Raw genomic sequence first — 110935 nt, 5'->3', positions numbered from 1 at the left:
GCGTCACCGGTGCGCCCGGGAGGTCATAGGCCACCGCCTTCAGTCGCGCCGCTTCACTGAAGACCTGCGCAGTCGGGACATAAAAAAATTCGGCACGCGGGTCGATAAAACGGCGTATCAGCCAGGGGCAGGCGATGCGGTCAATTTTGGGGCGCTCCCGGGTGATCCAGCGCGACACCTGCTCGCCGGTCACACCCCAGTCGGCGCGCTTGCGCATGGTGGGCAGCGGCGTCAAACGCCATCGGACGATGTCTTCTGCGGCGTCCACGCCGTCTTCACCACCTTCAAAGCCACCGGCTAGAAAACGTGCATTCCAGCCTGCAGCGCGGAGCAGCGTCGCCGCATCCGCGCTGACGTTGTGGCCATGGACGCAATACACGACCACCTCGCGCGCCGGCCCGGTTGCTGCAAGCGCAGCCATGTCTTCAGGTGCACAGCGCCGCGCCCCAGCAAGCATGAGCGGGCTTTCTGCAAATTTGCCCTCGCGCCGGACGTCGAGCAGAAGGGGCGCATCGGCGCGACCCATGCGGGCAGCGAGTTCTTCGGCGGTGATGCGGGGAACGGATGGGAAAGAGGTGTCCACGGAATACTCCAATGAGTGTTACCAGCGCTTGGACGGGACACCGTCTTTCTGTGAAGAGCCGGGAGGCTGAATTCCCGATAACCAATATTACCAGCAGCGCGATGGCGACGCCAGACTTGGGAAGCGCTGAATAAGTCCTGGCGGATGTGCGGCAGCCGGATCGGGATGGGATGCAAGGCGAATTTCGCGGCCAATAGTTGACTATTGGCAAGAAATTCAACGCAGCAGACCGCCCGACCCCGGATGATCGCGCGCCGCAGGGGACTTGTTCAGCGCTTCCCTAGCCGTGCTGAAACTTGAACACCGCGCGGCCGGCGCGCGCGTTCGGCCAGAAGCGGATTTCCCGGCCATCCTGCAGGCCAAACGAATCGAGGATATTCAACCGGTTCTTCTGCGCCAGCGCGGCAAAGTCCTGCAGCGTGCCAACGCGGATATTGGGCGTGTCGTACCACTGGTAGGGCAGCACCTTGGTCACCGGCATGCGGCCGCCCAGCACCGCCAGTCGGTTCGGCCAGTGCCCGAAATTCGGAAAGGCAACGATGCCGGTGCGGCCCACACGCGCGGTCTCGCACAGCATGACCTCGGCGTTGCGCAGGTGCTGCAGCGTATCGATCTGAAGCACCACGTCAAAACTTGCATCGCCGAACATCGCCAAGCCCTCGTCGAGGTTGAGCTGGATCACGTTGACGCCGCGCGCCACGCAGGCCTGAATATTGGTGTCGTCTATCTCCACGCCGTAGCCGGTGCAGCCGCGTTCGCGCACCAGATGGTCCAGCAGGGCGCCGTCGCCACAGCCGAGGTCCAGCACGCGCGATCCCTGCGGCACCAGACGGGCAATCAGCAACTGGTCGGCGGAGAGTTTTGCGTCGGTATTCAACATGGCGCCACCTTGCTCTCGAAATAAGAGCGCACCACGCCCAGGTAGCGGGGGTCGTCAAGCAAAAAGGCATCGTGCCCGTGGGGTGCGTCGACCTCCGCGTAACTCACGTCGCGCTGGTTGTCGAGCAGGGCCTTGACGATCTCGCGGCTGCGCGCCGGCGAAAAGCGCCAGTCGGTGGTGAAGCTCACCAGCAGGAATTTGGCGCTGGCCTGCGCCAGCGCCTGCGTGAGATTGCCGCCGTGGGCGGCGGCGGGATCGAAGTAGTCCAGTGCCCGTGTGATCAGCAGGTAGGTGTTGGCATCGAAGTACTCGCTGAACTTGTCGCCCTGGTAACGCAGGTAACTTTCGATCTGGAACTCGACCTCCTGCGTCGAGTATTTGAAGGGAGAAGCGACAGGCTTTGGGGGGGTCCCTTCTTCACCAGCCGGGGCCACGGAACCGGCTTCGCCGGGCCGCAGGCGCAGCACCCCCTTATCCTCGGCAAGGGGCAGCGTACCGCCGAAGGCTCGCGAAACGACAAGCGTGGGGGCCTGTAACTGACGCCCGAATTTTTCATTCATCACGTCATCACTGAGATAAGTGATGTGTCCGATCATGCGGGCAATGCGCAGGCCGCGCTGTGGCAACACACCATGTCGGCCGTAGTGCCCGGCATGAAAATCCGGATCGGTCACGATGGCGCGACGCGCGACTTCATTGAAGGCAATGTTTTCAGCCGTCAGGTTGGGTGCGCTGGCGACCACCACGGCATGGCGCACGCGGTCCGGGTATTGCAGCGTCCAGCTCAGGGCCTGCATGCCGCCCAGGCTACCGCCCATGACCGCCGCCAGCGTCTGGATGCCCAGCGCGTCGAGCAAGCGCGCCTGCGCATCAACCCAGTCCTGCACGGTCACAACAGGGAAGTCGGCGCCGTAGACCTCGCCGGTGTCGGGGTGGGTCTGCATGGGCCCGGTCGAGCCGAAGCAGGAGCCGAGGTTGTTCACGCCGATGACAAAAAATTTGTCGGTGTTCACCGGCTTGCCGGGGCCAATCATGGTGTCCCACCAGCCTTCTGAACGCGGCACCGGTGCGCCCGCGTCGTCGAGGTAGATACCCGCGACGTGGTGCGAGGCGTTCAGCGCGTGGCAGATCAGCACGGCATTGGACTTGTCAGCGTTGAGCATGCCGTAAGTCTCGTAGCTCAGGTCGTAGGCACGAATGGACGCGCCGCTTTGAAGCGGCAAAGCGTCGGCGAAATGCATGGACTGCGGCGTGGCAACAAGCGTCAAGGAAAGCCCCCACAAAACAAAAAACCCGGCGTCGCTAAAAGCGAGTCCGGGTCGTGGATGTCGTCTTTAGCTGAACTTTTTAAGCGCCCGCAAGCTGGCAAATCGGCGCTGAAAAGAAGTATACCCCCGGTGGATATGGCCTCCACGACTGCCCGCAGCGGTAAGTCCGCCCCCGGATCAGACCTTGATCAGCAATGCCGCCAGCCCCAGCCCCGCAAAAATCAGGGCGGAGACGATGTGCACCACGCGCAGCGGCACCAGGCGCGTCACACGTTCACCGAGCCAGACCACGGGCGCGTTGGCCAGCATCATGCCGAGCGTAGTACCGGCCACCACGGCGGCCATGGCGTTGTAACGCGCTGCCAGCATCACGGTGGCGATCTGTGTCTTGTCGCCCATCTCGGCCAGGAAAAACACCAGCGCCGTGGTCGCAAAAACTCCGAAGCGCGGCGCCTTCGTATCGCCGTCGCTTTCGAGCTTGTCGGGAATCAGCATCCACAGCGCCATGGCCAGGAAGGAAGCGCCGAGGATGTAGCGGAGCATTTGCGGGCCGACCACGGTGGTGAGCCAGGCACCCAGTGCGCCGGCCAGCGCGTGGTTGGCGAGGGTGGCCACAAAAATGCCGGCCACGATGGGCCAGGGCTTGCGAAAACGCGCAGCGAGTACGAGGGCAAGAAGTTGCGTCTTGTCGCCCATTTCGGCGAGGGCGACGATGCCCGTAGAGACGAGGAAAGCTTCCATGACAGACTGCGGACTCCGGCCGAAAACCATTGACTGCACGGCATCCCCGGCCTTGAGCAGGAGCTGTGCAGTCAAAGGTCTCGCGGGGTCCGATGGACTGCTGGCGCCATGTCCTTGACGGACAAGTCTGTTGACGCAAGCCCCTCTCAGGATTGAAAGGGTGGCTACTCCCCAATGACAGGCCAGATTGTAGCCCTGCGCCTCCCTTTCATTATCGAAACTACGCCCAGATTGGTGCGCACCCATCTGGCGCAGTTATTGCTTTATTTTGGTGCTTTTCGTTTTTACAACTCTTTTCCGCACTGAAAACTTACAAACCATTCACGAGGGCCTTATGGACGCACTAAAACAGGGCTCAGATGCCTTGTTCATTTTGTTGGGTGGCATCATGGTTCTGGCCATGCACGCCGGTTTTGCATTTCTGGAGCTGGGCACGGTTCGCAAGAAAAACCAGGTCAATGCGCTGGTCAAGATCCTGGTGGATTTTTCGGTGTCCACGGTGGTGTATTTCATCGTCGGTTACGGGGTGGCCTACGGCACCAGCTTTTTTGTCGGAGCCGAGCAACTGGCAGCCAAAAACGGTTACGAGCTGGTCAAGTTTTTCTTTCTGCTAACCTTTGCCGCTGCGATACCGGCCATCATCTCCGGCGGTATTGCAGAGCGGGCGCGTTTTTACCCGCAGTTGCTGGCCACCGCCGTGATCGTCGGTCTGGTCTACCCGCTGTTCGAGGGCGTGGTCTGGAACCAGCGTTTTGGCGTGCAGGCCTGGATCAAGGATTTCACAGGCGCAGAGTTTCACGACTTTGCCGGCTCCATCGTGGTTCATGCGGTCGGCGGCTGGCTGGCGTTGCCGGCGGTGATTTTGCTCGGTGCGCGCAGCAACCGCTACCGCAAGGACGGCGGCATCTCGGCGCACCCGCCGTCCAGCATTCCCTTCCTCGCTCTGGGCGCCTGGATTTTGACCGTTGGCTGGTTTGGCTTCAATGTCATGAGCGCGCAGACCCTCGACAAAATCTCCGGGCTGGTGGCGGTGAACTCGCTGATGGCCATGGTCGGCGGCACGCTGGTGGCGCTGGTGCTGGGCAAGAATGATCCCGGCTTTGTGCACAACGGCCCGCTGGCCGGGCTGGTCGCGGTGTGCGCCGGCTCTGACCTGATGCATCCGCTGGGCGCGCTGGCCACCGGCGGTGTGGCCGGTGCGGTGTTTGTGCTGATGTTCACCTTGACGCAAAACCGCTGGAAGATCGACGACGTGCTTGGCGTCTGGCCCTTGCACGGCCTGTGCGGCGCCTGGGGCGGCATTGCCTGCGGCATCTTCGGCAGCAAGGCGCTGGGCGGTCTGGGCGGGGTCAACCTGGGCGCGCAACTGATAGGCACGGCGATGGGTGTGGGTTGGGCCTTGCTGGCAGGGGTTACCGTGTATGGGGTTATCAAAGCCACCATGGGACTGCGCATGACCCAGGAAGAAGAATACGAAGGTGCCGACCTGTCAATTCACCGCATCGGCTCGACGCCGGACCGCGAAGTCAACTGGTAGGGCGGTGTAGCGCGGGGGTTGCGGATATGCTCCTGAATTGATAGCTGTTGGCGCTTTCCAGGCATGGGCCAGGGGCTGATTCAGCTTGAAGTTCTGACTTAGCGCTGCATCCTGGGCGCCACCCAGCGATCCAGCGACCAAGTGCCGGGGGCCGTAAATCGCCAGACCCGCGAGCAGGGCGCCCCAGAAGATGTGCTGCTGCAGGGCCGCCGGCGCGATCTCGCTGAGCGAGATCACCGCGACAGCGTTCACCACAAACAGGCCCAGGGCCGAGAAACGCCCGGCCAGGCCCAGCACCAGCAACACCGGCAAGACCAGTTCACCGGCCGTGCCCATGACGGCCGCAACCGCAGGCGGCAGCAGCGGCACCTTGTATTCGTCCGTGAAAAGGGCCACGGTGATGTCCCAATCGCGCAGCTTGGTAAGCCCGGACAGAAAGAACACCTGACCCACATAAATTCGCGCGGCCAGCGCGGCGGCGGGCTGCAGCATGTCGAGTGCGCGGCTCAAGCGTGTCCAGAGGCTCAGTACCTTTTGAAGAGGGGAGGTCGGGCTGGTCGTCATCTTTTGTCCTTTTTGGAGTTCGTTCACAGGGCACTTGCACCCAGCAGCAAGCCGGTTTGTACAGCCGGCACCAGCCATTGATTGAAGTCCAACGCCGGCGCTGCTGCCAATGAGTCGGCCAGCGAGCGGTTTTCTTGCAGCGCCGCGATAAAAAGGACCTCACCAGGCTGCGCGTGACGCAGCGAGGGCTTCAGTCCCTGGCGCCAGACCAGGGCGGCCTCCTGCACCTGGCCGCGCAAACGCTCGCCAGCCTCCTGCAAGGTGGGCTCACCCGCCAGGTGGGCCTGGACAATGCTGACCACCGGGAAACGGCTGGCCAAACCCGTGGCGCCCGCGCTAAGTAACAAGGTGACGGCGGAAGGCTCATGGCTTTCAAGCAAGGTGAAAGATGACATGTCGGCCTGGCCATCGGCCGCCGTGGCCGAGGCATGCAAAGCCCATTCGATACGCGCCACGTCGGGAAGGTAAGGTTCTTCGCTGACCAGATCGTGCAGCGCAACGAGAAAGGCCGGGAACTCCCCGCCCCATTGGGCCAGGTCGCCGCGCGCCGGCGCGTGGCTTTGCCAGAAATGGCGCGACAGCGCATCAAAGCTTTCAGCACCCAGCAGCTCTGCCACCACGGGATAGGCTGCAACCAGCACCCGCTGCGCCAATGCATGGCCATTGCTGCGGTAGGTTTGTAGCCCGCGTTCAAGATGATTTTGGTCGTCAGCCCTTATCCCTTGGACGTAAGTAGCTATGTTTTTCATAGCGTCTGATTGGCGAGGCAGATACAAGGCCTGCAGCAAGGCCTGCTGCGCCGCAGCCAGACTGGTCGTGCTGTTCACCCGACCCACTCCTCTTGCCCGCCACACGACAAAGCCAGCGCGCGGGCCTGCTGCGCCTCGTCCAGCAGCACCGACAAGGGCGGAACGGCGGTGTCCCATTCGATCAAGGACGGCACGGCGCCGAAGCGGTTGATGGCATGTGCATAAATGCGCCAGACTTCAGGCGCCACGCGGCTGCCGTGGTCATCAATCACGATATCGTCCATCACGCAATGTCCGGCCAGGTGGATTTCACCCACCGCGTTGGGCGGAATCTGGTCCAGCCAGGCCTGGCAGACGCTGGCCGGGTCGCCGGCTTGGTCTCCCGCCATGCGCGCGTTCAGCGCATTGACGTAGATGTTGTTCACGTCCACCAGCAACTGGCAACCCGTGCGCCGCGTCAGCGCAGTCAGAAATTCGGTTTCACTGCGGTCACTGCCCGCCAGCGTGAGGTAGGCCGACAGGTTCTCGACCATCAAGGGCCGCTTGAGCCGCTCTTGCACCTGCTGCACGTTGCTGCAGAGCACATCGAGCGACTCGTCATTGAAGGGAATCGGCAGCAGATCGCCTGCATGCACAAGCCTGCCGTTGACAGCTCCGCGCGCAAAACAGGCGTGGTCGCTGACGCGCACGGGTTCAATGCGGTCGACCAGGCGCGCCAACTGGTCCAGATGCCACAAATCAAGGCCGGCCGCTGAACCGAGTGCCAGACCCACCCCATGCAAGCTGACGGGATAGATGGCGCGGGCCTGCTGCAGCACCGCCAGGGCCGCACCGCCCGCCGCAAAAAAATTTTCGGAATGCACCTCCAGGAAGTCCAGAGGAGGCCGGCTGGCCAGCAGCTCAGCGTAGTGCGGATGCCGCCAACCGATACCAGTGGTCACCGCTTCGGGACCTGTGAGCTGGGGGAAGCGGCTCACCTTGAACGTCCAGCGCTTCGGGATACCAGCTCAGGCAAGAGGCGATCAGCTCTTTTTAGCCTTCATCTTGGCCTGGTCGGCGGTCATGCCTTTCATGGTGGCGCAGGTGCCTTTGGCAACGTACTTCCACTCGCCGGCATCATCGCTGACTTTGGACTGACCGGCACAGGAGTGCGAACCGGCCAGGTTGGCGCAATCATTTTGGCCTGCCTTGGCGATGCCGTAGCATTTTTCTTTTTCCTGGGCAACGGCAGGCGTTGCAACCAGCATGGTGGACAGCAGGGAGGCGGCGGCTGCAGCAATCAAGGCACGTTGGTTCATTTGAAATCTCAAGTGGGTTGAAAAAAGTTGAAAACTTAACCAGCAGAGGAAATTTCTGACTGGTTAAAGCTTAGTCCGGCCCATGCCGGCTTTCTTACAAAAAATTCAGGCCAGCCAAACGGGACCTGCTCGCACCTCAGAGCAAGTCGGCAATACGGTCCCAGGCTTCCGGCGGGATGCGGCTCGACATAACGCTCCCCAATTTTGCCGGACTTGTCGATCAGATAGCCGGCCGGCAACTGCGCATGGCCGCCCAAGTTGTCGCGGTGGCTGCTGTCGCCCATCCAGAGCTGCACAAACTGCTGTTTGGTCGGCACGATGCGGGAAATAATACATTCGTAGTCCACCACATCCTGAACGCGTTTGTCGGTTGCCACCGCCACCAGTTCGAACGGCTTGCCGGCCCAGCCCTCGTAGTTGGTACGCAATTCGGGCATTTTGTCGGCAAACCGCGCAGCCGGTGGACCAGTACAGCACCAGCACCACCTTGCCTTTGAGCGACGACAGCGCAAACGGCTTGCCCTCTGTGGTTTTGCCACTGATGGCAGGCATGGTCACCGCAGCTGGCGTTTGCGCTCGGGCTTGAGCACGCCCAGGCAGGCAGCGCCAGCCATTGCTACGAGAACAAGCCACACGGTGGCCGGACCATTAACTCTGGAACTGAAAGCGCGGAGCAAAAGGTTCATGGCGTCTTCTTGAGTAATCCGGTAGCGACGGCTGTTACCAGCAACTGAGTCCGGACAGAAGATCAAAGTTCCGCCCGCTCATGTTTTTCAGTACAGGATATGGATGCACCGCGCTCAGCGCTAGGCTAGACTGCGCCCCATGCCAACATTTGAAGAACAATTGGTGGAGCACCGCCTGTACCTCATGCGCTTTGCGCGGCTGTAGCTGCGCAATGACGCGCGGGCTGAAGATGTTGTGTCTGAAACCCTGCTTGCGGCACTGGCAAAGCCGCAAGCTTTTGGCAACCGGTCGCAGCTCAAGACCTGGCTGATCGGCGTCCTGAAGCACAAGGTCATCGACCAGATCCGCAGCAACGCCCGGGAAGTGGCGACACCGGGCCATGGCACAGAGGACGAGGGAGACGAGCTGGACCGGCTGGTTTTCAATTCCGACGGCCACTTTGCCAGCCCCGCCGGGCGACTGGGGCGTCCCGCAGCAAAGCCAGTTTTTCAAGGTACTGGACGCCAGTGTGGAACGTTTGCCTCCGGCGCTAGGACGCTTGTTCCTGATGCGGGAGTGGCTGGAGCTTTCCTGCGGAGAAGTCTGTAAGGAACTCTCGCTCACGCCGACCAACCCGTATGTTCAACTTCACCGTGCGCGCCTTCGTTTGCGCGAATGTCTCACCATCAATTGGTTTGGCAAGCACCTTAGCTGGGTCCTCGTTATGAAGTTCACTCTTTTAAGGCGGACTTGCAAGCAGGCGGCGGCCTTGCTGGTCGCACCGGAAGACCGCGCCTTGAGTCTGCCTGATACCGTCGCGCTGCGCTTACACCCGATGGCTTGTCATGCGTGCCCGAAGTTTGAAAATCAGATGCTAACCATCGTCAGGCCATGCACCTCTGGCGTGAGGAGGCCAGCGAGGCAGACAGCCTCCCGACAACTATTTCTCAGCGGCCGGAATAGGCCCATGCTTCGCCCCGCTGGCGCGCAGGAACTCCAAGCTCGAAGTCACGAGAAGCAAGACCGTCGCAAAGTTTTGTATGCAAACGTAAGTCTGTGCGACTGATGACATTTAGTCCAGAAAATCCGCCCTACATCCGGCTTCTCCTTGCAAGTAGGCGCAAACTTATTGGGGGTCGCTGACAAAGCTGGTGTTTCCTGATTCGAACATCAGGAATTTGCCGCAAAAGCCAGCGAGAACGATCCAGCCAGATGCGGGCGGTGAAGGCAAAACAAGCGGCCAAGGCACTGCTGGCGCGGGTTTGCCGTGTAGAGATAGAAACGGCGCTTGCTTGTTTTATTTGTGCCTGACGCATAATATCTGCGTGTGGATTGACATCCACACGGGTTAGGTGATCGGTCAGTTTCGCGCGCTACAGCGGTACGTTTGAAGATTTGTTGTGCTTTCGGGACCCCATCGCTTTTGTTATTGTGTTTTAGAGGAGTCCCTTCATGGGCAACAAACTTTACGTCGGCAATCTGCCGTACTCGGTTCGCGACGAAGACCTGCAACAATCTTTTGGCCAGTTTGGCGCTGTCACCAGCGCTAAAGTCATGATGGAACGCGACACCGGCCGCTCCAAAGGCTTTGGTTTTGTCGAAATGGGCAATGATGCCGAAGCACAATCAGCGATCGCCGGCATGAACGGTCAGCCTCTGGGCGGCCGCAGTGTTGTCGTCAACGAAGCGCGCCCCATGGAAGCACGTCCCCCACGCAGCGGCGGCTTCGGCGGTGGTGGTGGTGGCTACGGTGGTGGCGGCGGCGGCGGCGGCGGCGATCGTTCCGGCGGTGGTGGCTACGGCGGTGGCGGTGGCGGTGGTGGTCGCTCCGGCGGCGGCGGTGGCGATGGCGGTTTCCGCAGTCCTTACGGCGGCGGCGGTAGCGGCGGTGGCCGTTCCGGTGGTGGTGGTGGTGGACGCGGCGGCTACTAAGCCCTTGCACCCAAGCCCTTCAGCCTTCGGTTGAAGATGGCTCAAAAGGCTTCACGACCTCGGTTTTGAAGCCTTTTTGCTTTCCGGCTCCGTTCACCCTCGCCAGGATTTAAAGCCATGCTTGTCTGCATTCGGTTTGTGGGCACCAAGTGTTTCTCACAAAAACTGCTCGCGCTTGTTTGTTCAATGCGTAGAGCAGGACGCTCAAGACGAAAAAACTTTTTCAGCCGCCCGCTCCAGGGTCTGGCGCAGCCAGATGTGCGCGCTGCGCTGTTGCGAACGCCGGTGCCAGACTGCATCGACATGCACTGGCGACACGTCAAAAGGCAGCGGCCGCAGCACCAACTGGTCGGCAATGCCGGTCACGCCGACAAAGTGCCGCGGCAACACGGTCAGCAGGTTGGAATTGGCCACCACCCGGCCGGCCGTGAAAAACTGGTTGACCGTCAGCACCACCTGCCGCTCGCGGCCCAGTGAGGCCAGCGATTCGTCGATGAAGCCGTAAGGGCGGCCGGAAAAACTCACCAGCATGTGGCGTGCCGCGCAAAAGCGGTTCAGCGTGAAGGGCCCGCTGGCCAGCGGATGCCCCCTGCGCATCACACACACGTACTCCCCGTCGTACAGGCGTTTGTGCATGAAGGGCGTCGACTCGCCGCTCTGCGCGCGTGCCGTCAGGTCGGCCAGCACCGAGGGAAAGTGACCCACCGCCAAGTCGCAACTTTCCTCGTCCAGCAGGCGCCGGGGATCTCGCGTGGTCAGCGGCACCACCCGCACCGATACGCCCGGCGCTTCCTGTTCAAGCGTATCGACCAGGCCGGGAATCAGTTCAGCAGCAGTGGCGTCGGCCATGGCAACCACAAACGTGGTGCTCGCCGTGGCGGGGACAAACTCATTTGGCGCCAGAGATTCCTGCAGCTGTTGCAAAGAGTCGCGCACCGCCGGCCAGATTGCCAGTGCGCGCGGCGTGGGCGCCATACCTTGGCCGCTGCGTTGCACCAGCTCGTCGCCCAGGGTTTCGCGCAGGCGGCGCAAGGCATTGCTGACAGCCGGCTGGGTCAGCGACAGGTTGCGCGCGGCGCGCGTCAGGCTGCGCTCGGCCATGACTTCGTCAAACACGCGCAACAGGTTTAAGTCCAGGGTACGGAAATTAGGCTCACTCATGGCGCTTTCGGTGGAAGATCTAATTATCACCATTGTGAATGATTTATATCATAAATATAAAGTTGAATAACATCAGTATTAACCCTAATATTCGTTTGTGCCTCAACCAATTTCGGCGGTGGCACTCTTCAAGGGGAACCATCATGACCAGCTTCGTCAACACTAAGTACTCCACAGAGCACACCGGCGCCGCCCGGGTTGAGTCGGCAATACACGCTGCCAGCCAGCTGCGTCAGGGATTCTCCGGTACGCGCGGCCTGGCTACGCTGCTGCTCTCCGCCATCGTGGCTTCCATCATGGTCGTCGCCTATCAGGTAACGGACAGCGTTGCCGAAGGTCACTTGCTGGTGATCTGGATGGCACTTTGGGCCGTGGCTTTTGCCGGCCTGGCCCTGTTTGCCGGCACAGCGCGACGCCTTGCAGGCCGCACGGTCTCCGCGCTGGATGCCTGGTCGCAGACCGTAGCCCAGGCCAGAGCTGACATCCGTATGTGGGAAGCCGCCAAAACCGACCCGCGCGTGATGGCCGACCTGCGCGTCGCGATGGCACGTCAGGAAGTAGCCGAGGATGCAACTGTTGCCGCCCCGCTTGCCGCCAATGTTGCCTCCGCTCCCGCCGGCCTGTCACGCCGCGCCATGCGCCTCGGCGGTACAGAACTGCGCGCTTACCAGCGCAACTACATCTGACTTTTTCGCTCCCGGCAGCCGGCGGGCAGCCATAAAAAAGCCACCGAATTGGTGGCTTTTTTGCGTCCTGGCGACAGGCAGGGACACCGGGCACGCCCGCAGGTCATGCGTACCGTCCCCCTGCAATTGAGTGCCGGGGCCGGTCAGGCCGCCAGGCGCTGTTCGATCGCAGCTTTGGTCTCCTTCAGCTCTTTCGGCAGGTGATGTTCGAGTTGCTTGAACAGTTCAGCGTGCAGCTCCAGCTCCTTGAGCCAGGCTGCCTTGTCCATGCTGGTCACGGCCTTGAATTGCTCGGCGCTGAAATCCAGGCCTTTCCAGGTCATGTCTTCATAACGCGGGCTGACTCCGGTGAAATGGTCCACGCCATGGCCCTTGCCCTCAATGCGGTCGATCATCCATTTAAGGACGCGCATATTCTCGCCATAGCCGGGCCAGGCAAACTTGCCGTCCTCGCCCTTGCGGAACCAGTTGGCAGTGAAAATTTTCGGAGGTTTCGCGCCCGAGGCCTCAAGCTTCTTGCCGACGTTGAGCCAGTGCTGGAAATAGTCCGCCATGTTGTAGCCGGCGAAAGCCAGCATGGCAAAGGGGTCGCGTCTCACCACACCGACCTGGCCGGTGATGGCAGCGGTGGTTTCCGACCCCATGGTCGCCGCTGCGTAGACCCCCTCGACCCAATTGCGGCCTTCGGTGACCAACGGTACGGTATTGGAACGGCGGCCGCCGAAAATAAAGGCGTCAATGGGCACGCCGGCCGGGTCATCCCAGGCTGGATCGAGCGCCGGGTTGTTGGTGGCCGCCACGGTGAAACGTGAATTCGGATGCGCCGCCTTGGCGCCGGTTTCCTTGGCGATCTGCGGTGTCCAGTCCTTGCCCTGCCAATCGATTAAATGAGCCGGCAAGGCCCTGTCCGGTGCATCCTGCTCCATGCCTTCCCACCATACGTCGCCGTCGTCGGTCAGGCCGACATTGGTGAAGATCACGTCGTGGTCCAGGCTCTTGAGGCAGTTCGGGTTGGTCAGCATGTTGGTGCCAGGCGCCACGCCGAAATAGCCGGCTTCCGGATTGATGGCGTAGAGGCGACCGTCCTTGCCGGGCTTGATCCAGGCGATGTCATCGCCAATGGTGGTGACTTTCCAGCCCTCAAAGCCCGCGGGCGGCACCAGCATGGAGAAGTTGGTTTTGCCGCAGGCCGATGGGAAGGCTGCCGCCACGTGGTATTTCTTGCCCTCGGGATTGGTCACGCCCAGGATCAGCATGTGTTCGGCCAGCCAGCCCTCGTCGCGACCCATGTTGGAAGCAATGCGCAGCGCGAAACATTTCTTGCCCAGCAACGCGTTTCCACCGTAGCCAGAGCCGTAGGACCAGATCTCGCGTGTTTCGGGGTAGTGCACGATGTACTTGGTCTTGTTGCAGGGCCACTTGACGTCCTTCTGGCCTTCGGCGAGCGGCGCGCCCACGGTGTGTACACAGGGCACGAATTCACCGTCATCGCCCAGCACGTCGAACACGGCCCGGCCCATGCGCGTCATGATCTTCATATTGACGCCTACATAGGGGCTGTCGGAGAGCTCGATGCCGATGTGGGCAATCGGTGAGCCCAGCGGACCCATGGAAAACGGCACCACATACATGGTGCGGCCCTTCATGCAGCCGTCAAACAGCGGGTGCAGGGTTGCGCGCATTTCAGCCGGGGCCATCCAGTTGTTAGTCGGGCCAGCATCTTCCTTGTTTGCAGAGCAAATGAAAGTGCGGTCTTCCACGCGGGCCACATCGCTGGGGTCGGAATTGGCCAGGAAGCTGTTCGGGCGTTTGGTTTCGTTGAGCTTCTTGAAGGTACCGGCATCGACCAGTTGCTGGCACAGGCGCAGGTATTCGGCGTTGCTGCCGTCGCACCAATAGATGGTGTCGGGCTTGCATAGGACCGCCATATCGGCCACCCAGGCAATCAGCCGGGCGTGTTTGACATAGCTGGGCGTATTCAGGTTCAGCCCTTGCATCGCGGGGTGGTTCATCGGGAGCTCCAAAGTTAAAAAGCGTGATTTCGACAAACGCCGGATGACGGACAGCTATAGCTGCTGCATCGGGGCCGCCTGTCGGAATGGCGTTTGATACTGCTTCGAAAATTTTGCTTTCCGGAGCTCTGCGGAGCCGTCGAAAAGTTCATTTTAAGAACATTGGCGGAAGTTACCTCATGGGTACGGCCAAAACATATGCAAAACCTGCATGGGGTTATGCATGGCCGATGTATTGGTTCTGGCAGCCCTGACCCTGGCAGAGGGAATGGACTTGCAGCTTTAGGCCCCGCTCAGCAAAGTCCTCAATGGACGGCGCTAAGGAGGGCGGGAGGCTGAAGATGTTGAAGCGAAAGTTCCCGGCGCGAAAGCTTTGCAGCTGATATTTATTCAGCCTCCCAGGCTCACAGGCTCACAGGATAAAAGGTGACATTAGTAGGGGAAAATGACCAGCGGGCCATTTGCTGCCATGGTGTGCGACCAACCTATTCAGCGGGCACTTCCGGAATTTTCCCGAAAGTCACCTGATTGCGTTCATCGTAGGGATACTGATGGTCAACCACTCGCCGGATAGCCAGCCACCAGCGGGTAGACCCGTTGAGGACGCTGGCCTGATGCAATATCGCTTGGGGCGCGGGGACGGAAGCCGCCGCGTCGCCAACCCGCTCAAGCCATGTAAATGGCGATAAAAGCCAGCAGGAACATCAACACCGCACCGGCGACCGGCAGGACCAGAGGCATCAACGGCACGATGGCTTCGACGGCATCCTGTTCCTGGGCGTGTGTCGGGCTGCTGTGTGCGGCGTTGGTGGTTTGTTCTGGGCTGGACATGATGAGAGATTCCTGAAAACGAGACAACGTCACTATTTTACCTTTTCATACAGCGGGCCGCTAACATGCTGATTTGTCCGGGTCCTGCCGGAGGACCACAGCCATCCTTTGTTCGGGAGTTTGATATGCATTCCTTCGCCAAACCAGGCTTTGCCTGTGTTGTTGCCTTGTTGCTGAGCAGCCTGGCAGGTTGTGCCAGCACCGGTGCCAACAGCCCGTCGGCGCGACCTGTCCTGTACCCCAACGCCAGTCTGAACCGTGTCGGTGACGCACAGGGCCGCGCTGAAGCCGATGCCTGCATGGCCAGGGCGGTTTCAGCCGGGCTTACACCCGACGAAAAAAACAATGCAGTTGCCCGTGGTGCCGGCGTCGGGGCGGCCACCGGTGCCGTGGCTTCGGCGGTCGGCGCGTTGATCACCGGGCGCGGCGGCGAGGGTGTGGTTCGCGCCGGTGCAGCGGGAGCAGCCGTCGGCGGTTCGGCCGGCGCGGTACAGGGGGCCTTTCGCAACGACCGGCCCAGCAGTACCTACCGAAATTTCGTCCAGCGCTGCCTGGGGGACAGGGGCTTTGAAGTGATCGGATGGAACTAGCGGACGGCCGGCTGTCGGCCGAGCAGTCAAGCGTAGCGCACCACCTGGTGTCGGTTCAGGTGGGCGTGGCCCGTCGTATTCCCATGGGCGGGCGCGGCGTCTTGACCGGCATGGTCAAGACGCCGGCGAGCGGTGCGGTGCCGGTGTTGCCGCTGGGCTTGGTCGGTGACGAACAGGCCGACCCGTCCATCCACGGCGGTCTGGAAAAGGCCGTGTATGCCTATCCTGCCGAACACTATCCGTTCTGGCAGGCTGCGCGGTGGGAACAGGGCCTGGGCCTCATCGACGACAGCCTGCCGCATGGCAGCCTGGGTGAAAACCTGACTCTGCACGGCCTGCTGGAAAGTCAAGTGTGGGCCGGCGACGTGCTGAGGTTTCCTCACTGTGAACTGCAGGTCCGCATCCCGCGCGAACCCTGCTACAAGTTCAACGCGGCGATGGGTTTTGCACGGGCCTCACGCATGATGGCGCACAGCGGCTTTTGCGGTTTTTACCTGTCGGTGCTGACACCGGGCAGCATCAGCGCCGGCGAAGGTTTTGAGTTGCTGCCCGGCCGTCGCAGCGTCAGCATTGTGCAGCTGTTCGCCGCCAAGATGGGCAAGCACCTGCGCTAGCAGTCAGAGCAGCGCGTAAGTCGTCGTGGCCCGGCTGACACTCTTGCCATCGTTGGCGCCGCGAATGTCGATCTCGCCGAAGGCCAGGGACTTGCCGGCGCGTAACACGCGCGCTTCGATCAGCGCATCCTGCTTCGACAGCGGCTTGAGGAAGCTGCTGTTCATCTGCACCGTGGTGCAGGGTTTGAATTCGCCGAAATGATTGATCAGTGCCAGCACCATGGCCGTGTCGGCGGCTGCCATCATGGCCTGACCGCAGAGCATGTCACCGACACGCGACAGCGCCGGGTTTTGCGGCAGGCGCAAAGTCACGCTCTGCCCGTCAAAAGCCTCCACCATCAGACCCAGAGACTGCACCCAAGGCGCAAAATACTCAGGCAGCGCGGCTTGCAAAGTTTCCGTGTTCATAGCTGCTCCTCGGCTTCAAAGCCGGCAGTTTTCAAAACGGCGAGTACCTGTGCAATGTGATCTCGCCCCCGTGTCTGGATCACCAGTTCGATATCAACGTTCTGCGCCGACAGCATGGTGAACGCGCGCTGGTGGTGCACCTCGTCGATGTTGGCACCCGCGCCGGCCACCGTGGCGGTGATTTTGGCCAGCGAGCCGGGGACATCGCGCGCGCTGACACGGATGCGCGCCAGCCGGCCGGCGCGCACCATGCCGCGCTCAATGATGGCCGCCAGCAGCAGCGGGTCGATGTTGCCGCCGCACAGCACCAAGCCAACTTTTTTATCCCGGAAGCGCTCCGGGTACTTGAGCAGCGCGGCGAGGCCGGCGGCACCCGCGCCCTCGACCAGCGTTTTTTCAATCTCCAGCAGCATCACCATGGCCTGCTCGATGTCGCCCTCGTCCACCAGCACCAGGTCGTCCACCAGCCGCGCGATGATGGCCTGCGGAATGACGCCCGGCGTGCCAACGGCAATGCCTTCGGCGATAGTGCTGCCGCCCTGCGGGTGTTGCGTGCCCTTGATGGCGTTGACCATGGCCGGAAAGCGTGAGGTCTGCACCCCGATGATCTCGATGCCGGGCTTGATGGCCCTGGCCGCCGTTGCCATGCCGGCGATCAGGCCGCCGCCGCCCACCGCCACGACCAGGGTGTCGAGCTCCGGCACGGCACGCAGCATTTCCAGGCCCACCGTACCTTGCCCTGCGACGATGGCTTCATCGTCGTAAGGGTGAACAAACACCAGACTTTCGCGCTGCGCCAACTCCAGTGCATGGCTGCGCGACTCTTCCAGCGTGTCGCCGTGCAGCACCACTTCCGCGCCAAAGCCACGGGTGCGGTCTATCTTCACGCCGGGCGTGAAGCGCGGCATCACGATCACCGCCCGCAGCCCAAGCCGCTGCGCATGGTAAGCCACGCCTTGCGCGTGATTGCCGGCGCTCATGGCAATCACGCCACGGCGCTGCTCTTCGGCCGTGAGCTGCACCAGTTTGTTGCAGGCGCCACGCTCCTTGAAGGAGGCGGTGTATTGCAGATTCTCGAATTTGAGAAAAATCTCTGCGCCGGTGATCTGCGACAGCGTTTTCGACGCGACACAGGGGGTATCGAGCAACTGTCCCTGCAGCCGGACGGCGGCGGCTTCAATATCGGCGAATCCAAGCATGGTGCTCCTGGCGGGTGGGCCTGTCACGGCTTTTTTGCGGGTGCATTGATTGTGGCGGGTTTTGTGGCGCAATCCACACGGGGTGATTCGACCTGTGTCTTCCATGATGCGACCAGCTGCGTTAAGGTTGGGTATCGCCTGCGCCCGAGGTGCAGATTTTTTTCCTTCCACACCGGAGGTCCATCGATGAGCAAGCGTTCGGGTGCTGACAAGCTCGGTCAGCTGCTGCTGTCTCCCGGCCTGAAGGACGCGCCGGTGCTGGACCTGATGTGTTCGCATTTTGTGCTGACACTGGCGGCGCGTCAGGGCGCCAAGTTCAATGTGCGGCGAGACCTCAACAGCCTGCTGTCGCTGTCCGGCCGGCACTTGGTGTGGCCGCAGCCTGCGCTGCAGCGCCTGCGCGAATTCCTGGGCCGCCGCTGCCGCGACAACGAATTCTGGCGCGGGCACGAAACTCTCAGCGACACCGCCTTCCTTAACCGCCACGGTGCCTGGCGCGGCCCGTATGAAGAGGGCACGCTGTTTTTCTACCTCGACGAACATGCCAAGGACCTGCCCAAAGACCTGCTGTCGGTGCTGAGCGCCACCGGTGACTGGTTGACACACGCGCTCAAAAAGCAGTCCACGCTGGTCGAAAAAAATATCGACGCGCTGGCCAACCTGCTGCAGCTCAACCAAGCCGAACGCGCGCTGCTCCTGTACGGCACGCTGGCGCGCTACCAGCGCGACCTGCGCTCCCTGCTGGTCGAGTTCAAGGTCAACAATGCGCCCGAAGCCCATGCCGCGATTGCCGAAGTAGCAGGGGTCAAGGCCAACGAGGTGGCGGAGGCCCTGCGCGCCGGCTCGCGGCTGGAACGCATCGGCATGGTCGAGAACCTGATCTCCGAGCACAACATCACCGATCTCGCCGACCTCATGAAGGTCAGCGAAAAACTGCCGCCGGTGCTGATGCGGGAATACCGTGACCAGACCGAATTGATGGCCGTGTTCACGCGCCCGGTGGACCGCAGCAGCCTGGGACTCGCCGATTTTTCGTTTGCCCATGAGGACACCCAGGTGATGGTCTCGCTGCTGCGCAATGCAGTGGCTGGCAAGGAGCTGGGTGTCAATGTGTTGTTGTACGGCCCGCCCGGCACCGGCAAGACCGAACTGGCCAAGGTAGTGGCGCAGGCCGCCGGGCTGGATTTGTTCGAGGTCGAGTACGCCGACCGCGACGGCAACTCGCTGAGCGGGCGCGACCGCTACCGCTCGCTGCAGATCGCCCAGGTGTTTCTCAAAGGCAGCGCCCATGCCGCGCTACTGTTTGACGAGGTGGAGGATGTGTTTCCGGCGATCTCCAGCGAGGCGGCCCAGCTGATGGCACGCTCCGACCAGCTGGTGGCGCCAGCCACCGGTTCGGTCAGCGGCAAGGCCTGGGTGAACCAGATCCTTGAATCAAACACCGTGCCGACCTTGTGGGTCACCAACCGAATCGAGCAGATCGACCCCGCGTTCCGACGCCGTTTTGCCTATCACCTCGAACTCAAGTCGCCGCCACCAGGCGCGCGCGAAGGCCTGGTACGCAAAACGCTGGAGGGCGTGCCGGTCAGCGATGTTTTTGTGGCCAGGCTCACGGCCCGCAAGGGCCTGACACCGGCGCAGATACGCACGGCGGTGCGTTTTGCCAAGCTGGCCAGCGAACCCGGCAAGGACACCGATGGCGAAGGTATGCAGACCATCCTCAGCGGCGGGCACACGGCGCTGATGGAGTCACTGATTGAGCGACAGCTCAAAAATGCCGACCTTGCGCTCGGCAACAAGGCCGACGTCTCCGGACGGCACAGCGTCACCACTTACGATTTGTCCATGCTCAACGTCGAGTCGCGTTTTGACGTGCCGCGCATCGCGCAGGCACTGAAAAGCCGCAGCCACGGCTCCCTGTGTTTTTACGGCGCGCCCGGCACCGGCAAGACGGCGCTGGCCGAACACCTCGCCAAAGAACTCGAAAGGCCGCTGATGATCAAGCAGGCCAGCGACCTGATGAGCAAATACGTGGGCGAGACCGAGCAGAACATGGCGGCGATGTTTGCCGAGGCCGAAGCCGAAAAGGCGGTACTGCTGCTCGACGAGGCCGACAGCTTTCTGCAGGACAGGCGCGGCGCGCACCGCACTTATGAAGTGACCGAGGTCAACGAGATGCTGCAGGGCATGGAGCGTTTCAACGGCATTTTTGTCTGCACCACCAACCTGCTGGAAAGCCTGGACCAGGCAGCGCTTCGGCGCTTCACCTTCAAGATCAAGTTCATGCCCCTGACAGCGGCGCAGCGCGAAAAGATGTTTGTCACCGAAGCGCTGGCTGGCGATGAGGCCGCGTTGACCGACGTGGTGCGCGAGCGGCTGGCCCGGCTGGATCAACTGTGCCCCGGCGACTTTGCTGCGGTCAAGCGCCAGACCGACATTCTGGCGGCGGAATTCACGGCGGACGAGTTCCTGAGCCAGCTTGAAGCCGAGCACCGGGTCAAACCCGAAGTCCGTGAATCACGGGGCATGGGTTTTATTCAATAGAAGGAGCGCCGGGCCGGGGCTCTGGGAAACTTACTGCCGCGGAGCTCCGTTGCAGTCCGCAGCGGCCGAGCCTGAAGACCGGGTTGATGGTGTGCCAGGTGCAGGCAATTCTCCCGGCAACTGGCTGCGCTCGTCGATGCTGGCCGGCGGCTGCACCGGCCGTGTCGTGGAGTCCCGCGGATCGCACGGACCGGTGGCTGGCGGCAAGGTCACACGGGGGCTGGCTGGCGGTTGCGACGCAGGAGGCAACCCCTCCCGAAAGACCGGGTTACGGTTGATGCGCGGCTCCGGTACCGGCGCGCCGCCCTGCGCTGCAGCAAGGCTGCTGAACAGGCAAAGCAGCAACGGCAGGGGTCGGGCAGTCAACCCCATGCGCTGCCGAGCGCCCGCGCAACTCTCAGTTGGCACGTTTTGTCGGCGCATCGGTGCGCAGCGGTTTCTGGCTGTTGGGCTGCAGGCCGGGACTCATTTCAGGCCGCTGCTCCGAACGCAGTTCCGGTTTGAGCTCGTCGGACTTCATGCGCGGTTTCAGCTCGGGCCGGATGCGCGGTTTGAGGTCGGCGGGCAGCGGTGCACTGGCGCCCTGCAACGCAGGCTTGACGCCCATTTCGGGTGGGACCTGTGTCGCGTTGTCCGGCATGGTGCTGGGTTGCGCCTGCGCCAGCCCGGAAGCGAGCAGCACGACGACACACGAGAGCGCGGCAGGGAAAGATGGTTTGATCATCATGAAGCTCCTTTTCACCGCCAGTACAAACACAGACGGCAGGCTTACGTTGCAAGGGCCGGTGACACCCACCCACGACACCAATATAGGTCTTACCGGGCGGCCGGGCTTGCGGGCCGTCAAGCCGCCTGCATGTAGGACCTGTCTGTGGGGGTTGACACTGCCGCCCAGGTGACAGCCGCGGCGCATGTCTCAAGCTTCGTGTAGCGCGAAGCTTGCTACCCTGCTTGCCATGCAGATCTCCGAACTGGCCGCTCAAACCGGCGTTTCCGTGCATGCCTTGCGCCACTACGAAAAGCTGGGCCTGCTTCAGCCTGAGCGGCGGGCCAGCGGCTACCGCGAATACAGCGACGTGATGCGCCGGGAAGTGGTCTTTATCGCCATGTCGCGCAGCATCGGCTTTTCGCTCAAGGCCATTGCGGCGCAGCTTCCCGCTTATCGGGTGGGCCGGCTCACATTCGGGCAAATGGTCGACGCCATGCGGGAGCGCGTGGCGGAGCTGGACGCCCAGATCGGCACCCTCAAAAACCAGCGCCGCGCCGTGATCGCGCACATCGCGTGGATGCACAAACAGCAGCGCGCGCACGAGGCAAAAAAGGCGCATGCCCTGGCCCCAGGGAAAAGCTGCAAGGCCCCCTGGCCCAACGTGAAACGCCGGAATATGTCCGCCTCCGCAAGCCCGCCCAGTCAGACCAGCCACGCAAGGAAAACCAGACCATGAACACCGACACTGCCAGCGCCGCGCACATCCGCCAGCTTGAACGCATGGTGCTCGCCATGCCCATGGCCCGCACCCTGGGCCTGCGCTTCAAGCGCATCGCGCCCGGCGAGGTGGAGGTCGAGATCCCGGTGCAGGAGGGCTTCACCTTCCGCCCCGGCCAGTTGCAGGCCACCGCCGTGTTTGCCGTGGCCGACTTTGCCGCCGTGGCCGCCGCCGGTTCGCTGCTCGCACCGGGCTGGATCAACGCCACCGTGGACGCGACCCTCAAGCTCGTGGCACCGGCGCAGGGCGCGCTGCTGCGCGCTCGCGGCCGGGTGATCAGCGCCGGCAAGTTGCTCACCGTGTGCGCCGCCGATGTTTACGCGGTCAATGCCGAAGGCGAAGAAGCCCTGTGCGCCACGCTGCTGGGCACGGCGCGCAATATCGACACCGCCGCCGCCAGCGCCTCGCGCCCTCATTAATGCTATCGAATTCATAGCTGTTTACGCCTGCCACATTAGGGCTGACGTTCTTTTTGATTCATGGTTTGGCGTGGCTTGGGCCCCTTGCGCACAACAAGTGCCCGCCAGCGCTCGCACTGCTCCCCCCTTTTTGCAAAACAATTTCACAAAGCAGTTCCAGGCGTTTCATTCGCTCACAACTGCGGCCCGAGGCGTCATGAGCCGCTGTTAAGATGCCTCCCTTTCAACCCGTTGCTGCGGCTGATTTTTCTTCTGCATCCGCGACGACGCGACACTGTTTCCATGACCGTTGCCCTCCCGGCCAGCTCCCCCGCTACCTTCGAAATCAAAAGCGCCAACCTGCCCCTGGTTGCGCTGCTGCTCAAGTCCACCGACCTCGACGCGCTGTCGCGCGACCTGGCGCTGCGTTTTGGCGACATTCCCGACTTCTTCGACAACGACCCGCTCGTGGTCGAGTTATCGGCGCTGGCCTCGGACGGGCGTACCATCGATTTTGCGGCGCTGGTCACGCTGTTGCGCAGCTACCGCGTGGCGCCTGTTGCCGTGCGCGGTGGCGACCCTGAGCAGATGAACGCAGCCGCCGCAGCCGGGCTGCTAGTCGCACCCGATGCACGCATCACCGCCGCCAGGACCCAGACGCCCGAAGTCGCGCGGGCGCAGCCTGCTGCCGCTGAAGCACCGGTGGCCGCGCCTGCCGCGGGCGCCCTGGTCATCGATAGACCGCTGCGCTCGGGCCAGCAGGTCTACGCGCGCGGACGCGACCTGGTCATGCTGGCTATGGTTAACGCCGGCGCCGAAGTGATTGCCGACGGCCACATTCATGTGTATGCACCGCTGCGCGGCAAAGCCATGGCAGGCGCGCGCGGCAATGCCGATGCACGCATCTTCTCGCTGTGCCTGGAGCCCGAGCTGTTGTCAATTGCCGGCATCTACCGCACCAGCGACGTGCCCCTGCCCAAAGGTGTGTGGGGCAAACCCACACAAGTGCGACTGCTGCCCGGACCCGACGGCGACAAGCTCGTCATGACCCCTCTTTCTGAGTAAGGCCCCAGGCCTGCCCCCTTCAATTCAAAAGGACTTTTACCCATGGCAAAAATCATCGTCGTTACCTCCGGCAAGGGCGGCGTGGGCAAAACCACCACCAGCGCCAGTTTTGCAACCGGCCTGGCAATGCGCGGGCACAAAACCGCCGTCATTGACTTCGACGTGGGCCTGCGCAACCTCGACCTGATCATGGGCTGCGAGCGCCGTGTGGTGTACGACCTGATCAACGTGATCCAGGGCGAAGCCAACCTGCACCAGGCGCTGATCAAGGACAAACAGTGCGACAAGCTCTACGTGCTGGCCGCTTCTCAGACGCGCGACAAGGAAGCGCTGAGCAAGGAAGGCGTGGAAAAAGTGCTCAAAGACCTGGCCGACATGGACTTCGAATACATCGTCTGCGATTCGCCGGCCGGCATTGAAACTGGCGCGCTGATGGCCATGCATTTCGCCGACGAGGCGCTGGTCGTCACCAACCCCGAAGTCTCTTCGGTGCGCGATTCCGACCGCATCCTCGGCATGTTGTCGAGCAAGACCAAACGCGGCATGGAAGGCGGCGAGCCGATCAAGGAACACCTGCTCATCACGCGTTACAACCCCAGCCGCGTCGACCAGGGCCAGATGCTGTCGCTCGAAGACATCAAGGACATTCTGCGCATCAAGCTGATCGGCGTGATCCCGGAGTCCGAGTCGGTGTTGCAGGCCTCGAATCAGGGCGTGCCGGCGGTGCACATGGAAGGCAGCGATGTGTCAGAGGCCTACAAGGACGTGATTGCCCGCTTTCTGGGCGAAGACAGACCGCTGCGTTTTATCGACGCGCCCAAGGTCGGCTTCTTCAAACGTGTATTTGGAGGCAAATAAGCACCATGGCTTCTTTTCTGTCCTTCTTTCTCGGTGAAAAGAAAAAAACCGCCAGCGTCGCCAAAGAGCGGCTGCAGATCATCCTCGCGCACGAGCGCTCAGGTCGCCAGGGCCACGAGCCCGACTACCTGCCGGCTTTGCAGCGCGACCTGATCGCGGTGATTTCCAAATACATCAACATCAACCCAAACGACATCAAGGTCAACCTCGAACGCCAGGACAACCTGGACGTGCTCGAGGTGAAGATCGAGTTGCCGGAGGCGGCGGACAAGAAGTAGCCCGTTGCGGCGAGCGGGTGTCGCTTGCATCACGCTGCGTTCCCGGCTCGCCCGGGACAGTAGGCACAACTCCCCACTCCCACCCCTAACCCCTCCCTCGCCCCGCTGGGCGATGGAGGGAGACTTCATCTGGCCGCGTGCGCTGCGCTCGCGTGCAAACATGACGGTCTGTTGGGATTCCCGCAGAAGGAGCGCTGCGCGCTTCTTCTGCTCCGGATTTTGAATTCGTTCCCCCACCTGTCGGACTGGGCCGAGGAGCGCAGCCGAAAATGGATCAGGGCGAGCGATTGTTTGAGCGTGCGAGTGCTAGCTCGACCCCATTTTCGGCGAGCACCGCAGGTTGCCCCTGAGCGATAGCGAAGGGGACCCAGACCATCGGGTCGCCTTTCTTTTGCTTACTTTTCTTTGGCGAAACAAAGAAAAGTAAGTTGCCGCCGGGCAACCCCCGGCTTGTTGGCAAGCCACTAACGGCAGAAGCAAAGAAAGCTTCGACAGGCTCAGCCCGAACGGTGGTGGTGATCGAGCATGGATCCCGAATCCAGTCCGGGATGGCGAATCAGAAAGGGTAATGCCGTGGCGTGGTCTGGATCGTGATCCAGCGCAGTTCGGTGAACTCGTCTACCCCCGCTTTGCCGCCAAAGCGCCCCATCCCGCTGCCCTTGACCCCGCCAAACGGCATTTGCGCCTCGTCGTGAACCGTCGGGCCGTTGACGTGGCAAATGCCGGAGTCGATACGTTGGGCCACACCGAAGGCGCGCGCGATGTCGCCGCCGAAGACGGCCGCCGCCAGGCCGTATTCGTTGTCGTTGGCGCAGGCCACGGCTTCCTCGACGCCGCTGACGCGCACCACGCATTTGACCGGGCCAAAAGTCTCCTCGTGGTAAATGCGCATGGTCGGTGTCACGTGGTCCAGCACGGTGGCTGGCATCAGGGTGTTCTCGGCCTTGCCGCCGCACATCAACTTGGCGCCTTTGGCCAGCGCGTCATCGATCAGCGCGTTGCAGTGCTCCACCGTACCCATGCCGATCACCGAGCCCAGCACCACGGGGTCGGGCTTGCGAGGGTCGCCCAGCGGCAGGGCCTTGGCCTTGGCAGCGAAGCGTTTGACAAACTCGTCGGCGATCTTCTGGTCCACGATGATGCGCTCGGTGGACATGCAGATCTGCCCGCTGTTGGCGAAACAGCCGAAGGCCGCGCCGTTGACAGCGTCGTCGATGTTGGCGTCGTCCAGGATCACCAGCGGCGCCTTGCCGCCGAGCTCCAGCACCACAGGCTTCAGGTATTTGGCGCAGGTCATGGCGATGATGCGACCCACTTTGGTCGAGCCGGTGAAGTTGATGCGCCGCACCGCCGGGTGCGCCACGATGGCCTCGACCACGGCGCCGGCATCCAGCGGCGCGTTGGTGATGTAGTTGACGACGCCCGGCGGAAATCCGGCGTCCTCAAACGCCTCAACGATCAGCTGGTGCGTGTGCGGGCAGTTCTCCGAGCCCTTGAAGATCACGGTGTTGCCGCAAGCCAGTGGCGTCGCGATCGCGCGCACACCGAGGATGATAGGTGCGTTCCACGGCGCAATGCCCAGCACCACGCCGGCCGGCTGGCGCAGGCCCATGGCCAGGCTGCCCGGCACATCGGACGGAATCACTTCGCCGCTGATCTGCGTGGTCAGCGCCGCGGCTTCGCGGATCATGCCGGCGGCCAGCATTACGTTGAAGCCAGCCCACATGCCCGAGGCCCCGGTTTCGGCGGCCACTGCCTTGATGAACTGCGGGGTCTTGGCCTCCAGCGCATCGGCGGCTTTCAGCAGCAGCGCGCGTCGCGCACCGGGGCCAGTCTGGCTCCAGCTTTTGAAGGCTTCGGCCGCAGCGTCGGCGGCCATCAGCGCATCGGCGACGGAGGCCGCCGGTGCGCGTGTGGCGATACTGCCATCGAGCGGGTTGCGGCGCTCAAACGTCGCGCCTTTTTCGGCCGTGACCTTCAGGCCGTTGATCAACATGGACATGTCAGACATGGGGTTCTCCAAAAATAGTCAGGTTAAATTTTCAAGCCGCTTTGGCGGTCGGCACCGCAGCACCCGCGCCCAGGTAGGCTTCACGGATTACCGACGAACGCGTCAGCAGCGCCGCTGGCCCGCTGGCCACAAGCGTGCCGCGCTCCAGCACGTAGCCTCGGTCGGCCACGGCCAGTGCTTTCTTCACGTTCTGCTCAACCATCAGCACCGTGGTGCCGGCGTCGGCGATACGGCGCGTGATCGCCAGCAGTTCATCGACCATGCGCGGCGCCAGGCCCAGCGAGGGTTCGTCGAGCATCAGCAGGCGCGGCGCACTCATCATGGCGCGCGCCACGGCCACCATTTGCTGCTCGCCGCCGCTCATGGTGCCGGCCAGTTGCTGCGCGCGTTCACGCAGCTTGGGGAAATCATTGAAAGCCTGTTCGAGCCGCCGGGCGCGTTCGGCTTTGGCGACCAACCAGCCGCCGAGCTCGAGGTTCTCGGTGACCGTCATCTGCGGAAACAATTGCCGGCCCTCGGGCACCAGGGCCATGCCGCCCTTGACGATGTCGCTGGTTTTTTTGGGCAAGGCCTCGCCATTGAGCTGTACCTCGCCGCTGCGGGGGATCAGGCCGGACAGCGCCTTGAGCAAGGTGGTCTTGCCGGCGCCATTGGGGCCGAGAATCACCGTCAGGCCGGGCTTGACTTCAAGCGTCAGGTCGCGCAAAACCAGGAAGGCGCCGTAGCCGGCGCTCAGGCCCTGAACTTTCAAATGGGCATGCGCAGTTCCGCCAAGCACAAAGGGAGATGAGTGCCACATCATGCGGCGGCCTCCTCATATGCCGTGATCAAGGCATCCCTGAGGTGTCGGCCGCACGCCCCCCTACGCTGGTCGATCCCGCTGTGCGGGGCCCTCGCCCTTCGCTTCATGGTGCGGCCCCCTCTGCTTCCACCATCTCATCGCCCAGATAAGCCTCAATCACTTCGGCATCACGCACCACCTCGGCCGGCGTGCCGTCCGCAATCTTGCGGCCCTGATGCAGCACGATCACACGTTCGACATGGCGCAGCAGGGTTGTGACCGCATGTTCGATCCACACCACCGTCAGGCCCAGCTCGTCGCGCATACGACGTATAAGCAGCGCCATGTTCTCGATTTCTGATTCGGTCAGGCCGGCCGCCACCTCGTCGAGCAGCAGCAGGCGCGGCCGCGTGGCCAGCGCCATGCCGATCTCCAGCAGGCGCTGCTGGGACGGCGTGATGGCGCCGGCCGGCAGGTCTGACTGCGCGGCCAGGCCGATCAGTCCCAGGATGCTGGCCTCGTCACGCAGCTGCCAGGCGCCCTCGCGCCGCCGCCCCGCGAACTTCAGGCCGAAGCCGATGTTGGCGGTGACCGGCATGTCGGGAAACACACGTGGCGTCTGGAAGGTGCGCGCAATCCCTGCGGCGGCATACCGGTGCGGGCCCTTGCCGCTCAGGTTGTTGCCGTCGGCCAGCAACTGGCCAGAGGTCGGTGCGATCACGCCCGAGATCGCGTTGAAAAACGTGGTCTTGCCGGCACCGTTGGGACCGATGATGCCGACCAGCTCGCCGGCATGAAAATCGGCGCTCACGGCGTCGACGGCGGTCAATCCGCCAAAACGCACCGTGATGTCACGCGCCTGCAAAAGCAGCTCAGTCATTGTTGCGCTCCTTGGCTTTCAGGCCGCGCAGCCAGCCACGGCCGTCTCGCCACCAGCCGCTGAAGGTGGCCCAGCGCAGCGAAGCCAGCCCGCCCGGCAGGTAAAGCACACTCAGGATCAGCAGCAGACCCAGCGACATCATGTAGACCTGCGGCGCCTGCAGGCGCAGGGTCTCGGCCAGCACGCTGAAGACGATGGCCGCGATCAGCGGTCCCCACAGCGTGACCGCGCCACCGATCAGCGCAATCAGAACGGTCTGGAAGCCGATGAAGGGATTGAACACCGTGTGCGGGTCGATGTAGGTCCAGCGCACCGACATCGCCGCACCGACCGCGCCGGCAAAAGCCGCTGTCATCGCAAAACCGGCCACCTTGATCAGCCGCGTATTCACGCCCAAGGTCTGCGCGCGCTGCTCATCCGCACCTATGCCCATCAGCGCCAGGCCGAAGCGGCTGCGCCGCACGATGATGGAGACCAGCACCGACAGCACGGCCAACGCCAGCACCGTCAGATAGATCGTGTCGCGATCCGGCACCACCGTCAGCACCCGTCCCACCGTGCCCGTGACTTTCTTTTCAAAGTAGGTCACGGCATGGCGGATCAGCTCGGTCATGCCGAAGGTCAGCACCGCGAAGTAGGTGCCGCGCAAATGCAGAACCGCCGCACCCATGACAACGGCGACCACAGTGGCGATGCCGGCGCCCAGCGCGATGGCACCGAGCCAGGGCAGGCTGTCCAGCGCCACGGCGCTGGTATAGGCGCCGATGCCGAAGAAGGCCGAAGTCGCCAGCGACAGGTAACGCGTGCTGCCGCAAAACAGCCCCCAGCTTGAAGACAGGGCCACATACATCAGACAGGTCAGCGCCATCGACACCACGAACTCGCTGCCGTAATGCGGCAGCGCCATGGCCCAGCCGGCAAAAGCCAGCAACAGCAGCAGGTCGCGCACAAGAATCTGTTTGTCTTTCATTCTTTTCTTACTTCGCAAACAGGCCGCGCGGGCGCAACAGCAACACCGCAATAAACACGCTGTACGACAGCAGCGCCTTCAACGAAGGATTGGTGAAATGCATGCCCAGCGCTTCCACCACGCCAAGCAGCAGACCGCCGGCCAGCGCGCCGCTCATGCTGCCGAAGCCACCCAGGGTTATCACGATCAGAGCGGTGACGGTGTAAGGCTCACCCATGGACGGCGTGATGGTGTAGGCCATGGACAAGAGGCAACCGGCCACGCCCGACAAGCCCAGGCCGATGCCGAACATCAGCGGGTGCAGGCGCTGGGTGTCGATACCAACCAGTTGCGCACCGGTCGGCGACTGCATCAGCGCGCGCACACCCTTGCCGAGCAAGGTGAAACGCAGCAAGGCGATCAGCGCGCCGGAAAACAGCAGCGCCAGGCCGAACACCAGCAGCTTGTTGCCGGCAAATTGCGCCTCACCAATCTTCACCGGCTCGGCCAGGTAGTCATAACCGCGCAAGTCGCCGCCCCACATGAAGGAAGCAAAGTTCTGCACCAGGAACATCAGGCCAAAAGCCACCATCAGGCCACGCGCTTCGAAGATGTCGAGATTCGGTGAAGTCACGGTCAGGCGCCGGAAACACAGCTTGTGGATCACCAGACCCAGCGCCATCAGCAGCAGAAAGGACACCGGCACCATCAGCAGCGGCGAGATGCCCAGCGTGGTGTGCGCCATCCAGGTCAGGTAGGCGCCCAGCATCAGGAACTCGCCATGCGCGATATTGAGGATGCGCATCAGCCCGTACTGCAGATTCAGGCCGAGCGCGACCAACGCATAGATGCCGCCGGTGATCAGCCCGGAGGCGATCAATTCAAACCAGGAAAAAAGTGACATGGTGGGGAAGGCTTGTCATGCCGGTCGTGACCGGCATCCGAAGGCGCCCTGACCACCGCAGTGAACAGGGCATGGATTGCGGGTCAGGCCCGCAATGACAGTTTTCGGAAGATTATTTCCAGGCCGGCTTGACCGGGTTGAGCTTGGCGGTGGCCATTTTCAGCGGCCACACCACCTCGAACTCACCGTTTTGCCACTGGCTCACGCTGCCCGCCGTGGCGGTGTTTTCGCTGCCAGTGAACTTGACGTCGCCGATGATGGTCTTGTGTGTGGTACCGGCCACATAGTCGCGGATCGCCTTGCGGTCCAGCCCGGCCTGCTTGACGGCGGCCGTCAGGATTTCCAGCCCGGCCCAGCAGGCGCCACTGGCCCAGCGATCGGGTTCCTTGCCGGCGAACTTCTTGGTGTGTGCATCGAAGTAGGCCTTGGCAGCGGGGCTGGTCTTGCTGTTCCATGAGCCCATGCCGAGCACGCCTTCGGCACCGGCCGGCGTCATCACGTTGCGGTAAAGCTGAAAGGCGGTGCCGACCGAGGCGTAGTAATACTTGGGATTGAAGCCGATTTCCTTGGACTGCTTGCTCGCCAGAATGGTGTCGGGCGGGTAGCTCAGGCCGATGAAGGCATCGGGATTCTTGTCCTTGATGGAGCGCAGCACCGGCGACAGGTCCTTGATGTCACCGGGATAGCTTTTTTCTTCCAGCACCTGGATGGCGGTGCCGCGCAGCGCCGTGCGCAGTGCGGAGAAGTTTTCCAGTCCGAACAAATCGTCCACATAAATGACAGCGACGCTTTTCACGCCGTTGGCCACCAGCATGTCGACCAGCGCGCCGACCATGCGGTCGGGCTGCTGCAGCAGCAGGAAGAAGTTGGGCAGCTTGAGCTCGACCAACTTTCGCGACAGCGCGGTGGGCGCCAGCACCGGGTAACCCATGCGGTTGGCCAGCGGCGCAATCGCGAAGTTGGCATTGCTGCCCCAGGGCGGCAGGATCAGGTCAACCTTGTCGCTGCCCATCAGTTTTTCGTACGAACGCACGCAGGTCTCGATGTCGCTGCGGTCGTCGGAGCTGATCAGCTCAATCGGGCGTTTTGTGCCCTTGACATCCATACCGCCTGCCGCGTTTTGTTGCTCGGCCCACAGCAGATAGTTGGGCTCCTGGCTGACCTGCGCGCCGCCGGTCCACGGGCCGGTGCGCGCGATGGCGTAACCGACACGCACGGGCGCGGCCTGTGCAAACAGTTGCGGTGCAAAAGCGGCCGCGCCGACGGCAGCGGCGGCGCCCTGGATCAATGTGCGTCTGGATGGCTGGACCATGGATGTCTCCTCGTTGTACGCGCCCGGCGGGCAGCGGAAGACGGATGATAAGCAGGGATCCCGCGCCGCACTTTGCTGAGCGCGCACAAAGCAGTTGTCGGCCAGCGCACAGCGACTGGGGTTAACCCTTGACCCCACGGTGCGCCAGAACAAGCCTCAACACCCATAATCTTTAATGAGGGCCCAAGGCCTGTTCAGCGCCCTTCCACCGGAGACATGCATGACAGCGGCCACCCTGGTATCCACCGACAATGTCGCCCCGCGTGAACGCGCGCCGGTCTGGCGCGAGTGGGTCTGGAAACACTTCGGCGGTCTGGAGGCTGACCTCTACGGCGACACCGAATTCGATGGCCACATGGCGTCGGCCCATGCTGGCGATGTGATCCTGACCAGGCTCGAGGCGAACCGCCACCGCGTCGTGCGCACTGCAGGCATGGTGCGTGCCAGCGATGCCGGCTACCTAAAGATCGTCGCACCCATGCACGGCCGCGCTGGCGTCGAACAAATGGGCCGCCAGGCCTGGGTCAGCCCCGGTGGCTGGACCATTTACGACACTACCGGCTGTTACGCGGTCGAGAACCCAGAACGGGTCGAGCACCTGATCGTGATGCTGCCCAAGGCGTTGATCGTCGAGCGCGGCCTGCAGCTCGAGTCCTTGATGGCGCGCCACGTCGGCGGCGCGAGCGGCATCTCGCGCGTCGCGCTGACAACCATGCGCAGCACCTACCAGGAGCTGCCCAACATGAGCGCCGCCGCCGCTCAGGGCGCGGGCGAGTTGATTGCACAACTGGTACGGTTGTCGCTGATCGAGTTAGCCGGACAAAGCACTGCGCTGACTCAGCGCGAAGCGCTGAAAGACCGCATCCGCGCCTACGTCGCGACCAACCTGCGGGATCCGGCGCTGTCCATCGAGCAGATCGCACTGGCGCTCAATTGCAGCAAGCGCCATCTGCACAACGCCTTTGCGGGGGAAGACGACACCCTGGCCAGCTATATCCTGCGGCTGCGGCTGCAAGCCTGCATTCGCGAGATCCAGCAAACCGGGCCTCAGTCGCGCGCCATCACCGGCATCGCGCTGTCCTGGGGTTTCAACAACCTTTCGCACTTCAGCCGCGTGTTCCGCGAGCACACCGGGCAAAGCCCCAGCGCCTTCCGGCAGGCCGCAGCGGGGCCGCTTCAGCATTGATTTGGGCTGCAGCCCCTGTCCCACTGGCGTCAACAGCTAGCAATTTGATAGCGCACAATATCCTGCCCTATCCTACGAAGACACCCACATGCACATCCCTTCCCTCAAAGAAGTCGTCAGCGCTGAAGAGTGGCATTTGCGCTGCGAGCTCGCCGCCTGTTACCGGCTCGCCGCGCTGTACGGCTGGAGCGACCTGGTGTTCACCCACATCAGCGCCAAGCTGCCCGAGTCGGTCAGCGGCGCCGGCGCGCATCACTTCCTGATCAATCCCTATGGCCTGATGTTCGACGAGATCACCGCCTCCAGCCTGGTCAAGGTCGACGAGAAGTGCAACAAGGTGATTGACTCACCCTTCCCGGTGAACCCGGCTGGCTTTGTGATCCACAGCGCGGTGCACGAGGCGCGCGCGGACGCCGGCTGCGTGATGCATACGCACACCCGCGCCGGCGTCGCCGTCAGTGCGCAGAAATGCGGCGTGTTGGCTATCAGCCAGCAATCAACTTTTGTGCTGGGCTCGCTGGCTTATCACGACTATGAAGGCGTGGCCTTCCGTGACGACGAGAAACCGCGCCTGCAAGCCGACCTCGGCACAGCCAACTTTTTGATGCTGCGCAACCACGGCCTGCTGGTGGTCGGCAAGACCGTGGCCGATGCCTTCCTCAGCATGTATACGTTTGAAAACACCTGTCGCATCCAGCTCGATGCGCAGGCCGGCGGGGAATTGATTGCAGTGAATCCGCTTATAGTCAAGGGGGTGGCCGAGGCCATGCGGGTGCAGACCGGCGGCCTGGGCGGCGCCTTTGTCTGGCCCTCGCTGATCCGCAAGCTGGACCGGCTGGATCTCGGTTACAGCGCGTGAACAGCAACCTGCTGGTCACCCAACTGCTCGTGGTGGTGCTGGCGGTACTGGACAACTTCCAGCTCGCGCTGCCGGCGGCGATTTATTCAGTCAGCATGTACATCACCGCAACCTTGTTCGGCTTGCTGGTGCTGCGCCGTACCGGCCCGGTAATCAGGCCGTAAGCACGGCTGGCTGCGAGGAAAAGGCCTCACCGGGACGGATGTCGCCCTGGTCGATAGTGAGTTCCTTGCGCAGCATGGTGACGCCGCCAAAAATCGTGGCGAAGGCCACGTCCTTGGCATCACGGCCCGTGCCTATACGCACCAAACGGTCAATGGGCGCCATACGCGTGGCGTCAAACATCACCCAGCGCCCGTCCAGCCAGGCCTCGAAGACGGCGTGGAAATCCTGCGGCGGTTCATCGAAATACACATAACCCACCACCAGTCGCGCCGGAATGTTCAATGCGCGGCACAAGGTGATGCCCAAGTGCGCAAAATCGCGGCAGACGCCAGCGCGTTGCACAAACACTTCCTGCGCCGTCGTGGTTGAGTTGCTGAAACCCGGCAGGTAGTGGATGGAGTCATGAATCCAGCTTTCGATGGCACGTACACGAGACAAGCCCAGCGGCAGGTGGCCGAACAGCTGTTGCGCCGCGCGGCTCATGATGTCGGACTCGCAATACCGGCTCGGCATCAGGAAACGCATCGCGTCGTCAGGCACCGCCGTCACCGGCACCTCGTCCAGGTACAGCGGCACCGGCGCATGGTGCAACTCGACCCGTGCGTGGTAGTTGACAGACAGCAGGCCACGCGGCGCGTCCAGCCGGAAAAACCGGTTGCCATTGCGTTCGTCGCAGAAATGCCGAACCTTGACGCTGGGCGTCACGCTCAGACGTTCTTCGAGTACCTTGTGGCTGTCGTGGAAAGCCGCCTCGATGTTGAAGAGGAAATGGGTCGGGCTTGCCACATCGTAGTCAAGCAGGCAGTCAATGGTCGCGGTGTGCATCGGTGTCTTTGTTGGAATCAGAATTTTTTGCGGATGAGCCGCCCGAGGAAAACCAGCTCTTGCAGGTCACCCAGATCACATGGGCGCCGCGCTCCAGCGTGTCCACGGCAAGGTCACGGCGGTTGCGCGCTTTCAGGCGAGCGACCAGCAGCAGTTGCGCCACACTGGCGCGCTGCGCGCTGGCCCGGGACATGGCTGTGCCCGATTCGGCTTCTGGCTCGCGTTTGTCAGTTGGAAGCGTCACACCCTGCGGCCAGTCAAGCGTGATCTGCATTTACTTGAGGGCCTTTTTCACAGCGCCCACGCCCAGCGCAGCCAACACCACGAAAATCACCGCCAGGATCAGGAACAGGCCGAACAGGATCTCCGCAATACCCGCCGAACCTGCCGCAATACCGCCAAAGCCCATGGCTCCGGCAATCAGCGAAATAATTGCAAAGATAATGGCGTACTTCAACATCATGACTCTCCTGGTGGGGCGCATGGCGCCCGTACAAACAATAATGTGATGGTAGGCGGCGCTCCACGGGGTCCAAATCAGCGCCCCGCGCGTGGCCCTGTAGGACAAGGCCAGATGGCCGGCCTTTACTCCTGTTTTGATAGCTGTACACGCATGATTGACATGGGCTGGAGGCTGCTTAGGCTTGTAAAACCGGTCGGGTCAAGACCAGCCCCCTGCGCCGCCAGCAAAAAATGCCGGCCCGCGCTAGCATTGACAGACCCCTGCGAACACCGTTAACGCCATCACCCTCACTCTCCAAGGAAACCCATGAAGCTCTATTACTCTCCCGGCGCCTGCTCTCTGTCTCCGCACATCACGCTGCATGAGTCAGGCCTGACTTTCCAGCATGTGGCCGCGCCGACCAAAACCCACCAGCTCGACGACGGCACCGACTACTACACCATCAACCCGCTCGGTTACGTGCCGCTGCTGGAGCTTGACGACGGAACCCGCATCGCTGAAGGCCCGGCCATTGTTCAATACATCGCCGACCAGGTGCCCGACAAAAAGCTCGCGCCACCCAACGGCACAGTGGCCCGCGCGCAGCTACAGTCCTGGCTCAACTTCATTGGCACTGAATTGCACAAGGGTTTCAGCCCGCTGTTCAATCCGGCCACGCCGGCCGACTACAAACCCCTGGTGATCGACAAGCTGATGTCGCGCCTGACATGGGTGGACGGCCAGCTCGCCGGCAAGCCCTACCTGATGGGCGAGAGCTTTAGCGTCGCTGACCCCTATCTGTTCACCGTGACCAACTGGGCGCCGCGCGTGGGGGTGAACATCACCGGTTTTGCCAACATCAGCGCTTTTCGCGAACGCATGACGGCCCGGCCCGCAGTCCAAGCAGCCATGCGGCACGAAGGATTGCTGAAGTGATCGGCAGGGGACAGGTTCAGCGCTATCTGCGGCGCTGATCCGGCCCAGGAGCCTGGGCGACAGAAGGCGTCGAAGCGAAAAATGGACCGGCGCGGCCGCTTTGCAGCCGACATTCCTTCTGCCGCCCAGGCTCCTAGAAGCCGCGTTGCTTCAGGGTCTCGCGCAGGCTCTGTGCCTTGTCGGCATCGAACGTGCCCTCAGCCCTTGCGAGAACCTCGCCCTGGCGGTTGACGACCACGGCGTAAACCTGGTCGGTTCCGCTCAAACCGGCGGAGCGGACAAAGTGGTCGCGGTCAGTAAACACCGGCATCATCCGCGCGCGTTCAGCATCGGCCGGGAACTTGCGCAGCAGCCGGGTTTCAATGTCGCTGCGGCCAGCCGCGTTGCCCGGATCGTTGAGCACTGGCATGCGCAACCAGGTGATCGATGGGTCGTCTTTGAGGTTCAGGCCCTGAATCCAACCTTCAATATGCGCTTGCTGGGTGCTTTTAAAGGCAATCAAGGCCAGCGTGCGCTCAGCCGGCAAACCCTCAGGCACGCTGACCGCCTGGCGATCCAGCGTGCGTGCCATGAAAGCCGGCAGCCTGCCCATGACACTGGCTTCATTGGGCGCGGCCCACGCCAGCGCCAAGGCAGTGGCAACCGCCAGCAACCAGGCCAAGGTCGAGTTCAGGGTGGTTTTCATGATCATCCTCCGCGCACATCCAACCAGGACAACCAGGCAGGCAGACGCTGGAGTGGCTTGAAGCAAGATACATGCAAAGCAAAAACAAGCACCTCACTGAGTTGGAACAAATCGTGTATTACTGTTCGGTAGTGTTACGACTTTAAAGTTGGAAATTAATCAATGGCATTGTTTTCAGACGCCTGCGGCTAAAATTCCCAGATGGTTATCCGCACCCTCACCCCCCCTGCCTTGCCTGTTGCCCCGGCCGAGCCGCCGTTGAAAGTCTCCTTCAAAGCGCACATGCTGGCTGTGCGGGAGGACGCCATCGTGCAGGCCGTCAACCGCCTGCTGGCGGAAAAGGGCTTTGATCTGATGACGGTAGACCAAGTGGCCGCTGAAGTGGGCATCGCCAAGGCCAGCCTCTACAAACATTTTCCAAGCAAGGAAGACCTGGCTGCCGCCGCCATGGTGCGTGTCGTGGGACGCGCACAGGCGTTTTTGGCAGGTTTACCGGCCAACGCCCGGCCGCTGGACCAACTCAAGGCCATGGTGCGATGGATGATGCAGCTGCAACTGGCGGGTGAAATGCCTTCACTGCCGCACCACAACTCCAGCCTGCGCACCACGCTGGTCAACAACAAGGCCTATGTAGACGGCTTGATGCAGGTCAGCGAGCAGCTCGGTGGCTGGATAGAACAAGCCCAGCAAGACGGCTCGCTGAACTCCTCACTTCCGGCGCTGCTGGTGCTCTACACCTTGTACGCACGGGCCTGCGACCCGGTGCTGGAGTTCCTCAAGGCCAGCGGGTTACACAGTGATCAGGAACTCGTCGAGCTGGTGGTCCGCACCTGTTTTGAAGGCCTGAACGCTCGGCCGACTTGAGCAGCAACAGCCGTCGCACCTGTCAAAACGCTACAAATAATATAGCGTGCAGCCCAGGATTTACATGGGCTAGAGGCCAATTTCGATAAGAAGATCGGGCTTGAAGCCGTCTTGCTCACCCTTGCGGGCATAACCCAGCGGATTGGCCACCACGCGGCAGCCGTTTTTCACATAGTCACTGGGGCAATGCAGGTGGCCATGCAACCAGAGTTGCGCGCCCTTGAGCACATCGTCGAGCGCATTGCAAAACCCGGCGGTGCCGGGCGCCAGGCCATAACGCGGATCGCCGCTCAGCAGACTCGGCGCGAAGTGGGTGACCACCACGGTCGGGCCACCAAACGGGACTGCCAGCGCCTGCCGCAACCAGGCCTGGCTTAGCAGACCCCGTTCGCGCACGACGTCGGCTAGCATCGGCAGGCCCTGTTGAAAGGCGTGGTTTTTTCGAAGGTAAAAATTGGCCGCGCGAAAGGCTTTTTCACGGGCCTTGAGTTGCTCGCCCAGGCTGACCTCGCTAGCGCCGTCCGCTGCGGCGCTCAGCGCGTCGAAATCACTCCACAGAGTGCTGCCGATAAACCGCAGGCCTTGCAAGACCACCGTTTGTTGCTCCAGCCAGACCATGCCGAGACGTTCACAGGTTTCACGCAGCCGTGTGTGGGTGGCGTCAAAGTCCAGGCCGTCATATTCGTGGTTGCCCGGAATAAACAGCACTGGCGTGGGCCAGGCGGCGCCCCCCTGGGCAAGCGGCAGCGGCGAAAAACGCGCCAACCCGAAATCGCTGTCCTTGAGCAGGGAGCCGCTCTGGTAAGACCCGATGTCGCCAGCCAGCACCAACGCATCGGCACCTGGCGTCGGTTGCGCCACAAAATGCGGATTGGATTCCAGGTGCAGGTCGGAAAGAAGCTGAATCTTCACCCACTGATTGTGCGGGATAGCGCGGGCGACTCCTGACGAGCTCAGCCAGCGACAGCTGATGTCGGCAGCGGGCCAAACTATGCGTGTTGTGCATGCAAATCGGCAGTTTGGTGGCTTGCAAACCAAGGGAAAACCCTTAATTCTGAATCATTGCAACTTTTCACCTGTCGGGTGACTTTGGACTTTGATATGAACCGCTTGACTGCTTTCCTTCTTCGTTTTCTGCCGGCACGCCGCAGGCCCGTCCCCGGCGTAGCGCGCCAGTTGATGGAGCGTGCGAGTGACCGCGCTGGCCGCAACCCGCGCCAAGCGCGTGAATTGCGCCGCGCCGCCTTCGCCTACCTCAGCGTTGTTCGCTGACCTTGTCGGTCTCTAAAAGCTGACGGCGTCAGCGGTGACGGGTCAGGCCAAGGCGCACACTATGTTTACCGGCTAACGCCTTGCCGGTGCTTGCGCGGCCGGCCGGCCAGCGCCTTGTCGAACAGCGCGTTCGGTAACAGGCGCAGCAGCTTGGCCACCACGCCCATTTGCCACGGAATCACGCGGTAACTGACGCCCGCCTCGATGGCATGGAATGCCTTGTCGGCAAAAGCGTCGGGTTGCATCAGAAAAGGCATCGCATAGCGATTTTTCTGAGTTAGTGGCGTGTCGATGTAGCCCGGGCACAGCGTCACCACCTTCACACCGGCAGTCCGCAACTCCCCGCGCAGGCTTTCGCAATAGGCGATGACGGCCGCCTTGCTGGCGCAATAAGCCCCATGCCCCGGCAAGCCGCGAATGCCTGCGACGCTGCCTATACCCACCAGTGCGCCCGAGCCGCGTTGCACCATGGCATCCACGAAGGGGTGAAAGGTCGCAGCCAGGCCGATGTTGTTGGTGGCAAACGTCTGCGCCATCACCTCCAGGTCTTCGCGCGCGGCTGTGTCCATGCCGATACTGATGCCGGCGTTGGCAATCACCACATCGGGCAGGCCCTGCGATGTGATGCAGGCCCGGCCCGCAGTCACAATGCTCTCCGGATGGGACACATCCGCGCTGTATAGTTCATAACTTTCTGCGCTGATCCCTTGCGCCAACGCCCACGATTGAACCTCCGTCGTTCGACGCGCCACCAGGGCCAGGCGATAGCCCGCCCGGGAAAACCGCAGCGCCAGCGCCTGGCCAATGCCGCTGGACGCGCCGGTAATGAAAACGAGTCTGGACATGGACAAGGGCTTCGCGCCGTGGTTGGATAAAGGCAAACGGTTCAAGGCACTCTGCCAATCGCTTTGCGGGGCACCAGCACACCTTTGACGCGTCCTTTCAGGTCAGCCACCCGGTCCAGGTTGTCATAGGCAAAGGTGTCGCCCTCAAATTCGTCGGCGCCGCGCTTGATGACCACCGGCAAATGCGATTTAACGCGTTCGTCGTTGACAAACACATGCAGAAACTCACCGCGAAACTCAAGCCGGGCAACCTCCCTGCCGTCGGGACCCACCGACGCCTCCCGCACCACGCGTGCATTGCCCGTCAGCTGGACTTCGGAGCCGTCGCCATTGGTCAGCGCGCGGTCACCGGTCGAGGTTGTCAGCCGGCCTTCGATGCTATAGCTGCGAATCAGCGCCTTGTCGATCTCCAGCGTGTCCGTATCGGGGTAGTGGCGCACCTCAGTGCCCGCAACATCGCTCTTGAGTTGGCCGGCGTCATCAAAGGTCTTGATGCCGAACTTGCGCATGTAGTAGTCCGGCTCGCTGCTGATGACCTTCTGGCCTTCAGACGGCAGCGATCCCGGGGTGTTTCTGACCAGCCAGTAGGTGCCCAGGGCCAGCAGGCCCATCAGCAACACCGGGATGTAGATGGCCGTGCGCTCCCACCCGCGCGACAAACGATCAAGCGCATGACGCCAGCCGTGTGCGGCGGCCCAGGCAGGCCGGCGGCGGCTGGCGGCCATCAGCGCGTGTACTCCTGCAGCAGCGCAGCATAACGGCCACTGGCCACCATCAACAGGTCGCAGAACTCGCGAACAGCTCCGTCGCCGCCGCGTGCTTGCGTGACGTGGTGAGCTGCAGCCCTGACTTCCACATGCGCGTTGGGGGGCGCGCCGCTCAAGGCAACACGCCGCATCACCGGCAGGTCTGGCCAGTCGTCGCCCATGAAGGCGGCCTGGGACCAGTCCAGGCCCAGTTCCTTGAGGGTGAGCTCGGCCGCGGGGCGCTTGTCTTCGGTGCCGAAATGGGTATGGCTCACGCCCAACGCATGCAGGCGTGAACGCAGCACCGCACTGTCGCGCCCGGTGATCACGGCCGGCGTGATGCCGGCCCTTTGCAACAGCTTCAAGCCGTGGCCGTCAAGGGTATTGAAGCGCTTGAGTGTTTCGCCGCCGGTGGTGAAACTATCCTGCAGGGTGGCCCGCGTATCGCCTGGCGGGTACTCACCGAAATACAGGCCACCGTCGGTCAACACGCCGTCCACATCGAAAAAAGCCACTTTGACGTTTTGCGCGCGCAGCAACAACTCGGGCGCAAAAGTCAGAGCGGGAACATGAGGACTTGTGAGGGCCATCAGATCACTTTCGCACGCAACAGGTCGTTGCTGTTGAGCGCGCCACACAACACGCCCTGATCGTCCACCACCAGCACGCTGGTGATGCGGTATTGCTCCATCAGGATCACCGCGTCCACGGCCAGTGCGTCGCTGCGCAAGGTCCGGGGCCCCGGATGCATGACCTCTTCAGCGGTGCTGGCCCGCAGGTCCACGCCCTTTTCAATCAGGCGGCGCAAATCGCCGTCGGTGAATATCCCGAGCACCCGCCGTTCGTCGTCAACCACGGCGGCGGCACCCAGGCCTTTGTTGCTCATTTCACGCATCAATTCGGTGAAGCCGGTGCGCCTGCCCACTGCCGGCACGGCGTCACCGGAGCGCATCACATCGCTGACGTGGGTCAGCAGCTTGCGGCCCAAGGCGCCGCCGGGGTGGGAGCGGGCAAAGTCTTCTTCCTTGAACCCGCGCGCGTCAAGCAGGGCCACCGCCAGCGCGTCGCCCAGCGCCAACTGGGCGGTGGTGCTGGCCGTGGGCGCCAGATTCAGCGGACAGGCTTCTTTCTCGACGCTGCTGTCGAGCACGATATCGGCATGGCGGGCCAGCGTGGACTGCAGGGCGCCAGACATGGCCAGCAGCGGCACGCCCTGGCGTTTGACCGCCGGCAAAATGGACGTGAGTTCCTGCACCTCGCCGCTGTTGGAGATCGCAAACAACACGTCAGCGGCGGTGATCATTCCAAGGTCGCCATGGCTGGCCTCGGCGGGATGCACAAACATGGACGGTGTGCCGGTGGACGCCAGGGTCGCGGCAATCTTGCGCCCGATGTGACCGCTTTTACCCATGCCCATCACCACCACCCGGCCCTTGCAGTTGAGAGCCAGCTGCACCGCCCGTGCAAACTCGGGACCGACCCGGTTTTTCAGGCCCAGCACGGCCGCAGCCTCTATTTCAAAGGTGGCGTGGGCCAGCGCCAGCGCCTGCGCAGGGTCGAATTTCACGGGATCAAAGCTCATGACCGCATTCTATAGAGCCCCCTTTAAACAGCGTCTGTAAAGGGGTGCCACGCCTGCGCTGAACACCGGCCATCAGCTACCATCGGCGCATGAGCGCGCTCGAACTGACCCTGCTTTATTTGCTGGCTGCCGTGCTCGGCGTGGTTGCCTGCCGCTCGTTCAAATTGCCGCCCATGCTCGGCTATCTGGCTGTTGGCGTGGTGATCGGTCCGAACGCGCTGGCCTTGTCAGAGGACGCGGACGGTGTGCGACATCTCGGCGAGTTCGGTGTGGTGTTCCTGATGTTTGTGATCGGGCTGGAATTCAACCTGCCCAAGCTGCGCTCCATGCGCCGCCATGTGTTTGGCCTGGGGATGCTGCAGGTGATGGTGACCATTTTGCTGGTTACCTTCGGCTCCCTGTTCCTCGCTGCACTGGCGCCCACGCTGTGGAGCATGTCGTGGCAGACGGCGCTGGCACTGTCAGGCGCGATTGCCATGAGCAGCACCGCGGTGGTGGTCAAGCTGCTGTCCGAGCGGCTGGAGATGGAGTCCGAACACGGCAAACGCGTGATGGGTGTGCTGCTGTTCCAGGATCTGGCCGTGGTGCCGTTGCTGGTGCTGATTCCCGCATTGGGCTCCCCGCCGGACGAGTTGCTGATGGCGCTGGCCATCGCCGGCCTGAAAGCCACCGTGCTGGTCGGCCTGCTGCTGACCGGCGGCCAGCGCGTCATGCGCTGGTGGCTCACGCTGGTGGCCAGGCGCAAAAGCGAAGAGCTGTTTGTGCTGAACCTGCTGCTGGTCACGCTGGCACTGGCCTGGCTGACCGAGCTGGCTGGCCTGAGCCTGGCGCTGGGCGCCTTCATCGCCGGCATGCTGATCTCGGAGACCGAGTTCAAACACCAGGTGGAAACTGACATCCGGCCTTTCCATGATGTGCTGCTGGGCCTGTTTTTCATCAGCATCGGCATGATGCTCGACTGGCGGCTGGTACTGGAGCGCTGGCCGCTGGTGCTGCTGCTGCTGACAGCGCCGGTGTTGTTCAAACTGCTGCTGGTCACCGCGCTGGCTCGCGGCCTGGGCGCCACCACCGGGGTGTCGCTGCGCACCGGCCTGTACCTGGCGCAGGCCGGCGAGTTTGGTTTTGTGCTGCTGTCACTGGCCCAAAACAACAGCCTGATCCCGCCCGAGCTGCTCAACCCCATCCTGGCGAGCATGGTGTTGTCGATGCTGGCCACGCCCTTCATCATCATGTACAGCAATCGCATCGTGATGCGCCTGGTCAGCGGCGAATGGCTGCAGCAGTCGCTGCAGATGACCTCGATCGCGCGCAAGTCCATCAATGTCGACAAACACGTGATCATCTGCGGCTATGGCCGCTGCGGCCAGAACCTGGGCCGCATGCTCGACGGCGAGGGCATTCCTTACATGGCGCTGGACCTGGACCCGGACCGGGTGCACCAGGCTGCGGCGGCCGGCGACTCGGTGGTGTTTGGCGACGCGGTTCGATTACAGGCCCTGATGGCGGCAGGCCTGGCACGCGCCAGCGCCGTGGTGGTGACTTATCTGGACACGGCCAGCGCCATGAAGGTGCTGGCCAACATCCGGGCGCATTCGCCCACGGTCCCGGTGATCGTGCGCACGGTGGACGACCGTGATCTGGAAAAACTGCGGGCCGCCGGCGCTGCCGAGGTGGTGCCTGAGGCCATTGAAGGCAGCCTGATGCTGGCCAGCCACGCACTGGCGTTGGTGGGCGTGCCGATGCGGCGCGTGATCCGCGTGGTGCAGGAGCAGCGCGATGCGCGTTACAACCTGCTGCGTGGCTACTTTCACGGCGCCGACGACAACACCGTCAACGAGCTCGACCAGGAGCGGCTGTTCGCCCTCACCTTGCCATTGGGCACGCGCGCCGCCGGGCAGCGGCTCGGCGCGATGGCCCTCCATGCCGTGGGCGTGCGGGTCGTCAGCATCCGGCGCAGCAATGGCAAGCCCCTGAGCCATGATGACGAAACCCTGCTGGAAGGCGGCGACGCTTTGGTGCTTTCCGGCAAACCCGAAGCGCTGGCGGTTGCGGAAGAAAAGCTGCTCAGCGGTCGGGCCCCGAGCGGCACCTCCGGCCCTGCAGCAGGTGCCGCGCCGGGCAAGTCAAAATGACGATTTTTTACCAAGCCACCATGAATCCCCATCCCCCCGATTCCCTCAGCCACCTGACGGTCAACCAGTACCTGAAGAACCACATCCGCACCGTGGCGGACTGGCCCGCGCGGGGGGTCCAATTCCGCGACATCACGCCGCTGCTGCAAGATCCCAAGGTGTTTCGCGTTCTGATCGATGCCTTTGTGCACCGCTACATGGACAAAAACCTACGCCCGGACGTGGTGGCCGGTCTCGATGCGCGCGGCTTCATCCTCGGTGCCGTGGTGGCTTATGAACTCAATGTAGGGTTTGTGCCGATCCGGAAAAAGGGCAAGTTGCCCTTCACCACCGTGCAGGAAACCTATGAACTGGAATACGGAAGCGCCACCGTCGAGTTGCACACCGATGCGGTCAAGGCGGGGGACAAAGTGTTGCTGATCGACGACCTGATCGCCACCGGCGGCACCATGATGGCCGGCAAAAAGTTGTTGGAAAAACTCGGCGCCAGTGTGATGGAGGGTGCCGCCATCGTGGACTTACCTGAACTGGGCGGCTCAGCCAAACTGAAAGCGTCCGGTTTACCCTTGTTTACCCTGCTGGATTTTGCCGGGCATTGATCCCGAACGCGCTACCAAATCAGTAGCGGTTGGCGCATATTCTTCATGGGCCAGAGGCCTTTTTTATTTCTAATTGAGGTCGCCGTACTGGGTCGCACTGAGTGCGGGCACCAAGGCCGGCGAGTCCGGCATCTCGGTGTCTTCGAAGCCGGTGAGCAGTGTATAGGAACGCGGTGCGCTGCGGCTTGGCGCGCCACCCTCAGCCACCGACACACCCTGGGCTGATGCAGCGGCGAGCGCCTGTTTGAAAGCCGCGACTTCATCGGCCTGAATCGGCTCATAACGATGCACCACCGGCGACGGCTTCAACGCGGCCATTGCCAGCTCCGGCAAGGCCGCAGCCGCCAGCGCTGCCCCGGCATGGCGCAGAGGGGTCGGCCGTTGGCTGGCTTGTGGCGCACCAGCCGGCCGGGCTACCGACACCAGCTCGTTCAGGCGCCAGTACACCGCCGTGACCCTGATGTTGTAGCGCGACTTGGCGCTTTGGGCAATCATGACTTCTATCTCGGCCAGGCGTTCGACATGTCCGCCAAACTCCTGCGACAGATCCATCATGACCATGAACTGCTCGCCGCGCGGGTCAAGCGACAAGACCTTGAATTTGTAGCTGGCGGACAAAACACCGGCACGAATCATGGCCTCGCGCACCGCCGTGTAAAGCAGCTCCCGCTTGGCATGGCGATGTGACTTATGCGCGCTGCTGGGCCGCACTCTGCTGTCTGCTGCCATTTTCAATGGCAGTGCGGCGGACCGGTTGTCGACGCCACTGGCCCGGCCAGAACTCTCACCGCTCGGCTGCGCTTTGCCTGACACGGCAGCGCCATGGACGGGCTTGCCAGAAAACCAGTTGAATAAAGACATGGGCTGCTGCCTGAAAAATGACTGCCGCATCAACGGCCATCGGTTGGGTTGCAAAGAGGTCGTGCGCTTGTCGAGGAGTTTACTGAGTCCTTCACTAATTGTCGCCTTCAGGGTCGGAACAAATGATTGCCATTAATCGAATGGGCGCTGTTTTGGAGAGGCGGGTTGAGTTCTTTCCTTCCGTGGCCTTTCGTCCAGCCAGCCAGTGCGCCTGCGGGCGCCGCATTTGTGGACGTTTTTGCCGCCTGGCCCTTTCACAGAAAGCACCAGCAGCTATTAATATCGTAGCAGTTCAAGGCGTTTCAGGTGACCGCCACACGTTTGGGACGGTTGTACAGCCGTTTCGCCAGCACGCCGCCCATGGCAAGGGTGAGCTCCAGCGCAATGGGGCTGTGCCGGTTGGCAAGCTCCTTGAAGCGCAAGGCCGTCAGGCACCAGACCTTGCTGGCGTTGGACGCCTGCACCGTGGCGTTGCGCGGCAAACGCGAGAAAAATGCGCCTTCGCCTATCACCGTTCCGGACGCCACCAGCGCCAGCCGAATTCGACCCTTGTCGTCCTCGTAATGAACACTCAGCGTTCCGCTTTCAATAAAGTACAGGGTCTGGTCGTTCGATCCCCGCTCGATCAGCACCTGACCCGGCTGCATGGCAAAGGGCTGCATATAACCGGCCAGGATCTCCCACTGCTGCTGCGTGAACTGGCAGCGCAGCGCGTCACTGGCATGGCTGTGTGTGATCGCGGCGGCCAAGCCTTGAATGTCGAAACGAAGGACGGCGGGTAGAGGTGCATTCATGGTGGACGGAAGATACGCTTCCAGACACGCCATCGGCAAGGGATGTTAACGCTCGCTTACAGCTGATACATCGAGGCGAGGACTGTAACGGCCCGGTCCTTGTTGATATTCAGGCTTTAAGCGGTCGGCCCCTAGGTGCCCACATCAGGCCAGTTACGCGCTTATTTACCGATGCAGAATTTCGAAAATATTTCGCCGAGCAGGTCGTCCGGCGTGAATGCGCCGGTAACACCACTCAGCGCGTTCTGCGCCTGCCGCAAGTCTTCCGCAAGCAGGTCCAGCGCTGGCGCCGGCGCCTTTAGCTGCCTGGCCGCCTGCGCAAGCTGTCCATCCACCTGCTGCAATGCCCGCACATGGCGCTCGCGTGCCATGAAAACGCCTTCGGGCGCCGCCTGCCAACCCACCAGCGCCAGCAGGTTCTGGCGCAGTTGCTGCAAACCGGCGCCGGTCTTGGCAGAGATCACCACGCCAGTGCGGACTTCGGTCACCACCGCCGCAGGCGCGGTATCGGACTTGTTCCACACATCAATGATCGGCGTGTTGACGGGCAGTTTATCGGCCAGGTCCGCCGCAATGGCGGCGTCCGCCGCTTTGTAGCGCTGCGCCATCTGCGGATCCTCGGGCGTTTGCTGGCGTGTCAGGTCATGCAGAAAAAGCACCGCATCGGCGCTTTCAATTTCTCGCCAGGCACGCGCAATGCCGATTTTTTCAACCTCGCCGACTTCCGGCAACAGGCTGTCGCGCAGGCCGGCGGTATCCACCACATGCAGCGGTACGCCGTCGATCTGGATCAACTGGGTCACCTTGTCACGGGTGGTGCCGGCGATCGGCGTCACAATCGCCAGCTCTGCGCCGGCCAGCGCATTGAGCAACGAGCTTTTGCCGGCATTGGGTTGCCCGGCGATCACAACCTTGATGCCTTCGCGCAGGATCGCGCCCTGCTGCGCACGATGCATCACGCCGGCCAGCGTCTCCCGCAGTCCGGTGAGCTGGCCCTGGGCATCGGACTGTTGCAGGAAATCAATGTCTTCTTCGGGAAAGTCCAGCGTGGCCTCGACCAGCATGCGCAGATGCACCAGCCGGTCGAGGAGGACATGCACCTCCTTCGAAAACTCTCCCGACAAAGAGCGCGCTGCCGAACGCGCAGCGGTTTCCGTGCTAGCGTCGATCAGGTCGGCAATGGCCTCGGCCTGCGCCAGATCGATCTTGTCGTTCAGAAAGGCCCGTTCGGTGAACTCCCCGGGCTGGGCCAGGCGCAGACCGGCAAGCGGCGCTCTGCCCGTGGCCACATCGATGGTTTCGGCAGCCTCCAGACAACGCGCAAGCAGCAATTGCAGCACCACCGGACCGCCGTGCGCTTGCAGCTCCAGCACGTCTTCGCCGGTGTAGGAATGCGGCGCCGGAAAAAATAGGGCCAGGCCCTGGTCGATGGGCTGGCCTTGGCCGTCCAGGATAGGCAGATAAGTTGCGTGGCGCGGCTGCAGCGGTTTACCGCAGATGGTCGCAACGACGGCTGCCAGGCCTTTGCCCGAAAGCCGCACGATGCCCACAGCGCCGCGACCTGGCGCTGTGGCAATGGCGGCTATGGGATCGTGGTGACGGGCCAGCATGGTAGGCGCAATGGTAAAGGGCCGCGAAGCGGCCCTTTTTTTCTGCTTACCTGAACTTCGGCAGGTTGAACTGCGGCGGCACACCCATGCGGGTGTTGATCACCCACTGCTGCGCGATCGACAGGATGTTATTGGTGATCCAGTACAGAACCAGGCCGGCCGGGAAGAAGAAGAACATCACACTGAAAATCAGCGGCATGAACCACATCAACTTGGCTTGCATCGGGTCCGGTGGCGTCGGGTTCAAAGCCGTCTGCAGCATGGTCGTCGCCGTCATCAACAGCGGCAGAATGTAGAAGGGATCAGGCGAAGACAAGTCCTTGATCCACAAAGTCCACGGCGCATTGCGCATCTCGACCGAGCTCAGCAACACCCAGTACAGGGCGATGAACACTGGAATCTGGATCATGATGGGGAAGCAGCCACCCATCGGGTTGACCTTTTCTTCCTTGTAAATCTTCATCATGGCCACTTGCATTTCCTGCGGCTTGTCCTTCAGGCGCTCGCGCATTTCCATGATCTTGGGGTTGACCGCCTTCATCTTGGCCATGCTTGCATAGGCCTTGGCGTTGAGCCAGTAGAACGCGATTTTCAGCAGCACCACCAGCGCCACAATCGACCATCCCCAGTTCTGCAGGATGCCATGCAACTTGTCGAGCAGCCAGTACAACGGTTTTGCCAGAATGGTCAACCAGCCATAGTCCTTGACCAGCTCCAGCCCCGGCGCAATCGACTCAAGCTGTTTTTCTTCTTGCGGGCCGACAAACAGCGTCGCAGTGCTTGACTTGGTGGTGCCGGGCGCGATGGCTTCCAGCGGCGTGATCATGCCCACCGCATACAGGTTGGTGTCCACCTTGCGCAGGAAAATGTCGCGCTGAAGGCCGTCAGGCAGGATCCAGGCCGACGCAAAATAATGCTGGACCATGGCCACATAACCATTGCTGGCGTGTTTCTCAACCTCGACCTTGTTCTTCTCAATGTCGCTGAATTCGACCTTCTGGTATTTCTTGGCCTCGGTATAAAGCGCAGGGCCGGTAAAGGTCGAATAAAACGCCGACTCGCCTGGCAGCTTGTTGCCGTCACGCACCAACTGCATGTAGAGCTGCGGCGACACCGGGGCTGTGCCGGTATTGACGATGTCGTGGCGCACCGCCATGTCATAGGCCCCGCGTTTGAGCGTGTAGGTTTTGATCAGCTTGACGCCGCCGACCTCGGCCGACTCGAACCTGACTTCCAGGCTGTCCTGGCTGTCCTTGAGCTGGCGCTCGTTTGGCAACGCCGTCATCAGTGTTTTGTGGGTGGGGAAGCTGCCGCCGCCGGCACCTGCGATCAGGCCGGACTGGGCCACATAAACACGCGCCGCGCTTTCATCGAGCAGCACGAAACCATCGGTCTTGCCATCCACATCTTTCAGGCGCGGAAAGGCCGAACCAATCAGCGTGCCGCCTTCGGTGTCAAAGGTCAGCGACAGCACATCCGTGCCCACGACCAGGCGCTGCTTGGTCGCCGACGGAGTGCTGGCGGGCACAGCGCCGGGCGCAGCAACCACTGCGCCAGAAAGCGCCATCGGTGCCGGCACGGCGCTGCTACCGGGTGCGCCCGTGGGAACGCTTGCCGTAGCAACGGGTTTGCTCGCTGGGGCAGGGCTGCTGACGACAGGCGCGGGTGACGGAAAAAAGGTCGCCTTGTTGCCATTAAAAATCTGCCATTGGTCCCACAACAGGACCATGGAAAAACCAAAAATCACCCACAAGATGGTGCGGCGTATGTCGTTCATGACGGCTTCTTTTTAGAGGAAATCGAAGTCACGGGCGTGACAAGACGGGTGAAAAGGGAAAATCGACCAGTGGACGGGGGCGGCGTCGACGAGGGCACCGGATCGTATCCACCGTTGCACCCGGGGTGGCAACGAACCAAGCGGTAAAGCGTGAGATAGCTGCCTTTGACGGCGCCGTGCTGCTGCAGCGCCTGCAAGGAATAGGCGGAACAGGTCGGCTCAAAGCGGCAAGATGAGCCCAACCAGGGGCTTAGCAACAAGCGGTAGCCCTTGACCAGGGTCACCAGACATTTTTGCGGCAAGCGGCTGAGCGCAGAAGCCGCGCGGCGCAGTGTGGCCAAGGCGCTCATGCCTTAGGTGCTCCGGCCTGCATCAAGGCCAGCACTTCGCTGCGAACGGCCTGCGTGAGCGCTTCGGAGCTGGCGCTGACAAATTCCTTGCGGGAAAAATCACGGCGCAGGCGCACCACCCAGGCAGCTTGGGGATAACGGGGCAAAAAATCAGCGCTCACGGTGTAGATCTGTCTTTTGATGGCGTTGCGCGTCACCGCGCGTTTGGCCCAACGTTTAGGAACCATCGCCCCGACCCAGGTGTCCTGCACCGGAAACAAGTCCGGAGTGTCGTGGGTTGTGGCGGGCATGGTCTGCGCGTTCATGGCATCAAGCGCATTGCAGTGCAATGCGAAATGCAGTGTTTTTGCAACGATGGCACCGGCAAGAACTGCCTGAAACTGGGGACGGGTTTGAAGTCGCTGCACTGGCGCCTGGCGTCCGCGCGAAAGCAACCGGAGCCGGAAACGGGCTTATACAGCCAGGCGCTTGCGGCCTTTGGCGCGACGGGCGGCAATCACTGCGCGTCCGCCACGTGTTTTCATGCGTGTCAGGAAGCCGTGCGTGCGTGCGCGCTTGACTTTGGAAGGTTGGTATGTGCGTTTCATGATGGGTCCTACAAGCTACAAAGCTCCCTGTGCAAAATCAGCAATGCATGGTCCAGCGGCTAAAAATAAGCACCAGCACAACTTGCAAACCTGCGACGAGTCAGGGAAACCCATGATTATCGCAGATTTCGAAAGTGTGGCAACAAGTTACGCCCTGTATTGGCGGTAAAGCCTCAGATGGGACACCCCGGTCGGGGGTGTCGTACTAGGTTAAAATCCGCACGAGTATTTTTGTGGATAACTAGGCCGCACAGCTACAATAACAGGTGCCAAAAATTAATACTATCCACAAGCACACGCCTGCCGGCAACTGTGACTGTCCAGATAAAACCCCGTATGCGTGAAGCATCTGTTCTCAGTTCCAGCCAGGACCTGTGGCAAAGCTGCGTCGACCACCTGGCGCAGGAATTGCCCGAGCAGCAGTTCAATACCTGGATTCGCCCGCTGGTTGCAGAGGTCGCCGCCGACCTGTCCAAAGTCACCATCCAGGTCGCCAACCGCTTCAAACTGGACTGGATCCGGGCCCAGTACGCAGGCCGTATTTCTGCCCTGCTGGAAAAAATCTCCGGCCACGGTATTCACCTTGAGTTAGCGCTCGCTCAGCGTGAAGCTCCCGTCCGGTCTTCCCCCTTGACGCGCAGCTTTGAGGGCAACGGCGTGGCTGAGCCGGCTGCGCTGGGTGTACCGGACGACGTGGCCGGCGCCCCTTTCAAGAACCGGCTGAACACCGCGCTGACGTTTGACACCCTGATTGAAGGCACGGCCAACCGCATGGGCCGGGCTGCCGCCATGCATGTTTCAAGCAGCTTGGGCCAGTTGTACAACCCGCTTTTTATCTACGGCGGCGTCGGTTTGGGTAAAACCCATTTGATGCACGCCATCGGCAACAAGCTGCTGGCCGACAACCCCGCCAGCAAAGTTCTCTACATCCACGCCGAGCAATTTGTCTCGGATGTGGTTAAAGCCTACCAGCGCAAAACTTTTGACGAGTTCAAGGAGCGCTACCACTCACTGGATTTGCTGCTGATCGACGATGTGCAGTTCCTGGCCAACAAGGACCGCACACAGGAAGAGTTCTTCAACGCCTTTGAGGCCTTGCTGACCAAAAAATCACACATTGTGATGACCAGCGACACCTATCCCAAAGGTCTGACGGACATCCATGAGCGTCTGGTGTCGCGTTTTGATTCCGGCCTGACCGTCGCAATCGAGCCGCCCGAGCTCGAAATGCGGGTGGCCATCTTGATCCGCAAGGCCGAGGCTGAAGGCACCGTCATGCCTGAAGAGGTGGCCTTTTTTGTGGCAAAGAACGTGCGATCCAACGTGCGTGAGCTGGAAGGCGCGCTGCGCAAGATCCTGGCTTACTCCCGCTTCAACCTCAAGGAAATATCGATCCAGCTAGCTCGGGAGGCCCTGCGCGACCTGCTGTCCATCCAGAACCGGCAGATCTCCGTGGAAAACATCCAGAAGACGGTGGCCGACTATTACAAGATCAAGGTCGCCGACATGTATTCAAAGAAGCGGCCGGCCAGCATTGCCCGGCCGCGGCAGATTGCCATGTACCTGGCCAAAGAACTTACCCAAAAGAGCCTTCCTGAGATTGGCGAGCTGTTTGGTGGCCGGGACCACACCACCGTCCTTCATGCCGTGCGCAAGATGTCTGCTGAGCGCCAGCAGATGACCGAGCTCAACCAGCAACTACATGTGCTGGAACAAACCCTGAAAGGCTGAAGTGAGTACTTTTTCAGCCTCTTTTCCCCGTTTGCCAGCCAGTCTGACAACTGTGGGGACAAGTTTTGAACAACCCATCACTTATCCACAGGACAAGCGGTTTTCTGAAAGTTGTTCATATTCGGCAGCAGGGTTGGGGGATGTCTGACCACAAGGTTAAACAAGCGCCAAGTAGTTGATCAAAAAGAAGAAAATAGGGCTGTCCACAGAAACGTGCTTCCCTTATCTACTACTACTAATTTGAATTAAAGAAATAAGAGGTTAAGACAGTGATTGTTCTCAAAGCCACTCAGGATAAAGTTTTATCGGTTCTGCAATCAGTTGCCGGCATTGTGGAGCGCAGGCACACGCTGCCTATCCTGGCCAACGTGCTGATCCGCAAAACAGGCTCGCAGTTGCAACTGACTACCAGCGACCTCGAAATTCAAATTCGCACCACCGCCGAGCTTGATGGCGACAGCGGCAACTTCACGACCACTGTGGGCGCACGTAAGCTCATCGACATCCTGCGTTCCATGCCCAGCGACCAGACGGTGTCGCTGGAGTCGGCGCAGAGCAAACTGATCCTCAAGGGTGGCAAAAGCCGCTTCACGTTGCAAACCCTGCCGGCCGAAGACTTTCCTCTGGTGCAGGAAGCCGCTAACTTTGGCCCCAGCTTCTCGGTGCCGCAAAAAGTGCTCAAAGAGCTGCTGAACCAGGTTTCGTTTGCGATGGCGGTGCACGACATTCGCTACTACCTCAACGGCATTTTGTTCGTCGCCGAAGGCAAGCAGCTCAGCCTGGTGGCTACCGACGGTCATCGTCTGGCGTTTTCGTCGGCCACGCTCGACGTTGAAGTGCCGCGCCAGGAAGTGATTCTGCCGCGCAAGACGGTGCTCGAGATGCAGCGCCTGCTCAGCGACAAGGAAGGCGCGATCGAGATGCAATTTGCCGGCAACCAAGCCAAGTTTTCGTTCGAAGGCATGGAATTCGTCACCAAGCTGGTTGAGGGCAAGTTTCCCGACTACAACCGCGTGATCCCGAAGAACCACAAGAACATCATCACCCTGGGCCGTGTGCCGCTGCTGGCCAGCCTGCAGCGCACCGCCATTTTGACCAGCGAAAAGTTCAAGGGTGTGCGCCTGAACATTGAGCCCGGCACCCTGCGCGTGGCGTCCAACAACGCCGAGCAGGAAGAAGCTGTGGACGAGCTCGACATTGACTACGGCGGCGACGCGATCGAGATCGGCTTCAACGTTACCTACCTGATCGACGCACTGGCCAACATGGATCAGGACATGGTGAAAATCGAGTTGGCCGATTCCAACAGCTCGGCCCTTCTGACCATTCCCGACGACGCTGCTTTCAAATACGTTGTGATGCCGATGCGGATTTAGTGAAAAAAAGTGTCATTGCGGGCTTTGACCCGCAATCCATGCAGCATAAACACAACAAGGTCGATGTGGCATGTATCCCGGATCAAGTCCGGGATGACAGCAGCAGGGACTGATAGCACCCTGTACCAGCCCTTGAAGACAGTCAGAGTAAAAACCGAACCCGCTAGCCAAAGCGGGTTCGGTCATTGAAGAGATTGAGAAAACGTAGTTATGACGCAAGAAAATCAAGCCAGCGAAGCCACTCCTGTTGAACCTAGCCCTGTAGGCGAAGGTGTTAATTCCGGTGAAGGCGGCGAGGGTAGTTCCAATTTCCAGCCCAAGATCGACTCCAATCAGGCCGGCGCGTCCGAAGGGTATGGCGAAGGATCGATCCAGATCCTCGAAGGCCTGGAGGCCGTGCGCAAGCGCCCTGGCATGTACATCGGCGACACGTCTGACGGCACCGGCCTTCACCACCTGGTGTTCGAGGTGGTGGACAACTCGATCGATGAATCGCTGGCCGGCCATTGCGACGACATCATGGTCACCATCCACCTGGACAACTCCATCAGTGTGGTGGACAACGGCCGGGGCATCCCGACCGGCATCAAGATGGACGACAAACATGAGCCCAAGCGTTCTGCGGCTGAGATTGCGCTGACCGAGCTGCATGCCGGCGGCAAATTTAACCAGAACAGCTACAAGGTATCGGGCGGTCTGCACGGCGTGGGTGTGAGCTGCGTGAACGCGCTGTCCAAAATGCTGCGCCTGACCATCCGCCGTGAAGGCAAGGTCCATGTGATGGAGTTTTCCAAAGGCTTTGTGCAGAACCGCATCGTCGAGCAGGTTGGCGGTATCGATGTGTCACCGATGCAGGTGCTGGGTGATACCGACAAGCGCGGCACCGAGGTGCACTTTCTGCCGGACACCGACATCTTCCAGCAGAACAACGACTTCCATTACGAAATTTTGAGCAAGCGCCTGCGCGAACTCAGCTTTTTGAACAACGGCGTGAAGATCCGCCTGAAGGACGAGCGCAGCGGCAAGGAAGACGACTTTGCCGGCGCCGGCGGTGTGACGGGTTTTGTCAACTTCATCAACAAGGGCAAGACGGTTCTGCACCCCAACGTCTTCCACGCCATGGGTGACCGCCAGAGCGACCAGAACACCAACATCGGTGTTGAAGTCGCCATGCAGTGGAACAGCGGCTACAACGAACAGGTGCTGTGTTTCACCAACAATATTCCGCAGCGTGACGGTGGGACGCACTTGACTGGCCTGCGCGCCGCGATGACACGGGTCATCAACAAATACATTGACGACAGTGAAATCGCCAAGAAAGCCAAGGTTGAAGTGACCGGTGATGACATGCGCGAAGGTCTGACCTGTGTGTTGAGCGTCAAGGTGCCCGAGCCTAAGTTTTCCAGCCAGACCAAAGACAAGCTGGTCAGCAGCGAGGTGCGTGGCCCGGTGGAAGACATTGTCAGCAAGTTGCTGCACGACTACCTGCAAGAGCGACCCAACGATGCCAAGATCATCGTCGGCAAAATTATTGAAGCTGCGCGTGCGCGTGAAGCCGCTCGCAAGGCGCGCGACATGACGCGCCGCAAAGGTGTGCTGGACGGCATGGGCCTGCCCGGCAAGCTGGCCGACTGCCAGGAAAAAGACCCGGCGCTGTGCGAGATCTACATCGTCGAGGGAGATTCGGCCGGCGGCTCTGCCAAGCAGGGCCGCGACCGCAAATTTCAGGCGATCCTTCCCTTGCGCGGCAAAATCCTGAATGTTGAAAAAGCGCGTTATGAGAAGTTGCTGACCAGCAATGAAATTCTGACGCTGATCACCGCCCTGGGCACCGGCATCGGCAAGGCTGGCGGAACCACCGGCAATGACGACTTCAATGTCGCCAAGCTGCGTTATCACCGCATCATCATCATGACCGACGCCGACGTGGACGGCGCGCACATCCGCACCCTGCTGCTGACCTTTTTCTACCGCCAGATGCCCGAGCTGGTCGAGCGCGGCCACATCTACATTGCGCAGCCGCCGCTGTACAAGGTCAAGTCGGGCAAGGAAGAGCAGTACCTGAAAGACAGCGCCGCGCTCGACAGCTTCCTGTTGAAGATCGCACTGAAAGACGCATCGGTACAAACCGGCTCTGACCCATCGACCGGCAAGGGCACCTTGCTGACCGGCGAGACCCTGGCCGAGCTGGCGCGCAAGCACCAGCTGGCAGAGTCCGTCATCAACCGCCTGCGCGGTTACATGGACGCCGAGGCGCTGAAGGCGATTGCCGACGGCGTGGCCCTGAACCTGGACACCGTGGAAGACGCAGAGCGTTCAGCCGCCGCGCTGCAGGCGCAGCTGCCGACGGCCGAAGTGGCCGGCGAATTTGATGTGCGCAACGACAAGCCGATTTTGCGCATCAGCCGCCGCCACCATGGCAACGTCAAAAGCAGCGTGCTCACGCAAGACTTTGTGCATGGCGCCGACTACGCGGCCCTGGCCGAAGCGGCCGTTACCTTCAAGGGCCTGATGAGCGAAGGCTCACGCGTGATGCGCGGCGAAGGTGAGCGCCAGAAGGAAGACAAGGTAGAAACCTTCCGCCAGGCCATGGCCTGGCTGATCGTCCAGGCTGAAGGCGCTACCGCACGCCAGCGTTACAAAGGCTTGGGCGAGATGAACCCGGCCCAGCTGTGGGAAACCACCATGGACCCGACCGCGCGCCGCCTGCTGCGCGTACAGATCGACGACGCGATCGAAGCCGATCACGTGTTCACAATGCTGATGGGTGATGAGGTCGAGCCGCGGCGCGAGTTTATTGAGACGAATGCGCTACGGGCTGCAAATATTGACGTGTAAGGGCGTTGGTTTCGCAATTGCATCCGCGTGACTTGTATTGCAGTTATCGACTTTGAAACCACCGGCCTGTCGCCCGCGATGGGCGACCGCGCTACCGAGGTGGCCATCGTGCTGGTCGAAAACGGCAAGGTACTGGATCGTTTCCAGAGCCTGATGAATGCGGGTGTGCACATTCCCGCCTTCATCACCAGCTTCACCGGCATCAGCAACGCCATGGTGTCTGCCGCGCCGGACGCCGATACCGTCATGCGGGAGGCCGGACGCTTCGTCGGCAGCGCGCCCATGGTGGCGCACAACGCATCCTTCGACCGCAGGTTCTGGCTGGCTGAACTGGCGAATGCGGGAGTCCCCGCAACACACGCTTCGGCCCAGGCGTTTGCCTGCACCATGCTGGTGTCCAGAAGGCTGTACCCCCAGGCACCTAGCCACAAGCTGGGCGTGCTGGTGGACTACCACCATTTGCCCACAGGTGGCCGCGCTCACCGGGCGATGGCCGATGCCGAGATGGCAGCTGCATTGCTGGGCCAGATCCAGCACGACCTGCGCACCCGGCATGGGGTTCTTCGTCCGGACCATGGCTTGCTGATGGCCCTGCAGCGCTGCGCAAGACCGGCGGTGCAGGCGCTGATGGCGCAACACGCTGCGCCTGTGCCGGTTTGATCGTTAGGTGCAGTGCTGTTATGCTATTGATTCGATAGCTGATTGCGCCCGGTGGATAAGGGGTACCGTCCGAAACCTCTTGTACTGACTTGTGAATGGGGGTCGTGCCGCAAAGCTGGCGCGTATCCCGTTCACGGACTGTCTTCCGGGCGAATGCCCGCACTGCGTGGCGCACAAAGCCGTAGCAAGGCCGGCTCGTCGGGGTTTACCCGGCGACCCACCATTCCATATTGGTATGGCAGAGGACGTAATCAGTATTGGACCCAAGGCACGTCCGTTCCTAAAATTCGGGTACATGCAGCAGCAGCACTCATTCCCAGCCATGACAACAGATAACAAACAGGCATCGCTTGGTCTCGCAGGAATGCGCGTGTTCCTTGCCTGTATCGGCGTGGGCCCCCGCAGCGACGCCCTGGCGCCATGACTGAAGCTTCTACACTCCAGCCCCGCGGTTTTGTGATTGACCGGAAGGACGGTCAAGCGCAATTGCCGGGCAGCCTGCATACCAACCGCCGCCTGTCGCAGTGGCTGGCCTTTGACGAGCCCGGCGTGGTGCAGGTGTTCACCGGCAAGGTCGAACTTGGCCAGGGCATCCTGACCGCGCTGCAACTGCTGGTCGCCGAAGAGCTGGACGTGCCGCTGACGGCGGTGCGGGTTTGTAGCGCCAGCACTGCGCGCGGCCCCGACGAGGGCGTGACCTCCGGCAGCCTGTCGGTGCAGGACAGCGGCGGCGCCTTGCGCCAGGCCTGTGCCGAGGTGCGGGCGATGGCCCTGCAGTGCGCAGCGGCACTGGCCGGGCAGCCGGGCAACACCATCACTGTTCATGAGGGGCGCTTCCGGTCTGCACAGGGACAGGACCTCGGCGATTACGCGGCTTTGCTGCAAGGCGTCGAACTCGACATCGAGTGCGCGGGCGCAGCCAAACCCAAGGCGATTTCCGAGCGGCGCCTGCTGGGGCAGGCCAGCCCGCCACGCGTGGACCTGGCCGACAAGGTGTTCGGTCGGCCCCGTTTCATCCATGACCTGCGGCTGCCCGGCATGCTGCACGGGCGCGTGTTGCGCCCCGCCACGCTCGACGCCACGCTGGTTCGCTGGCCTGCCGAGGACGTGGCCGCCATGCCGGCCAGTGTGCGCTGCTGGGTCGATGGACGGTTTGTTGCGGTCGTTGCGGGCGAGGAGCGTGACGCCGAGGCGGCGGCCACCAGGCTTGCCAGCCGGATCGGGTGGCAGGCCGGCACGCCGCTGCCCGAATTACACGATCTCGACGGTTTCCTGAGCTCGGCTCCGCACCAGACCACGGTGACGGCGGAACGTGGTGAACAGGAGTGGCCCGCCGACGGCCTGCATCACCGCGCTGTCTATCTCAAGCCCTATCTGGCGCATGCCTCCATCGGACCTTCCTGCGCGCTGGCGCGGTGGGACGGCTGCCGGATGGAAGTCTGGACGCACAGCCAGGCCATTCACAACCTGCGCGACGATATCGTGAAGGCGCTGGCCCGCGAAACCACGCCGGTGGCGAAAGCAGATATCGTGATTCACCATGTCGAGGGCGCCGGTTGCTACGGCCACAACGGCGCCGATGATGTCGCCTTCGATGCCGTGCTGATGGCCCTGCGCTGCCCGGGCGAGCCGGTGCGGGTGTTGTGGTCGCGTGCGGACGAGTTGACACACAGTCCTTTTGGTGCGGCGCATCGCACGGTGCTGCAGGCGCGGCTCGATGCGTCGGGACGGCTCAGCCACTGGCAGCACGAGTTGTGGGCCAATGGCTACAGCTCACGCCCCGGCCGCGCTCCTGCCCCGGCCTTGCTGGCCGCCAGCGAACGCGCCGACGCGACGGACCTGCCGCTGCCGATCAACCCGCCGATGGGCGCCGGTGGTGGTGCCGACCGCAATGCGGTGCCGGCCTATGCCGTGCCCAACCTGAAGGTGATCACGCATCGCCTGACCGTGATGCCGTTGCGCACCTCGGCCATGCGCGCGCTGGGCGCCTTCGCCAATGTGTTTGCCATCGAATCCTTTGTGGACGAACTGGCGGAGAAGCTGGGTGAGGATGCCCTGACTTTCCGCAAGCGCCACCTCGACGATCCGCGCGCGCTGGCTGTGCTGGATACGGTGGTGCAGCAGTCCTGGTGGTGGGCCGACCGCGCCGGTGAGCCGGACGGCATTGGTTACGGTCTGGCCTGGGCGCGCTACAAGAACACCGGCGCCTGGTGTGCCGTCATTGCACGCGTGCGGGTGGATGAGCAAGTGCGTGTGCTGAACCTCGATCTGGCGGTGGATGTCGGCATGGTGGTGGATCTTGACGGCGTGATCAACCAGATCGAAGGCGGGGCAATCCAGAGCACCAGCTGGACCATCAAAGAGCGCGTGACCTTCGATCGTCACACCATCACCAGCGATGAATGGCTGACCTACCCGGTGCTGCGCTTCAGCGAGGTGCCGGAAGTCCGTGTGCATGTGATCGACCGCCCCGATGAGCCGCCTGTGGGCGCTGGCGAGGCGGCTCAGGGCCCGGTGGCGGCAGCGCTGGCCAATGCCGTGTTTGACGCCTTGGGGGTGCGCGTGCGTGAGCTGCCGTTGAGTGCAGACACACTGCTGCGTGCCGTGCACGCCGCGGAGGGCGCATGAGCACCGTTGCCAACAACAATAGCAACAACAGGGAAAGCGCGCTGATGTTCCACGTCAACCAGCAGCCCGTGCATTTTGAGGGCGATGACAAGGCCACGTTGCTGTCGGTGCTGCGGGGCGAGCTCGGACTGAGCGGCCCCAAATTCGGCTGCGGCCAGGGCGAGTGTGGCGCCTGCATGGTGCTGGTGGACGGCCGGCCGCAGACCGCGTGCAACCTGCCGGTGTGGTCGGTACAGGGTCGTCAGGTGACCACGCTGGAAGGCCTGGGCACGCCTGACGCCCCGCATCCCATCCAGACCGCGTTCATCGAATGCCGAGCGGCTCAGTGCGGTTACTGTGTGTCCGGAATTGTCACCTCGGCCGCCGCATTGCTGGCGGACAACCCGTCGCCCACCCGCGAAGTCATTGTGCTGGCGCTGGAGAAACACCTGTGCCGCTGCGGCGCACACACGCGCATGTTGCGCGCCATCGAGCAGGCCGCCGGGTGCGCGGCAAAACCCTCAACGAACTCTCACTCCTGAAGACCCTCATGCTCAAGAACTGGCTTTCTCCATCGACACACACCCACAGCGCTGGCGGGTTCTGGTTTTGCAGTTGTGCCGGCCTGCCGATCGTGCCCGGCGGCGGCGGCGGCACGTCGCCGCGCCGTGCGCCGGTGTTTATTGGCGGCAAACGCGCGCCCGCGATAGATGTGCACGCCCACTGCTATTTCCAGGCCGCACTGGATCTGATGGGCGATGAGGCCAAGGCCGTGTTGCCGCCGGTCAAGGGCGTGCCGGAGCACTTTTTGCAGGTGGAGCAGCAACTGACCACGCGCTTTGAAGCGATGGACCGCATGGGCATCGACCTGCAGGTGCTCAGCATCAATCCCTTCTGGTACAAGAAGGACCGCGAGACCACCGAGGCGATCTGCCGCATCCACAACAACAGCCTGGCCGAGCTGAGTGCGCGTCATCCGAAGCGCCTGGCCGGATTTGCCTCGCTGCCGATGCAGTTTCCCGAACTCGCCGTGGCGATGCTGGAGGAAGCGGTCAAGACACAGGGACTCAAGGGCGCGGCCATTGGCGGCAGCGTTGCCGGCATCGACTTCGCGAGTCCGCAATTCCACCCGGTGCTGGCGAAGGCACAGGAGCTCGGCGTGATGCTGTTCATCCATCCGCAAAGCACGCCAGAGCTGGCGACACGGCTCAAGGGCAATGGCTGGTTGTCCAATGTCATCGGCAATCCGCTGGACACGACGATTGCGCTGCAGAAGCTGATTTTCGAGGGCGTGTTTGACAAGTTCCCCGAGCTCAAGGTGCTGGGTGCGCACGGCGGCGGCTTTCTCGGCTCGTACGCGCCCCGCATGGACCGCAGCTGCTTCGTCTCGCCGCAGAACTGCAACCCCGAGATCGTGCTCAAGAAGAAACCGACCGAGTACATCCGCCAGATTTATTTTGACTCGCTGGTTTTTACCGGCGAGGCGTTGCGCCATCTGGCGGCCGAGGTTGGCGCCGGACAGATCATGATTGGCACCGACCACCCTATCCCGTGGGAAGACGACCCCGTGGGTCATGTCATGAACGCACCAGAACTCAGCGACGAGGACCGCCTCGCCATTCTGGGCGAAAACGCAATCCGCGTGCTGGGCCTGACCGTGTGACGGCGCCGGGCCCCACCCTGCTTATAAACAACTGAAGGAGACAACTTGAAACGCAACCCATCCACCCCGTACACGCGGCGCCTCGCGATCACGCTGGCCGTTTTGGCCGGCTTCACGCTGGCTTTGCCGGCCCAGGCGCAGGGCACCTACCCCAACAAACCGATCCGCATGATTGTTCCGCTGGCAGCGGGTAGCGCCGTGGATGTGGCTGCACGGCTGCTGGCCCAGAAGATGGCTGAGAACATGGGCCAGCCCATTGTGGTCGAGAACCTGGTGGGCGCCTCCGGCATCATCGGCGCCGACAAGCTCGCCAAGTCCGCGCCCGATGGCTACACCATAGGCGGCTTCAATGACAGCGTGCTCACCATGGTGCCCAACCTCAACAAGGCCACGCCGTTCAACCCGGTGACCGACTTCGCGCACATCTCCAAGGTCGCGACCATCGAATTCAGCATCGCGGTGGCCAGCAACTCGCCTTACAAAACCGCTGCCGAACTGGTGGCTGCCGCCAAGGCTTCACCTGGCAAGATTACCTACGCCTCCGGCGGCAATGGCAGCCCGCAGCACCTGGGTGGTGCGCTGTTTGCCGCGCACACTGGCATAGACCTCAAACATGTGCCTTACCGCGGCGCCAGCCAGGCGGCGCTGGACGTTGCCGGCAACCAGGTCGACGTGACCATGCAAGGCATCGCCACCGTGGCTTCGCTGGCCAAGGCCGGCAAGCTGCGCCTGATCGGTGTGATGGCGGACAACCGCCACTCTGAATACCCCGACACGCCAACCCTCAAGGAGCAGGGCATCCAGGGCTTTGACTACAGCACCTGGTTTGCGCTCACCTCGCCCAAGGGCACACCCAAAGACATCGTGGACCGTCTGCAGCGCGAAGTCGTCAAGGCCCTGAACGACCCGGCGCTCAAGGAGCGTTATGCCGGCCTGGGTTTGCTGCGCAACGGCACCACACCGGCAGAGCTGACCACCCTGGTGCGGGACCAGCTGGCACGTTATGGCAAGGCCATCCGCGACAACAACATCACGGAGTAAGCTGACCCGCAAGGGTTGACCGGCCGGGCGCTCGACGAGCGCCCCGGTAACGCTTCATGAGCAGGCAAAAAAAACAGCCCCGGGGAGTCATCTCCCCGGGGCTGCCTTTTTGTATGCTCGCCGTTTTACTTCGCGTGTTCCGCCGACACCGCACGTGTTTCGCCGGTATCGACCAGCGTGCGCGTGGCGTTGACCGAGGCGTAGATCCAGAGGATCTTCATCGGCTCGGTGTCCGACATGTTGCGAAAGCGGTGCGGCAGGTTGGGCGGGATGAAGGTGGTGTCCAGTGGTTTGAGCTCGTGCACTTCACCGGCAATGTCGAGGAAGGCGTGTCCGCTGAGCAGCACCACGCTTTCTTCGCAGTTGTGGCTGTGGAAGGGAATGGCTGTGCCCGGTGCGAACTCGGTGATGCCATTGATGAAAGTGCTGGCGCCCAGGGAGGGCAGAACCAGCGGCGTGGTGCGCGCGCCGCCTCCACGGTCATGGCTCTGGATCTGGTCGGGGCGCAACACGGCGTGTTTGATGGCGTTGGTGGTCATGGGATGTTCCTTCAAAAGTGGGTGCGAATGTTGTTGTGTGGTCAGGCGCGTGCGGGGCCGGTCCACACCGTTTTGATGTTGGTGAACTCATGCAGTCCCAGTATGCCCAGTTCGCGGCCATAACCCGATTCCTTGGTCCCGCCGAAAGGCAGGCGCGGGTCGGATGCCACGATGCCGTTGATGAATACGGCGCCGGCCTGGATCTCGCGCGAGAGCTTGCGGGCCAGGTCGGCGTTGCCGGTCCACAGCGCGGCACCGAGGCCAAAGGGCGTGCCGTTGGCCACCTCCACCGCCTGAGTGGCATTGGCCACACGCAAAATTGCCGCTGCCGGTCCGAAGGTTTCTTCGCGGGCTGCCGTCATGCCGGGGGTCACATGGTCCAGCACTGTCGGCTGGTAAAAGGCGCCGGGGCTGTCAATCGCCTTGCCGCCGATCAGCAGGCGCGCGCCTTCCTTCACCGAAGCCACCACCTGCGCATGCAGTTCGTCGCGAAGGCTGCGTTTTGCCATGGAACCCTGCGTGCTCGCTGCGTCCATCGGGTTGCCGACCACCAGCTTGCGCGTCAACTCGCAGAAAACGTCGACAAAACGGTCGGCAATGGCGTCTTCCACGATGAAGCGTTTGGCGGCGATGCAGCTCTGCCCGGTGTTCTGAAAACGCGCCTTCACAGCGGCGGTGGCCGCGGCGTCCACGTCTGCATCTGCCAGCACGATGAAGGGATCGGAGCCACCCAATTCCAGCACCTGTTTTTTCAGGGCTTGGCCGGCGGTCGCCGCGATGCTGCGTCCGGCGGGTGTCGAGCCCGTGAAGGTGACGGCGGCGATGCGCCTGTCCTGGATCAGCGAGGCGACCCGGCCTGAACCCACCAGCAAGGTGGTGAACAGCCCGCTTGGGAAGCCCGCCTGACGGAACACGTCTTGCATGGCCAGGGCGCACTGCGGCACATTGCTGGCATGTTTGAGCACCAGGCCGTTGCCGCCAGCGAACACCGGCGCGGCCGCGCGCATGACCTGCCAGAACGGGTAGTTCCACGGCATGACGGCCAGCACCAGCCCGATCGGGTCATACACGATGCGGCTGTCGCTGGCGCCGCTGGGCACCACGGTGTCTGCCAGAAAGCCGGGCGCCGCCTGGGCGTAGACCTCGAAGTTCCATGCGGACTTTTCGATTTCGCCCAGGGACTCGGCCAGCGGCTTGCCCATTTCCAGCGTGATCAGCAGGGCCAGCTCGTCTTTGCGCTCGCGCAGCACCCGGGCCGCGTGGCCAAACAGGGCCAGGCGCTCGGCCAGCGGCGTGCGCGCCCACTGCACCTGCGCTTGCGCGGCCCTTGCCAGGCATTTTTCTACCTGGTCGTTGCCGTATTCCTCGTACTCGGCAAGGATGGCCTCAGTCGCGGGATTGAAAGAGGTGATCATGCGGTGGCCATTTCGTTCAGGGGGGTTATGCCGAGTTCGGCCGCCAGGGTGTTGAGTTCAGTCATCACTCCGTCAGAAACGGGGATGCCAGCGGTGTTGTAACGCTGGCGTTTTTCGTGGCTTTGTTCGCCCGGCAGCCAGATGCGGTCCACGCCCGGCAGGCGTTCGCTGCCGCGGAGGTCGCGCACCAGCTTGTCCACCGACTGCTTGAAATCCTGCGGGTCGCCGAAGGCCGACAAGTCGATCACCAGAATCGCCTGGCCGGTGTTGGTCACGGTTTTGTGGTCGGCGTTGAAGTCGATCACATCGCGGCCCATCGCCGCACCGCCCAGGGTGCCGGCCAGCAGGCCGACGATCAGCGCCAGGCCGTAGCCCTTGTGCTCGCCGATGGGCAGCAGAAACCCTTCGTTGGCGCGTTTTGGGTCCAGCAGCGGCTTGCCCTCGCGGTCAATCATCCAGCCTTCAGGCATTTGCTCGCCGCGCTTGGCCTTGGCCTTGACCTTGCCATAAGCGGCCACGGTGGTGGCCATGTCCAGCACCACAGGGGGCTCCTGGTCGGTCGGAATGCCGGCAGAAATTGGGTTGGTGGACAGCAGCATGTCCATGCCGCCCCAGGGCGGCAGGTGGTTGGCATTGCCGACCGCAAAGTACAGCCCCAACATGTCGTGCTCCAGCGGCCGGCGCGCGTAGAGCGAGGCCGGGCCGGCGTGGTTGCTGAAACGCGTGCTGACCCAGGCCACGCCGGCGGTGCGGGCCTTCTCGATGGCCAGGTCGACGGCGCGCGAGACCACCAGGTGCCCCATGCCGTTGTCGCCATCGATAACGGCCATGGCCGCGCGCTCTTGCACCACGCGGATCTGTGGGTTGATGTTGATGCCGCCGGACTGGATGCGCTTGACGTACTGCGGCAGGCGAATCACCCCGTGGCCGTCCGAGCCCTGCAAGTCGGCCTCGGTCATGAGGCGGGCCACTTGGGCGGCGTCAGCGTCGGGCAGGCCCTGGCTGAGAAAAGCGGTCTGGATGAAACGCTGAAGCGCCTCACGGGACACGTGGCTGGAGGTCATGTGAATGCTCGGTTGACTGGAATCACACGGAGCGTAGGTCGGACAAGCTGCCTTGTCTAATGCTGAATATGCGCTTTGCCATATCATTTTGATATTGATCAGGACATTTGGCGCCCCCATGAACCTCCGAAAATTCCGCTATTTCATTGCCATTGCCGACGCCGGCAGCCTGACGGCTGCGGCGGCTGCGATACCGATTGCGCAGCCGGCGCTGACACGCCAGATGCGCGAGCTGGAAGAAGAGATGGGGGTGCAACTGCTGCAACGCATGCCCCGTGGGGTGCGCCTGACGCCAGCAGGCGTAACTTTTTATGAGTCGGCGCAACGCATTCTGGCCGAGGCCACGCGCCTGCAGCAGCGGCTGGCGCGCAGCCAGCAAAGCGACAAGGCCACGGTGGTGCTGGGCGCCTCGCCGACGCTGGCGCGCCTGCTGCTGCCCGGCCTGTTCGAGAGCTGCGCCGACACGCTGGAAGAAGTCGAGCTGCGCACCCGGGAGGCTTTCACGCCGGCCCTGCTGGACTGGCTGGAGCGCGGCCTGATCGACATCGCCATCGTTACCAACCCGGAGCCCGGGCGGTCACTGTCGCTGCAGCCGCTGATGGGCGAGCCCTTTGCCTTGGTCTCGCACGCGCAGATGCGCATCGGGCCGGTGGTGTCGATCAGCCAGCTCGCCCGCATCCCGCTGCTGATGACCAGCCTTCACCGCAGCATCGTCGAGCGCCAGCTCGCCAGCATCGGCAAGACCCTGAACGTGCAATCAGAGATCGACTCCATCGACTCGATCCGCGAACTGGTGGCCCGCGGGCGCTGGGCCACCATCATGCCGGTGTCAGTCTTCAAGGACGTGCCGCCCGGCGTACCGATCCGCATGTCAGAAATCTCCGGCGTGCAACTGAACCGCCTGCTGGTGATGGCCACCCGGCTCGACCCCAAACCCAGCCACGCGCTGTCGCTGGTTCAGGAACTGGTGGTGGCCGAATTCTCGCGCCAGGAGCGGCTGGGGGTGTTTAGTTTTGCTGCGGGGGATGGCGGCGGAGAGGTCGGCTGAATCTGTTTTTTTGTGGGAACTCCAATCACCGGAGCAAAACGCAACAGACCATAAGATAGCTAGGTCTTAACTTTGTCTGGAACACGCATGGATTGGTCGCGAGAGGAAGTCGAAGCCATCGTTGCTGATTATTTAGAGATGCTGACGTTGGAGTTGGCAGGCCAGAGTTACAGCAAGACCTTGCATCGTCGTCGATTGCAGGAGAAGTTGAACAATCGCTCCGATGCTTCCATCGAGTTCAAACACGGCAATATCAGTGCGGCCATGATGGATCTCGGCTTTCCGTGTATTCGAGGATACAAACGGCGATCCAACTACCAAGTTCTTTTGGCGACGGTTGCGGCCGAGCAGGTGCGCGGCAAAACGGTACTAGACACTGTTGCGCTTGCCGCCGTCGAGCAACCGGCACTGGTGCCGGCGCTCACGGACTTCGCCAAAGTGAAGTCAGACGCGCCTAAGAAAGAAAATCGTGCAACAGAGGCTGTTAATCCGTTGCTTTTTAAGGCTGTAAAACGCGACTATCTTGAACGCGAAGCGCAAAACCGGTCATTGGGTTTGGCGGGGGAAGAGTTCATTGTTCAGTTCGAACATTGGCGTCTCACGCAGCTCGGTTTGGGGCGCCTCGCCGACAAAGTCAATCATGTGTCCCAATCTAAGGGCGATGGGTTGGGTTATGACGTCTTATCGTTTGATGCCGATGGCAAAGAACGCTTCATTGAAGTTAAGACCACTTCCTTTGGTCGCGATACACCGTTTTTTGTGTCCCGCGGCGAGTTGGCGCTATCGCACGGCGCGAAGGACCAATTTCATCTCTATAGACTTTTCGAATTCAGAAAGGCGCCGCGTCTTTTTGACCTTAGTGGTTCTCTTGATCAACATTGTGTCTTGGATCCGATGACCTACCGGGCTAGCTTTGGCTGATTCGATGTCGAGTGGTAACGATCTGCGTGGTTTTAACGACAGGGAATGCGAACTTGTCTGTCGCGAGCTTTCTTGCGTTCGTCGCGTATCCAATCCTGCGTTTGTCCGCTTTGTGGTTGCCGAGCGAGCGCATCTAAGTATTTGATGCGTTCGTCCAGCGCCTTGCATTCAGTCTTCATGGCCTCGTAGTCAACGCTCGAAGGAGCCTGCGCGACGGACGAGGGCTGTAGAGTTGGCGGCTCTGTCTGGGCACTCACGGGCACGCGAACGGCCGACATGAGGTTGAAGTTGTCTTTGGTGACAAGCTGAGTTGCGCTTGCCCCGGCACCGCAGTCACTGTCTCCATAACTGGTTTTGCCATTCACAACGCATTTGGTAACGGTACGTGCGTTGCCTGTCGCATTGGGCGTGGCGGATGGTGTTGGTACTCGCGCTAAGGATGGCGACGTCGCTGGAGGGACCTGTAAGGTGTTTGCCGGATCCTTGTTGGCCTTGTCGGGGGCCTGTTGATTCAGCTTCCAGTCGGCCGCCAGATAGATGAAGAAGAGAATGACCAGGGAAATCAGTACCTTGCCAAGTGTTCCCGAGCGCTCGGGCGGTGGGCTGAACGGGCGCTGGCGATCGTTATCTTGCAGGTGCTCACGGTCCATCAGTCCCATCATTGCTCCCTTGCTTTTGCCTTTATGGTTCAACCATACCGCAAGCTGCAGTCCAAGCAGCGTTTGCGAGTGGTTGAAGAGCGAAGAAAAATTAAACGGCCATCAGCACCTCAACTCAATACCGCGGTCCGCCGCCATTGTTCCACCGGTGGCAGAAAAGCGCTGACGGGTCTGACCATCAACCCTGCCCGATGAAGTCGCACCTAAAGTCGCAAAAACTCCCGCATAAATTGCAAAAAATCGTTACATGACATAGACTTAGGCATGCCCACCAAGTCGCAAAAATTTGCGCTGTATGACCATCCGTCGCAGATGGAACCCCTGCTGCCGGGTGAGCATCACCTTCAGCCGCTGCTGGAGCAGGCACACGATCTGCAGCGTGCGGCCCAAAGTCTGGCGGGTGTGGGCGCCCCGGTTGAGTTGCGACAACTGCTGCGGGCGATGAACTCCTACTACAGCAACAAGATTGAGGGGCAGCACACGCTGCCGTTTGAGATTGAGAACGCGCTGCGCAGCGACTACTCTCAGGATCAGGACAAGGCCCGGCGTCAGCGGCTGGCGCTGGCGCACATGGAGACCGAGCGCGCGATAGAAGTTGGCTGGAAGGGCTGGGCCAGCGGGCAGGTGTGGTCGGCGCAAATGGTGCGCGATATTCACCAGGACCTGTTTGCGCGCTTGCCCGATGTTGACCGGGTCTTGCCCGAGGGCGTTGTGCTGCAGCCGGGTGCCTTGCGGGACCGCGCAGTCAGCGTGGGTGTGCATGCCGCGCCGGCGCACGCTGCGATTGGCGCCATGCTGGACCGCTGGGGTGCTTTTTATGGCGGGGTCCGGCGCGGTGAGTTGCAAATTCTGGCTGTTGCTGCCTCGCACCACCGGCTGGCGTGGATTCACCCTTTTCGTGACGGCAATGGCCGCGTGGCGCGCCTGCACACGCATCTGGCGCTGGGCTCGCTGGGGCTGACCGATGGCTTGTGGTCGCCGTTGCGCGGTTTTGCCCGCAGCCACGAGGCCTACTATGCGCACCTGGCCGCCGCTGACGAGCCGCGGGCCGGTGACCTGGACGGGCGCGGCAACCTGTCGGAGCGCGCGCTGATCGCTTGGATGGACTATGTGCTGGCTCTGTGCATTGACCAGGTAAGTTTTATGGCCGGCCTGCTCGACATGGCCGGAATGAAGGACCGCATCGCGGCCTGTCTGGCCTTTGAGGAGGGTGTGGTCAAGCGCGGTGTGCGCGGCGAGTCCTTGCGGGCGCTGCACTACCTGCTGCTAACGCAATCAGAGTTGGAGCGCAGCGAGTTCAAGGCGCTGTTGGGCCTGGGTGAGCGGCTGGCGACGGCGCAGGTGACGGCGCTGCTCAAGCGCGGCCTGCTGGTGACCGACTCTCCGCACGGCAAGTTGCGTTTTGGTGTGCCGCAGCACGCGCTGCGGTTTTATTTTCCGAGGCTGTGGCCCGAGGCAGAGGTTGATGCCGGATCAGATTCAGTGCGCTGATCGGAGGTTGGCAGGAAAGCGGCCCGCAGCCCTTATGGTGTGTGCGTGAACAGCTACTGAAGTGATAGCGCTCCGGGAGGGCTCCAGTGGCTTGCGCCGGGTTCAGGGCTTGAGGCCAGCCCGGCGGCGTCTCAATACCGCGTTCCGCCTTGAACCCGCTCCACCTCGTTGATCGCATAGTTCGTGAACTCGTCAATTTCGGTGGACTTGTCGAACACGGCGTCGGCGCCGGCGGCCAGGCAGCGCTGGCGCATCTGGGGGGTGGCGTAACCGGTGAGGACGACGATTTTCTGGCGCAGCTCGCGGTTGCTGCAGCTTTTGACAACGTTCAGGCCGCTGCCCTGCAGCAGGAACAGGTCCACCACGGAGAGGTCCCAGGCCGTCGGGTTGTCGGCCAGCCATTTGCTGGCCTCTTCTTCGGTGCTGGCCCAGCCCACCATGCGAGCGCCGACCAGCTCTTCAAGCGATTCGGAAAGGGCGTTGCGGATGACGGGGCTGTCTTCGACCAGAAAAATTCTCAAGCGCATCGGGGTCAGATTTGAAACAGTGGAATAGCCAGAGTCTATACAGGGCGGACAGCAAAACCTCGGTATGCGTGCGCCGCGTGTGCCCAAGAGGACACAAGGCGGCGCGCCATCGCCGGGCCGCAAGCCAGGGCGGCGCACCCGGCTCGCAGATAGAATTGGCTGCTAACCCATACCCGGTGTGTGCATCTAGCTATCCATTTAATAGCAATCATCGCCCGCCTGTTGCGCAGTAGGTCACGCTCATAATTGCGATTATTTACAAAAGGAAAACGTCATGCTTGTTCTGCTGCTGGGGCTGCTGGTTTTTCTGGGTGTGCATTCGATCCGCATTGTGACCGACGGCTGGCGCACGGCGACCCTCGCGCGCATCGGCGAGCGTGCCTGGAAAGGCGTGTTTGCGCTGCTGTCCGTGGTGGGCTTTGTGCTGATCGTCTGGGGCTTCAGCCTGGCGCGGCAGCAGCCGGTGCAACTGTGGATGCCGCCGCGTGGCATGCGGCATCTGGCGGCTTTGCTGACCTTGATTGCCTTTGTGCTGCTGGCGGCCACCTATGTGCCGCGCAACGCGATCAAGGCGCGGCTGCACCACCCCATGGTGCTGTCGGTCAAGGTCTGGGCGCTGGCGCACCTGCTGGCCAACGGCAACCTGGCGCACGTCGTTCTGTTTGGCACCTTCCTGGTGTGGGCGGCGCTGAGCTTCCGGGCGGCACGGGCGCGTGACCGGGTGGCTGGTACCGTGTATCCGGCGGGGACGGCTGCGGGCACGGGCATCACGCTGGTGGTGGGCGTGGCGGGCTGGGCACTGTTTGCCTTCTGGGCGCATGGTGCGCTGATCGGTATCCGGCCGATAGGCTGAACCTTTACAAGCCAAATCGGGCTCCAGCCCATGCTGGATGTGCGCAACCAGCTATCAAACTGATAGCAAATGGTGCTTACCCGATATGGCTGCGCTTACGGAGCGACGGCGGTCTTGATCCAGGCGATGATTTCGTCGCTGGCGACACGCGGTGTGTCGAGGTGACCGCCCGAGACTTCCAGAAACTTGTTCTTCGGGTTGGCGGGCAGCTTGTCGACGTAATAGGCCTTGATCGTCCTGAACAACGGGTCTTTCTCGCCGATCACCGTCATAACCGGGACCTTGGCCGGGATGCGCGCTGCGGTCACTGACATTTCGGCATCCGACGTCGGGTCGAAGTAGGACAGAAAGTCCTTGGCTGTGGTGACCACGGTTTGCTGGCGGCCCTGGTTGACGTCGCTGAAGCGTTCACGCGAATCCCCCTTGCCGGCCGCCACCAGCGCGCGTGCCTCGTTGATGCTGTCGTGCACCGGCTTGCCCCAGGGCTGGGTGTAGTAGCCCACGGGTGCGTGGCCGGGCGCAAGCCCCACCAGCGCATCCACATCGCCGCCGCGCGCGGCATGCGCCATGCTGGTGGGCACACCCATGCTGTGGCCGATGATCACGATTTTTGTCGCGCCCTGGTCGCGCAAGCCCTTGATGTGGCCAGCGATCTCGGCGATGGCCTTGTCCAGGCCGCCGTCAAGATAGCGGCCGCGCGACCAGGGCATGTCGGGCACGGTGGCAAGCCAGCCCTGGCGCTCCAAGGTGTCTTTCAGGGGGCTGAAGTTCGGGTCCCTGTTGTTGCCCGGATTTTTGCCGTGCAGCATCAGCACGCCGATGCGCTCCTGCGCGGCGGCCGGCGTGGCTGTGAACGCTGCAGCCAGCGCGATAGCGGCGAGGGCACCGCTGGAGAACAGGCGACGGAGCATGGGTTCCTTTGTTGGCGTGCCTGCAATGGCCTGGCAACGCCGGTTGATCGTGGGGAGACTGCAGTTTAGGCAAGGCGCGGGCCTTGTGGCATGGGGAAAGTCCGGTGATCCCACGAACATGGGGCGGAGCAGTGGTGCGCAGGGTTTGGGACGTGCCTCTGCCTGTTAGCCGGGGGTTGCCCGGCGGCAAGTAATTTTCTTTTGCTTCGCCGAAAGAAAATCACCAAAGAAAAGGCGACCCGATGGTCCGGGTTCCCTAGGCTGCGCTTCGGGGCAAGCTGCGGTGCTCGGTAAAAGCGGGGTCGGGCTAGCACTCGCACGCTCAGACGATCGCTCGCCCTGATTCGCTTTGACCTGCGCCCCTGGGCCCAGCCCGACGGGTGGGGGAGAAAAAAGAGAAAAGACAAATACCGAACTCAAATCCGGAGTGCAGGAAGCGCGCAGCGCTTCCTGCGCGGGAATCCCAACAGACGGTCATGTGTGCACGCGAGCGCAGCGCACGCGGCCAAATGAAGTCCCCTTTCATCGCCCAGCGGGGCGAGGGAGGGGCTAGGGGTGGGAGTGGGGAGTTGAAACTACTGTCCAGAATGGATCGCAGGCGCAGCGTGACGCAAGCGAAGGGGATCAGGTCCGGGATGACAACCCCGGCGCCGGCGCCGGCGCCGTCGCCAGCTCCAGCGAGCTGAGCCACACCATCGCCGCGGTGGCGTTCGCCCCGCACATCTCTACCGATGGCATGAGCTGCCCACAGACCGCCGGCCGGCCGGGTTGGCCGAAGATGCGGCAGGCATTGGTTTCATCAAGCTGGACACAGCGCACACCCGCCGGCTTGCCCTGCGGCATGCCGGGAATCGGCGAGCTGATGGACGGCGCAATGCAGCAAGCACCGCAGCCGGGGCGGCAGTTCATGGTTGTTTGCTATAAAAACAGGAGCTGCTTGCGCCCGGCCCGCATGGGCGGGAGGTCAATTCAGTCATTCAAACGGCGGCTGGCGGACAGCACCTGGTCGATCACCGCCTGCACATTGCTTCGATGCTTGTCATTGATCAGCCGGCCTTCTGCATCAAACGCATCGCCGGCATGGCCCAGCGCAAACGCGCGCGGCGCGACCCAGCATTGCGCGTTGAGCAGCAGCGGCGCCAGATGGCTTTGCGAACGCAGGCCACCCAGCGCGCCAGGTGAGGCGCTGAGTATGCCCACGACCTTGCCGCTGAAGGACTTGAAGCCTTCCTGCCAGGCCGGGTCGCCCTTGACCGGGCTGGAAACCCAGTCGATGGTGTTTTTGAGCAGGGCGGTGTAGCTGCCGTTGTACTCGGGTGAGCAGATGATCCAGGCCGGGTGCTCGAACAGAATCTGCTTGAGTTTCATGACATCGGCTGGCGTGCCTTTGGCTTCCAGGTCGGCGTTGTACATCGGAATGTCGAAGTTGGCCAGTTCGATGTGGGTGACCTCGGCGCCCGCAGCGCGCGCCAGGGCGGCGGCGGCGTGGGCCAGCTTGCGATTGAACGAGGCCAGGCGGGTGCTGCCGGCAAAAATCAGGAGTTTCGGGGGTGTGCTCATCCACTGATTTCACCATAGCGCACAGGGGCTTCATGCGACGGGTCCTGTGGAGGGAAAAACTTGCTAAAATGTACCAAACACTCTATTTTGTACATAATGCACATTATTCCCCTCAGCGAATTCCGCGCCAACGCCGCCGCCATGATTGACTTGGTGGAGCAGGGCGAAACCGTGCGAATCCTGCGGCACGGCAAGCCAGTTGCGGAGCTGGTTCCCCCCAAGCTTGACAATCCTTCGAAGGTTCCGAGCTGGAAGCGGCCGATCACGCCGCTGCATATCGTCAGGCCCGACGGCAAAACCGGCGCCCAGTTGATCATTGAAGAACGCGAAGGCGGCTGGTAATGCGCATTCTGTTTGACACCTCCGCCCTGTACAAGCGCTACAACATCGAGGCGGGCCGCGACCAGGTGCTGGCTGCGGGCGACCGCGCCACCGAGGTCATGGTGGCCGCACACTGCAAGTCCGAAATTGCCTCGGCGCTCAACCGCAACCGCCATGACGGGCTGCTCAACGCCGACGATTACGGGCGCATCATGCGTGACGTGCAGGGTGATTTTGCGGATTTCACCCTGGTGGCGCTGGATGCCCAGGTGGAGGCGCATTCAATTTCCGCCATGGAAATGAGTCGGCTGCGCGCCATGGATGCCTTGCATATAGGCACTGCCCAGGCCGCGCGGGTCGACCTGTTTGTGACCGCCGACCGCCGCCAGGCGCTGGCCGCCCAGGCCGTGGGCCTGAAAACGGAATTGATCACGGCCTGATGGGCCGTGTTCTGAAAGACAAGCATGTTTTACCCGCAAGAATTTGACGTGATCGTGGTCGGCGGCGGCCATGCCGGAACCGAGGCTGCGCTGGCCTCGGCCCGCATGGGCTGCAAGACCCTGCTGCTGACCCACAACATCGAGACCCTGGGCCAGATGAGCTGCAACCCGTCCATAGGCGGCATCGGCAAAGGGCATCTGGTCAAGGAGGTGGACGCCATGGGCGGCGCGATGGCGTTGGCCACCGACGAGGGTGGCATTCAGTTTCGTATCCTCAACAGCTCCAAGGGTCCGGCCGTGCGCGCGACGCGGGCGCAGGCCGACCGCATTTTGTACAAGGCGGCGATCCGCCGGATGATCGAGAACCAGCCCAATCTCTGGCTGTTCCAGCAGGCGGTGGACGATTTGATGGTCGAGGGCGACCGGGTGGTTGGCGCGGTGACCCAGGTCGGCATCAAGTTCCGGTCGCGCACCGTGGTGCTGACGGCCGGCACTTTTCTCGACGGCAAGATCCATGTGGGCCTGCAAAACTATGCAGCGGGCAGGGCGGGTGATCCGCCGGCGGTGTCGCTGAGCGCACGCCTGAAAGAACTCAAGTTGCCGCAAGGTCGACTCAAAACCGGCACGCCGCCGCGCATCGACGGGCGCAGCATCGACTTCAGCAAATGCACGGTACAGCCCGGCGACGGCATGCCCGGCGGCACGCCCGGCGCGGTGCCGGTGTTCAGCTTCATGGGCGGGCAGATCGCCCATCCCCGGCAAATGCCCTGCTGGATCACCCACACCAACGAACGCACGCACGAGATCATTCGTTCCGGCTTTGACCGCAGCCCGATGTTCACCGGCAAGATCGACGGCGTCGGGCCGCGTTATTGCCCGAGTGTGGAAGACAAGATCAACCGTTTCGCGGGCAAGGCCAGTCACCAGATTTTTCTGGAGCCCGAGGGCCTGTCCACTCACGAGATTTACCCCAACGGCATCTCGACCAGCCTGCCGTTTGATATTCAGTACGACTTGGTTCGCTCCATGGCTGGCATGGAAAACGCCCACATCCTGCGGCCCGGCTACGCCATCGAATACGACTACTTCGACCCGCGTTCACTCAAGAGCACGTTCGAGACGCGTGCGGTAGCCGGGCTGTTTTTTGCCGGCCAGATCAATGGCACCACCGGTTATGAAGAGGCGGCGGCTCAAGGCATGTTCGCCGGTATCAATGCCGCGCTGCAGTGCCAGGGCAAGGATTCCTGGCTGCCCAAGCGCGACGAGGCCTACTTGGGCGTGCTGGTCGACGACCTGATCACCAAAGGCGTGACCGAGCCTTACCGCATGTTCACCAGCCGGGCCGAATTCCGCCTGATGCTTCGCGAAGACAACGCCGACATGCGCTTGACCGAAAAGGGCAGGGAGCTGGGGCTGGTCGATGATGCGCGCTGGGATGCCTTCAACCGCAAGCGGGACGCTGTTTCACGTGAAACAGAACGCCTGCGGTCCATCTGGGTCAACCCGCGCAGCCTGCCGGCGGCTGAGGCCGAGCGGGTGCTGGGCAAGGCGATCGAGCATGAATACAACCTGCTCGACTTGCTGCGCCGGCCCGACGTGGACTACGCCGCGCTGATGTCACTGGAAAGCGGCAAATACGTGAACGCCGATCTGGCGCCTGTCGATGCAGCCGGTGTTCCACGTGAAACATCGGCGGCCGCTGACCTGGCACGCAGCGTGATCGAGCAGATTGAAATTGCCATCAAATACGCCGGATACATCGACTTGCAGAAAATCGAGGTGGAGCGCGCCTCGCATTATGAGAACCTGAAGCTGCCGGCCGACCTGGACTATCTGCAGGTGTCGGCCCTGAGTTTTGAGGCGCGGCAGACTCTGGCCAAATACCGGCCGGAAACCCTGGGCTTGGCCTCACGCATTTCCGGGATCACGCCGGCCACCATCTCGCTGCTGCTGGTGCACCTGAAAAAGAACCTCTGGAAAAACACGGCTCCGCTCAAAACCACCGAGCAGGCCGACGCCTGATGCGACCCCGTGAACAGGAATTGCGCGGCGGGCTGACCGTGCTGCAACTGGACCTGGACGATGTGCAGGTCGGCCAGTTGCTCGACTACCTGGACCTGATTGCCAAGTGGACCCAGGTCTACAACCTCACGTCAGTGCGTGACCCGGCCGAGATGTTGACGCACCACCTGCTCGACAGCCTGGCGGTGATTGAGCCCTTGCGCCGTCATCTTGCACAAGCCGGGTTGAGCCAAGCTAACCTGCTCGACGTTGGTTCGGGGGCAGGGCTGCCGGGTGTGGTGATCGCGATTTGCCGCCCGGAAATCGCTGTCAGTTGCGTGGACACGGTGGCCAAAAAAGCAGCGTTTATCAAGCAGGCCGCGCTGTCCCTGAAGCTGCCCAATCTGACCGGCATCCATGCACGCGTCGAAACCCTGACCCAGCCCTTCGACGTGATCTGCTCGCGGGCCTTTGCCTCGCTGCATGATTTCACCCAGTGGTCGGTCAGTGCGCTGGCGCCGGGAGGTGCCTGGCTGGCCATGAAGGGCAAACACCCGGCTAACGAAATCACCGCGTTGCCGGTCTCGGCCGAGGTGTTTCACGTGGAACAGTTGCAGGTGCCGGGGCTGGACGCCGATCGATGTATCGTCTGGATGAGGCCAAAAAACACCGGTTGAGCTGCATGGAGGTCTCCAAAACACCGATTTCAGGGTGAGTCAGCCTGTCGCGTGTTTCCGCTGACGTAAACTCACGCCTCACTCCGGGGATTTTTATGCTGGGCTCTTTTGCTGGCGTCGCTGATTACGGCGCTTTTGTCATCGCCATCATTGTTTTTTTGCTGATCCCGGGCCCCGGCAACCTCGCGCTTATCACTTCCACCAGCAAGGGCGGCATCCCCGGTGGACTGGGCGCCACCTTCGGCGTGATCGCGGGTGACCAGGTGCTGCTGTGGGCCGCTGTGGCCGGTGTTTCAGCTGTGATGGCGGCTTACCCAACAGCCTTCCACATTGTCCAGTGGGCCGGCGCCATCTACCTGGCCTGGCTGGGCATCAAGATGCTGATGGCCAAACCCGGCGATGCGCCCATCCTGCAGATCAAGCCGCGGCACTACTTCCGCCAGGCCTTGCTGATCACCCTGCTGAACCCCAAAGCGATTGTTTTTTACATGGCTTTTTTCCCGCTGTTTGTGGCCCCGGCGCTGCATCAGGGTATGACCACCTTTGCGGTGATGGCCGCAACGATTGCCGGCTTGACCTTTTTCTATGGCCTGACTTCGGTGTTGCTCACCCACTTCCTGGCTGAGCGCATTCGTTCCAGTCCCAGGATCACCAGCTTGCTGAACAAGGCTGCGGGCGTATTCCTGATTGGCTTTGGCATCAAGCTGGCTGTCTCCAAATAATCCCGACCAACAACTAAAAGAACAAGATGGCCAAGATATTCTGTATTGCCAACCAAAAGGGCGGGGTCGGCAAAACCACCACGACCGTCAATCTCGCAGCCGGCCTGGCCAAAGTCGGCCAGCGGGTGCTGATGATTGACCTGGACCCGCAGGGCAATGCGACCATGGGTTCCGGCGTGGACAAACGCAAGCTCGAACTCACGGTCTACGACGTGTTGCTGGAGTCAGCCTCGATTGCCGAGGCCCGTGTGCACAGCGAAAAATGTGGTTATGACGTGCTCGGTGCGAATCGCGAACTCGCTGGCGCCGAGGTTGAGCTGGTCGAGGTTGAGCGCCGCGAAAAGCGCTTGAAGCTGGCGCTGGCGGCGGTGGCCGACAACTACGATTTCGTGTTGATCGACTGCCCGCCGTCTCTGAGCATGCTGACGCTCAACGGCTTGTGCTGCGCCCACGGCGTGATCGTGCCCATGCAGTGTGAGTACTTTGCGCTCGAAGGCCTGACGGATCTGGTCAACACCATCAAACAGGTGCACGCCAACCTCAACAAGGAGCTGGCCATCATCGGTCTGCTGCGCGTGATGTTTGACCCGCGCATCACTCTGCAGCAGCAGGTCAGCGATCAGCTCAAGGAGCATTTTGGCGACAAGGTGTTCAACACGGTGATCCCGCGCAATGTGCGACTGGCCGAAGCGCCGAGTTACGGCCTGCCCGGCGTGGTGTTCGATCCGGCCTCCAAGGGTGCGTTGGCCTTTGTGGCCTTTGCTGAAGAGATGGTGCAGCGCATCAAGGTCATGTGATGCAGGGTTTCGAGTCAAATCGCCTTATAGCCCATGCCGGACAAGGGTGGACAGCTCCTGAAATCATAGCAATCAGGGACTGTGACCGATGAAGGCGTCGAATGTCCTGGTGCTGCCCGGCTGGCAGAACAGCGGGCCCGGTCACTGGCAAAGCCTGTGGGAGGCGGCGCATGGATATCAGCGCGTAGAGCAGCATGACTGGATGCAGCCGCTGCGCGGCGACTGGATCGCGCGGCTGGAGGATGTGGTGCTGGGAAGCAGCGAGCAGGTCGTGCTGGTGGCGCACAGCTTGGGCTGTATCCTGACGGCCGCCTGGGCGGCGCACTCGCGCAACACCGGCCGGGTCAAAGCCGCATTGCTGGTGGCGCCGCCCGACGTGGACCGCGAGGAAGTGCGGCAGATGCTGACGAGCTGGGCACCGGTGCCCATGAACAAATTGCCCTTCCCTTCGGTGGTGCTGGCCAGCAGCCGCGACCCTTACTGCCGGCCCGAGCGCGCGCGTGAATTTGCCGCTGTCTGGAACGCGGAGTTTCTCGATGCCGGCCCGTTGGGCCATCTCAACGCAGACAGCGGCCTCGCCGACTGGCCCGGCGCCCATGACCAGTTGGAGCGCCTGATGGCGCTGGCGGGCCGCAGCGAATGAATAGCGGCGCGCGCCCCGGGCTGGTGGGCCGCAGCGCCTGGCTGGTGCTTGCGCTGGCGACTCTGTGGGGCCCGGTGCGCGCCGAACCCGACGAAGAGAGGCTCGGCAAGGCCCAAAACTACCCGCGGGGCAATGCCGCGACCTGGTACAACAATCCGAACCGTGTCGGCGCCTGGTCGGCGCTCGACAAGGTGCCGGGTGTGCGCACACGCACAGTCGCGCGCGCGCAGCAGGCCAGTGCCTTGCCGCAGGTGGCGCAGCCGCCGGCCATCAGTTACCGCTACCGCAACATCAGCTACACCTTGGCTGACTACCTGGAACGCCAGCGGGCGACCGGCTTGCTGGTGCTCAAAAACGGCGAGATTGTTGCCGAGCATTACCGCTACGCCCGCAAGGACGATGCGCGCTTCCTCTCGTTCTCGATGGCGAAAAGCGTGACCTCGCTGCTGGTCGGCCAGGCCCACGCCCGCGGCGTGATCGCCTCGCTGGACGACCCCGCCGAGAAATACGTGAAGGCGCTGGCCGGCAGCCCTTACGGCGCCACCACCGTGCGGCAGTTGCTGCGCATGAGCTCGGGCCTGACCTTCACCGAGCGTTACGACGGCAACGACGATATCGCGCGACTGGCGCTGGCCGGGGCCGGTGCGCCCGGTGCCGGCACGCCGGCAGACGTGTTGCGCTCCATCACCGGCCGGCACAGCGCCGCCGGGGAAAAATTTGTCTATGCCAGCGCCGAAACCGATGTGCTGGGCCGTGTGCTGACGGCGGCCAGCGGAAAAACCGTTGCCGAACTCACCAGCGAATGGCTGTGGAAACCGATGGGTGCCGAACACGACGCTTTCTGGCGCATTTCCAGTGATGGGCAGGAACAATCCTACGGCGCCTTCAACGCCAGCCTGCGCGACTGGGGCCGGCTTGGCCGGCTGCTGGCCAACGGCGGCAGAGCGGGTGCGCAACAAGTCGTGCCGCAGGATTACCTGCTGGACGCCACCGACCCCGCGCGACAGCCGGAAGCCTTCAAACCGCGCAAGGCCACGCCTTATTTCGGCTACGGCTACCAGTTCTGGCTGCTGCCGATGAAGGAACGCAGCTTTGCCATGCAGGGCATCCACGGCCAGGGCATTTACGTGCAGCCGTCCTCCGGCCTGGTGATGGTGCTGACCTCTGTGTGGGAAGGCGCCAGCGGCCGGCAGGACGCCCAGCCTTATGAAGAACGCGACGCCCTCTGGCGCGGCGTGTTGCAGTCGCTGGGCGGCAGCACGGCCGAATAAGTACATCCAACACCGAACACTGAACACCGAAACGAAGGAAAAACATGGTTACCAAAAAACCCAAGGGGCTGGGCCGCGGCCTGCAGGCTCTGCTGGGCCCCACCGTCGGCGAGTCCGCCCACGTGCTTGAAAACGGCGCCAGCAGCGCCACTAGCCCCGGTCAGCCGGCGTCGCTGCTGCTGACCGACCTGGTGGCCGGCCAGTACCAGCCGCGCACCCGCATGGACGAGGGCGCGCTCTACGAGCTGGCTGAATCGATCAAGGTGCAGGGCATCATGCAGCCGATTCTTGTTCGTCGCTTGAGCTCCGGTGCCAACGACGGCAAGTATGAAATCATCGCCGGCGAAAGGCGTTTCCGTGCCGCCAAAATCGCCGGCCTGGACAGCGTGCCGGTGCTGGTGCGCGATGTGCCCGATGAGTCGGCCGCCGCCATGGCGTTGATCGAAAACATCCAGCGCGAAGACCTCAACCCGCTGGAAGAGGCCCAGGGTCTGCAACGCTTGGTAAAAGAGTTTGGGCTCACTCACGAACTTGCAGCCCAGGCCGTGGGCCGCTCGCGCAGCGCCGCGTCCAACCTGCTTCGCCTGCTGAACCTGGCCGAGCCAGTGCAGACCATGCTGATGGCCGGCGACATCGACATGGGCCATGCGCGCGCGCTGCTGAGCCTGGACCGGGCGACGCAAATCACGGCGGGCAACCAGATCGCCGCGAAAAAGCTGTCCGTGCGCGAAGCCGAAAGTCTGGTCAAAAAGCTCAGCGCTGAGTTTTCGCTGAAGCCGCAAAAAGCCGCCAAGGAAAAGTCGCGCGATACCCGCCGCGTCGAAGAAGAGCTGGCCGACCTGCTGATGGCGGACGTTGAGGTGCGCGTGAAGAAACAGGTCAAACGCAATGGCCGGCGCGAGGACATGGGCGAGGTGGCGATCCAGTTTTCCTCACTCGATGAACTCAACGGCCTGATTGAACGCTTGCGGGGCGGCAAGGGCGCTTGAGGCCTGCGGGCCAGAGCGATTGTCTGAGACATCACGCCCTGCTCCCGGTTCGCCTTGAGTAGCATGGTGTGCCTGCGACTGCTGGCCGGGGGTTGCCCGGCGGCAACTCACTTTCTCTTGCGTCGCCAAGAGAAAGTAAGCAAAGAGAAGGCGACCCGATGGTCTGGGTCCTTACGCTTCGCTCCAGGCAACCTGCGGTGCTCGCCGAAAACGGGGCCGAGCTCGAACTCGGCTTCGCCTCAAACAATCGCTCGCCCTGATCCATTTTCGGCTGTGCTCCTCGGCCCAGCCCGACGGGTGGGGAATAAATCAATGCGGGGACAAACATCCGGAGCCCAACGAACGGTCATGTTTGCACGCGAGCGCAGCACACGCGGCCACATGAAGTCCCCCTCCATCGCCCAGCGGGGCGAGGGAGGGGCTAGGGGTGGGAGTGGGGAGTTGAAACTACTGCCCGTAGCCAATTACCGGCGCAGCGTGATGACGGCACAGCGCGAACATGGATCCCGGATCAAGTCCGGAATGACAAGCGGGAAGACATCCTCGGCCCGATGACCCAAAAACCTAGACGTTGCCCCAGGGCTTGATGATCACCAGCAGCGCCACAGCGGTGATGGCGACGATCGTGAGCCCCGGCACCCAGCGTACCGAGGCCGGCGGCTGCGTGACCTGTCCGGCCAGCAGCCGGCGCAGGCCGGCCGACTGGTTGCCGTGCAGTCCCGACAGCACAAAGACGATCGCGAATTTGACCCACAGCCAGGGCGCGCTGTACCAGCCGCCCATGACCACCAGCGTGATGCCCAGCAGCCAGACCACGGCCAGCGCCGGGGTGGTGGCCCGCCGGTCCCAGCGATAAATCGCGGCGAGCAGCGGCTGCCCGCTGGCCTGGGCGCCGTGCGCGCGTTGTGATGCCAGTACCACCGCCAGCGCCAGCATGCCGCCTGCCCAGGTAAGGACTGCCGCGAGGTGAAACGCCTTGAGGAAAAGGTAAAGCATCCCGAATCAGCTTCGCTCGCCGGGCCGGCGCAGCCCACGGCGTGCCGGCATCACAGCGTAAAAATCTTGCCCGGGTTCATGATGTTTTTCGGGTCAAGAGCGCGCTTGATGGTGCGCATCATCTCGACCGCGCCGTCGCCAGTCTCGGTGACCAGAAAGTCCATTTTGTGCAGGCCGACACCGTGTTCACCGGTGCAAGTGCCTTCCAGGTCCAACGCGCGCTGGACCAGCTTGTGGTTGAGTGCCTCGGCGACTTCGCGCTCTTTCGGCAGCATCGGGTCGATCAGGTAGCCGAAGTGGAAGTTGCCGTCACCCACATGGCCGACGAGGAAATAGGGGATGCCACTGGCATCGGCTTCGGTCACGGATTCGAGCAGGCAGTCGGCCAGACGAGAAATCGGCACGCAGGTGTCGGTCGAGATCGCGCGGCAGCCGGGGCGCGACTGGATCGCCGCGAAGTAGGCGTTGTGCCGCGCGGTCCACAACCGCGTGCGTTCTTCCGGGGTGCTGGCCCACTCGAAGGCCTGCCCGCCGAAGTCGGAGGCAATCTCCTGCACGGTTTCGGCCTGCTCTTTCACGCCCGCCGGTGAGCCGTGAAACTCCATCAGCAGCATCGGTTCCTCACGCAAGCCGAGCTTGCTGTGGGCGTTGACCATGCGCACGGTATTGCTGTCGATCAGTTCGACCCGCGCAATCGGCACACCGAGCTGGATCACCTGGATAGTGGTACGCACCGCCGCCTCGATGCTCGGGAACGAGCAGATCGCGGCCGAGATGGCTTCGGGCAGCGGGTAGAGCTTGACGGTGACCTCGGTGATCACGCCCAAGGTGCCTTCGCTGCCGACCATCAGTCGCGTCAGGTCGTAACCGGCCGATGACTTTTTGGCGCGGGTACCGGTACGGATGACCTCGCCGGTGGCGGTGACTACCTCGAGGGCCAGCACGTTTTCGCGCATGGTCCCGTAACGCACGGCGTTGGTGCCGCTGGCGCGGGTGGCGCTCATGCCGCCCAGGGTCGCGTCGGCGCCAGGATCGATCGGGAAAAACAGGCCGGTGCTTTTGACTTCCTCGTTGAGCTGCTTGCGCGTCACGCCGGGTTGCACCGTGACCGTCAGATCCTCGGCGTTGATGGACAAGACCTTGTTCATGCGGCTCACATCAATGCTGATGCCGCCCTGCACCGCCAGCAAGTGGCCTTCAAGCGAGGTGCCCACGCCAAACGGAATCACCGGCACCTGGTACTGGCTGGCCAGCTTGACGGCATCGGCCACATCGGTGGTGTTTTCGGCAAATACCACGGCTGCCGGCGGCGGTGCGGCAAACGAGGACTCATCGCGCCCATGCTGCTCACGCACCACCAGCGCGGTGGAGCAGCGCTCGGCAAAACGCGCTTTGAGCGCATCAATCAAGGCCGCGGGTGTTTCCCGCTGGTGGATTTCAGGAAGCAGGTGGTGGGGCAGGGGTGCGTTCATGGGGGGTCTCCGGAAGGCCAGTGCACAGTTTACGACGTGTGCACCGTCCTGTCCCCATGGGCTATCCCGCAGCCCCTGAACTTAAAAAAATGCGTGTCAGGAGTTAGCCGCCCGGCTGAATTCGTCCAGCGAAATAAAGCTGTCACGGTTGCTGTCGATCTGCTCAAAGCGTTGCACCACGGCGGGAAAGAACTCGGCCTCTTGGCGGCTGAGCTTGCCGTCCTGGTTGAGGTCGGCGCGCTTGAAGGCGGCTTCCAGATCCTGCGACGTGGCGCGATTAGGCGGGATGGCGGTGCCAGGCGCTGTCTGTGCCCGCACCGCGGCAGCCGTGCCCAGGGTCAACAGTGCCAGCAACAGCACGCTGCGCTTGTCAAAGGTGAGGGAGTTGGGAATAGAATGTTTTTGAATCTGCATGCAGTTGTCCTAAAAATGAATGAGGGGCTATTGCAGCTCAGCCGGTGCTGTCCCGCCAGCTCTTTTGCAGGGCGTTGCATCGCTGACATCCGGACCGACCCGCACACATTTTCTTGCTTCGCGTAACGCGGCCCGTTAGCCACGCTGCGATCACCAACCCACACACCATGGCCAACCGACTTTCACAAATCGCTACCCGCACCGGTGACAACGGCACTACCGGGCTAGGCGACAACACCCGCGTTTCCAAGAACAGCTTGCGTGTGCATGCCATGGGTGATGTTGACGAACTGAACTCGCAGATCGGCGTGCTGCTGTGCGAAGAGATGCAGCCCGATGTCCGCGAACTGCTGGTCGAAGTGCAGCATCAGCTGTTCAACCTTGGCGGCGAGTTGTCGATTCCGGGCTTCGAGCTGCTCAAGCCGGAGGCGGTGGCACTGCTGGACGCGGCGCTGGAAAAATACAACGCCAGGCTGCCGCGCCTGGCGGAATTCATTTTGCCGGCCGGTTCACGCGCCGCATCACTTGCGCACGTCTGCCGCACGGTGGCGCGGCGCGCCGAACGCGCGGTGGTGGCGCTGGACCAGGCCGAGACCCTGAAGGAATCGCCTCGCCAGTATCTGAACCGGCTGAGTGATCTGCTGTTCGTGTTGTCACGCGTGCTCAACCGAAATAGACCGGATGGGAAGGGCGGCGACGACGTGTATTGGAAAAGCGAGCGTTTGGCGCGGACCGACACGGAATAACTCCCGCAATGCTACTTTATTGATAGCTGCTTGCGCCGGTATGGCATGGGCTGGAGGCCGATTTAGCTTGTAGGACGGGTTACTTTGGCTGCAGCATCGCCATTGTGATGCGTGACACGCAGGTCAGTTCGCCGACGTCGTTGGTCAGTTCAATCGCCCAGACCTGGGTGCTGCGGCCAATGTGTACCGGGCGCGTGATGCCCGTGACCCAGCCGCTGGTCGTGCCCTTGAGGTGATTGGCGTTGATGTCCAGGCCGACGGTGCGGTAGCCCTCGGGCGCGGCAAAGGCGGCGCCGCAGGAGCCCAGGGTTTCGGCCAGCACCACCGAAACGCCGCCATGTAACAGGCCGTAGGGCTGGCGTGTGCGTTCGTCGACCGGCACGCGGGCGCGTATGAAGTCGTCGCCGACCTCAAGGAATTCGATGCCCAAGTGCGTCACCGCGCTGTTGGCGTTGTTGAGGGTAAGCAGTTCAACGGAGATCGGTCTTTTCCAGACAGGCATGGCGCAGTTCCAAAAAGGCTTGAATGCTCTGACTATAAAGAGATTGCCGCCTACAGCGGTGCGGCCGGAGCCGGTTAGGCTAGCGAACTGGGACCGAGTCAACCGAAAGACATGCATGCAAGCTAGAAATAAATGGATGGTTGCCGCTGGCGTGCTGCTTGCGCTGCTGGTGGGCGGCTGGCTGGCGCTGGTGCTGCTGCTGCCCAGTGACGAGGAACTCGCTGCGAAAGCCTCTGTGGAACTGGAGGCCAGGCTTGGCGTTCCAGTCACGGTCGGCGCACTGGACTGGCGCCTGTTCCCGGTTCCCGCAGTCGTGGTCCGTGATGTAGCGACCCGCCAGACCCCGGCGATCACCATCAAAAAGCTGACGCTCCACCCCAGTCTGCCGGCTTTGCTTGACGGCCGGCTGCAGTTCGACAGTGCCGATCTGGATGGTGCGGTACTTCCGCAATTGTCCCTGCGGGCGCTGGACAAGGGGCCGAGCATCGCGCGGAGCAATCCGGACGCCACGGTGCTGGGGCGCCTGGTGTTTCGCGATGTGACCTGGATCTCGCGCCGTGGCATGGCCGTGGTGTTCGACGGTGAAGTCGATTTCGACCCGGCCTGGCGTCCGCGTCAGGCCCAGTTGCGCAGACCCGGTGTGCAACCGGCTACCGATTTGAGGCTGACCCGGCAGGGCCAGGAAGATCGCTGGACCACACAAATCCGCGTCGGCGGCGGCACGGCGGATGGCGAGGTCGAAATCAAGACTCGCGACAAGGGCCGGCTGCGTCTGGAGGGCACGCTCAAACCGCAGGGCGTGGAGGTCGCCAGCGCGATGGCCGCCTTCAACCGCAACTCCGTGATTTCGGGCCAGGCATCAGGCGACACCTCGCTGCTGGCCGATGGCGACACCGTGGGCGAGCTCGCGCAATCGCTGCACACCAAAACCATCTTCAGCATGCGCCGCGCCATGCTGCTGCGCTTCGACCTGGACAAGGCGGTGCGCAGCCTCGGCAGGGACTACGCCGGACAGACCCCACTGGACACGGTGACCGGCCAGATGGACACGCAAAACACGCCGCAAGGCATAGTCGTGACTTATACCGGCGTCAAGGCCACCTCCGGCGCTCTGACCGCGTCGGGCCAGGCCCGGATTGCAAACCGCCAGATCGAGTCCGAGTTTGCGGTCGACCTGGTCGATGGTGTGATCGGTGTGCCGCTGAAGGTCTCTGGCCCGTTTGAAAATGTCAAGGTGTCCGCGCCGGCTGGCGCAGTGGCTGGCGCGGTGGTGGGCACGGCGGTGTTGCCAGGCATAGGCACGGCCATAGGCGCGCGCATAGGCGCCACCCTGGGCAAAATCTTCGGCCCGGAGCCAGAGCCGAAAAAAGGTGCTGCGGCATTGCCCAAAAAAGCATCGCCTTGAGGGGATCGGGCGCAGCGAGATGGCGCAGGGGCCGCCCGTAAGCCCTAGGGGGTTGCGGGGCTTTCACTGTTTCGACACTGTGCAGAGAGTGATATATTGGTAACGGGTTTTGGAAGCAGGCCAGACTTGGTGCGTTCCAAGCCCTGCACAGCCGGTATTTCCTGTTTAACCTCCGCCCTTCGCCATGCCCCAGCAGCAGTCCTCGTCTTCTTCTTCTACCGTGCCCACACCGTTGGAGCGCGCGCTTGACCAGAACGAGGCCGTCAAGGAAACGGTAGAGCAGTCGGCGAACGAGCTGTTCGTGATCAACACCGTGCTCAAGCAGGAGTTTCCGAACCAGGTACAAAGCGACGATGTCGCGCAAGCGCTGCGCAAAAGCGATGAGCTGGAAACCAAAATCCAGGAGTCGGCCGAGGACCTGGCTCAGGTCAATCGGGTACTGGAGCAGGAAATCGGCGAACGTGCCGAGCTCGAGCGCGAGCTGGCCAGAACCAAAGCCGCCCTGGCCAAGGCCAAGGCTGAGACCGCCGACTAGTTCTAGCTTCCGGTTGCGGCCGGCTTGCGGTTAAGCAGCGCGTACAACAAGATGGCGCCAAAGGTTGCGGTGCCAATCCCGCCGAGCTCGAACTGGCCGAACTTCAGCGTGAAATCCCCGGTGCCCAGTACCAGCGTGATGGCCGCGACCAGCAGGTTCTTGTTGTCTGAAAAGTCCACCTTGTTGTCAACCCAGATCCTGGCGCCGGCCACCGCAATCAGGCCGAACACCACGATGCTGACGCCGCCCATCACCGGCAGCGGAATTGCCTGGATCAGCGCGCCGAACTTGGGGCTGAAGCCGAGCAAGATGGCGATCAGGGCCGCGACCAGGAACACCGCCGTCGAGTAAATCTTGGTGGCGGCCATTACACCGATGTTCTCCGCGTAGGTGGTGACGCCCGTACCGCCAGCCGCGCCTGACACCATGGTCGCCACGCCATCGCCGATAAAGGCACGGCCCATGTAGCGGTCCAGGTTTTTGCCGGTCATGGCGGTGACGGCCTTGATGTGGCCCAGGTTCTCGGCCACCAGGATGACGGCAACCGGACCGATCAGCAGCATCGCGTTCATCGTGAACACTGGCGCGGCGAAAGCCGGCAGGCCGAACCACGCGGCATTGGCAATCACCGACAGGTCCACCGGTTTGCCCAGGCCCAGGCCATTCGTCAGCAGCGCATAAATCAGGGTCGCCACGATCAGTCCGACCAGGATCAGCAGGCGCTGCACCATGCCGCGCGTCATCACCGCCACCAGCGCGACGCTGACGAAAGTGACGACCTGCATCCAGGAATCGAAATTGCTGGCGGCCATGTTCTTGATCGGGATGCCGGCCAGGTTAAGGCCGATCACCGCCACCACTGCGCCAGTGACCACCGGTGGCATGAAACGTTCGATCCAGCCAGTGCCGACGGCCTGAACAATGGCGCCTATGACCGTGTACAGCACACCACAGGCAATGATGCCGCCTAGCGCCACGCTGATGTTGGCATTCGGCCCCTTGCCGGCATAGGCGGTGGCGGCAATCACCACGCCGATGAAGGCAAAACTGGAACCGAGGTAACTGGGCACCTTGCCGCCGGTGGCCAGAAAAAAGATCAAGGTACCGATGCCGCTCATCAGAATCGCAATGTTCGGATCGAAACCCATCAGGATGGGCGCCAGCACTGTGGCGCCGAACATCGCGATCACGTGTTGCACACCCATTACCGCAGTCTGCGGCCATGGCAGGCGTTCATCCGGCCCGATCACCCCGCCCTGTTGCAGTACCGCGCTACTTTTTTCCGTCCAGCCAAACATGCCCATCGTCGTTCTCCTCGTGTTGTAGGTGCGCCATGCTAGGCGCAAGGCAAGCCGGACACAAGAGCAAGATGGTGGTTGCGCGGCCTCAGGCCAAAAAGGAAGCTACAGCCTGCAGCACGCCGGCGTCCTTCAAGATGCGGCTGTGCCCAAGATCCTGTGTCGCCAGCAGGCTTGCGCCGGAGATCGCCTCGCTGAATGCCACGCCGTCGGCGAAGCGGTTAATGCTGTCGCGCCTGTCATGGACCACCAGCGTGGCCTGGGTGATGCGCGGGCCGACAGCCTGCGGCTCGAACTGCGGCATCAGGATGCCCTCGCGCGCCTCGAAGCGTTTTTGCATTGCGGCACGAGTGCGCTCGCTCAGGCCGAAGACCTGTGCAAACAGCCGCGTGTACTCATGCGGCGAGGCCGGCGGTGCCAGCAGAACCAGCTTGCGCACCGGCAGGCCGCGGCTGGCGGCAAAGGCCGCGGCGTTGGCGCCCAGCGAATGCGCAACCACCGCGTTCACGCTGAAACCCTGTTGCTGCAGACGCGCCGCTGCGTAATCGATGGCGCGCGCGAACTGCGGCAGGTTACTGGTCGGGCCGGCGCTGCGGCCATGTGCCGGCATTTCAAGGATCACTGCGCGCAGGCCCTGCGCCTGCAGGCTGTCAGCCAGCGCCAGCATCTGACCGGCGTGGCCGCCCCAGCCGTGCACCAGCAGCACCACAGGGCCGTGTGGCGCGACCGGCCGGGTGTACAGCGTGATGCTGGCGTCTTCAAACGGCCAGACGCTGATGGCCCAGTCGGCCGGCCAGACGCGGCGACGGGCCAGCCAGCGCGGCGGCAGCGGCGTGCCGAACAGGCGATAGGCGGCACGTACCGCCAGCGCCGGCCACAGGCGCTGCGATGCGCCCAGACCCCAGCGGAACAGCCGGGTGACGGGGCTGGTGTTGTAGAAAGCGGCGGTGGCTTCAAGGGAGCTGCGTGTCATGGCGGGTTTCATTTCAGTACCAGATCCAGTCGCGGTTGCTGCGCGGCACGCCACGCAATGATTCGCGGATGGCACGCACCGTACGCACGAGGACAAACAGGGCAAGGGGGACGACCAGGAGCAACATGGCATTTCCTTTTTTTCTTCGCACGGCTGTGCGAAATAGGGGTGAACAAAAAGCCCTTGTGGGGCATCACTTCTCGTCAGGTCTTAGAGCCTAAGCGTTTTTCGGCCTTGTCCGAAAGGCGCGTCAAAACGCCTCCGATCAAGGCGCAAAGCACAGCCATGGCTCGGACCATGGCGCGCATTTGCAACGACGAGCGGGGGTGTTTTGACGTGAAAGGCGGGCATGGGCGAAGGACGCTTAGGCTCTCAAGCCTGGTAACTGGTTTTCAGGCGCTGCCAACTGGCCAGGGCCCGCTCGGCGGCGCGTGGGTCGCGCAAAAAGCGCGCGTCGTGCAGCAGGCCCATGGCGAGGGCGCTGACTTCACAGACGAGCTGTTCGGGATCGGTATTGGCCAGGAGGTGGCCGGCGTCGATGGCTTGCTGCACAGTGCGGCGCAGCGCGGCGCGCCAGCGCGTCACTTCCTGCAGCAGCACATCGCGCAGCTCGCCTTCGCGGTCATCGAGTTCGAAGGCGCCGGCGGTGTAGATACAGCCGGACTTCACCTCGACATCGCGCATGCGCACGATCCAGCGCTGCATGACAGCGTCCAGCCGTGGCAGGCCCTTGGGCAACTGCATGGCCGGTACAAAGACATCGGCGAGGAAGCGCCGGCCAAACTCCTCGATCACGGCTTTCTGCAGCGCCTCGCGCGAGCCGATGCGCGAAAACACGCCGCTCTTGGACAAAACCAGCCGGTCCGCAACGGCCTGCAACGTGATCGCTTCGAGCCCGTCGGCAGAGGCGAGGTCCAGCGCCGCACCAACAATCGCGGCGCGGGTCATCTCGCTTTTCTGGGTTTTGGCATCCATGCACAAATATTAGCACAACTGTGCGAAATAAATCAAACTGCTCGTTTTTGGCGGTGCTTCGGGCATTCCCGCTGGCTTGCGCGGCTTGCGGCGCAGTAAGCTCAAAGCATGGATTCGCCCTACATTCCCCAAATTCGTCTTTATCAGGACTGGCTGCATAAAAATCATGGCCTGTCCTTTAACGCTTACGACGAGTTGTGGCGCTGGTCGGTTACCGACCTCGATGCTTTCTGGCAAAGCATCTGGGACTATTTCGATCTGCAGTCGCCAACTCCGCACAGCGCGGTGCTGGCCGGCAATCACATGCCGGGCGCGACCTGGTTTCCAGGCGCGCAGTTCAATTACGCACAGCAGGTTTTCCGCCATGTGGAGAAGGCTGACGCCGCCGGTTTCCCGGCACTGATCAGCCACAACGAAAAAAGCCTCGCGGCGGGCGCGGCGGCGCGTGAATTGAGTTGGCCCGAGTTGCGACGCCAGGTGGCGTCGCTGGCCCTGCACCTGAAAGCGCAGGGTGTGTTGCCCGGAGATCGGGTCGCCGCCTACCTGCCGAACATTCCCGAAGCCATGGTGGCCTTCCTGGCGGTGGCGAGCCTGGGCGGCGTCTGGAGCATCTGCGCGCCCGACATGGGCACCAACGCCGTTCTGGACCGCTTCAAACAGATTGAGCCCAGGGTGTTGATTGCCTGCGACGGTGTGAGCTACGGCGGACGCGACTTTGACCGCACGGCCGTGCTCGACGAGTTGCGCGCTGCCCTGCCCAGCGTGCAGCATGTGATCGTGCATAGCAATCTGGATGCTACAAAAACCATAGCTAACTCTGCATCGTTGACTTTGGCTACAGCCCGAAATGATGCTGAAACGACGGCGTTTGAGCCGATGTGGCTGCCGTTTGACCACCCGCTGTGGATTGTGTATTCCAGCGGCACCACCGGCCTGCCCAAACCCATCGTGCACGGGCATGGCGGCACCGTCATCGTAGCGCTGGCGCTCAAGACCCTGCACAACGATATCGGCTGCAGCTACGCGCCAAATTCGTGGGGTGAACGCTTCCACTGGTACAGCTCAACCGGCTGGGTCATGTGGAACGCGCAAATGAGCGGACTGCTCAACGGCACGACCTGCTGCATCTACGACGGCAACCCGGGCGGCAGCAAGGACAAGCCGGACTGGACCACCTTGTGGCGCTTCGCTGCGCAACTCGGTGTAACGTTTTTCGGCGCTGGCGCGGCATTTTTTGGGAACTGCATGAAAGCAGGAACTGATTTGTCGGTCTGCGGTGATCTCAGCCAGGTTCGCGCGCTGGGCACAACAGGGTCACCGTTGTCAGAAGAGTCGCAGCGTTGGGGAACGACGCAGTTTGACAAGCTCGGCACCCACGATATCTGGTGGTGCAACATCTCGGGAGGGACCGATTTTGCCGGCGCGTTCATCGGCGGTAACCGCGAGTTACCGCAGGTGCCGGGCGAGATGCAGTGCCGTCTGCTCGGCTGCGCGGTGGAGGCCTGGAACGAAGCCGGTGAACCCGTCATCGGCGAAGTCGGTGAGCTGGTCTGCAGCCAGCCAATTCCCTCGATGCCCCTGTATTTTTGGGGCGATGAAGGCAACAAGCGCTATTTGTCGAGTTACTTCGACATGTACCCGAACGTCTGGCGCCACGGCGACTGGCTCAAAATCACACCCGCTGGCGGCTGCGTCATCTATGGCCGCTCGGACGCCACCATCAACCGCCACGGCCTGCGCATGGGCACCAGCGAGCTCTACAGCGCGGTCGAGGCCCTGCCCGAGGTGATCGACTCGATGGTGGTGGACCTCGAATACCTGGGGCGCGACAGCTACATGCCGCTGTTTGTGGTGTTGCGCGAAGGCGTGGCGCTCGATGCAGCCATGCGGGTCAAGCTCAACAACGCCATCAAGATTGCGCTGTCGCCGCGTTTTGTACCCAACGACATTTTTCAAGTGGCGGAGATTCCGCGCACGTTGTCCGGAAAAAAACAGGAGTTGCCGATCAAAAAGCTGCTGCTGGGTCAGCCAATCGACAAAGTAGTCAACCGCGATGCGATGGCCAACCCGGCGTGCCTGGACTGGTACGTTGAATTTGCCCAAAAACGCGCAGCCGCGTAGGCAGCAGCATCTGTCCGATCAAGCAGACTTGCGATTGACAAGGACGATGCCGAGCGCCACCAGCACCAGCGCCGCCAGCAGGCTGGGGGTGGCCGCTTCGTTGAGCCACAGCGCACCGAACAGCAGCGCAAACAGCGGCGTCAAAAATGCAAAGACAGAAATCTTGGTCGCGGGGTAGCGGCCCAGCATCCACATCCACGCCAGGTAGCTGGCAAACGCGCCGACCACGGTCTGGAGCACCAGCGACGTGAGGGTAAACGGGCTGAAGGACCCCACCCACTTCTCGCCAAGCGCCAGCGACAGCAGCGGCAGGGCCACGCTGCTGACGCCCACCTGGTAGAACAGCAGTTTTTCCGCCGATACCCTGGCCAGCGAGGACGCGCGTATGACCACCGTGGTCAGGCCCCACAACATGCCGGCCACCAGCGCCATCACGTCGCCCAGCCAGGTCGATGCGCCGCCGGCGCTGAAACCCTCGCGCAGCGCAAAAGCCACGGCTGCAAACGCACAGGCCAGGCCCAGCCATTGCACGGGCCGCAGCGTTTCCGACTTCACCCAGATCGGCAACAAGGCTGCCACCCAGAACGGCGAGGTGTACAGAAACACCGTGAGCCGTGACGCACTGGTGTACTGCAAGCCGACATAAAGGCAGGCAAACTCCGCAGCAAACAGGCTGCCCGCCAGCAACCCCGCGCGCAGCGAGCCGTCAGCACGGAACAATTTGACGCCGCGCCAAACGCACCACAGAAGCAGCAGTACTGTGGCGCCGGCAAAACGGATGGCCGCCTGGAAGGCCGGCGCCACTTCGGCCAGCGTCGCCTTGACCAGCACCTGCTGGAAGCCCCAGAACAGGCAGCAGGCCAGCAGCAGGGAAATGGACAGGGTGTCGAGATGGGTTTTGCGTGAAGTCATGAATGGGCGTGCTGCCAGTCCGTTGGCGTGTTTCAGCGTTACAAAGGGTGCTCGGTGTAAAACCGCCCGCCGTGAAACAGCAGCGGCGCCGCACCTGCGCGGTGGCTGCAGCGTTCGACCTCACCGACAAAAATCACATGATCGCCTTCTTCGTAGCGGCTGCGGTTGAAACATTCGAAGACGGCGGCGGCGCCGGTCAACAGCGGTGCACCGCCGGCACCTTCGATCCAGGCAACGCCGGCCCAGCGGTCTTCGCGTCTCGCGGCAAAACGCTCGGCCAGCTCTTTCTGGTCGGCCGCCAGGATGTTGATCGCATAGTGCGAACCGGTGCTCAGCGCGGGCAAGGAGCCGGCCGCCCGCGCCAGACTCCAGAGTACCAGCGGCGGCTCCAGCGACACCGAGTTGAAGGAGTTGGCGGTCAGGCCGATCAACTCGCCGCTGGCGGCGCGTGCCGTCACAATCGTGACCCCGGTGGCAAACATGGCCAGCGACGCACGAAACTCGCGCGTTGAAAAACTCGGACGGCCAGCTTGGCGGGGGGAGACGGAGGGCGACATGGCTGTAATTTACCCGAGGAAGCGCTGAATAAGTCCTTGCGGATGTGCGGCGACCGCCCAAGTCTGGATGATTGCACGCCGCAGGGCGCTTGTTCAGCGCTTCCTTGAGCCCACGCTCCGGGGCGTGACAGCGCTTGCCGCTGGCCGTGCGACGGTCGCTAAAATCCGGCCATGCGTACTTCTTGTTGTCTCGCGTTGCTGCTGACCGCCGCCCTCGCCTTGTCGGCGCATGCGGCAGCGCCGTGCGACGAATTTGTGCGCAAGCTGCCCAACGTCAAGCGCAGCTTGTGTGAGGCGGCCAAGCTGGAAGCCACGGCTGCCCGCTCCGTCAAGGGCCAGCCGATCTGGATGCGCGACATCCAGCCCGACGATGCACGCCTGCGCGTGCTGGTGCTGGGCGCCATCCATGGCGATGAGTTGTCCTCGGCATCGGTGGCCCTGCACTGGATCCAGCTGGCCGAACAGATGACGGCGCCCTGGTCGCAGGCGATTCACTGGCGTTTTGTGCCGGCGCTCAACCCCGACGGCCTGCTGGCCACGCCGCCGCGCCGTGTCAATGCCAACGGCGTGGACCTGAACCGCAATTTTCCGACGCCTAACTGGGAGCGCGATGCCAGGGTTTACTGGGAAAAACGTACCCGCAAAGACCCGCGTCGCTGGCCTGGACCCAAGCCGCTGTCAGAGCCGGAGTCGGCGTTTTTGCACAGCGAGATGCAGCGCTTCAGACCCAACCTGATTGTCAGCATCCATGCGCCCTATGGGGTGCTGGATTTCGACGGTCCGTCAGTGCCACCGTCCAAGCTGGGCCGCCTTTATCTGGACCAGGTCGGTATTTTCCCCGGCTCATTGGGCAACTACGGCGGCGTGCACAAGGGCGTGCCGGTGGTCACCATCGAGCTGCCCAACTCCACACGCACGCCGCTGGACGCGGAGATGCGCCAGATGTGGCTGGACTTGCAGCGCTGGATGAGTGAACGCATGACCTCCTCCGAGTTGCAGCGCTCGCCGCGTTTGCCCTGAGTTTTACAAGAAAATCAGGCTCTGGCCCATGCCGGACAAGGGCAAGCAGCTATAAAAATAATAGCAAAAGTGGCCGTGGATCAGGCAAAAAACCTGCTCAGCGGCGCTTGAGCTTGTCGTACGCCGCATCCATGGCCGGGCTTTTGCCCGTGTCCTGCAAGCCGCGCCGCAGGTCGGCGTGGGCTTGCCGCATGTGCGGGTCCGGCGCTGCGCTGGTCATGTCGGTAGATTGGTCGCGCTCATGCGGCAGCGCCAGGCTGGCTTCGTCGGAGGCGTCTGCCGGCGATTCCGCCCGGCCTGGCCGGGCGCGCCCCGGTGCCGGGCTTTTGGGGGGCATGCCGTCGCCGGTTCCGGGTGCGACCGAGGGGGTGTTCGGCGCCGCCGTGGCGGGAGTGCGTTGGGCCATGGTGTGCTTTCTTGCAGGCAACAAAATTGTTGCAGACCCTGACTGTGTCCGCCCCGCAACGAGCAGTCTGTCAGCACAGGGGTGCGGCGGCTGTAGGAGGCTGGCAAGGTCTGCGGAAGACGGAATGCCTTGCTTGTAACAACGGGATGTATGCCCTGTCCAAGCGCGAGCCAAGGTACTACGATGGGGTTGGCCCCAATATCGCGTGTTCGCCTTGCCCGGCGGACCTCCTGCGGCGGTTGCCGCGGAAAACCAGAGCAGAAAGACACAAGGCAATGGCATGTTGAGTTCCTGGGGACGTCGCTCTCGCCTTGCCCTGGCTCGAGCTTTTAATCGCTTGGCCGATTCCTTGCAGATGCAGCAGTCGATGCGCACGGCCGACACGCTGGCTCGCGTTGGCCGCGAGCATCGGCTGCTTGACTCGATCATCAACAGCATGACCGAAGGCGTGATCGCCGCTGATACGGATGGCCGAATTCTGCTGTTCAGCGCAGCGGCGAAAAAAATGTTTCCGCACCACGAGTCCGGCACAACGCTGACCGCATGGCGCGATCAACATGCGTTGTTGACGCTCGACGGCAAAACGCTTTACGCTCCAGCGGAGCTTCCGCTGAGCCGCGCCCTGCGCGGTGAGAGCGTGGACAACTGGGAGGTGCTGATGCGCACGCCCGAAGCCGGCGACCAGGTGTTGCAAGTCAGCCTGCGGCCATTGCACGGTGATGCGCACCAGTTAATCGGCGGACTGGTGGTGTTCACAGACATCACCGAGCGCAAGCGCACTGAGGACTTTTCCCATGCCCAGGAGCGGGTACTGGAGTTGATGGCGTCGGGGGTTCCGCTGGCGCAGTCGCTCGAAGCCATTGTGCGGCTGATAGAGAACCGGGCGCCCGGCAGCCTGTGCGCCATCTCGCTGCTGGAGGGCAGGCAATTGCGTCATGGCGCAGCGCCCAGCCTGCCGGACAGTCTCAACCGGCAGGTTGACGGGCTGGTGATCGGCGAAGGGGCAGGGGCTTGCGGCACGGCCGCGTTCCGCAGGAGGCCTGTCGTGGTGGAAGATGTCGCCACCGATCGGCTGATGCAGGATTACCTGGCGGTGTTGCGCGAATCTGGCGTGCAGGCGTGCTGGTCCACGCCCGTGTTGTCGACGCAGGGGGCGGTACTGGCCACTTTTGCGATCTACCACCGTGCGCCGCACCGGCCCCAGCCGGAGGAGTTCGAATTCATTGAAACCGCCGTACATCTGGCCCGTATCGCCATCGAACGCAGGCGCGCGCAAGAAGCGTTGCGCGACAGCGAGGCGCGTTTTCGGGAGCTTGCTGAAAACCTGGAGGACGTGTTTTACAACCGGGATTTCGTGAGCGGACGTTTTCTGTACATCAACCGCGCGTATGAAGTGCTTTGGCGCAGCAGCCGGGACAGCCTGTATGCCCAGCCGCAGTCCTACTGCGATGCCATCCATCCGGAGGACCGGTTGCTTGAGGCCAGTGCCAAGCAGGGGCAGGCGCGTGGCGAAATCACCAAACTCGAATACCGCATTGTTCGCCCCGACGGAGGAACCCGCTGGATCCGCGACCACTCCTACCCGGTCATGAATGCGGAGGGCGCGGTTGAGCGCATCGTCGGAACTGCGCGCGACATCACGGACCGCAAGCTGGCGGACCGGGAGCTGGCGCGCACCAACCGTGCGCTGCAAATGCTCAGTCGCTGCAACGCGGCCTTGACACGCATGGACGACGAGGTTGAGTTGTTGATGCAGGTTTGCCGCCTGGCGGTCGATGTGGGCGGCTACCGGATGGCCTGGGTCGGTTATGCGCAGGACGACGAGGCGCGCAGCATCTTGCCGATGGCCCGTGCCGGCCACGATGCGGGTTACCTGTCCAGCATTGTGCTGACCTGGGATGGCGGGCAGCCGACCGGCCGCGGGCCGGCCGGTCAAACCATACGCAGCGGCGAGGTCAAGGTCAGCGAGGACATCACGCAGAGCGACAACCAGTTCTACTGGAGCGAGAGGGCCCTGCAGCAGGGTTACCGCAGCGCTGTGTTTTTGCCCCTGCGCGACACCAATCGCACTTTTGGCTTGCTCGGCCTTTACTCCCCAACTGTGGAAAAACTGGCTCCCGAGGAAGTCAAGCTGCTGCAGGAGCTGGCGGACAACCTGGCCTTTGGCATAGGCAACCTGCGTTCGCGGCTGGAGCGCAAGCAGGCCCAGGACGAAATCCTGCGGCTTAACGCGGAACTGGAAGAACGCGTGCGCCAGCGCACGGCGCAGCTGGAGGCTGCCAACCAGGAGCTCGAAGCCTTCTCGTACTCGGTGTCCCACGACCTGCGCACGCCGCTGTCGGCCATCGACGGCTTCAGCGGACTGCTGGCCAAGGACATCAGTGCGGCAGGCTTGACCTCTGCACGCGGCCAGCACTATCTGTCGCGTATCCGCGCTGGCATCGGGCAAATGGGCGAACTGATCAACGCCCTGCTGTCGCTGGCCCAGGTGTCAAAAACCAGCTTGCGTTGGGACAGCGTCAACCTCAGCGCCCTGGCCCAGGAGGTGTTGAACGGATACCAGGAGCGGGAGCCCGGCCGCTCGGCGCAGTTGCAGATCGCGCCTGATGTGCAGGTTCAGGGCGATGCGCGCCTGCTCCGGCAACTGCTCGACAACCTGCTGGGCAACGCCTGGAAATTCAGCGCCGGGCAGCCGCAAACCCGGATCAGCTTCGGGCGCGAGCAAGGCAGCGAAGGCCAGGATGTGTATGTGGTGCGCGACAACGGCGCCGGCTTCGACATGGCCTATTCGGAAAAACTGTTTGGTGCTTTCCAGCGCCTGCACACAGTGGCCGAGTTTGAAGGCACCGGCATCGGCCTGGCCACCGTGCACCGCATCGTGACGCGCCATGGGGGCAAGGTCTGGGCCGAGTCGGCACCGGGCCAGGGCGCCACGTTTTATTTCACACTGGCAGGCCGCGCGATTAGGCAAGCGCCGAACAACCACCCCCCTGCGGCGCGGGCAGGCGCAGACATGTGCAGATAGCGTGCCCGCTAACATGAATCCAGCAACCCGTGTTGCACAAGCCAATTCAACTCGCCGCACACTGCAAGCTGTTTCAGACAACTTCCACAACCACGGACTTTCCCTATGCCCACCCTGTTCGACACCAACCAAGCGGGCGACCTTGAGCTCGCCAATCGCATCGTCATGGCGCCGCTCACGCGCAACCGTTCGCCCAACGCCATCCCGCCGGACATCGCGCAAACCTATTACGCGCAGCGTGCCAGCGCCGGCCTGCTGATCACCGAGGCCACCGCCATCAGCCATCAGGGCCAGGGTTATTCGGATGTGCCCGGCCTGTATGGCACGGAGCAACTCGACAGCTGGAAAAAAGTCACCCAGGCCGTGCACGACAAGGGCGGCAAAATCGTGGTGCAGCTATGGCATGTGGGCCGCGTCTCGCACACCGAGCTGCAGCCGGACGGCGGCAAGCCGGTAGCGCCCTCGGCCATCACCGCCAAGACCAAAACCGTGCTGATCAAGGACGGCGTGCCGGCCTTTGTCGACACCTCGGAGCCGCGTGCGCTGAAAGCCGAGGAACTGCCAGGCATCGTGCATGCTTACCAGGCGGCTGCCCGTAACGCGGTCGAGACCGCTGGTTTTGACGGCGTCGAAATACACGGCGCCAACGGCTATTTGCTGGACCAGTTTCTCAAGGACGGCAGCAACCAGCGCAGCGACGACTACGGCGGCAGCATCGAGAACCGCGCCCGCCTGCTGCTGGAAGTGACGCGCGCCGTCACCGGCGCCGTCGGCGGCGGCCGCACCGGCATCCGCCTGTCACCGGTGACGCCCGCCAACGATGCGCACGATTCGGACCCGCAGCCGCTTTTTGACCACGTGGTGCGCCAGTTGGCTACGCTCAACCTGGCCTATGTCCACATCATCGAAGGCGCCACCGGCGGCCCGCGCGAGATCGCCGACCGGCCGTTTGACTACGCCGCGCTCAAGCTGGCCTATCGCAGGGCGGGCGGCAAGGGCGCATGGATGGTCAACAACAGTTATGACAAGGCGCTGGCCGAAAAAGCTGTGGCAGAAGGTGACGACCTGGTCGCTTTTGGCCGGCCCTACATCGCCAACCCCGACCTGGTTGAAAGGCTCAAAGCCGGCGCGCCGCTCAATACGCCGGACAAAACGACTTTTTACGGCGGCGGCACCAAGGGCTATACCGACTATCCCGTGCTGGCCAAATAGCAACTGCGACGTTTGCAAGTCAAGGCAGGCTTTCGAACACTTTGTAACGTCCCGGCCCTAGAATCAGCCGTATGAGAAACCACAGTGCGGCCTTGTCACTCAGCATGCTGTTACTGGCCGCCGGCTTGACGGGCCAGGCGCAGGCCGGCCGGCCGCTAACCGTCGACGATGCCGGGGTGGACGATGCCGGCACCGGGCACATCGATGCCTGGTATGCGCGTCAACCCGGTGGGATACGCGGCTGGACCGTGGGGCCCACTTACTCGCCTGCCGCCGGGGTCGGGCTCAGCGCCAGCCTGTCGCGCGATAGTCGCCAGCACACCCGCAGCACGGCGCTGCAAGGCAAGTTTCTGTTAAGTCCTTCTCGCGACGGGAGCTGTAATCTGGGCGCAAGTGTGGGTGTCTCGCAAACCACCGGCACGGCGGGCACCACCTCTGTCCTCAATGGTCTGCTTAGCTGCAACCACGAGGGCGGCGCTGCCCACCTCAATACCGGCGCGGTCCGCAACCCTGGCGGACCCAGTCTGCGGACCTGGGGTCTGGCGCTCGAGCGTGAATTGGGCCGCTTCACCGCTCACGCCGAGTGGTTTGGGCAAAAGCAGAGTGCGCCCGTGGTCCAGCTCGGGCTGCGCACTGAGGTGGCGCCGGGCTGGCAACTGGACGGTAGCATAGGCCGCACGCGCCTGGGCGACGGGCGCGAGCGGCTTTACAGCCTGGGCTTTGTGCGCCAATTCTGAATCGTCCCGGTTCTACGATTTTCATAGCTGTTCAGGCCCGTCATCAAAGGGCCAGGAACCCTTTTTGGTCAAAAAAGAACAGGTCGAGGCCGGAGCCAGGCGCCGTGCTCCGGGAGCGGCGATCTTCCGAACTCACCGTCCTGGTCAGCACCTCACCGGTCCTCGGCGCTCATCTTTTGATAGCTGTCCGGGTTCACTGGACATGGGCTCGAAGCACTTTTTCCCCTTAACCGGAAGCACACGGCTGCGGCCGAAGATATCCGCACATGGACAAAAAACTTTACGAAATCCTCACGCTCGCGTCACGGCGTCCTTACACGGGCCACGCAAACTCGCTTTCAACCTGACGCCGTGTCGGCAGCAGGCTTGTCTTACAACCGAAAGGACGCGCTCATGACCTCCGTTTTCAAACCCCTGAAATCCGTCAACTCCCTGGTTCTGGCCGGCATCATGGCTGCTACCAGTCTGGCCGCTGTGGCACAAACTGTGGCGCCCGCCGCGCCTGCAGCCGCAAGCGCGCGAGCCCAACCTGGTCCGCAAGCCGGCCACCACGGGCAGCATCGCCACGATCCGGCCAAGATGCAGGCGCGAATGGTCATGCACCAGGCTGAACTCAAGGCCAAACTGGCCATCACCCCCGCGCAGGAAGGCGCCTGGTCAGCCTACACGACGGCTCTGCAGCCACAGGCACGCAATGCTGCCCAGCGCCCTGACCACGCGGCGATGCGCGCCGAGTTCGAAAAGCTGACCACGCCCCAGCGCATCGACAAAATGAACGCGCTGCGCTCCCAGCGCATGACCGAGATGAACGCGGTCATGACCAAGCGCGGCGATGCGACGAAGAGCTTCTACGCTGCCTTGAACGCCGACCAGCAAAAGGTCTTTGATACGCAGCGCATGGGTCGCGGCGGCAAGGGCCACGGTGGCCACCACGGTCACCACAACGGCTGAGTGTGAAGCACCGGCGCCACCCAGTTGCGCCGGACAGGGCCTGTGCATGTCGTGACAGACCTGCCCAGGCCTTTTTTATGTCAATCCTGTTATCCGGCCAGCAACGTCTGCAACAAGCCACTGCTTATCAGTTTGTCCAGATCGCCGGCACGACCGACCAGCATGCTGCGCACAGACAAAAAAACGCCCGGTTCTTGCGAAACGGGCGTTTTTCCAAGCCGGGGAGGGCCTGGCCGTCAAGTTGACGGCTTACTGAGGCGCAGTGCGTGCGGTGGAGCTGGGGCCGGAATCCGAGCCCTTGCCGGAGGTGGTTGTAGCGTTACGTTTGGCTTGGCGAGCGGCTTTGCGTTCTGCCCGGGCGGCCTTACGCTCGGCAGAAGTCGTGGAGCTTGTTTTTGAACCGCCTGGGGCCATGGAGCCAGAAACCGTCGAGTCGCCTTGGGCGCTCGCACCGGCTTTGCTGCCGCCGGGCACCTGGGCTTTTACTTCAGCACGGGTGTTGGCCGACATGCCGCCGCTACCAGCAGGCATGGCTGCACCGGAGGGAGTGCCACCACCTTGAGCAGGAGCCCCGACTTTGGCGCCTGAGTTGGTGTTTATTTCGCTTTTGACTTCAGCGCGCGTGGCGGGCATGGTGCCAGCATCAGCGGCCCGCGGCACCGTTGTGGAGCCGCCTTGAGCTGGCGTCGGGTTGGTGGTGGTTTGTGCATTCGCAAAACCAGCGGTGGCCATCATGGCGACCAGCAGAATCGATTGTGTTGTCTTGTTCATCATGTTTCCTTGGATTGTTAAGGGGGACCTTGTGAGAGGTGTCGCTCTCTGAGCGCCCCCACACTTCTAATTTATGTCGCTGAACGCGTCAGAACTATCGGTTGAGCGGCTGGCCCGACGTAGGACGGAAGCCGCAAACGGGGCAGGCCGCAATCTCTCACAGCCTGCCCTTTCGCACTTGCGCTTTTACTGAGGTGGCGGGGTGATCTGGCCGCTCGTATTGCCCGAGCCTTGCACATTGACGCGGCCGGCAGCGCCTGCGTTGCTGGCGGGCAGATTGTTCTGGATTCCGCGGTCGGCTCTGGCTGCCACGCCGCTGACTGCATTTTTGGCACGATAAGCGCCGCTTCTGGTGGCGCCAGCTGCGTTGTTCACAGCACCTTCGAATTTGTTGCCGGTACGCTGGACCGCATTGCCAGTGCGCTTGACCGCCCGCTTCGCGGTGCTGTCGCTGTTGACTGTCGCGTTGGTATTGGCATTGGTGTTAGAGCTCACAGAACCACCCATGTTTGCATTGGAGCGAACGTCGCTGCCGATATTGGCGTTGACGCCTGTCCGCACGCCGACTCCTGTATTACTGGTTGCGCCAGTTCCCGATGTGGCAGTTCCTGCGCCGGCATTCACGCCAACAGCCATTTGGGCATGAGCCGCAAAAACCAGCGTGGCGCTTAAGGCCATCGCGGCGGGAAGGGATCGCATTGAAAACTTGTTCATGGTTAACTCCTGAAACTCGCTTGAACTAAAACCGATTTGCAAAGCACCGCAGGGGAACATTCGCAAAAGCCATATCCAAGTGGATTTGGTTGTTATGAATTTAGCGTTGAATCGCAAGCAGGCTTATCGGCTGGCCACCCCCAATCGCGTAGGACGCCACCCTTTACAAACGCTTCATACAGTGCGGGCGGGCCCCGCTGCAGCGGCGAAAAATAGCTTGCTGTCCTACAGTTGTTTTGTGATCGCCCAAGCAACAATAGGGGCTTCCCTTTCCTGCAGTTTTACCGCTGCCGCCTCATGCTTCCTCCCCATTCCCTTATTCAGGTCAGCCCGACGTCGCCGGTTGTCGCACCCCCCATGAACGATGCCGATGCACTGGCGGAGACTCAGGAGGTGATCGCGGCGGCGGCCTTGAGTTTTTCCCTGAAGGTGCTGACGGTCAACATCCACAAGGGCTTTACCTTCTTTAACCGCAAGTTCATCCTGCATGAGCTGCGTGAAGCGGTGCGCACTGTGGGTGCGGACGTGGTGTTTCTGCAAGAAGTAACGGGCACCCACGCGCGCCATGAGAGCCGGGTCGCCAACTACCCGGCCACGCCACACTATGAGTTTTTGGCCGACAGCATCTGGCCGCAGTTTGCCTATGGCCGCAATGCGGTCTATACCAACGGGCACCACGGTAATGCCGTGTTGTCCAAGTTCCCGATTGTCAGTTTTGAAAACCGTGACGTGTCCATCAGCGGGCCCGAGCGCCGTGGCCTGCTCCATTGCGTGTTGCAAATCCCCGGCCGTGAGACCAACGTACATGCGATTTGTGTGCACCTGGGACTGGCCGAGTCGCATCGCCTGAAGCAGCTCCACATGCTGTGCGATATGGTGCGCAATGACATCCCAGCGAGCGCCCCGGTGATTGCTGCGGGCGATTTCAACGACTGGCGCCACCGCGCGCACGACGTGCTGGCCGAGGGTGCCGGCATGCACGAGGTGTTTGTGCAGGCCAACGGCAAGGCGGCGCGTACTTTCCCGGCACGCTTTCCAGTGTTGCGGCTGGACCGTATCTATGTGCGCAACGCCATCGGCCATGCACCGGTGGTGCTGCCGCCCAAGCCTTGGTCGCATCTGTCGGACCATGCGCCGCTGGCGGCCGAAATCGAAATTTGATTTTTCAAGTCAGAGGAGAGTTGGTGATGCGCGGAAGGTGGGTGCCAGGCAACAAGCTCACTCTGCTTGAAAACGGAGAGGACTTTTTCCCGCGGGTTTTCGAATGTATTGCTGCCGCCGAGCGGGAGGTGTTGCTCGAGACTTTCATCCTGTTTGAAGACAAGGTCGGCAAGGCCCTGCAGGAGGCGCTGCTCATCGCTGCCCGGCGCGGCGTGCAGGTGGACATCACCATCGACGGCTACGGCTCGCCCGACCTGTCGCCAGGGTATATCTCCGCGCTGACCTCGGCCGGCGTGCGTGTCCATGTGTTCGACCCCAGTCCGCGCCTGTGGGGCTACCGTACCAATTTGTTTCGCCGCATGCACCGCAAGATCGTGGTGGTAGACGGCAAACGCGCTTTCGTCGGCGGCATCAACTATTCGGCCGATCACTTGTCCGACTTTGGGCCCGAAGCCAAGCAGGACTACGCTGTGGAAATTGAGGGCCCGCTGGTCGCCGAGATCGAGCAGTTCGTGTGTACCCAGCTTCTGCTCGGCCAGCAGCAGCCCGACGGCCCGCTCAAGCGACTGCTCAAACGCAAACCGGCGATGCCCGCCCCTGCGGCGCTGCCGGCCGCAGGTCACGCCCAGGCCATGCTGATCACGCGCGACAACCGTGAGCACCAAAATGACATCGAACGTCATTACCGCATCGCGATTCGCGGCGCACGCCATCGCATCATCATCGCCAACGCCTATTTTTTCCCCGGCTACCGCCTGCTGCGCCAGTTGCGCAAGGCCGCCCGGCGCGGCGTGGACGTGCGGCTGATCCTGCAGGGCGAGCCCGACATGCCCATCGTCAAGATCGCAGCGAGCATGCTCTATCACCATCTGCTGGGCGCCGGTGTGAAGATTTACGAATACAGCGAGCGCCCGCTGCATGGCAAGGTGGCGCTGACCGACAACGAATGGTCCACCGTCGGCTCAAGCAACCTCGACCCCTTGAGCCTGTCGCTCAACCTTGAGGCCAATGTCATCATCAAGGACCGCGACTTCAACCAGCATCTGGCGGAGAACCTGGAAAAGCTGATGCAGGCGAGTTGCCGGCAAATCCAGGTGGGCGACCTGCCCGAGTCACCCATGTGGGTCAGGCTGCGCAGCTTCTTTGTGTTTCATTTGCTGCGCCGTTACCCGGCCTGGTTCGGCTGGCTGCCGGCGCATCTGCCGCGCCTGACGCCCGCCGAGAAGCTGCTGGGCGAGCCGGGGGTAGATCACATCAACGAAGGCCAGACTTCATGACGGCTGCATCGGCTGTCCGGGGCGCAGCGCCCAAGTCCGGCATCACCGGCAAGCCCTGGTGGCCCTGGCTCAAACGCATCGCGACACTGGTGTTTTTCAGTCTGGTGGCCTGGCTGCTGGTGGAACAAGGCCGCGCCATCGAGTGGCAGGAGGTGTTTACCGCACTGCGTGCTTATCCGCCAGCACTGCTGATGGGCGCGGTGGCATTGGGCGCCCTGAGCCTGGGCCTGTACAGTTGCTTTGACCTGCTGGGCCGCCACTACACCGGCCACACGCTGCCCACGCCGACCGTGATGTTGGTGACCTTCATCAGTTATGTCTTCAACCTGAACCTCGGCTCGCTGGTCGGCGGTGTCGCCTTTCGCTACCGGCTGTATTCCCGGCTGAAGCTGGACACCGCGACCATCACACGGGTGTTGACGCTGAGCATGCTGACCAACTGGATCGGTTACCTGTTCCTGGGCGGTCTGGTCTTCGGCTTTTACACGCCGGAACTGCCACCGGATTGGAAAATCGGCAGTGGCGGCTTGCAGATCCTGGGCTTTGTGCTGCTGGCCGGTTCCATGGCCTACCTGCTGCTGTGCGCGCTGTCACGCCAGCGCAGTTTCACCCTGCGCGGTCACCGTCTGGACCTTCCTTCCGGCAGGCTGGCCTTGCTGCAGGTGGCGCTGGGCGCGGCCAACTGGCTGATCATGAGCGGCCTGATGTTTTTGCTGCTGCAGCAAAAAGTGGCCTTCCCCACCGTGGCTGGCGTGTTGCTGGTGGCGGCGGTGGCCGGCGTGGTGGCGCATGTGCCGGCCGGCCTGGGTGTGCTGGAGGCGGTGTTTGTGGCGCTGCTGTCGCACCAGATTCCGACCCACCAGCTGCTGGCCGCCCTGGTCGCCTACCGCGTCATTTATTACCTGGTGCCGCTGGTGATTGCCACCGTGGCCTACCTGGTGACGGAAGCCCGGGCCAAGTCGCTGGCCGGCGGTGCAGCACAGACCTCGGCAGGCTGATCTGCGGGCAGGGTCGCCGCTTTATGGGTGTTTTTGGCCGCTAGCCCCTGTCCAGCAAGTATTCACAGCTATTAATTAGATAGCAAACATGTCGATATGCGATCAGGGTTAATCTGTACGCAAATACAGTAAAATCAGAATTTACTGTATATTGATACAGTGTCCATCCTCACCACCCAGCGCAAGCTCGCGATCCTGGCAGACGCGGCCAAATACGACGCCTCCTGTGCGTCAAGCGGAACCTCGGGCCGCAATTCGGTGGGCGGCAAAGGCATAGGCTCGACCGAGGGCTCCGGCATCTGCCACAGCTACGCGCCCGACGGCCGCTGCATCTCGTTGCTGAAAATCCTGTTCACCAATTTCTGCACCTACGACTGCGTGTATTGCGTGAACCGCGTCAGCAGCAACGTGCCGCGCGCACGCTTTTCGGTGGACGAGGTGGTGCAGCTCACGCTGGACTTCTACCGCCGCAACTGCATCGAGGGCCTGTTCCTGTCCTCGGGCATCATCCAGAGCCCCGACTACACCATGGAGCGCGTGGTCGAGGTGGCGCGGGTGCTGCGCGAAGACCACGACTTCCGCGGCTATATCCACCTCAAGACCATTCCCGATGCCTCGCCCGAGCTGCTGGCCCGCGCCGGGCTATATGCCGACCGGCTGAGCATCAATGTCGAGCTGCCCACGGTGCAGGGCCTGCAGGTGCTGGCGCCCGAGAAAGACAGCGCCGCCATCAAGCGCTCGATGGCGCGCATACGCGTACACATCGACGAGGCCAAAGGCGCGGGCCGCGACGATGCGCGCACCAGCGTGATCTCCCTGCCGCGTTCGCTCAAGGCCAGCCGCGCCAGCGCACCACGCTTTGCGCCGGCCGGCCAGAGTACACAGATGATCGTCGGCGCCGACGCCACCTGCGACAGCACCATCCTGCAGGCCAGCGCCACGCTGTACGGCGCCTACCGGCTGCGGCGTGTCTATTACTCGGCCTTCAGCCCGATTCCCGACGCCTCGCTGAGCCTGCCGCTGCGCCAGCCGCCGCTGATCCGGGAACACCGTCTCTACCAGGCCGACTGGCTGATGCGCTTTTACGGTTTTGCGCACGACGAGATCGTGCCGGCCGCCGGCATGCTGTCGCTCGACATGGACCCCAAACTCGCCTGGGCGCTGGCCCACCGCGGGCAGTTCCCGGTGGACCTCAACCGTGCGCCGCGCGAAATGCTGCTGCGGGTTCCCGGGCTCGGCGTCAAGGCCGTCACACGCATCCTGCAGGCGCGCCGCGTGCGCCAGTTGCGCGCCGACGATTTGCTGCGCCTGCATGTGCCGCTGAAAAAGGTCCTGCCTTTCGTGCTGCTGGCCGACCACCAGCCCGGCGCAACGCTGGATTCGCTGAATCTCGCGGCCCGCCTCACGCCGCGCGCGCGGCAAACCGACCTGTTTGACGATGTGGCCGGCGGGGCTGTGGCGCCCACGTCCTCGGCACCTTTGCCTACACCGGTACTGGCAGTGCCGGTTGCACCATCGGGCACAGGCGTGGACACAAGCGTTGAGGCACCACGCGAAGAAAGGACTCTGGCATGGGCGTGATGAATGACCCGCTGACAAACGATCTTTTCCCGCAGGCCCTGTTGCCGGTGACCCTGCAGGGCCCGGCCGACCTCGAAGGCTTCCGGCGCGCCGCGCGTTCGCTGCTGGCGCTGCAGATGCTGCCCGAACAGGTCAGCTGGCACAGCAGTGACACGCCAGTGCAGGACCTGTTCTCCGCCGGTATCGCAGGCGTCGTCGAGGCCACCACCGCCATTCACAAGGCGGCCTTCAGCGACGCACCGCCGGTAAGCGTGCCACCCGAATTTGTCACTCTTTGCGAAACCGCCATCCTGCACAGCGATCCGAATCGCTTCGGTTTGCTCTACCGCATCCTGTGGCGCCTGGTGCACGAGCCGGGCCTGCGGCACGACCCGCTGGATGCAGACCGGGTGAAGGCTCAGCAGATGGCGCAGGCGGTGCGCCGCGACAAACACAAGATGAAGGCCTTTGTGCGTTTCCGCACGGTGCAGGACGAGACCTTCCGCAACAACCCTGAAGGCGGGCCATTGCATGTGGCCTGGTTTGAGCCGGAGCACCACATCGTCGAGGCGATTGCGCCGTTTTTTGCGCGCCGCTTCACGCAGATGCGCTGGGCCGTGCTGACACCGGAGCGCAGCATCCAGTGGGATGGCGCGCAACTCACGTTTGGACCCGGTGCCAGCAAGAGCGACGCGCCGCCGCCGGACGCCGGCGAAAAGCTCTGGCTCACCTATTACGAAAACATCTTCAACCCGGCGCGACTGAAGATGAAGATGATGCAAAAGGAAATGCCGCGCAAGTACTGGCACAACCTGCCCGAGGCCGTGCTGATCGCGCCGCTGGCCGCCGGCGCACACAAGAGCAATGCCAACATGGTCGAACAAGTTCCTGCCGCGCTGGCCAGGCGCATGCCGTCCATCAGGGTGCTGCCGGTGGCCGTTGCCGCCATCGATGTCCATGATGGCAGCGCGGTGCGCTCACTGCCGACGCTGCGCGACCTGACCAAGCATTGCCGAGAATGCCCCATAGGCGCCTGCGCCACCCAGGCCGTCTGCGGTGAGGGGCCGCTGCACGCCCATCTGATGTTTGTCGGCGAGCAACCCGGCGACCAGGAGGACCTGCAGGGCCGGCCTTTTGTCGGCCCCGCCGGCCAACTGCTGGACCGGGCTTTCGACGAACTTGGCATCCAGCGCGGCGAAGTGTTTGTCTCCAACGCCGTCAAACACTTCAAGTACGAGTTGCGCGGCAAGCGCCGCATCCACAAGACACCGACGCAGCGCGAAGCCGCTGCCTGCCAGCACTGGCTGGACGACGAAATCGCCATGGTGCAACCGCGCCTGCTGGTTGCGCTGGGCGCCACCGCCGCGCGTTCCTTGCTGGGCCGGGCCGTGCCGGTGATGGCCAACCGCGGTCAGGTTTTTGAACGTGACGATGGCCGCAAAGTGCTGGTGACCCTGCATCCTTCGGCACTGCTGCGTTTGCCGGCCGAGGAACGCGAGGCCGCGTACGCCGCCTGGCTGGCCGACCTTGACATTCAATAGCGGTCCAGCGCCGTCCGGCATGGGCCGAGTCCGCAAAAGGCCTGAAAACTCAGGCGCGTGCCGCCTGCAGCAGATCCCGTGTCCGCATCGCCTCACGCCGCGCCGCTTCGGCGAAGTCGTCGCCCGAGGACGCATAAATGATGGAGCGCGACGAATTGACGATGATGGGCGCACCGGGTCGCCAGCCGGCTTTGACCGTGGCCACCGCATCGCCGCCCTGTGCGCCGACGCCGGGAATCAGCAGTGGCAAGGTCGGAGCCACCAAACGCACGCGCTCGATTTCGGCCGGGTAGGTCGCGCCGACCACCAGGCCGAGTTGGCCATTGAGGTTCCACGGGCCCTGCGCCAGGCGCGCCACATGCTCGTACAGCAGGGGCTGGCCCTCGATTGAGGCAAAACGCTGGTTCTGCAAATCATCCCCGCCGGGATTGGAGGTGCGGCACAGCAGGAAAGCGCCTTTGCCCTCGTGTTTCAAATAAGGCGCGACCGAATCAAAACCCATGAAGGGCGACAGCGTCACCGCGTCGGCGCCGTAACGCTCGAAAGCTTCGATGGCGTATTGCTCGGCGGTGCTGCCGATGTCACCGCGCTTGGCGTCCAGGATGATGGGCACTTGCGGCGCCACACGGCGCATGTGTTCCATCAGACGCTCAAGCTGGCCTTCGGCGCGGTGCGCGGCGAAGTAGGCGATCTGCGGCTTGAAGGCAATCGACAAATCGGCCGTGGCGTCGACAATCGCAGCGCAAAAGTCGTAGATCTTGTTCGAGTCGCCCTTGTAACGGCCGGGGAACTTCAGCGGGTCCGGGTCCAGCCCCACGCAGAGCATCGATTGGTTCTGGCGCTCTGCCGCGCCCAGCATCTCGAGAAAAGTCATGATGTATTTTAAGGCCCCCACGTTCGCTCACTGCGTGTAGCTCTCTGCCCCCGAGGAGGCGCTGCGCTTGAGGGCCGGCGGAGCCGGACCCGCGGCCCCTGCTTGACAAGACATCCCCTCCTACCGTCGCTGACAATAGAGCTACCTCCCACCTTCCTGCGTCACCCAAATGCAACTGAGCCGCCAACAACTCATCATTCTTGTCCTGCTGACATTGGCCTGGGGCTTCAACTGGCCGGTCATGAAGCTGGGCATCGCCGACTTTCCACCTTTGACCTTTCGCGCGCTGTCGATCTGGCTGGGGCTGCCGGTGCTGGGCCTGGCCATGGTGGTGATGAAGGTGCCGTTTGTTGTGCCGCGCGACAAGTTCCGCGAGCTGTTCTGGCTGGCGTTCGCCAACATGTTTGTCTGGCATGCGCTGATCATCGTTGCGCTCAAGCACCTGAGCAGCGGCCGCGCCGCCATCCTCGGCTACACCATGCCGATTTTTTCAGCGCTGCTGGGCGCCTGGTTTTTTGGCAACACGCTGACGGCGCGCAGCTGGGTTGGCGTGGGCGCGGCGGCGCTTGGTGTGTCGCTGTTGCTGTGGCACGAGCTGACCAACCTCAGCGGCGCGCCGCTGGCCGTGTTGTGCGCGCTGATCGGCGCAGCGACCTGGGCGCTGGGCACACACAAGCTGCGCAATACCACCATGCCGGTGGCCACGCTGACCAT

The 110935-nt window shown here is 62.5% G+C and carries 114 protein-coding genes, 1 pseudogene and 1 riboswitch (2 of these 116 cut by a window edge); of the genes and pseudogenes, 56 read left to right on the top strand and 59 right to left on the bottom strand.

Going from position 1 to position 110935, the window contains the following annotated elements:
- The 4 genes from IEX16_RS04070 to IEX16_RS04055 all read right to left on the bottom strand — a co-directional run.
- A protein-coding gene (locus IEX16_RS04070) for a chromate resistance protein ChrB domain-containing protein (protein ID WP_188706854.1) crosses the window boundary here: on the bottom strand, nt 1-583 show its 5' portion. The gene continues 320 nt to the left of window position 1, outside the view; only the first 583 of its 903 coding nucleotides appear in the window; it begins with the start codon at nt 581-583; its stop codon lies beyond the left edge, outside the window.
- 280 nt (nt 584-863) lie between these two features.
- Complete coding sequence (gene metW / locus IEX16_RS04065) at nt 864-1463, bottom strand: methionine biosynthesis protein MetW (protein ID WP_188706852.1); 600 nt, start codon at nt 1461-1463, stop codon at nt 864-866.
- The gene (gene metX / locus IEX16_RS04060) at nt 1457-2731 is read right to left on the bottom strand and encodes a homoserine O-acetyltransferase MetX (RefSeq protein ID WP_188706850.1); all 1275 of its coding nucleotides are present in this window, start codon (nt 2729-2731) and stop codon (nt 1457-1459) included. Before metX ends, metW begins: the two co-directional genes overlap by 7 nt.
- A 177-nt stretch (nt 2732-2908) precedes the next feature.
- Nucleotides 2909-3472, bottom strand: a complete 564-nt coding sequence (locus IEX16_RS04055; protein ID WP_188706848.1) for a TMEM165/GDT1 family protein — start codon at nt 3470-3472, stop codon at nt 2909-2911.
- A gap of 10 nt (nt 3473-3482) precedes the next feature.
- A riboswitch (yybP-ykoY riboswitch) is annotated at nt 3483-3662 on the bottom strand.
- 144 nt (nt 3663-3806) lie between these two features.
- Between IEX16_RS04055 and IEX16_RS04050 the strand changes: the two genes are divergently transcribed.
- Nucleotides 3807-5009 (top strand): ammonium transporter, encoded by a 1203-nt coding sequence (locus IEX16_RS04050; RefSeq protein WP_188706846.1) that lies wholly within the window; start codon nt 3807-3809, stop codon nt 5007-5009.
- Here the strand turns inward: IEX16_RS04050 and IEX16_RS04045 are convergent.
- From IEX16_RS04045 to IEX16_RS20210, 6 genes are all read right to left on the bottom strand, one after another.
- A complete protein-coding gene (locus IEX16_RS04045) occupies nt 4962-5573 on the bottom strand; it encodes a DoxX family protein (RefSeq protein WP_229676157.1) in 612 nt (203 codons plus the stop codon). The two genes, IEX16_RS04050 and IEX16_RS04045, sit on opposite strands and share 48 nt — an antisense overlap.
- Nucleotides 5574-5596: 23 nt before the next feature.
- Entirely contained in the window at nt 5597-6400 is an 804-nt protein-coding gene (locus IEX16_RS04040) for an HvfC/BufC N-terminal domain-containing protein (protein ID WP_188706844.1), read from the bottom strand.
- A complete protein-coding gene (gene bufB, locus IEX16_RS04035; RefSeq protein ID WP_188706841.1) occupies nt 6397-7299 on the bottom strand; it encodes an MNIO family bufferin maturase in 903 nt (300 codons plus the stop codon). The genes IEX16_RS04040 and bufB overlap by 4 nt, the downstream gene beginning before the upstream one ends.
- A gap of 45 nt (nt 7300-7344) precedes the next feature.
- Nucleotides 7345-7620, bottom strand: coding sequence for a BufA1 family periplasmic bufferin-type metallophore (locus tag IEX16_RS04030; protein WP_188706839.1), 276 nt, complete (start codon nt 7618-7620; stop codon nt 7345-7347).
- A 35-nt stretch (nt 7621-7655) separates the two neighbouring features.
- Nucleotides 7656-8057 (bottom strand): hypothetical protein, encoded by a 402-nt coding sequence (locus IEX16_RS04025; RefSeq protein WP_229676156.1) that lies wholly within the window; start codon nt 8055-8057, stop codon nt 7656-7658.
- A gap of 117 nt (nt 8058-8174) precedes the next feature.
- Nucleotides 8175-8306 carry a hypothetical protein gene (locus IEX16_RS20210; RefSeq protein WP_268236593.1) on the bottom strand — a complete coding sequence of 44 codons (132 nt, stop codon included), beginning with the start codon at nt 8304-8306 and terminating at the stop codon, nt 8175-8177.
- A gap of 139 nt (nt 8307-8445) precedes the next feature.
- On the opposite strand from IEX16_RS20210, the pseudogene IEX16_RS04020 reads away from it, so the two are divergent.
- Together IEX16_RS04020 and rbp are read left to right on the top strand one after the other, a co-directional pair.
- Nucleotides 8446-8986, top strand: a pseudogene (locus tag IEX16_RS04020) (sigma-70 family RNA polymerase sigma factor); the annotation flags it as partial.
- Between the two features lie 752 nt (nt 8987-9738).
- Complete coding sequence (gene rbp / locus IEX16_RS04015; protein WP_188706835.1) at nt 9739-10218, top strand: RNA-binding regulator; 480 nt, start codon at nt 9739-9741, stop codon at nt 10216-10218.
- Nucleotides 10219-10422: 204 nt separating this feature from the next.
- On the opposite strand, the gene IEX16_RS04010 is transcribed toward rbp, so the two are convergent.
- Nucleotides 10423-11379 (bottom strand): LysR family transcriptional regulator, encoded by a 957-nt coding sequence (locus IEX16_RS04010; RefSeq protein ID WP_188706834.1) that lies wholly within the window; start codon nt 11377-11379, stop codon nt 10423-10425.
- 143 nt (nt 11380-11522) lie between these two features.
- Here IEX16_RS04010 and IEX16_RS04005 point away from each other — a divergent pair, with 143 nt between their 5' ends.
- Nucleotides 11523-12065 carry a hypothetical protein gene (locus tag IEX16_RS04005; protein ID WP_188706832.1) on the top strand — a complete coding sequence of 181 codons (543 nt, stop codon included), beginning with the start codon at nt 11523-11525 and terminating at the stop codon, nt 12063-12065.
- A 143-nt stretch (nt 12066-12208) separates the two neighbouring features.
- Here the strand turns inward: IEX16_RS04005 and IEX16_RS04000 are convergent, their stop codons facing one another.
- Complete coding sequence (locus IEX16_RS04000) at nt 12209-14077, bottom strand: phosphoenolpyruvate carboxykinase (GTP) (protein WP_188706830.1); 1869 nt, start codon at nt 14075-14077, stop codon at nt 12209-12211.
- Between the two features lie 666 nt (nt 14078-14743).
- Nucleotides 14744-14908, bottom strand: a complete 165-nt coding sequence (locus tag IEX16_RS03995) for a hypothetical protein (protein WP_188706829.1) — start codon at nt 14906-14908, stop codon at nt 14744-14746.
- Nucleotides 14909-15033: 125 nt separating this feature from the next.
- Here IEX16_RS03995 and IEX16_RS03990 point away from each other — a divergent pair, with 125 nt between their 5' ends.
- Entirely contained in the window at nt 15034-15498 is a 465-nt protein-coding gene (locus IEX16_RS03990) for a glycine zipper family protein (protein WP_188706827.1), read from the top strand.
- Complete coding sequence (locus IEX16_RS03985) at nt 15489-16112, top strand: MOSC domain-containing protein (protein ID WP_188706825.1); 624 nt, start codon at nt 15489-15491, stop codon at nt 16110-16112. Before IEX16_RS03990 ends, IEX16_RS03985 begins: the two co-directional genes overlap by 10 nt.
- Nucleotides 16113-16115: 3 nt before the next feature.
- Here the strand turns inward: IEX16_RS03985 and IEX16_RS03980 are convergent, their stop codons facing one another.
- Nucleotides 16116-16520 (bottom strand): PaaI family thioesterase, encoded by a 405-nt coding sequence (locus tag IEX16_RS03980; RefSeq protein ID WP_188706823.1) that lies wholly within the window; start codon nt 16518-16520, stop codon nt 16116-16118.
- Complete coding sequence (locus tag IEX16_RS03975) at nt 16517-17719, bottom strand: threonine ammonia-lyase (RefSeq protein WP_188706821.1); 1203 nt, start codon at nt 17717-17719, stop codon at nt 16517-16519. Before IEX16_RS03975 ends, IEX16_RS03980 begins: the two co-directional genes overlap by 4 nt.
- 186 nt (nt 17720-17905) lie before the next feature.
- Here IEX16_RS03975 and IEX16_RS03970 point away from each other — a divergent pair, with 186 nt between their 5' ends.
- Nucleotides 17906-20263, top strand: coding sequence for an ATP-binding protein (locus IEX16_RS03970; protein WP_188706819.1), 2358 nt, complete (start codon nt 17906-17908; stop codon nt 20261-20263).
- 397 nt (nt 20264-20660) lie between these two features.
- On the opposite strand, the gene IEX16_RS03965 is transcribed toward IEX16_RS03970, so the two are convergent.
- A complete protein-coding gene (locus IEX16_RS03965; RefSeq protein ID WP_188706816.1) occupies nt 20661-20987 on the bottom strand; it encodes a hypothetical protein in 327 nt (108 codons plus the stop codon).
- A 187-nt stretch (nt 20988-21174) separates the two neighbouring features.
- Between IEX16_RS03965 and IEX16_RS03960 the strand changes: the two genes are divergently transcribed.
- From IEX16_RS03960 to minE, 5 genes are all read left to right on the top strand, one after another.
- A complete protein-coding gene (locus IEX16_RS03960; protein ID WP_308421322.1) occupies nt 21175-21708 on the top strand; it encodes a MerR family DNA-binding transcriptional regulator in 534 nt (177 codons plus the stop codon).
- Nucleotides 21705-22169, top strand: coding sequence for a PaaI family thioesterase (locus IEX16_RS03955; RefSeq protein WP_188706813.1), 465 nt, complete (start codon nt 21705-21707; stop codon nt 22167-22169). Before IEX16_RS03960 ends, IEX16_RS03955 begins: the two co-directional genes overlap by 4 nt.
- A 282-nt stretch (nt 22170-22451) precedes the next feature.
- Nucleotides 22452-23213 carry a septum site-determining protein MinC gene (minC, locus tag IEX16_RS03950; protein ID WP_188706811.1) on the top strand — a complete coding sequence of 254 codons (762 nt, stop codon included), beginning with the start codon at nt 22452-22454 and terminating at the stop codon, nt 23211-23213.
- Nucleotides 23214-23255: 42 nt separating this feature from the next.
- Nucleotides 23256-24071, top strand: coding sequence for a septum site-determining protein MinD (gene minD / locus IEX16_RS03945; protein ID WP_188706809.1), 816 nt, complete (start codon nt 23256-23258; stop codon nt 24069-24071).
- Nucleotides 24072-24076: 5 nt separating this feature from the next.
- On the top strand, nt 24077-24349 hold the full coding sequence (gene minE, locus IEX16_RS03940; RefSeq protein WP_188706807.1) for a cell division topological specificity factor MinE: 273 nt from the start codon (nt 24077-24079) through the stop codon (nt 24347-24349).
- A 556-nt stretch (nt 24350-24905) separates the two neighbouring features.
- Here the strand turns inward: minE and IEX16_RS03935 are convergent.
- The 6 genes from IEX16_RS03935 to IEX16_RS03910 form a co-directional block, all read right to left on the bottom strand.
- A complete protein-coding gene (locus IEX16_RS03935) occupies nt 24906-26360 on the bottom strand; it encodes an aldehyde dehydrogenase (RefSeq protein WP_188706805.1) in 1455 nt (484 codons plus the stop codon).
- Between the two features lie 31 nt (nt 26361-26391).
- Entirely contained in the window at nt 26392-27162 is a 771-nt protein-coding gene (locus IEX16_RS03930; protein WP_188706803.1) for an ABC transporter ATP-binding protein, read from the bottom strand.
- Between the two features lie 103 nt (nt 27163-27265).
- Complete coding sequence (locus tag IEX16_RS03925; RefSeq protein ID WP_188706801.1) at nt 27266-28021, bottom strand: ABC transporter ATP-binding protein; 756 nt, start codon at nt 28019-28021, stop codon at nt 27266-27268.
- Nucleotides 28014-28991, bottom strand: a complete 978-nt coding sequence (locus IEX16_RS03920) for a branched-chain amino acid ABC transporter permease (protein WP_188706799.1) — start codon at nt 28989-28991, stop codon at nt 28014-28016. The genes IEX16_RS03925 and IEX16_RS03920 overlap by 8 nt, the downstream gene beginning before the upstream one ends.
- Nucleotides 28992-28998: 7 nt before the next feature.
- Nucleotides 28999-29874 (bottom strand): branched-chain amino acid ABC transporter permease, encoded by an 876-nt coding sequence (locus IEX16_RS03915; protein WP_188706797.1) that lies wholly within the window; start codon nt 29872-29874, stop codon nt 28999-29001.
- 112 nt (nt 29875-29986) lie between these two features.
- Nucleotides 29987-31186, bottom strand: coding sequence for an amino acid ABC transporter substrate-binding protein (locus tag IEX16_RS03910; RefSeq protein WP_188706795.1), 1200 nt, complete (start codon nt 31184-31186; stop codon nt 29987-29989).
- 220 nt (nt 31187-31406) lie between these two features.
- On the opposite strand from IEX16_RS03910, the gene IEX16_RS03905 reads away from it, so the two are divergent.
- The 3 genes from IEX16_RS03905 to IEX16_RS03895 all read left to right on the top strand — a co-directional run bounded on the left by IEX16_RS03905 (nt 31407) and on the right by IEX16_RS03895 (nt 33395).
- Entirely contained in the window at nt 31407-32372 is a 966-nt protein-coding gene (locus IEX16_RS03905; RefSeq protein WP_188706793.1) for an AraC-like ligand-binding domain-containing protein, read from the top strand.
- A gap of 88 nt (nt 32373-32460) precedes the next feature.
- Complete coding sequence (locus IEX16_RS03900; protein WP_188706791.1) at nt 32461-33231, top strand: class II aldolase/adducin family protein; 771 nt, start codon at nt 32461-32463, stop codon at nt 33229-33231.
- Nucleotides 33228-33395 (top strand): hypothetical protein, encoded by a 168-nt coding sequence (locus tag IEX16_RS03895; RefSeq protein WP_229676155.1) that lies wholly within the window; start codon nt 33228-33230, stop codon nt 33393-33395. Before IEX16_RS03900 ends, IEX16_RS03895 begins: the two co-directional genes overlap by 4 nt.
- Here IEX16_RS03895 and IEX16_RS03890 read toward each other — a convergent pair.
- The 3 genes from IEX16_RS03890 to IEX16_RS03880 are packed head-to-tail and all read right to left on the bottom strand — an operon-like array spanning nt 33385 to nt 34681.
- A complete protein-coding gene (locus IEX16_RS03890) occupies nt 33385-34221 on the bottom strand; it encodes a transglutaminase-like domain-containing protein (RefSeq protein ID WP_188706790.1) in 837 nt (278 codons plus the stop codon). The two genes, IEX16_RS03895 and IEX16_RS03890, sit on opposite strands and share 11 nt — an antisense overlap.
- Nucleotides 34202-34495 (bottom strand): hypothetical protein, encoded by a 294-nt coding sequence (locus IEX16_RS03885; protein ID WP_188706788.1) that lies wholly within the window; start codon nt 34493-34495, stop codon nt 34202-34204. The genes IEX16_RS03890 and IEX16_RS03885 overlap by 20 nt, the downstream gene beginning before the upstream one ends.
- The gene (locus IEX16_RS03880; RefSeq protein WP_188706786.1) at nt 34496-34681 is read right to left on the bottom strand and encodes a DUF1328 domain-containing protein; all 186 of its coding nucleotides are present in this window, start codon (nt 34679-34681) and stop codon (nt 34496-34498) included.
- A gap of 309 nt (nt 34682-34990) precedes the next feature.
- Between IEX16_RS03880 and gstA the strand changes: the two genes are divergently transcribed.
- Nucleotides 34991-35599 carry a glutathione transferase GstA gene (gene gstA, locus IEX16_RS03875; protein WP_188706784.1) on the top strand — a complete coding sequence of 203 codons (609 nt, stop codon included), beginning with the start codon at nt 34991-34993 and terminating at the stop codon, nt 35597-35599.
- A 133-nt stretch (nt 35600-35732) separates the two neighbouring features.
- On the opposite strand, the gene IEX16_RS03870 is transcribed toward gstA, so the two are convergent.
- Nucleotides 35733-36284 (bottom strand): hypothetical protein, encoded by a 552-nt coding sequence (locus tag IEX16_RS03870; RefSeq protein WP_188706782.1) that lies wholly within the window; start codon nt 36282-36284, stop codon nt 35733-35735.
- 201 nt (nt 36285-36485) lie between these two features.
- Between IEX16_RS03870 and IEX16_RS03865 the strand changes: the two genes are divergently transcribed.
- Nucleotides 36486-37148 (top strand): TetR/AcrR family transcriptional regulator, encoded by a 663-nt coding sequence (locus IEX16_RS03865; RefSeq protein WP_229676154.1) that lies wholly within the window; start codon nt 36486-36488, stop codon nt 37146-37148.
- Between the two features lie 69 nt (nt 37149-37217).
- On the opposite strand, the gene IEX16_RS03860 is transcribed toward IEX16_RS03865, so the two are convergent.
- A complete protein-coding gene (locus tag IEX16_RS03860; RefSeq protein WP_188706780.1) occupies nt 37218-38060 on the bottom strand; it encodes a metallophosphoesterase in 843 nt (280 codons plus the stop codon).
- A gap of 189 nt (nt 38061-38249) precedes the next feature.
- Between IEX16_RS03860 and IEX16_RS03855 the strand changes: the two genes are divergently transcribed.
- Entirely contained in the window at nt 38250-38420 is a 171-nt protein-coding gene (locus tag IEX16_RS03855; RefSeq protein ID WP_188706779.1) for a hypothetical protein, read from the top strand.
- A gap of 65 nt (nt 38421-38485) precedes the next feature.
- Here the strand turns inward: IEX16_RS03855 and IEX16_RS03850 are convergent, their stop codons facing one another.
- From IEX16_RS03850 to IEX16_RS03835, 4 genes are read right to left on the bottom strand one after another with little or no spacing between them, the layout of a single operon-like run.
- On the bottom strand, nt 38486-39265 hold the full coding sequence (locus IEX16_RS03850; protein ID WP_188706777.1) for an SDR family oxidoreductase: 780 nt from the start codon (nt 39263-39265) through the stop codon (nt 38486-38488).
- Nucleotides 39266-39306: 41 nt separating this feature from the next.
- Nucleotides 39307-39990, bottom strand: coding sequence for an LPS export ABC transporter periplasmic protein LptC (gene lptC, locus IEX16_RS03845; protein WP_188706775.1), 684 nt, complete (start codon nt 39988-39990; stop codon nt 39307-39309).
- Nucleotides 39990-40601, bottom strand: coding sequence for a KdsC family phosphatase (locus IEX16_RS03840; RefSeq protein ID WP_188706773.1), 612 nt, complete (start codon nt 40599-40601; stop codon nt 39990-39992). The genes lptC and IEX16_RS03840 overlap by 1 nt, the downstream gene beginning before the upstream one ends.
- The gene (locus IEX16_RS03835; protein ID WP_188706772.1) at nt 40601-41593 is read right to left on the bottom strand and encodes a KpsF/GutQ family sugar-phosphate isomerase; all 993 of its coding nucleotides are present in this window, start codon (nt 41591-41593) and stop codon (nt 40601-40603) included. Before IEX16_RS03835 ends, IEX16_RS03840 begins: the two co-directional genes overlap by 1 nt.
- 89 nt (nt 41594-41682) lie before the next feature.
- Between IEX16_RS03835 and IEX16_RS03830 the strand changes: the two genes are divergently transcribed.
- Nucleotides 41683-43725 carry a monovalent cation:proton antiporter family protein gene (locus IEX16_RS03830; protein ID WP_188706770.1) on the top strand — a complete coding sequence of 681 codons (2043 nt, stop codon included), beginning with the start codon at nt 41683-41685 and terminating at the stop codon, nt 43723-43725.
- Between the two features lie 20 nt (nt 43726-43745).
- Nucleotides 43746-44324, top strand: a complete 579-nt coding sequence (locus IEX16_RS03825; protein ID WP_188706768.1) for an adenine phosphoribosyltransferase — start codon at nt 43746-43748, stop codon at nt 44322-44324.
- Between the two features lie 69 nt (nt 44325-44393).
- Here IEX16_RS03825 and IEX16_RS03820 read toward each other — a convergent pair whose 3' ends face one another.
- The 7 genes from IEX16_RS03820 to rpmH form a co-directional block, all read right to left on the bottom strand.
- Nucleotides 44394-45185, bottom strand: a complete 792-nt coding sequence (locus tag IEX16_RS03820; RefSeq protein ID WP_188706766.1) for a hypothetical protein — start codon at nt 45183-45185, stop codon at nt 44394-44396.
- A gap of 302 nt (nt 45186-45487) precedes the next feature.
- Nucleotides 45488-45979 (bottom strand): Crp/Fnr family transcriptional regulator, encoded by a 492-nt coding sequence (locus IEX16_RS03815; protein WP_188706764.1) that lies wholly within the window; start codon nt 45977-45979, stop codon nt 45488-45490.
- 161 nt (nt 45980-46140) lie between these two features.
- On the bottom strand, nt 46141-47589 hold the full coding sequence (gene mnmE, locus IEX16_RS03810) for a tRNA uridine-5-carboxymethylaminomethyl(34) synthesis GTPase MnmE (protein ID WP_188706762.1): 1449 nt from the start codon (nt 47587-47589) through the stop codon (nt 46141-46143).
- Between the two features lie 46 nt (nt 47590-47635).
- On the bottom strand, nt 47636-49366 hold the full coding sequence (gene yidC / locus IEX16_RS03805; RefSeq protein WP_188706760.1) for a membrane protein insertase YidC: 1731 nt from the start codon (nt 49364-49366) through the stop codon (nt 47636-47638).
- Entirely contained in the window at nt 49363-49716 is a 354-nt protein-coding gene (gene yidD / locus IEX16_RS03800; RefSeq protein ID WP_188706758.1) for a membrane protein insertion efficiency factor YidD, read from the bottom strand. The genes yidC and yidD overlap by 4 nt, the downstream gene beginning before the upstream one ends.
- A complete protein-coding gene (locus tag IEX16_RS03795; RefSeq protein ID WP_188706757.1) occupies nt 49713-50123 on the bottom strand; it encodes a ribonuclease P protein component in 411 nt (136 codons plus the stop codon). The genes yidD and IEX16_RS03795 overlap by 4 nt, the downstream gene beginning before the upstream one ends.
- A 45-nt stretch (nt 50124-50168) precedes the next feature.
- On the bottom strand, nt 50169-50303 hold the full coding sequence (rpmH, locus tag IEX16_RS03790) for a 50S ribosomal protein L34 (protein ID WP_007862708.1): 135 nt from the start codon (nt 50301-50303) through the stop codon (nt 50169-50171).
- A gap of 336 nt (nt 50304-50639) precedes the next feature.
- Between rpmH and dnaA the strand changes: the two genes are divergently transcribed.
- The 8 genes from dnaA to IEX16_RS03750 all read left to right on the top strand — a co-directional run bounded on the left by dnaA (nt 50640) and on the right by IEX16_RS03750 (nt 62219).
- Nucleotides 50640-52034: a chromosomal replication initiator protein DnaA gene (dnaA, locus tag IEX16_RS03785; RefSeq protein WP_188706755.1), complete on the top strand. Its 1395-nt coding sequence runs from the start codon at nt 50640-50642 to the stop codon at nt 52032-52034.
- A 269-nt stretch (nt 52035-52303) separates the two neighbouring features.
- Entirely contained in the window at nt 52304-53410 is a 1107-nt protein-coding gene (gene dnaN, locus IEX16_RS03780) for a DNA polymerase III subunit beta (protein ID WP_188706753.1), read from the top strand.
- 210 nt (nt 53411-53620) lie between these two features.
- Nucleotides 53621-56248 (top strand): DNA topoisomerase (ATP-hydrolyzing) subunit B, encoded by a 2628-nt coding sequence (gene gyrB / locus IEX16_RS03775; protein ID WP_188706751.1) that lies wholly within the window; start codon nt 53621-53623, stop codon nt 56246-56248.
- 27 nt (nt 56249-56275) lie between these two features.
- On the top strand, nt 56276-56908 hold the full coding sequence (locus IEX16_RS03770) for a 3'-5' exonuclease (RefSeq protein WP_188706749.1): 633 nt from the start codon (nt 56276-56278) through the stop codon (nt 56906-56908).
- 420 nt (nt 56909-57328) lie between these two features.
- Nucleotides 57329-59536 carry a xanthine dehydrogenase family protein molybdopterin-binding subunit gene (locus IEX16_RS03765; protein ID WP_188706746.1) on the top strand — a complete coding sequence of 736 codons (2208 nt, stop codon included), beginning with the start codon at nt 57329-57331 and terminating at the stop codon, nt 59534-59536.
- A complete protein-coding gene (locus IEX16_RS03760) occupies nt 59533-60057 on the top strand; it encodes a (2Fe-2S)-binding protein (protein WP_229676153.1) in 525 nt (174 codons plus the stop codon). The genes IEX16_RS03765 and IEX16_RS03760 overlap by 4 nt, the downstream gene beginning before the upstream one ends.
- An 8-nt stretch (nt 60058-60065) precedes the next feature.
- Complete coding sequence (locus tag IEX16_RS03755) at nt 60066-61178, top strand: amidohydrolase family protein (RefSeq protein ID WP_188706744.1); 1113 nt, start codon at nt 60066-60068, stop codon at nt 61176-61178.
- Nucleotides 61179-61223: 45 nt separating this feature from the next.
- Entirely contained in the window at nt 61224-62219 is a 996-nt protein-coding gene (locus IEX16_RS03750; protein WP_229676152.1) for a Bug family tripartite tricarboxylate transporter substrate binding protein, read from the top strand.
- Nucleotides 62220-62344: 125 nt separating this feature from the next.
- On the opposite strand, the gene IEX16_RS03745 is transcribed toward IEX16_RS03750, so the two are convergent.
- From IEX16_RS03745 to IEX16_RS03735, 3 genes are read right to left on the bottom strand one after another with little or no spacing between them, the layout of a single operon-like run.
- Nucleotides 62345-62758 carry a cupin domain-containing protein gene (locus IEX16_RS03745; protein ID WP_188706742.1) on the bottom strand — a complete coding sequence of 138 codons (414 nt, stop codon included), beginning with the start codon at nt 62756-62758 and terminating at the stop codon, nt 62345-62347.
- Between the two features lie 41 nt (nt 62759-62799).
- Nucleotides 62800-64173 carry an NAD-dependent succinate-semialdehyde dehydrogenase gene (locus IEX16_RS03740; protein WP_188706741.1) on the bottom strand — a complete coding sequence of 458 codons (1374 nt, stop codon included), beginning with the start codon at nt 64171-64173 and terminating at the stop codon, nt 62800-62802.
- Nucleotides 64170-65237, bottom strand: coding sequence for an Ldh family oxidoreductase (locus IEX16_RS03735; protein WP_188706739.1), 1068 nt, complete (start codon nt 65235-65237; stop codon nt 64170-64172). Before IEX16_RS03735 ends, IEX16_RS03740 begins: the two co-directional genes overlap by 4 nt.
- Before the next feature lie 118 nt (nt 65238-65355).
- Between IEX16_RS03735 and IEX16_RS03730 the strand changes: the two genes are divergently transcribed.
- Together IEX16_RS03730 and IEX16_RS03725 are read left to right on the top strand one after the other, a co-directional pair.
- On the top strand, nt 65356-66285 hold the full coding sequence (locus IEX16_RS03730) for a LysR family transcriptional regulator (protein ID WP_188706737.1): 930 nt from the start codon (nt 65356-65358) through the stop codon (nt 66283-66285).
- An 87-nt stretch (nt 66286-66372) separates the two neighbouring features.
- Nucleotides 66373-67206 (top strand): protein NO VEIN domain-containing protein, encoded by an 834-nt coding sequence (locus IEX16_RS03725; protein WP_188706735.1) that lies wholly within the window; start codon nt 66373-66375, stop codon nt 67204-67206.
- A gap of 32 nt (nt 67207-67238) precedes the next feature.
- Here the strand turns inward: IEX16_RS03725 and IEX16_RS03720 are convergent, their stop codons facing one another.
- Complete coding sequence (locus IEX16_RS03720; protein WP_188706733.1) at nt 67239-67865, bottom strand: hypothetical protein; 627 nt, start codon at nt 67863-67865, stop codon at nt 67239-67241.
- A gap of 264 nt (nt 67866-68129) precedes the next feature.
- Here IEX16_RS03720 and IEX16_RS03715 point away from each other — a divergent pair, with 264 nt between their 5' ends.
- Complete coding sequence (locus tag IEX16_RS03715) at nt 68130-69356, top strand: Fic family protein (protein ID WP_188706731.1); 1227 nt, start codon at nt 68130-68132, stop codon at nt 69354-69356.
- Between the two features lie 131 nt (nt 69357-69487).
- Here IEX16_RS03715 and IEX16_RS03710 read toward each other — a convergent pair whose 3' ends face one another.
- A complete protein-coding gene (locus IEX16_RS03710; RefSeq protein WP_188706729.1) occupies nt 69488-69883 on the bottom strand; it encodes a response regulator in 396 nt (131 codons plus the stop codon).
- Between the two features lie 274 nt (nt 69884-70157).
- Between IEX16_RS03710 and IEX16_RS03705 the strand changes: the two genes are divergently transcribed.
- On the top strand, nt 70158-70736 hold the full coding sequence (locus tag IEX16_RS03705) for an NnrU family protein (protein ID WP_188706727.1): 579 nt from the start codon (nt 70158-70160) through the stop codon (nt 70734-70736).
- A 95-nt stretch (nt 70737-70831) separates the two neighbouring features.
- Here IEX16_RS03705 and IEX16_RS03700 read toward each other — a convergent pair whose 3' ends face one another.
- The 3 genes from IEX16_RS03700 to IEX16_RS03690 form a co-directional block, all read right to left on the bottom strand.
- Nucleotides 70832-71647: an alpha/beta fold hydrolase gene (locus tag IEX16_RS03700; protein WP_188706725.1), complete on the bottom strand. Its 816-nt coding sequence runs from the start codon at nt 71645-71647 to the stop codon at nt 70832-70834.
- A 624-nt stretch (nt 71648-72271) separates the two neighbouring features.
- A complete protein-coding gene (locus tag IEX16_RS03695) occupies nt 72272-72556 on the bottom strand; it encodes a YkgJ family cysteine cluster protein (RefSeq protein ID WP_188706723.1) in 285 nt (94 codons plus the stop codon).
- Between the two features lie 60 nt (nt 72557-72616).
- On the bottom strand, nt 72617-73207 hold the full coding sequence (locus IEX16_RS03690) for an NADPH-dependent FMN reductase (protein WP_188706721.1): 591 nt from the start codon (nt 73205-73207) through the stop codon (nt 72617-72619).
- A 96-nt stretch (nt 73208-73303) separates the two neighbouring features.
- Here IEX16_RS03690 and IEX16_RS03685 point away from each other — a divergent pair, with 96 nt between their 5' ends.
- From IEX16_RS03685 to IEX16_RS03645, 9 genes are all read left to right on the top strand, one after another.
- The gene (locus IEX16_RS03685) at nt 73304-73549 is read left to right on the top strand and encodes a type II toxin-antitoxin system Phd/YefM family antitoxin (protein ID WP_188706719.1); all 246 of its coding nucleotides are present in this window, start codon (nt 73304-73306) and stop codon (nt 73547-73549) included.
- Nucleotides 73549-73968 (top strand): type II toxin-antitoxin system VapC family toxin, encoded by a 420-nt coding sequence (locus IEX16_RS03680; protein ID WP_188706717.1) that lies wholly within the window; start codon nt 73549-73551, stop codon nt 73966-73968. The genes IEX16_RS03685 and IEX16_RS03680 overlap by 1 nt, the downstream gene beginning before the upstream one ends.
- Nucleotides 73969-73992: 24 nt before the next feature.
- Nucleotides 73993-75990: a tRNA uridine-5-carboxymethylaminomethyl(34) synthesis enzyme MnmG gene (mnmG, locus tag IEX16_RS03675; RefSeq protein ID WP_188706715.1), complete on the top strand. Its 1998-nt coding sequence runs from the start codon at nt 73993-73995 to the stop codon at nt 75988-75990.
- Nucleotides 75990-76646, top strand: a complete 657-nt coding sequence (gene rsmG / locus IEX16_RS03670; RefSeq protein ID WP_188706713.1) for a 16S rRNA (guanine(527)-N(7))-methyltransferase RsmG — start codon at nt 75990-75992, stop codon at nt 76644-76646. Before mnmG ends, rsmG begins: the two co-directional genes overlap by 1 nt.
- Before the next feature lie 95 nt (nt 76647-76741).
- On the top strand, nt 76742-77368 hold the full coding sequence (locus IEX16_RS03665; RefSeq protein WP_188706711.1) for a LysE family transporter: 627 nt from the start codon (nt 76742-76744) through the stop codon (nt 77366-77368).
- A gap of 26 nt (nt 77369-77394) precedes the next feature.
- A complete protein-coding gene (locus tag IEX16_RS03660) occupies nt 77395-78165 on the top strand; it encodes a ParA family protein (protein WP_188706709.1) in 771 nt (256 codons plus the stop codon).
- An 88-nt stretch (nt 78166-78253) separates the two neighbouring features.
- On the top strand, nt 78254-78808 hold the full coding sequence (locus IEX16_RS03655; protein ID WP_188706707.1) for an RBBP9/YdeN family alpha/beta hydrolase: 555 nt from the start codon (nt 78254-78256) through the stop codon (nt 78806-78808).
- A complete protein-coding gene (locus IEX16_RS03650) occupies nt 78805-80079 on the top strand; it encodes a serine hydrolase domain-containing protein (protein WP_188706705.1) in 1275 nt (424 codons plus the stop codon). The genes IEX16_RS03655 and IEX16_RS03650 overlap by 4 nt, the downstream gene beginning before the upstream one ends.
- Nucleotides 80080-80123: 44 nt before the next feature.
- Nucleotides 80124-81068 (top strand): ParB/RepB/Spo0J family partition protein, encoded by a 945-nt coding sequence (locus IEX16_RS03645; RefSeq protein WP_188706703.1) that lies wholly within the window; start codon nt 80124-80126, stop codon nt 81066-81068.
- Nucleotides 81069-81632: 564 nt separating this feature from the next.
- Here the strand turns inward: IEX16_RS03645 and IEX16_RS03640 are convergent.
- The 3 genes from IEX16_RS03640 to IEX16_RS03630 form a co-directional block, all read right to left on the bottom strand.
- Entirely contained in the window at nt 81633-82064 is a 432-nt protein-coding gene (locus IEX16_RS03640; RefSeq protein WP_188706702.1) for a CopD family protein, read from the bottom strand.
- Between the two features lie 50 nt (nt 82065-82114).
- Nucleotides 82115-83536 carry an FAD-binding oxidoreductase gene (locus tag IEX16_RS03635; RefSeq protein ID WP_188706700.1) on the bottom strand — a complete coding sequence of 474 codons (1422 nt, stop codon included), beginning with the start codon at nt 83534-83536 and terminating at the stop codon, nt 82115-82117.
- Between the two features lie 96 nt (nt 83537-83632).
- A complete protein-coding gene (locus IEX16_RS03630) occupies nt 83633-83950 on the bottom strand; it encodes an EF-hand domain-containing protein (protein WP_188706698.1) in 318 nt (105 codons plus the stop codon).
- A 167-nt stretch (nt 83951-84117) separates the two neighbouring features.
- Between IEX16_RS03630 and IEX16_RS03625 the strand changes: the two genes are divergently transcribed.
- Nucleotides 84118-84696 carry a cob(I)yrinic acid a,c-diamide adenosyltransferase gene (locus IEX16_RS03625; RefSeq protein ID WP_188706696.1) on the top strand — a complete coding sequence of 193 codons (579 nt, stop codon included), beginning with the start codon at nt 84118-84120 and terminating at the stop codon, nt 84694-84696.
- A gap of 79 nt (nt 84697-84775) precedes the next feature.
- On the opposite strand, the gene IEX16_RS03620 is transcribed toward IEX16_RS03625, so the two are convergent.
- Entirely contained in the window at nt 84776-85198 is a 423-nt protein-coding gene (locus IEX16_RS03620) for a hotdog fold thioesterase (protein ID WP_188706694.1), read from the bottom strand.
- Between the two features lie 115 nt (nt 85199-85313).
- Here IEX16_RS03620 and IEX16_RS03615 point away from each other — a divergent pair, with 115 nt between their 5' ends.
- Both IEX16_RS03615 and IEX16_RS03610 read left to right on the top strand, forming a co-directional pair.
- Nucleotides 85314-86603, top strand: coding sequence for a glycine zipper domain-containing protein (locus tag IEX16_RS03615; protein ID WP_188706692.1), 1290 nt, complete (start codon nt 85314-85316; stop codon nt 86601-86603).
- A gap of 184 nt (nt 86604-86787) precedes the next feature.
- Nucleotides 86788-87138, top strand: a complete 351-nt coding sequence (locus IEX16_RS03610; protein WP_188706690.1) for a hypothetical protein — start codon at nt 86788-86790, stop codon at nt 87136-87138.
- A 2-nt stretch (nt 87139-87140) separates the two neighbouring features.
- On the opposite strand, the gene IEX16_RS03605 is transcribed toward IEX16_RS03610, so the two are convergent.
- The 3 genes from IEX16_RS03605 to IEX16_RS03595 all read right to left on the bottom strand — a co-directional run bounded on the left by IEX16_RS03605 (nt 87141) and on the right by IEX16_RS03595 (nt 90384).
- Complete coding sequence (locus IEX16_RS03605) at nt 87141-88442, bottom strand: solute carrier family 23 protein (RefSeq protein WP_188706688.1); 1302 nt, start codon at nt 88440-88442, stop codon at nt 87141-87143.
- A gap of 82 nt (nt 88443-88524) precedes the next feature.
- Nucleotides 88525-89409 (bottom strand): alpha/beta hydrolase, encoded by an 885-nt coding sequence (locus tag IEX16_RS03600; protein ID WP_188706686.1) that lies wholly within the window; start codon nt 89407-89409, stop codon nt 88525-88527.
- A 372-nt stretch (nt 89410-89781) separates the two neighbouring features.
- The gene (locus IEX16_RS03595) at nt 89782-90384 is read right to left on the bottom strand and encodes a TetR/AcrR family transcriptional regulator (protein ID WP_188706685.1); all 603 of its coding nucleotides are present in this window, start codon (nt 90382-90384) and stop codon (nt 89782-89784) included.
- A 108-nt stretch (nt 90385-90492) separates the two neighbouring features.
- On the opposite strand from IEX16_RS03595, the gene IEX16_RS03590 reads away from it, so the two are divergent.
- The gene (locus IEX16_RS03590; protein ID WP_188706683.1) at nt 90493-92505 is read left to right on the top strand and encodes an acetoacetate--CoA ligase; all 2013 of its coding nucleotides are present in this window, start codon (nt 90493-90495) and stop codon (nt 92503-92505) included.
- An 18-nt stretch (nt 92506-92523) separates the two neighbouring features.
- Here the strand turns inward: IEX16_RS03590 and IEX16_RS03585 are convergent, their stop codons facing one another.
- The gene (locus IEX16_RS03585; RefSeq protein WP_188706681.1) at nt 92524-93417 is read right to left on the bottom strand and encodes a DMT family transporter; all 894 of its coding nucleotides are present in this window, start codon (nt 93415-93417) and stop codon (nt 92524-92526) included.
- A gap of 38 nt (nt 93418-93455) precedes the next feature.
- Entirely contained in the window at nt 93456-93974 is a 519-nt protein-coding gene (locus tag IEX16_RS03580) for a flavin reductase family protein (RefSeq protein WP_188706680.1), read from the bottom strand.
- A 171-nt stretch (nt 93975-94145) separates the two neighbouring features.
- On the opposite strand from IEX16_RS03580, the gene IEX16_RS03575 reads away from it, so the two are divergent.
- On the top strand, nt 94146-94994 hold the full coding sequence (locus IEX16_RS03575; protein ID WP_188706678.1) for a M14 family murein peptide amidase A: 849 nt from the start codon (nt 94146-94148) through the stop codon (nt 94992-94994).
- 97 nt (nt 94995-95091) lie between these two features.
- Here the strand turns inward: IEX16_RS03575 and IEX16_RS03570 are convergent, their stop codons facing one another.
- Entirely contained in the window at nt 95092-95400 is a 309-nt protein-coding gene (locus IEX16_RS03570; RefSeq protein WP_188706676.1) for a hypothetical protein, read from the bottom strand.
- Nucleotides 95401-95737: 337 nt separating this feature from the next.
- Here IEX16_RS03570 and IEX16_RS03565 point away from each other — a divergent pair, with 337 nt between their 5' ends.
- The 4 genes from IEX16_RS03565 to IEX16_RS03550 all read left to right on the top strand — a co-directional run bounded on the left by IEX16_RS03565 (nt 95738) and on the right by IEX16_RS03550 (nt 101325).
- Entirely contained in the window at nt 95738-98425 is a 2688-nt protein-coding gene (locus tag IEX16_RS03565; RefSeq protein WP_229676151.1) for a GAF domain-containing protein, read from the top strand.
- Between the two features lie 105 nt (nt 98426-98530).
- On the top strand, nt 98531-99637 hold the full coding sequence (locus tag IEX16_RS03560; RefSeq protein WP_188706672.1) for an alkene reductase: 1107 nt from the start codon (nt 98531-98533) through the stop codon (nt 99635-99637).
- A gap of 71 nt (nt 99638-99708) precedes the next feature.
- The gene (locus IEX16_RS03555) at nt 99709-100374 is read left to right on the top strand and encodes a PA4824 family protein (protein WP_188706671.1); all 666 of its coding nucleotides are present in this window, start codon (nt 99709-99711) and stop codon (nt 100372-100374) included.
- A 393-nt stretch (nt 100375-100767) separates the two neighbouring features.
- Nucleotides 100768-101325, top strand: coding sequence for a Spy/CpxP family protein refolding chaperone (locus IEX16_RS03550; protein ID WP_188706669.1), 558 nt, complete (start codon nt 100768-100770; stop codon nt 101323-101325).
- A gap of 249 nt (nt 101326-101574) precedes the next feature.
- Here the strand turns inward: IEX16_RS03550 and IEX16_RS03545 are convergent, their stop codons facing one another.
- Nucleotides 101575-102096: a hypothetical protein gene (locus tag IEX16_RS03545; protein WP_188706667.1), complete on the bottom strand. Its 522-nt coding sequence runs from the start codon at nt 102094-102096 to the stop codon at nt 101575-101577.
- Between the two features lie 186 nt (nt 102097-102282).
- On the bottom strand, nt 102283-102810 hold the full coding sequence (locus IEX16_RS03540; RefSeq protein WP_188706665.1) for a hypothetical protein: 528 nt from the start codon (nt 102808-102810) through the stop codon (nt 102283-102285).
- A gap of 357 nt (nt 102811-103167) precedes the next feature.
- Here IEX16_RS03540 and IEX16_RS03535 point away from each other — a divergent pair, with 357 nt between their 5' ends.
- The 5 genes from IEX16_RS03535 to IEX16_RS03515 all read left to right on the top strand — a co-directional run bounded on the left by IEX16_RS03535 (nt 103168) and on the right by IEX16_RS03515 (nt 109347).
- A complete protein-coding gene (locus tag IEX16_RS03535; RefSeq protein WP_188706663.1) occupies nt 103168-103971 on the top strand; it encodes an endonuclease/exonuclease/phosphatase family protein in 804 nt (267 codons plus the stop codon).
- A 26-nt stretch (nt 103972-103997) separates the two neighbouring features.
- Nucleotides 103998-105248, top strand: coding sequence for a cardiolipin synthase ClsB (clsB, locus tag IEX16_RS03530; protein ID WP_188706661.1), 1251 nt, complete (start codon nt 103998-104000; stop codon nt 105246-105248).
- Nucleotides 105245-106246 (top strand): lysylphosphatidylglycerol synthase domain-containing protein, encoded by a 1002-nt coding sequence (locus tag IEX16_RS03525; RefSeq protein ID WP_188706660.1) that lies wholly within the window; start codon nt 105245-105247, stop codon nt 106244-106246. Before clsB ends, IEX16_RS03525 begins: the two co-directional genes overlap by 4 nt.
- A gap of 159 nt (nt 106247-106405) precedes the next feature.
- Nucleotides 106406-107827, top strand: coding sequence for a putative DNA modification/repair radical SAM protein (locus IEX16_RS03520; RefSeq protein WP_229676150.1), 1422 nt, complete (start codon nt 106406-106408; stop codon nt 107825-107827).
- Nucleotides 107818-109347, top strand: a complete 1530-nt coding sequence (locus IEX16_RS03515) for a UdgX family uracil-DNA binding protein (RefSeq protein ID WP_229676149.1) — start codon at nt 107818-107820, stop codon at nt 109345-109347. The genes IEX16_RS03520 and IEX16_RS03515 overlap by 10 nt, the downstream gene beginning before the upstream one ends.
- A 49-nt stretch (nt 109348-109396) precedes the next feature.
- On the opposite strand, the gene pyrF is transcribed toward IEX16_RS03515, so the two are convergent.
- The gene (gene pyrF / locus IEX16_RS03510) at nt 109397-110221 is read right to left on the bottom strand and encodes an orotidine-5'-phosphate decarboxylase (protein ID WP_188706658.1); all 825 of its coding nucleotides are present in this window, start codon (nt 110219-110221) and stop codon (nt 109397-109399) included.
- A 169-nt stretch (nt 110222-110390) separates the two neighbouring features.
- On the opposite strand from pyrF, the gene IEX16_RS03505 reads away from it, so the two are divergent.
- Nucleotides 110391-110935, top strand: the 5' portion of a protein-coding gene (locus tag IEX16_RS03505; protein WP_188706656.1) for a DMT family transporter. It continues 349 nt past the right edge of the window; only the first 545 of its 894 coding nucleotides appear in the window; it begins with the start codon at nt 110391-110393; its stop codon lies beyond the right edge, outside the window.

Origin of the sequence: Polaromonas eurypsychrophila (assembly GCF_014641715.1) — a bacterium.
In the GTDB taxonomy this organism is placed as follows: Bacteria; Pseudomonadota; Gammaproteobacteria; order Burkholderiales; family Burkholderiaceae_C; genus Polaromonas; species Polaromonas eurypsychrophila.
Note: the sequence above shows the minus strand (reverse complement) of the source record. Positions and strands in the feature narration are given on the sequence as shown.

Bases quoted from the DNA above. Each gene is read 5' to 3' on its own strand.
- IEX16_RS03980 (WP_188706823.1), bottom strand. From the start codon at position 16,520: ATGAACACGGAAACTTTGCAAGCCGCGCTGCCTGAGTATTTTGCGCCT.
- IEX16_RS04010 (WP_188706834.1), bottom strand. From the start codon at position 11,379: ATGAGTGAGCCTAATTTCCGTACCCTGGACTTAAACCTGTTGCGCGTG.
- yidD (WP_188706758.1), bottom strand. From the start codon at position 49,716: ATGAGCGCCTTGGCCACACTGCGCCGCGCGGCTTCTGCGCTCAGCCGC.
- IEX16_RS03540 (WP_188706665.1), bottom strand. From the start codon at position 102,810: ATGAACAAGTTTTCAATGCGATCCCTTCCCGCCGCGATGGCCTTAAGC.
- IEX16_RS03650 (WP_188706705.1), top strand. From the start codon at position 78,805: ATGAATAGCGGCGCGCGCCCCGGGCTGGTGGGCCGCAGCGCCTGGCTG.
- IEX16_RS04005 (WP_188706832.1), top strand. From the start codon at position 11,523: ATGACCAGCTTCGTCAACACTAAGTACTCCACAGAGCACACCGGCGCC.
- IEX16_RS04025 (WP_229676156.1), bottom strand. From the start codon at position 8,057: ATGCCCGAATTGCGTACCAACTACGAGGGCTGGGCCGGCAAGCCGTTC.
- pyrF (WP_188706658.1), bottom strand. From the start codon at position 110,221: ATGACTTTTCTCGAGATGCTGGGCGCGGCAGAGCGCCAGAACCAATCG.
- IEX16_RS03560 (WP_188706672.1), top strand. From the start codon at position 98,531: ATGCCCACCCTGTTCGACACCAACCAAGCGGGCGACCTTGAGCTCGCC.
- IEX16_RS03705 (WP_188706727.1), top strand. From the start codon at position 70,158: ATGCTTGTTCTGCTGCTGGGGCTGCTGGTTTTTCTGGGTGTGCATTCG.
- IEX16_RS03655 (WP_188706707.1), top strand. From the start codon at position 78,254: ATGAAGGCGTCGAATGTCCTGGTGCTGCCCGGCTGGCAGAACAGCGGG.
- IEX16_RS03580 (WP_188706680.1), bottom strand. From the start codon at position 93,974: ATGTCGCCCTCCGTCTCCCCCCGCCAAGCTGGCCGTCCGAGTTTTTCA.
- minD (WP_188706809.1), top strand. From the start codon at position 23,256: ATGGCAAAAATCATCGTCGTTACCTCCGGCAAGGGCGGCGTGGGCAAA.
- minC (WP_188706811.1), top strand. From the start codon at position 22,452: ATGACCGTTGCCCTCCCGGCCAGCTCCCCCGCTACCTTCGAAATCAAA.
- IEX16_RS04050 (WP_188706846.1), top strand. From the start codon at position 3,807: ATGGACGCACTAAAACAGGGCTCAGATGCCTTGTTCATTTTGTTGGGT.
- mnmG (WP_188706715.1), top strand. From the start codon at position 73,993: ATGTTTTACCCGCAAGAATTTGACGTGATCGTGGTCGGCGGCGGCCAT.
- IEX16_RS03760 (WP_229676153.1), top strand. From the start codon at position 59,533: ATGAGCACCGTTGCCAACAACAATAGCAACAACAGGGAAAGCGCGCTG.
- IEX16_RS03920 (WP_188706799.1), bottom strand. From the start codon at position 28,991: ATGAAAGACAAACAGATTCTTGTGCGCGACCTGCTGCTGTTGCTGGCT.
- IEX16_RS03745 (WP_188706742.1), bottom strand. From the start codon at position 62,758: ATGACCACCAACGCCATCAAACACGCCGTGTTGCGCCCCGACCAGATC.
- IEX16_RS03630 (WP_188706698.1), bottom strand. From the start codon at position 83,950: ATGCAGATTCAAAAACATTCTATTCCCAACTCCCTCACCTTTGACAAG.
- IEX16_RS03600 (WP_188706686.1), bottom strand. From the start codon at position 89,409: ATGACACGCAGCTCCCTTGAAGCCACCGCCGCTTTCTACAACACCAGC.
- IEX16_RS03615 (WP_188706692.1), top strand. From the start codon at position 85,314: ATGCAAGCTAGAAATAAATGGATGGTTGCCGCTGGCGTGCTGCTTGCG.
- IEX16_RS03695 (WP_188706723.1), bottom strand. From the start codon at position 72,556: ATGAACTGCCGCCCCGGCTGCGGTGCTTGCTGCATTGCGCCGTCCATC.
- dnaA (WP_188706755.1), top strand. From the start codon at position 50,640: ATGCGTGAAGCATCTGTTCTCAGTTCCAGCCAGGACCTGTGGCAAAGC.
- IEX16_RS03610 (WP_188706690.1), top strand. From the start codon at position 86,788: ATGCCCCAGCAGCAGTCCTCGTCTTCTTCTTCTACCGTGCCCACACCG.
- IEX16_RS03925 (WP_188706801.1), bottom strand. From the start codon at position 28,021: ATGACTGAGCTGCTTTTGCAGGCGCGTGACATCACGGTGCGTTTTGGC.
- IEX16_RS03835 (WP_188706772.1), bottom strand. From the start codon at position 41,593: ATGAGCTTTGATCCCGTGAAATTCGACCCTGCGCAGGCGCTGGCGCTG.
- IEX16_RS03740 (WP_188706741.1), bottom strand. From the start codon at position 64,173: ATGATCACCTCTTTCAATCCCGCGACTGAGGCCATCCTTGCCGAGTAC.
- IEX16_RS03595 (WP_188706685.1), bottom strand. From the start codon at position 90,384: ATGGATGCCAAAACCCAGAAAAGCGAGATGACCCGCGCCGCGATTGTT.
- IEX16_RS03960 (WP_308421322.1), top strand. From the start codon at position 21,175: ATGTCTCAAGCTTCGTGTAGCGCGAAGCTTGCTACCCTGCTTGCCATG.
- IEX16_RS03575 (WP_188706678.1), top strand. From the start codon at position 94,146: ATGCGTACTTCTTGTTGTCTCGCGTTGCTGCTGACCGCCGCCCTCGCC.
- IEX16_RS03710 (WP_188706729.1), bottom strand. From the start codon at position 69,883: ATGCGCTTGAGAATTTTTCTGGTCGAAGACAGCCCCGTCATCCGCAAC.
- gyrB (WP_188706751.1), top strand. From the start codon at position 53,621: ATGACGCAAGAAAATCAAGCCAGCGAAGCCACTCCTGTTGAACCTAGC.
- minE (WP_188706807.1), top strand. From the start codon at position 24,077: ATGGCTTCTTTTCTGTCCTTCTTTCTCGGTGAAAAGAAAAAAACCGCC.
- IEX16_RS03765 (WP_188706746.1), top strand. From the start codon at position 57,329: ATGACTGAAGCTTCTACACTCCAGCCCCGCGGTTTTGTGATTGACCGG.
- IEX16_RS03730 (WP_188706737.1), top strand. From the start codon at position 65,356: ATGAACCTCCGAAAATTCCGCTATTTCATTGCCATTGCCGACGCCGGC.
- IEX16_RS03645 (WP_188706703.1), top strand. From the start codon at position 80,124: ATGGTTACCAAAAAACCCAAGGGGCTGGGCCGCGGCCTGCAGGCTCTG.
- IEX16_RS03825 (WP_188706768.1), top strand. From the start codon at position 43,746: ATGAATCCCCATCCCCCCGATTCCCTCAGCCACCTGACGGTCAACCAG.
- IEX16_RS03570 (WP_188706676.1), bottom strand. From the start codon at position 95,400: ATGGCCCAACGCACTCCCGCCACGGCGGCGCCGAACACCCCCTCGGTC.
- IEX16_RS03755 (WP_188706744.1), top strand. From the start codon at position 60,066: ATGCTCAAGAACTGGCTTTCTCCATCGACACACACCCACAGCGCTGGC.
- mnmE (WP_188706762.1), bottom strand. From the start codon at position 47,589: ATGCTGGCCCGTCACCACGATCCCATAGCCGCCATTGCCACAGCGCCA.
- IEX16_RS03700 (WP_188706725.1), bottom strand. From the start codon at position 71,647: ATGCTCCGTCGCCTGTTCTCCAGCGGTGCCCTCGCCGCTATCGCGCTG.
- IEX16_RS03640 (WP_188706702.1), bottom strand. From the start codon at position 82,064: ATGCTTTACCTTTTCCTCAAGGCGTTTCACCTCGCGGCAGTCCTTACC.
- IEX16_RS04030 (WP_188706839.1), bottom strand. From the start codon at position 7,620: ATGAACCAACGTGCCTTGATTGCTGCAGCCGCCGCCTCCCTGCTGTCC.
- IEX16_RS03665 (WP_188706711.1), top strand. From the start codon at position 76,742: ATGCTGGGCTCTTTTGCTGGCGTCGCTGATTACGGCGCTTTTGTCATC.
- IEX16_RS03890 (WP_188706790.1), bottom strand. From the start codon at position 34,221: ATGCACACCGCGACCATTGACTGCCTGCTTGACTACGATGTGGCAAGC.
- metW (WP_188706852.1), bottom strand. From the start codon at position 1,463: ATGTTGAATACCGACGCAAAACTCTCCGCCGACCAGTTGCTGATTGCC.
- rsmG (WP_188706713.1), top strand. From the start codon at position 75,990: ATGCGACCCCGTGAACAGGAATTGCGCGGCGGGCTGACCGTGCTGCAA.
- clsB (WP_188706661.1), top strand. From the start codon at position 103,998: ATGCGCGGAAGGTGGGTGCCAGGCAACAAGCTCACTCTGCTTGAAAAC.
- IEX16_RS03660 (WP_188706709.1), top strand. From the start codon at position 77,395: ATGGCCAAGATATTCTGTATTGCCAACCAAAAGGGCGGGGTCGGCAAA.
- IEX16_RS03910 (WP_188706795.1), bottom strand. From the start codon at position 31,186: ATGGTCCAGCCATCCAGACGCACATTGATCCAGGGCGCCGCCGCTGCC.
- IEX16_RS03840 (WP_188706773.1), bottom strand. From the start codon at position 40,601: ATGGCCCTCACAAGTCCTCATGTTCCCGCTCTGACTTTTGCGCCCGAG.
- IEX16_RS03555 (WP_188706671.1), top strand. From the start codon at position 99,709: ATGAGAAACCACAGTGCGGCCTTGTCACTCAGCATGCTGTTACTGGCC.
- IEX16_RS03620 (WP_188706694.1), bottom strand. From the start codon at position 85,198: ATGCCTGTCTGGAAAAGACCGATCTCCGTTGAACTGCTTACCCTCAAC.
- IEX16_RS03900 (WP_188706791.1), top strand. From the start codon at position 32,461: ATGCACATCCCTTCCCTCAAAGAAGTCGTCAGCGCTGAAGAGTGGCAT.
- IEX16_RS03625 (WP_188706696.1), top strand. From the start codon at position 84,118: ATGGCCAACCGACTTTCACAAATCGCTACCCGCACCGGTGACAACGGC.
- IEX16_RS03715 (WP_188706731.1), top strand. From the start codon at position 68,130: ATGCCCACCAAGTCGCAAAAATTTGCGCTGTATGACCATCCGTCGCAG.
- IEX16_RS03955 (WP_188706813.1), top strand. From the start codon at position 21,705: ATGAACACCGACACTGCCAGCGCCGCGCACATCCGCCAGCTTGAACGC.
- IEX16_RS03905 (WP_188706793.1), top strand. From the start codon at position 31,407: ATGACAGCGGCCACCCTGGTATCCACCGACAATGTCGCCCCGCGTGAA.
- IEX16_RS03725 (WP_188706735.1), top strand. From the start codon at position 66,373: ATGGATTGGTCGCGAGAGGAAGTCGAAGCCATCGTTGCTGATTATTTA.
- IEX16_RS03735 (WP_188706739.1), bottom strand. From the start codon at position 65,237: ATGACCTCCAGCCACGTGTCCCGTGAGGCGCTTCAGCGTTTCATCCAG.
- IEX16_RS03720 (WP_188706733.1), bottom strand. From the start codon at position 67,865: ATGGGACTGATGGACCGTGAGCACCTGCAAGATAACGATCGCCAGCGC.
- IEX16_RS03985 (WP_188706825.1), top strand. From the start codon at position 15,489: ATGGAACTAGCGGACGGCCGGCTGTCGGCCGAGCAGTCAAGCGTAGCG.
- IEX16_RS03990 (WP_188706827.1), top strand. From the start codon at position 15,034: ATGCATTCCTTCGCCAAACCAGGCTTTGCCTGTGTTGTTGCCTTGTTG.
- IEX16_RS03550 (WP_188706669.1), top strand. From the start codon at position 100,768: ATGACCTCCGTTTTCAAACCCCTGAAATCCGTCAACTCCCTGGTTCTG.
- IEX16_RS03545 (WP_188706667.1), bottom strand. From the start codon at position 102,096: ATGAACAAGACAACACAATCGATTCTGCTGGTCGCCATGATGGCCACC.
- IEX16_RS03975 (WP_188706821.1), bottom strand. From the start codon at position 17,719: ATGCTTGGATTCGCCGATATTGAAGCCGCCGCCGTCCGGCTGCAGGGA.
- IEX16_RS04045 (WP_229676157.1), bottom strand. From the start codon at position 5,573: ATGACGACCAGCCCGACCTCCCCTCTTCAAAAGGTACTGAGCCTCTGG.
- IEX16_RS04000 (WP_188706830.1), bottom strand. From the start codon at position 14,077: ATGAACCACCCCGCGATGCAAGGGCTGAACCTGAATACGCCCAGCTAT.
- IEX16_RS04055 (WP_188706848.1), bottom strand. From the start codon at position 3,472: ATGGAAGCTTTCCTCGTCTCTACGGGCATCGTCGCCCTCGCCGAAATG.
- lptC (WP_188706775.1), bottom strand. From the start codon at position 39,990: ATGGCCGCCAGCCGCCGCCGGCCTGCCTGGGCCGCCGCACACGGCTGG.
- IEX16_RS03605 (WP_188706688.1), bottom strand. From the start codon at position 88,442: ATGGGCATGTTTGGCTGGACGGAAAAAAGTAGCGCGGTACTGCAACAG.
- IEX16_RS03965 (WP_188706816.1), bottom strand. From the start codon at position 20,987: ATGATCAAACCATCTTTCCCTGCCGCGCTCTCGTGTGTCGTCGTGCTG.
- IEX16_RS03935 (WP_188706805.1), bottom strand. From the start codon at position 26,360: ATGTCTGACATGTCCATGTTGATCAACGGCCTGAAGGTCACGGCCGAA.
- IEX16_RS03515 (WP_229676149.1), top strand. From the start codon at position 107,818: ATGGGCGTGATGAATGACCCGCTGACAAACGATCTTTTCCCGCAGGCC.
- rpmH (WP_007862708.1), bottom strand. From the start codon at position 50,303: ATGAAACGCACATACCAACCTTCCAAAGTCAAGCGCGCACGCACGCAC.
- IEX16_RS03680 (WP_188706717.1), top strand. From the start codon at position 73,549: ATGCGCATTCTGTTTGACACCTCCGCCCTGTACAAGCGCTACAACATC.
- IEX16_RS03885 (WP_188706788.1), bottom strand. From the start codon at position 34,495: ATGCAGATCACGCTTGACTGGCCGCAGGGTGTGACGCTTCCAACTGAC.
- IEX16_RS03865 (WP_229676154.1), top strand. From the start codon at position 36,486: ATGGTTATCCGCACCCTCACCCCCCCTGCCTTGCCTGTTGCCCCGGCC.
- IEX16_RS03870 (WP_188706782.1), bottom strand. From the start codon at position 36,284: ATGAAAACCACCCTGAACTCGACCTTGGCCTGGTTGCTGGCGGTTGCC.
- IEX16_RS03830 (WP_188706770.1), top strand. From the start codon at position 41,683: ATGAGCGCGCTCGAACTGACCCTGCTTTATTTGCTGGCTGCCGTGCTC.
- IEX16_RS03585 (WP_188706681.1), bottom strand. From the start codon at position 93,417: ATGACTTCACGCAAAACCCATCTCGACACCCTGTCCATTTCCCTGCTG.
- IEX16_RS03995 (WP_188706829.1), bottom strand. From the start codon at position 14,908: ATGTCCAGCCCAGAACAAACCACCAACGCCGCACACAGCAGCCCGACA.
- IEX16_RS03850 (WP_188706777.1), bottom strand. From the start codon at position 39,265: ATGTCCAGACTCGTTTTCATTACCGGCGCGTCCAGCGGCATTGGCCAG.
- IEX16_RS03635 (WP_188706700.1), bottom strand. From the start codon at position 83,536: ATGAACGCACCCCTGCCCCACCACCTGCTTCCTGAAATCCACCAGCGG.
- IEX16_RS03525 (WP_188706660.1), top strand. From the start codon at position 105,245: ATGACGGCTGCATCGGCTGTCCGGGGCGCAGCGCCCAAGTCCGGCATC.
- IEX16_RS03855 (WP_188706779.1), top strand. From the start codon at position 38,250: ATGAACCGCTTGACTGCTTTCCTTCTTCGTTTTCTGCCGGCACGCCGC.
- IEX16_RS03915 (WP_188706797.1), bottom strand. From the start codon at position 29,874: ATGTCACTTTTTTCCTGGTTTGAATTGATCGCCTCCGGGCTGATCACC.
- IEX16_RS03815 (WP_188706764.1), bottom strand. From the start codon at position 45,979: ATGAATGCACCTCTACCCGCCGTCCTTCGTTTCGACATTCAAGGCTTG.
- IEX16_RS03690 (WP_188706721.1), bottom strand. From the start codon at position 73,207: ATGAGCACACCCCCGAAACTCCTGATTTTTGCCGGCAGCACCCGCCTG.
- IEX16_RS03930 (WP_188706803.1), bottom strand. From the start codon at position 27,162: ATGATGTGGCACTCATCTCCCTTTGTGCTTGGCGGAACTGCGCATGCC.
- IEX16_RS03590 (WP_188706683.1), top strand. From the start codon at position 90,493: ATGGATTCGCCCTACATTCCCCAAATTCGTCTTTATCAGGACTGGCTG.
- rbp (WP_188706835.1), top strand. From the start codon at position 9,739: ATGGGCAACAAACTTTACGTCGGCAATCTGCCGTACTCGGTTCGCGAC.
- IEX16_RS03820 (WP_188706766.1), bottom strand. From the start codon at position 45,185: ATGTCTTTATTCAACTGGTTTTCTGGCAAGCCCGTCCATGGCGCTGCC.
- IEX16_RS03535 (WP_188706663.1), top strand. From the start codon at position 103,168: ATGAACGATGCCGATGCACTGGCGGAGACTCAGGAGGTGATCGCGGCG.
- IEX16_RS03880 (WP_188706786.1), bottom strand. From the start codon at position 34,681: ATGTTGAAGTACGCCATTATCTTTGCAATTATTTCGCTGATTGCCGGA.
- IEX16_RS03970 (WP_188706819.1), top strand. From the start codon at position 17,906: ATGAGCAAGCGTTCGGGTGCTGACAAGCTCGGTCAGCTGCTGCTGTCT.
- IEX16_RS03685 (WP_188706719.1), top strand. From the start codon at position 73,304: ATGCACATTATTCCCCTCAGCGAATTCCGCGCCAACGCCGCCGCCATG.
- IEX16_RS20210 (WP_268236593.1), bottom strand. From the start codon at position 8,306: ATGAACCTTTTGCTCCGCGCTTTCAGTTCCAGAGTTAATGGTCCGGCC.
- yidC (WP_188706760.1), bottom strand. From the start codon at position 49,366: ATGAACGACATACGCCGCACCATCTTGTGGGTGATTTTTGGTTTTTCC.
- gstA (WP_188706784.1), top strand. From the start codon at position 34,991: ATGAAGCTCTATTACTCTCCCGGCGCCTGCTCTCTGTCTCCGCACATC.